This window comes from Actinomadura hibisca NBRC 15177 (genome assembly GCF_001552635.1).
Taxonomy (GTDB): domain Bacteria; phylum Actinomycetota; class Actinomycetes; order Streptosporangiales; family Streptosporangiaceae; genus Spirillospora; species Spirillospora hibisca.
Window position 1 is genome coordinate 228587 of the sequence record NZ_BCRO01000012.1, and the last position, 103468, is coordinate 332054.

Here is a 103468-nt window from a genome sequence, read left to right on the forward strand (position 1 = left end):
GTTGACTGGATCGTCCCGCGCGAGCGGCTGGCGACGCTGCCCGAGGACGTCCCCGGGCTGCGTCCGGCGGGGATGTGGGCGTACGAGGCGTTGCGCATCGCCGCGCACCGGCCGCGCCTGGGCCTGGACACCGACGCCAAGGCGATCCCGCACGAGATGGGCTGGATCGAGGTCGCGGTGCACCTGAACAAGGGGTGCTACAAGGGGCAGGAGACGGTCGCGCGGGTGCACAACCTGGGGCGTCCGCCGCGCCGCCTGGTGTTCCTGCACCTGGACGGGAGCGTGGACCGGCTGCCCAAGCAAGGTGACCCGGTGGAGATTCCGGGCGGCCGCACGATCGGCTTCGTGGGGTCGGCGGCCCGACACCACGAGCTGGGTCCGATCGCGTTGGCGCTGGTGAAGCGGACGACGCCGGTGGACGCCGAGCTGCTGGCCGGTGGGGTCGCCGCGTCCCAGGAGGTCGTGGTGTCGCCCGACACGGGGGCGAACGCGCAGATCGCCCTCCGGCGGACCGCCGCAAACCGGGCGTAAAACAGCGGCCATCCGGGCAAAATCGTCTGACGTGGAGGAAGCACGCGAACGGCCGCCGTCAGACGAACCACCGCTCGCGGGCAAGAAGGGGGCGATGGGCCGCCGGCGGCGCCGCAGGCGCGAGTCGGCGCTGCTGTGGTGGGCGTTGTTCGCGGGGATCGCCGTGGCCGCGTGGTGGTTCCGGTCGTGGCGGCTGGCGCTGGTCGGCCTCGCCCTGTGGTGCCTGTACGAGTTCGTGCTGGTGCCGACGGTGTGCCGGGTGATGACACGGCAGGGCTACTCGTGCCGCGAACCGGCCCGGGGACGGCTGTTCGCCTGCGCCGAGCCGCACCAGCGGATCAAGAGCGACGCCGTGTGGCGGCTGGTCGGAATGGGCGACCCGTTCCGCAAGAAAACAGCGCCTGACCCGAACCGCGACACCGGCGTGGTGCTGGTCTCGCCGAAGGTACGGGGCAGGCTGGCGCAGACCGACATGCTGCTGATCGTGCTGGCCGCCCTCGGCACGGTGGTGACCCTCGCCGGGATGGTCTACGGCCTCTAGACCTCCAGGACCAGCGTGATCGGCCCATCGTTGATCAAGGCGACCTTCATGTCCGCACCGAAGACCCCGGTCTCGACCTTGGCACCGAGCTTGCGCAGCTCGGCGACCACGGCGTCCACGAGGGGCTCGGCGACCGGGCCGGGGGCGGCGGCGATCCAGCTCGGACGACGGCCCTTGCGCGCGTCCCCGTAAAGGGTGAACTGGCTGATCACCAGCAGTGGCGCGCCGAGGTCGGAGGCGGACTTCTCCTCGTCGAGGATGCGGAGCCCCCACAACTTGGCGGCCAGCTTGCGGGCCTGCTCGGGAGTGTCGTCGTGCGTCACCCCGACCAGGACCATGAGGCCCGGCCCGTCGATCTGTCCGACGACGCGACCGTCCACGGTCACGCTCGCCTCGCTCACCCTCTGGACGACTGCTCGCATGAGACTGCATTCTGCCTGGCATGGGAGCAACGACGCTCATTACGGTGGCGCCCACGGGCGCCGAGTCCGCCAAGTCCGACGTCCCGGCCCTGCCGGTGACGCTAGAAGAGCTGGTCCGCACGGCGAAGGAGTGCGAGGCGGCGGGGGCGGCGGTGATCCACGTCCACATCCGCGACGACGCCGCGCGCCCCACCCTCGACCTGCCCCGCCTGACCGACACGGTGCAGGCCCTACGGGAGGCGACGGGCCTGATCGTGCAACTGTCCACGGGCGGCGCGGTCACGGACCCCTACGAGAACCGGCTGCGGGTGCTGGAGGCCGACCCGGACGGCTGCTCGCTGACGTGCGGGACGGTGAACTTCGGCGACGAGGTGTTCATGAACCCGTGGCCGTTCATGGTGGAGCTGTACCAGCGCACGCAGGAACTGGAGATCGTCCCTGAATTCGAACTGTTCGACCTGGGCCAAATAGCCGCCCTACACCGCCTCCTGGACAAGCACGGCCTGCCCTACGGCGGCCGGGTGCACTGCGACCTGGTGATGGGAGTACCAGGCGGAATGCCAGGCGACACACGCACGCTGGTAGCGGCCGTCAACGCCCTACCGGAGAACGCAACATGGTCGGCAACAGGCGTAGGCAGAACGGGCCTACCAGTACTGTTCGCGGCCCTATCGGCAGGCGGCCACCTACGCGTAGGAATGGAAGACACCCTGACCTACGCAAAGGGCCAGCCAGTAACGTCGAACGCCCAACTAGTGGAACGAGCCGGAGCCCTATCCCGCTTCGCACAACGCCCGCCGATGACTCCGGCAGAAGCCCGAGAGTTCCTGGGAGTCAAGAGCCGCTGACCGCTCGGAGCCTCCCGCCACCAGCGGGAGGCCCTTGCTGGATGATCGCGTTCAGACCGCGCCGTGGGCAGCCGCCATGACCACGTCCGCCAGACGTTCGGCGGCGTCCGGACGTCCCTGCTGGCGGGCCCGCGCGGCCATCTCGGCGCGCCGGACGGGATCGGCCAGCAACGGGGCCAGCGCCGTCCGCAGATCCGCGGCCGACACCTCGCCGAGCAAAGCGGTCGCAGCGCCCGCATCGGCGAGATGCCGGGCGTTGTGGGCCTGCTCGCCGCCCGCCGAGGACGCCAGCGGGATGAACACCGCCGCCCGGCCGAGCGCGGTCAGCTCCGCGACCGTCCCGGCCCCCGACCGGGAGACGACCACGTCCGCCAACGCCAGCACGTCCGGCAGCTCCGCCCCCATGTACCCGGCCAGGAAGTAGTGGCCCGCAGCTGCTGCGGGCAGCCGGGCAGCGCCCTGCCGCAGCGTCTCGACGTGGTCGCGTCCGCACTGGTGGACGACGTTCGAGCGTTCCAGCAGCCACGGCAGGATCTCCGCCACCAGCGTGTTGATCTGCTGGGACCCCTGCGCCCCGCCGGTGACGTACACCGTCGGCAACCGCCGATCGTGGCCGTGCCAGCCCAGCGCCTCGACCGCCTTGCCGGGTCGGCCGATCAGCACGTCGGGCCGCACCGGGTTGCCCGTCACCACGGCGTGCGACCGAGCCGCCTCCGGCAGCAGTGGCAGCGTGGACTCAGACGACACCGCGACCGTCGTCGCGACCTTCGCCAAGACCTTGTTCGCCAGGCCCAGCCGCACCGTCTGCTCGTGCACCACCAGCGGCCGACGCGCCGCACGCGACGCCAGGCCCACCGGGATGGCGACGTACCCGCCGGTGGACAGCACCACGTCCGGCGCGTAGGCGGCGATGATCCGACGGGCCTGCGCCACCCCGAGCGGCACCCGGGCCATGTCGCGGACATTGGTCGGCGACGCGAGCTTCAGGGGGTTGGACGATCGGCGGATCTTCCCGACCGCGACCGCCTCGAACCGGATGCCCTCCTCAGCGCAGACACGCGCCTCCAAGCCGTCACGGTCTCCGACCCACAACACCTCCAGCGCGCCGCCCGACGCCGCCACCTTCGCCGCGATCGTCCGCAACGTGGTCAGCGCCGGATAGGTGTGCCCGCCGGTCCCGCCACCGGTGACGAGCAGGCGAAACGTGCGGGCAGAGCCAGCGTCGAAGGTCAAAGAGGATCCCTGGGACTAATGGCGGCGTGCGGGCACAGAAACAGTAACCGGCCCGTTGACTGTGGGGCATTCACGTCCGAGGGTCGTCCTCGGCGCGCGAGGCGCTGAGAGTAGCGCAATCTCATGCAACCTACGGGCGGTGCGGACAGGCTGCGCCTTACCTTCTCTAATACAAGTCCGACAAGTTCGAGACGGCGAGCGACTGTTCGCCTTTCTACGGTGTCAACCGAGGAGGTTGGACCGGACAGGGTGAGGTACGGAACGACTCGGAGGTCCGGGAGCAGGCCCAGAACCTCAAGGACAACGAGGGATATCTCTGACATCCCGGCGATCTGATAGACAGGCTCGTCCGCATGTGCGCGAAGGAATGGTATGGAGTGATCTCGATGGAGAAACGAGCGGAGTTCGTCAAAGCTGGTCGCCGCATTCTCAAGCTGGAGTTGAGGGACAACTGCGCTATTGGTGGCGAAGGTCTCAAGGAATGGCGGTCCGACGACCATGAAAGATTCATGGCTTCCTGCCGGGCGGGACAATGGGTAGAGGTTGGGCGTACCCTGCGAAGGGACCGCGTGGTGTCCGAGCCGTTGGCGGAATGCCGACGGATGTCCGTCCGGTTCCCTGGCTCGGTGGTTGAGACCAGGGAAAACCTTCGCTGGTTGCCCCGCAGGCTCACGTCAGCACTGCTCCTGCCGGGAAACGTCCTCTTTGTTCTGGATGATCAGGCGGCCATCTTCAACGCCTTGGACGGCGCCGACAATCGGACAGAAAAACAACTCTTCACTGACGCCGACTTGATGAAGACGTGCCGGAACGCATTCGAGGCCGCTTGGTCTCTTGCCGTCCCTCATCGCGACTTCCGCACGGCGTGAGTCGTTGTCGGACCAGGAGGCCGACGCCCGTAGAGCGTTTGGCATACGGCTCAGGGATCTTCGCCGGGACGCGCGCCTCACGGGTCGGGAACTGGCGGATCGGACAGGTCTCCACCCGACCAAGGTGTCCCGGATCGAACATGGCCGGCAGAACCCCTCTGAGGAGGACATCAGAGCATGGTGTGGAGCCTGTGGAGTGGAGCAACAGGCTCTTGAGCTGATCACCATTCACCGTGAAGTGGAACAGATGTGGGCGGAATACCGCCAGATGTTCCGCAAGGGGCAGAAGAGCGTCCAGGCGGAGGGCACTCCGCTATACAAGCGAACCCGGCTCGTGCGGGCCTATGAGGCGATCGTGGTTCCGGGCATCTTGCAGACGCCCGGCTACGTTCGTGCAGTCTTGGGGATCAACGCTCAGGTTCACGGATTGCCCGCGGGCGACGTCGAGGAAGCTGTCCAAGCGCGCTTGGAGCGCCAACGGTTCGTGACTGAGGGGACAGCCCATCTCTTCTCGTTCGTCATGGAAGCGTCCGTGCTCACCTACGCCTACGGCGACATGGACGCGATGAACGAACAGTTCGACTTCCTCCTGGGCGTGGCGTCCCGCCCGAACGTGTCCCTGGGGATCATCCCTCCGGGCTTCCGCAAGGTGTGGGGCGGTGAATGCTTCTACATGTTCGATGACGCGATGGTCCGGAGCGAGATGTGGACCGGCCGCTTCCGCACCACGCGGCAGGACGAGATCGCGTTCTTCGCCAAGGTGTTCCGCCTGCTAGGGGGACAAGCGGTCTACGGTCCTCCCGTGCGGATCTTCATAGAGCGGGCGCGGAGTCGACTGCAATCTGGTGAAAGCTTCTAGAGCCGTCCGCGACGAAGCTCCTACCGTCATGGGCATGAGCTTCGACAGCCCGCAGTATGGCGAGGTCTCCGCTGGTCAGCCCGCTCTTGCGGGTGAGCGTCGTGCGTACCTGACGGCGCTCGATGCGGCCGTGGTGGCGCGTGGCGGGATGTCGTGCGGGGTGGTGCCGCGTGCGGGTACGCCGGTGCTGCACGTGATCAACGCGGAGTCGCCGCGCCGTTCGGTCGAGGTGGGCTGTGACTTCGTGGACGGTGCCTGGCGGTTCGTCTGGGCGGCGACCGGCGAGACGATCGGGCCTGTTGATGACGCCACTGGCGTGGTCGATGCGATTGCCCGATCGTTGGGGACTCACGCAGGGGTGATCCGGTGACCGTGACGGCTGAGGTCCTGGCGCAGGCGTTGGAGATCGTCAAAGCCGCCTACCACGAGGCCATGGGCCGCGCGGGAATGCTGAAAGGCAAGATCGAAGAGGTCCACGTCTACGCCGAATCCCAGCTCATCGCGCTGGACCGGGAGGACGACGTTGGGGTCGGGCCTCCCTCCTGAACTCCTCTGGGTGGGCGGTGGTTGAAGTTCCCCACGCCACGTCCGCCCGGAGGCACCAAGTGCGGCGACCGGCCACGCCTGCGGCTTCTCAAGGCCGGGAACATGGATCGAAGGAACGAGGGCGCGGCAGGTCTTCCGATCAGCCGTTGCCAGGTGGAGGCAGTCTGCGGCCGATACGATGAGTGATCGGTCGACTCGCCTGGACGCATCTGGCGTCCGGTTCTAGACGGGCGACCGGACAGCTCTCTGCACGTTCCACGGTGACGGTGGTCAGGAGTTCTCATGTCACAACAGTTCGAGCCCCCGTCGGGCACCCGCGACTTCCTCGCCGGTGCGTTGCGGACGCGTGAGCGGATGTTCGCGCAGATCCGCACGGTCTTCGAGCGGTACGGGTTCGAGCCGTTGCAGACGCCGGCGTTCGAGCGGCTGGAGACGCTGACCGGCAAGTACGGGGACGAGGGCGACAAGCTCATCTTCAAGATCCTGCGCCGGGGCGAGCACGAGGCGACCGGCGAGGCCGACATGGCGCTGCGCTACGACATGACCGTTCCGCTGGCTCGGGTCGTCGCCAACTACGGTTCCCAGCTCCCCACTCCGTACAAGCGGTACGCGATGGGACCGGTATGGCGGGCCGACCGGCCCGGCAAGGGGCGCTTCCGTGAGTTCGCCCAGTGTGATGTCGATGTGGTCGGCTCGGCCTCCCCTCTGGCGGAGGCTGAGGTGGTGTGCGCGCTGACCGACGCGCTGGACGCGGTCGGTGTGCGCGGTTACCGGGTGCTGGTGAACTCCCGGCAAGCCCTGGCCGGGCTGCTGGAGGTCTACGGCGTCCCTGGTGAGCTGGGCGGCGGAGTGCTGATCACCCTGGACAAGCTGGACAAGCTCTCTCCAGAGAAGGTCGCGGCGGAGCTGGTGGCGGCCCGATCGTTGCCGCAGGAGATCGCCGGCAGCCTCACCGGCGATCTGACCGCGCCGGACGCGGTGGAACGGATGCGCACGGCGCTCAAGGACAGCGAGGCCGGAAGCGCCGGCCTGGCCGAGATAGACCGGCTGCTGGAGTTGACGGTCCCCAAGGTCGGTGCTGAACGGATCGTGTTCACTCCGAGCCTGGTGCGCGGCCTGGACTACTACACCGGCGTCATCTTCGAAGTGGTGGCCGAGGGGATGCCCGGCTCGATCGCCTCTGGTGGCCGCTATGACGGTCTGATCTCGGCACTCGGCGGGCCGGACGTCCCGGCCTGTGGCGGGTCGCTGGGCGTGGAGCGCATCATCGGGCTGCTGGATGACAGCGTCGGCGAAGGCGAACGGCTGGATATGGCCGTCACCGTGATCGACGAGGGCGGCGCGGCCGAGGTGATGGGCTTTGCCGCCCGGCTGCGCGATGCGGGCCTGCGCACCGAGGTGTACCTGGCCGCCAGCCGCAAGCTGGCCAAGCAGCTCAAGTGGGCAGGGGACCGCCAGGCCCGATTCGCGCTGATCTACGGCGCGGCCGACCGGGAAGCGGGCGTGGTCACGGTCCGGGACATGGACTCCGGCGAACAGGCCCAGGTGCCGACCGCCGACCTCGTGGCGCACCTCACCCAGGGGAGCGCACCGGCACGGTAACTCCAGGGAGGCCAAGGATGGGACAGCAAGGCGACCGCGTCTTCGCCGCGGTCGAACAGCGGGGCTATCCCGATCCCTGGTCGAGGTTCGGAGAACAACTGTCCTGGGAGTCGGCCTACGCCGTTCAGATCAAGACAGCCATCGACGCCGCCCGCAAGGACACCGGTGCACAGGCCGCCGAGCACATCGGTGGCCTGTTCGCCGCCAAGGCCCAAAACCTCGCCGCCGCCCGCGATCTCCTGGCCGACGCGTTGAGTGAGTACGACCGCACCGGCATGTGGGAACTGCTGGACGAGCGGGCTGCTCGTCTGAACATCGATGACGTGTCCGAACGCTGGGCGGTCGGGCTGGCCCACCATCCCTTCCCGATCGCGCTGCGGTCACTGCAGTTCAATTGGCGCTACATGAAGGACAACGGCGTCCGGGCTTTCTATGAGATGACGACCGGCTACCTGGACGCCCTGATGGCCAGCCATCGTCGTTGGGCTGACGCATGGGAAGGCGAGGCGGCGACCGGCGTCGTCGACCGTGTGACCACCGTCGAGTGCGACCTGACCTCGGAAGAGGCTCCTATGCACTGCGACATCTGCCAGAAAACCATCACCGCGCTGTTGTATCTGGATGAGATGCCTGCTGTCTGAAAGCGGGGTCGCTGGAGCTGCCTGACAGCCAGAGCCTCCCACTGGCGGCGGGAGGCTCTGGTGAGCTGCGGTGTGGCGTAGGAGTCAGCGGGGATCGAGTTCGCCTGCTGTCACGCGGTGGTGGAATGCCGTCCATTCCGAGGGGGAGAACCGCAGACGGGGGCCGTTTGGGTCCTTGCTGTCGCGCACGGTGGTTCCGGCATCGGCGGCGACTTCGACACAGGCTCCGCCGTTGCCATCGCTTCGGCTGGCCTTACGCCAGATCAACTTCTCTTCGCGGAAAGTACCCATGGCGGGATACCCGCCTTCCTTCTCTGGTGGTCGTCATAGCGGAGAGGCGGCTTCTTCCAGCAGGTCCCGCGTAGCGTCGGGGCCCAACGCATCAGCGCGCAGCAAGTTGAAGATCTTCGCGTAGACGGCCACTTCCTGCGGTTCCTCCAAGAAGATGCTGCCCAGACGGTACTCGACATAAGCGACGTCGGGATCATCTTGGCTGGGAAGTTCGAGGAGGCGGAAACTGCCCTGAGACGCCGGGTGTGCGCCGCTGGAGAAGGGGAGCACTTGAAGGGTGACGTTCGAGCGCCTGGACATGAGGATCAGGTGTTCCAGTTGCGCCTTCATCACGGCTGAGCCTCCGACCAGACGGCGGATTCCGGCCTCGTTCTGGACGATCCACAGTTGAGGCGCGTCCGAGTCCTCCAGCAGCCGCTGCTGCCGTCCGAGGCGCACAGCGATGCGATGCTCGATCTGTTCTTCGGTGGGCGTCTCCGGTTCCGCAAGGATCTGGGCGCGCATGTACTCCTCGGTTTGGAGAAGCCCTTCGATGCTGTCGGTCGAGTAGGACCGCATCTCGACGGCCTCATCCTCTAGTCCGACCAGAATCTCGAAGCCCTTGGGGAGCGCGTCGCTGTAACGGTGCCACCAGCCTGGTTCCTTGGTCTGACGAGCGAGGTCGGAGTAGCGGTGGGCTTCTTCGACGGGGAGGCCGTAGAACAGGCAGAGGGCGAGGATGTTGGCGGACTTCGGCTTGTGGGTGCCCGCTTCGATCCTGCTCAGTGTCGCGGGGGCGATGCCGGCGGCCGCGGCTGACTCTTCACGCTTCTTGCCTGCTTGATCGCGAAGCCGCCGCATTTCGCGAGCAAGGCGGCGTCCCGCGACGGTGGAATTGGCTTTTGTCATGCCTGCAACCTCCGTGGGCGTTTTTCCCTCGTCGGTTCCATGATTTTTGAGAGGTTCTCATCAGAGTCTCTTGTCAAGCAGTACTCGGAGGGACACGCTAAGTGTAGTGATGCACGACACACCGTGCCTGCGCTTCGTGCATTCGGATGCCCATAGGCCGACATCGGGAAGTGATCTCATGGGACTCAGCGAGCCTCCCCGCCGCCCAAAGCTTCTATCCCACGGTCAACAAGAGCCGGGTCGTGAGGGTGGGATGGCGAGTGATGGATGGCCAGCGCGGTCGTCCACCGGTCTGCTCGATCGAGATGGCCGACTGCCAGACGGGAGGCTGGTGAGTCATCTCATCGAGTTTGCAGCTGAGACTGAGAGTGTTCGCTATGGGCGGCGCTGGCTCGGGGAGAAGGCGGCGGGACTGGCCGCGCTGCCGGAGGACGTGCGCGGTGACCTCGTCCTCATGTTGTCGGAGACGCTGACCAACGCCGTCGTGCACGGGGCCGGGCTGCGTGTGGCCGTCTATCTCCTCGCTGCGGAACGGTGCGTCGAGGTCGGGGTGCACAACCGGGTCGCGGCAGGAGAGGACGAGCCGCGTCCGTCCGAGGGTGGGCCCGCTGACGAGAGCGGGCGGGGCCTTGGTGAAGTCGTCGAGCAACTGGCCGACGCGTGGGGATGGTGCGCGCTGCCCTGTGAAGGGTCGGCCGGGGTTCTGGTCTGGTTCCGGAAGGGGTGGTGAAGGTGGCGCACTACGGGCGGCAGCAGCTCCAGTACGGCGGGCCTGTGTATGAGCGGGAGCGGCCGAGTTCGGGGGCGTATCCGCGCAGGGCGGCGGGGCCCGTGTCGCATCGGGGGCCGTCTCGGGTGGTGCTGGGGGACTATCTGTTCGCCCTTGGGCTGCTGGTCATTGGGCTTGTGGTGGGTGGGGTCGGCGCTGGGGCTGTGTGCTGGGCCTGGTGGGGGTGACTGTCAGGACTGTTCGGGTCTTTCGTTCCTGAATATCCTGGGAAGGATCATCGTCGGGTAGGTGCTTCCTAGGGGGAAACGTGAGCGGTCCGGTGCTGGTTGAGGTGGAGCGGTCCGGGTTCGTCGAGTCGCGGCATCGTGGCTCGGCCGTCGGGCTGGCCGCTGACGGCTCGGTCGCGGTGAGCGTTGGGGTTCCGGATGAGCCGATCTTTCCCCGGTCCGCCAACAAGCCCATGCAGGCCGTCGCCATGGTCCGTTCCGGGTTGGGGCTCGCTGGCGAGCTGTTGGCTATCGCGGCTGGCAGTCACTCCGGTGAGGACTTCCACGTTGAGGGTGCCGAGCGCATTCTGGCCGCGGTTGGGCTCGGGGAAGATGATCTCCAGTGCCCGGTGCAGTGGCCGCTGGATTTCGACGTTGCCCTAGAGACTGCGCATGGCGGGGGGACCAAGTCTCGGCTGCGTATGAACTGCTCGGGCAAGCACGCTGCGATGCTCGCCACCTGTGTGGCGGCCGGGTGGCCTACTGCGAACTATCTGCATGTTGAGCATCCGCTCCAGGCCGCTACCCGTGAAGTCGTGGAGGAGTTGACGGGGGAGAAGCCTGCTGCGGTGGGTGTTGATGGGTGTGGTGCGCCGTTGTTCGCTGTTTCGGCTACGGGTGTTGCTCGGGCCTTTCGTGCGTTGGTTTTGGCGGAGCCTGGGAGTCCCGAGCGGCTTGTTGCCGATGCCATGCGCGAGTTTCCGCAGTGGACCTCCGGCACCAAGCGTGAGGAGCGGCGGCTCATGGATGCCGTTCCCGGACTGGTCGTCAAGTGCGGGGCTGAGGGTGTGGACGCTTTCGCGTTCGCCGATGGGCGGGCGGGCGTTATCAAGATCGATGATGGGGCGATGCGTGCCCGTACGCCGGTGACGGTTGCGTTGTTGCGCTCTTTGGACGTGCCCGTTGCTCGTCCGGATGTGCTGGATGAGCTGGCCACCGTCACCTTGCACGGCGGGGACGACCCGGTTGGCGCGATCCGGATCGTCCCTGGCGTCTTCGGTTAGAGCCGGGTGGCCCCTGAGTTCCTCGGGGGCTCCGGCTCGGTGGTGTGGGTGGGCTCGGTGACCTTCGTCTTTCTGGGCCGTTGCGGCTGTGCCGCTCGCATCGCCCTGCCCACGTCGCTGTGCGAGAACATCCCCGGCCGGTAGCGGTACATCCCGCCCTCCGCCGGGCCCCGGTGCGGCGACTGGTTGTAGCCCCGCTTCGGGTGCGCGCTCGGCCAGGACGCGAACCCCACCAGCGCCAGCCACGTCACCAGCGCCAGTGCGATCACCAGCGGGCCGATCAGCAGGGTCAGCCCTGGGCCGGTAGGGGCGCTGCCGCCGCCCGCCGGGCCGGCCGCCACCTGTGTCAACACCATCGTCGTGACCATTCGATCCCCCGATCGAGCGCGGAAACGTCGGCTGACATGACTTTAAGCAGTCATATCGTTACTTCCCTGGCGTGTGCCACCGAAACGGCAGGTCAGCGGAGGGCGGGGGAGAGTTCGGCCGCTGGTTCGTCGCCCCCTACGGTCCGGTCGCGTCCCGCTGCCATGCCCGGTACTGCGAGTGCCACCGAGATCACCAGGACGATCACCATCGGCACCGTCCAGGCGTGCGTCACGTCGTGCAGCGCGCCCAGGCCCAGCGGTCCGAGTGCCGCGATCACGTAGCCGACGCCCTGCGCCATGCCTGAGAGCTGCCCGGCGATCCGTGCGTCGTGCGAGCGCAGGCCCAGGAAGGAGAGGGCGGTTGCGAAGCCCACGCCCTGTCCCAGGCCCAGCACGACCGCCCACAGCCAGACGGATCCAATCGGCGCCCAGGTGATCCCCGCGAACCCGATCACGCACAGCACCACCACGGCCAGCACCAGCGGCCGCTGATCGCGAGTTCGCCGTGCCACCACCGGCACCGCCAGCGCTCCCACGGCTTGGAGCAGGCTGGACAACGCCATCACGTATCCGGCCGGCGCCTCAGCCATGCCCCGGTCCTGGCAGATGGTCGGCAGCCACCCGATCACCACGTAGGCCAGCAACGACTGGGTGCCCATGAATATGGTGACCGCCCAGGCCAGCGGCGAGCGCCACACGATCCGTGCCACCGCGCGGGCGGGTTCGGGCGGGCCCTCCGGGGCCGCGCCGACGGATCTGATCGGTCGCCGCATCCGGGGCAGCCACACCAGTGCCGCGATGGCCGCCGGGATCGCCAGCAGTGCCAGCGGCCAGCGCCAGGAGCCGCCGGTCAGTTGCTCCACCGGCACCGCCAGGCCCGAGGAGGCCGCCGCGCCGATCGTGACTGCGACGGAGTACACGGCGGTCACCGTGGGGATCGAGGTCGGGTGGTCCCGCTTGATGATCGCGGGCATGGCGATGTTGCCGATGCTGATCGCTATTCCGGCCACGAGGGAGCCGGTGAACAGGGCGGCTGGGGCGTCGAGTAAGCGTAGTAGGAGCGCCGCGACCAGTAGCGTCATGCTGCTTACCAGCAGGGTCTCGCTGCGGGGAGTGCGGCGTAGGAACGGGGCTACCAGGCCGTAGGCCCCGAAGCACACCAGGGGCAACGTCGTCAGTGCACCTGCTGCTGTGCCTGACAGGTGGAACTCGTTTCGGATATCTGTCAGGAGGGGGCCGACGGCCGTGATCGCGGGGCGTAGGTTCAGCGCCACCAGGACGATCAGGGCCAGCTGCGCGAGCGTCGTCGCGCGCCGCCCGGTCACCGGCCGTCCTCGGCCATCAGCTCTTCCAGCGCCGCGAGCGTCGGCTCGATGATGGCTGCCGCCGCCAGTCCGGCGGCGTCCGCGTCGCGTGCCACGATCGCGTCCAGTACGTCCTGGTGCGCCTGCTGGCTCGCCTCCGGCACCTGGTGGTCCAGGCGCAGCGTGGCCATCGAGTCGCCCAGGCGGCGCAGGAAGTACCGCACCGCCTCGATCAGCACCGGGTTCCGCGTCGCCTCGACCACGCCCAGGTGGAACCGCGCGTCGGCGTCGCCGAACTCCACGGCCCCCGTCGCGGCGGCCCGCGCCTCCAGCAGGCCCGTCAGCCGGGCGATGTCGTCGTCGGTGCGGCGGCGCGCGGCCAGGCGGGCGGCCTGCACGTCGTAGGCGAGCTGCACCTCGAAGACGTCCCGCAGGTCGGCGTGTCCGACCCGGTTGATCAGCGGGCGCGGGTCGGCGCTGCTGCGCACGTAGGTGCCGTCGCCGCGCCGCACCTCCAGCACGCCGACGTGCGTCAGCGCGCGGATCGCCTCCCGGACGGCCGGACGGCTCACGCCGAGCTGCGACGCGAGGTCCAGCTCGCCGGGGATGCGCTCGCCGACCCGCCAGCCGCCGGTGCTGACCTCGGCCTGGAGCTGGTCGAGCACGGCGTCGACGGTGGAGCCGCCCGGGACCGGACTGAGGGGCACGGTGATCCTCCTAGGTAAGATGTCAGACATCTTACCTGGCGGCGGAACACCCCGATGGTCCGGGGTGTCCGGCGGTCAGGGCTTGCGCTGCCCCGGGTCGCCCTTGATCACGCCGCCGTCGACGGGCCCGCGGCCCGACAATGCGTCCGGATCCGGCGCCTTGTGGTCCACCCGCTTGCGCGAGGCCGACCGGGTGATCGCGATCCACGTGATGATCACGATGGCGATGATGATGGGCCCCAGGATCAGCCAGTAATTGGCGCCCGTGGGTGCTGCTTCGGCGAGCATGGCGGTCACCTCCTCCTGTCGGGTAGGCCCCTACCCGGCAGGAGGCGATCAACCCGATGACGCGCCTCACAACCCCCGCGACTGGGAGATCGAACCCGAGGTGGCCAGCGTGAAGGTCCGCATCGACTCGGCGAAACCGGACAGGTCCCACTCCGCCGGGCCCTCGTACCAGTACAGGTTGTCGGCCCCCTCGGCGCGCTCCCCGGCGTCCTTGACGGTCTCGGCCCACTTCGGCACCACGCCGAACACCACCGCGTACGGCAGGAACCGCGAGAACAGCGCGATGCGCTGCGTCCCCGCCATGCCCTCGTCCGCCACCTCGCCGCGCTCCAGGAACGCCCGGAACCCGATCGTGTGCGCCAGCACCGTCGAGCCCCGCGCCGTCTTGGCGGGCATGTACTGGCCCGCGTACGCCATCGCCGCGCCCGCGATGATCACCGCGAGGCCGGCCAGCGCCAGGTCGGTGGTCAGCGCGAGCGCGACCGTCCCGGCGACGCCGAGCACGGTCAGCACCGATCCGGCGATCGTCCAGCGCGAGCGCACGGTGTCGGGGCGGCGGGCGAACCAGCCCTGCGCCACCACGTCGTCGTACATCGCCGACCGCACCTCGGCGAGGCGCGCGGCGAACGTCCCGCCGAGCTCCGACAGCCGCACCTCGCCGCGCGCCGCGCCGTCCGGCGCGGTGAACAGCGCCTCCAGCAGCAGCCGCTCGTAGGTCAGCAACTCCTCGGTGGCGGGCCGCGCCAGGCGGCGCAGCACCCAGTCGAGCTTGCGGACGGCGGTCGGCTCGTCCTCCTCGATCAGCAGGTAGCCGCGCACCGCGAGGTCCACGATGGTGGCGGTGACGTCGATGACGTCGGCCTGCTCGTCGATCAGCGTGCCGATCTGGCCGGGCCGCACCCCGTCCGGCGGCTCGAACGCCTCGCCCGCCACTGGCGCGTGGTCGCCCTCGGCCGCCTTCTTCCCGACGACCCGCGCGTCCCGGCCGCGCAGCAGGTACAGCGCCGCGAACCCGCCCAGCAGCAGCACCAGCAGCCCGAGCAGCGCCGCGCCGGTGACGCCGTTCACCGAGAACGCGGTGGCCAGCGTGTGCCGCCGCTCGTAGATCGGCTTGCCGCCGGTCGCGCCCGCCGGCATCCCCGCGACGACCGTCAGGTACTCGCCGGGCAACATGCCCTGCTGCACGTACAGGCCCTGCGCGCGGGTGTGCGCCATCGAGAACTGCGAGCACCCGATGGCGCTGGCCAGCGGCCCGGCGAAGCAGTTGACGCTGCGCAGCGGCACGCCGCCCACGGTGGCGCGGGCCTCGTCCACCGGCACCTTCCAGCCGCCGATGGCGGGCCAGCGGAACTCCTCGGTCGCGCCCAGCGGGGTGACCGCGCCGCGCACGTCGTACTCCAGCACGACGGTGCGCTGCCCGTTGAGCGCGCCGTCGGCGCTGACCTTGACCGTTGTCTCGGTGTCCTGGCCGGTGACGGCCACCTTGGTGGGACCGCCGTCCGGGCTGGAGGCGCGCACGTTCACCAGCTCGAACACCCGGTCGCGGGTGATGCCCTCGTGGTCGCGGGTGACGAAGCGCCGCTGGATCTCGCGGCCGCCCGCGAAGCGGTAGGTGACGGTCTCGCGCACCTTGGCGGTGCCGCCGCGTCCGAGGGTGAGGGCGACCTCGTCCTTGAGCACGCGGCCGTCGGCGGCGCTCGCGGCCGTCCGGTCGGCGGTGGCGGTGGCGGTGGCGGCGGAGGCCGTGGTGGGCAGGGACAGGGGGAGGAGGGCGGAGACCGCCAGGGCGGCGCACGCCGTCCGCGCGCGCCCCGGCGCCGCAAAGCCAGACATGGCCGCAAATCGTAGCGGCAAGCCGTGCGATGATTTCCGGCTATGGCAGGTCATCACCCCTCACCGGCGCCGCCGCGCGTGCCGCCGAGCGGCCTGCCCGCGCCCGGGGGACCGGGCTACTACTACGCCCCGCCGCGCAGGCCGCCGCGCCGCAGCGCGGGCGGGACGATCGCGGCCCTGGTCGGCGGCCTGGCCTCGCTGGCGGTGCTGGCGGTGCTCGGCTTCACGCTGTTCGGACCGGGCGAGGGTGGCCCGATCCGGCCAGGTTCGGCCGCGCCGGTGGCCCGGGAGAAGGCCACCGCCAACCCGCTGTACAAGACGGGGGCGCTCGGCGGGAACGGCTGCGCGCTGCCCGTGATCACGCCGGGCACCGAGCCGATGCGGCGCTTCATGAACATCCTGAGCGACTGCCTAGACCACGTCTGGGAGCGGCAGTTCGGCAAGGCGGACCTGCCGTTCGACCCGCCCAAACGGGTGTTCTGGGACCAGCCGGGCACCAGCCCCTGCGGCACCTACCCGACGCCGGGCGCCTCGGCGTTCTACTGCCCGGCCAACAACACCATGTACGTGGGGCTGAAGCACATCGTGGAGACTTCCGGCGGCGAGCCGCTGGCGCACTTCGCGGTGTTCGCGCGCGTCATCGCGCACGAGTACGGCCACCACGTGCAGGACCGCGCGGGCATCCTCGCCTACGGCCAGCAGCAGATGGAGAACGCCGGGTCGCTGGCGCGCGTGGAGGTCAGCCGCCGCATCGAGCTCCAGGCGCAGTGCCTGGCGGGCGCGTTCCTGGGGGCCGAGCGCCGCACGCTGCCGATGACGCGCCTCCAGTACCTCGCGATGATGGAGGACGTGCAGGGGCGCGGCGACGAGCGCCAGCCCCCCGAGCTGCGCGACCACGGCTCGGGCCGCGCCTACGCGGGCTGGGTGCGCACCGGCTACCTGAAGCAGCGGCTGGCCTACTGCAACACCTGGACGGCGGCGACGGACGCGGTCTCCTGACCGGCGCGAACCCGCCTCCCGGAGGGGCCCAGCAAGCGCTTTAGCATGATGGGCGTCACATATGTCGAGGTTGTGAGCGGTATCACGGCCAAAGTGCTAGCTGCGTGCTTGCAATAGCAAGCACTCTGACGCAGGGTGGAGACATGGCAAGTTCGAAGGTCGGCTCGATCGGCGAGTACATCCGGGAGCAGCGCACGCGGGCGAAGATCTCGATGCGCCAGCTCGCGGACGTCTCGGGGATCTCCAATCCCTACCTGAGCCAGATCGAGCGCGGCCTGCGCAAGCCCAGCGCCGAGATCCTCGCCCAGATCGCCAAGGGCCTGCGGATCTCCGCCGAGGTGCTCTACGTGCAGGCCGGGATTTTGGAGGAACGCGAGGCCGACACCGACGTGCAGGCCGCCGTTCGCGCCGACCTCCTCCTGACGGAACGGCAGAAGCAGGTGTTGCTCGACATCTACGCCACCTTCCACAAGGAGAACCAAGCCAACGGCATGACCCCCGAGCACGACCAGACCGCAGGAAAGGACGAGGCAGGATGACGCTCGCCAGCACCTTCCGTGACAACAAGGCCGTCTACACCCTCGCCGGCGCCGGCGACTTCGCGGTGGAGAAGCTCCGCGAGGTCCCCGAGCAGGCCGGCAAGGTCCAGGGCGAGGCCCGCCGCAACGTGGACAAGTACCGCGGCGAGGCCCGCAAGGCCGTGGACCGCTACCGCGTGCAGGCCCGTCGCAACGTGGACAAGTACCGGGGCGAGGCCCGCGACAACGTGGCCCGCATCCAGGACAAGATCGAGGTCAAGGACATCCCGGGCGCGGCCGTCGCCTACGCCACGCACTTCGGCACCCGCGCCGTCGGCTTCATCGACGAGCTGGCCGAGCGCGGCAAGAAGGTCGTGCACCGCACCGCCGCCGAGGTCGCCGAGTCGGCCGAGGGCGTCGCCGCGGTGTCGGCCGGGGACGCGCGCAAGCCCGCGTCCAAGGCCAAGGCCGGCCAGGCCCGCAAGACCGCGCAGGAGCAGACCAAGTCGCCCGCCAGCGCTGGCAACAAGAAGAACTCCTGATCTCAGGAGCACGCTTGCGGGTCCGTCGTAGGGCCCAGCCGTCGCGCGAGTGACTAACAGGCCCGGCGGGGCGACGCCGAAGGCGAGCCCCGCCGGGCCTGATCGCGAAGCGATGTGGCACTCGCCCAGCCGTGGTCAGGGGACGAGCCGCCAGGCGAGTCCCCTGGGCCAGGGCTTTGGGACACAGCCCTACCGGGAACACCTGGTAGGGCCCCGTCGTCTTTCCTGGAGAGCGCCGTGCTCGCCCCGTGGGCGACCGGGCGCATAGGGTTGGACGGACCGGCACGACCCCGCGGCAGCGCGCGCCGCCCGAGACGGACAGGAGCGTTGATCACCAGTGGCCGCCTTCGGTGTACTGCACTTCTTCTTCTGGCTTCTTCTGATCATCGCTTTCGTGATGGAGCTGTGGGCCCTGGTGGACGGGCTGACCACGCCCGCGCCCGCCTACGAGGCCGCGGGCAAGCTCAAGAAGAACATGTGGCTGGCGATCCTCGCCGTGGCGGCGGTGCTCGGCGCCGCGCACGCGGTCGCGCCGCTGACCGGCGCGTCGCCGATCATGCTGCTGCTCGGCATCCTGCCGGTGGCCGCCTTCATCGCCTCGGCCGTCTACCTGGCCGACGTGCGCCCGGCCGTCAAGCCGTACAAGGGCAAGGGCAAGGGCGGCCGTTCCAACAGCGGTCCCTACGGCCCCTGGTAGGTCACCTGGTGAGCGGGGGACGGCCGAGCATCGGCCGGTCCAGCTTGCGGGCGCGCAGGTCGGCGACCAGCCGGCCGGCGATGTAGCGGTTGCCCGCCTCGTTGGGGTGGGTGCCGTCGGAGCGGATGTAGCGCGGCGCGTTGCCGAGGCCGCGCCGCACGTTGCCGGTGATCCAGCGCTCGCCCAGCGGGTCGATGAACGGCACCCGCATCCCGGCGGCGGCCTCGCGCAGCACGTCGCGCACCGTCAGCGCCGTCGGCCCCGGGTCGCCGCCCCACATCGGCCCGACCAGCACCAGCTGCGCGCCGGGCCAGCGCTTGCGCATCTTGCCGAGCAGGTCGCGCGCGTTCTGCTGCACCAGGCCCGGCGGGTACCAGACGTCGTTGTGGCCGCCGGAGACCAGCACCATGTCGGGGACGGGCCGCCAGGCGAGCTGCTCCTCGTCGAGGGTGGCGAAGGTCTTGCCGGTGCCGCCGGTGCCCGCGAAGCCCGTCCCGGCGTGCCCGGCGATCACGACCTGCCAGCCCAGCGCGCGGGCGGTCTGCGCGGCGTAGGCCCGTTCGGGGGTGATGCCGCGGATGCCGGTGGTGTAGCTGTCGCCGAGCACCAGCACCACCGGGGCGCGCCGCTCGGCCGCGGCCTCGGCCGTCCCGATGGCCCTGCGGACGGGATCGGAGGCCACGCAGGCGCACAACACCAGCGCCGCGGCCAGCACGGCGGAGAGCGGACGGGGCAACGCGGAGGTCTCCCTCGAAAACGGGCTTAGCGGGGAAACCGCATCCTATGGGGAGCGGTGCATGGCCGCGACGGAGCCGAGCCCGTTCTCCACGATGTTGAGGGTCCGGTCCAGCGCCGCGCGCATGGCCGCCGGGTCGTAGCCGCCCCGGCGGCAGTGCACGATCACCGACTGCATCGCGCCGACCGCCATGCCGGTGGCGGCCACCGCGTCGATCTCGTCGATGCCGGGGCTCAGCTCGCGCAGCCACTCCTCGATCTCGGCCTGGGTGTCGGCCAGCCGCTGCAACGCCTGGGCGCGCAGCGCGGGACGCTCCAGGACCAGCCGCACCTGCACCGCGCCGTACGCGCCGTGCTCGGCGGCCAGCGCCTCCATCACCGTGACCATCGCGTTGCGGACGGTGGCCAGCGGCGGTTCGCCGGGCGGGCGGGCCGCCAGCTGCTCGCCGACCTCGGCGAGGCGGTCGTCCATCTCGGCGAAGACCACGTCTTCTTTTGAGGGGAAGTAGCTGAAGAAGGTGCGCGGGGAGACGTCGGCCTCGGCCGCGATGTCGGCGATCGTCGTCTCCTCGTAGCCGCGCTCGGCGAACAGCCGCAGCGCGGCGGCGGCGAGCGCCTGCCGGGTGCGGCGCTTCTTGCGCTCGCGCAGCCCAACGTGATCCACATCACGGGACATTACCATGACTGCATTTTTGCAGCTATTGCAAAACTGCACCGCGCGTGTTTTTCTGCGATCATGGCGCGCTTTCTGGAACGGCTGGGCCGCTGGTGCGTGCGGCGGCGACGGCTGGTGTTCGCGGCATGGCTCCTGGTGATCGTCAGTACGGTGATCGCGGGGATCGCGGGCGGCGGCATGTTCGTCCAGCAGAGCAGCCTGCCCGGCACCGAGACCCAGCGCGCCGTGGACACCCTGCGCGAGGACTTCCCGGCGATGACGGGGCCGACCGCCAGCGTGGTGTTCACCGGCACGCCCGAGGTGGGCCCGTCGGACTGGCGGGCCGCGCTCACCATCGGCGAGTCGATCCGCAACATCGGCCGGCTGGACCGCGTCGCGTTCACCGAGAACCCCTACGCGCAGGGGCAGGGCGGCATCAAGACGGCCCGCGCGGTGATGATCCGCGTCAACCTGACCGGCGACATGGGCGACGTCAGCGCGGCCGACCTGGACAAGCTGAACACCGCCGTCGAGCCCGCGCGGATGGCCGGGCTGGACGTCAAGTTCGGCGGCATCGTCGCGATGATCCTCAACCAGCCCAAGGGCGGGCCGCAGGAGGGCGTCGGCATCGCGCTGGCGATGGCGGTGCTGCTGCTGGCGTTCGGGTCCTACCTGGCGGCGGGCATCCCGATCCTGGTGTCGCTGTGCGGGATGGCGATCGCGTACTCGGCGATCCACCTGGCCGCCGCGCACACCGAGGTGCACCCGACCGCGCCGATGGTCGCCGCGATGCTCGGCATCGGCGCGGGCATCGACTACGCGCTGTTCATCGTGACCCGCTACCGGCAGCAGCTCGCCGAGGGCGACGACCCGGAGACGGCCGTCGGGCACGCGATGGCGCACTCGGGCCACGCGGTGCTGTTCGCGGGCGGCACGGTCGTGTTCGCGATCTGCGGGCTGTTCCTGTCGGGCATCGCGTTCATCGGCCGGATCGGGCTCGCCTCGGCGCTGGCGGTCGGCCTGATGGTGCTGGCCGCGCTGACGTTGCTGCCCGCGATCCTGGGGGCGCTCGGCACGCGCATCGACCGCTACAAGCTGCCGCGCGTGCGGCCCGACCGCAGCTCCGAGCGCTGGGCGCGGTGGGGACGGCACGTGGACCGCCGCGCCTGGCCGTACGCGATCTTCGGGACGCTGCTGCTGCTCGTCCTGGCGATCCCGACCCTGAGCCTGCGCTTCGGCGTGATGGCCGACAGCCTGAACTCGCCCAAGACCGAGTCGCGGCAGGCGTACGACGTGGTGGCCAAGGAGTTCGGGGCCGGGCACTACAGCCCGTTCCTGATCGTCGCCAAGGTGCCGGGCAAGGTCGAGCGGATCAAGAAGCCGCCGAAGGTGAAGCTGCCCAAGGGCGCGCCGGACATCACCAAGAAGCCCGACGCGAAGGCGACGCTGCTGGGGCAGGACCTGCGGCAGCGCTTCTCGGAGGTGCCGGGCGTCGCGTTCGTGGGCGATCCGATCGTCTCGGGCACCACGACCATGCTCACCGTGATCCCCGAGGGCGCGCCGCACGACAAGGAGACCACCGACCTGGTGCACCGGCTGCGCGGCTCCGACATCCCGGCGGTCAAGGCCGAGCATCCGGGCGCGACCGTCTACCTGGGCGGCGAGAACCCCGCGATCATCGACATGGCCGACACCGTGGGGGACCGCATGCTCACGGTCGTGGTGGCGGTGGTCGGGGTCGCGCTGCTGCTGCTGGTGATCGCGTTCCGGTCGGTGCTGGTGCCGCTGAAGGCCGCGCTGATGAACCTGCTGTCGATCGGGGCGTCGTTCGGCGTGGTGACGGCGGTGTTCCAGTGGGGCTGGGGCGTGGAGCTGCTGGGCGTGGACCAGGCCATCCCGATCATGTCGTTCGTGCCGCTGTTCATGTTCGCGCTGATCTTCGGGCTGTCCATGGACTACGAGGTGTTCCTGCTGTCGCGCATCCGCGAGGAGTACCAGCGCTCGGGCGACCCGCACGAGAGCGTGGTGACCGGCATCGCGGCCACCGCCCGGCTGATCACCTCGGCCGCGCTCATCATGATCTTCGTGTTCGCGTCGTTCGTGCCGCAGCCGGACCCGACGGTGAAGATGATGGCGCTGGGCCTCGCGGTGGCGGTCGCGGTGGACGCGACGATCGTGCGGCTGATGCTCGTCCCGGCGCTGATGAGCCTGCTCGGGCACGCGAACTGGTGGTGGCCGGGCGCGTCCCGGCCCGTCCCGCCCGCCCCGCCGGAGCCCGAGGCCGTCGAGAAGCGGGAGCTGGAGCACGTCTCGTAGGACGGGATGCGGCGTGCCGGGGATGTGGTTGCCGACCGTGGGCCCCGGCACGCCGCAAGCTTTCAGCGCGTCTCCACCTGCTGCGGAGCGCCGCGCTGGAACAGGACGAACAGCCACGCCATCGACGGCACCAGGATCAGCGCGCCCACGCCGAGCGCGACGAACACCACCTGGAGCACGGCGTCGTGGGCGGCGGCCGCGTCCAGGTCCAGGCCCGACATCTCCGCCGCGCCCCACAACACCGTGACGACCGCGAGCGCGCCCGTCACCCGCACCGCCAGCAGGTTGCGCCGCACCACCAGCACCAGCGACACCAGCCCGGCCACCGCCGAGACCAGCATCAGCGGGGAGTGCACGCCGAACGACACCGCGCCCGGCAGCGCCAGCAGGCCGACCGCGATGCCCGACAGGATCGCGTAGCCCCGGAACCGCAACATCACGTCGGCGTCGGGCGCGAGCCGCCGCGCGTCCCAGATCAGGTAGACCGCCGCCAGGTAGGCGCACAGCGCGGTGGTCAGCACGCCGCCGTAGACCCCGGCCGGGCTCAGCCAGGACGTGCCGCCGGTGGCGACGGTGGTGGCGACCGCGCCGAAGCAGTACGGCGTGAGCACCGACGAGACGCCGAAGATCGGCGCGTGCCAGCGCTGGTCGGGGGCGGCCTTGGCGAACACGAACGTGCTGCCGCGCGCCACGATGCCGAGGGCCGCCAGCGACAGCGGCACCCAGTGCGCGGACATGATCTCGGCGAACACCGGCGGGAACGCCGTCCACGTCATGACCATCACGAAGATCAGCCAGACGTGGTTGGCCTCCCACAGCGGGCCCATGGCGTGCTCGACGACCTCCTTGTCGGAGCGGCGGCGCGACACCATGTGCCACAGGCCCGCGCCGAAGTCGGCCCCGCCGAACAGCAGGTAGGCCGACAGGCCGAGCAGGATCAGCCCGAGGGCGACGTCGGAGTAGCTCATGCGGGCACCTTCTCCTTGGGGGAATCGGCGGGGGCGGCCGGTTCGGGGCGGCGGCGCATCCGGCGCAGCACGCTGATCGTGGCGGCGGCGAGGACGGCGTAGACGACCAGCACGACGTACAGGCCGAAGCGCAGGCCCGGGTTCGGGTTGACGGCCTCCTCGACGCGCATCACCCCGTACACGATCCAGGGCTGGCGGCCGACCTCGGTGACCGTCCACCCGGCCTCCATCGCGATGACGGCGGCGACGCCCGCGACGGTGGCCGCGCGCAGGAACCACGGCTTCCACGGCAGGTCGGCGCGGGCGTTCAGCTCGCCGACGCGGCCGGCGGCGCGGCGGCGCAGGAACCAGGTGAGGCCCCACCAGGCGGCCAGCGCCAGCAGGAACATCCCCATCACGATCATCAGCTCGAAGCCCGTCCGGACGACCTCGGCGGGCGGCCGCTGGTCGGCGGGGAAGGAGTCCAGGCCGCGCAACGTGGCGTGCGCGTCGAACTTCAGCATCAACGACAGCGCGTTCGGGATCTCGAAGATCGCGAACTTGAACGGCTGGCCCGCCTGCGTGTGCTCGACGCCCTCCATCGCGGCGAACTTGATGGGCTGGTTGTCGGCGACGAAGCGGGTCGCCCAGTCGCCCACCAGCACCTGGAGCGGCGCGCAGACCGCGCCGAGGCTGAACGGCACGGCGAAGCCCAGCCGGTTGTAGCGGTCGACGCGGCCCGCCTTGCGGTCGCGCAGCAGCGCCACCGCGTACACCGAGGCGACCAGGAAACCGCAGACCATCAGCGAGGCCAGGATCAGGTGCACGGCCTGCACCGGGGTGGCCGGGTTGAACATCGCCGCCAGCGGATCGACGTCGGTCACCTCGCCGTTCACGAGCGTGAAGCCGCGCGGCTGGTTCATCCAGGAGTTGACGGTGACCACGAACGACGCCGAGGCGATCCCCGCGATCACCACCGGGATGCCGGTCAGGAAGTGCGCGCGCGGCGACAACCGGTCCCAGCCGTACAGGTAGACGCCCATGAAGATCGCCTCGATGAAGAAGGCGAGGCCCTCCAGGGCGAACGCGGCGCCGAACACCTGCCCGTACTTGTCCATGAAGCCGGGCCACAACGTGCCCATCTCGAACGACAACACGGTGCCCGACACCGCCCCGACCGCGAACAGCACGCCCGCCGCCTTCATCCAGCGCCGGGCCAGCTCGGCGTACACCGTGTCGCCGGTGCGCAACGAGCGCCACTCGGCCAGCAGCGTGATCGCGGGCAGCCCGATGCCGATGGAGGCCAGCACGATGTGGAAGCCGAGGGTGAAGGCCATCTGCTGGCGGGCGGCCATGAAGTCGGCCGGGGACGCCGCGCCGCGCGCGGCGTCGGCGACAGGCGCGGCGCCGGGGGCGTCGGCCAGGAGCAGGAGGAGGCTCATACGACTGAATGTAGTACTACGGCTTGTAGTACTTAGGTCGGTAGTACTACCTGGCGTGGTGACATCGGTCTCAGTCGGATAACCTGGCGGGCGTGAAGGGTCTGGGAGAGCTTGAACGCACCGTCATGGAGGTCCTCTGGGCGCGGGAGGACGCGGGTGTCGAACCCGCCACCGCGCGCGACGTGAGCCGCGCGCTGGCCGGCGACCGCGACCTCGCGCACACCACCGTCATGACCGTGCTGGACCGTCTCGCCAAGAAGGGCTTCCTCGCGCGCGAGCGCGACGGCCGCGCCTGGCGCTACCGCCCCGTCGCCAGCCGCGAGGGCTACGTCACCGAGCTGATGCTCGGCGCGCTCAACGAGACCGGCGACCGCGACGCGGCGCTGGCCCACTTCGTGCGGTCGGTCTCGCAGGACGAGGCCGCCGTCATCCGCCAGGCCCTGGCGGGCCTGCTCTCCGGTAAGGAGCCACCGGCATGACCGGCACGGCCCTGCTCGTCCTGCTCTCCCTGGGAACCGTCGGCGGGGCGCACCTGCTGTCGAAGGCCCGCTGGACCTGGCGCGCCCCGCGCCTCGGCATCGCCCTGTGGCAGGCCCTCGGGCTGAGCTGGGGCGTGGCCACGATCGGCGCGCTGCTGGGCGCGGCGCTGCTGCCGTACCGGAAGGGCGTCGCGGGCGGCGTGCCCGGCATGCTCGCCGACCAGGCGGGCCGCCTCGACACGGTGCACCTGGTGGCGCTGCTGGCCGCGGTGAGCCTCACGGTGGTGCTGCTGGCGATGCTGATGTACGCGGTGTTCCGCGTCGTGCGGGCCCGGCGGCGGCACCGCGCCCTGCTCGCCCTGGTCTCCCGCAGCGACTCCGCCGCCCCCGGCACCCTGGTCCTGGACCACCCGGGCGCGGCGGCGTACTGCGTTCCGGGGGTGCGCTCGTCGAAGGTCGTGGTGAGCGCCGGGACGCTGGCGCTGCTCGACGCCGACGAGCTGGCCGCCGTCCTCGCGCACGAGCGCGCGCACGCGCGCGAGCGGCACGACCTGGTGCTGCTGCCGTTCACCTCGCTGCGGCAGGTGTTCCCGCAGATCCGCCTGGTCGGGCGCTGCCTCGACGCGGTCGAGCTGCTGATCGAGATGGCCGCCGACGACCGCGCGCGCCGCCACCGGCCCCCGAGGGAGCTGGCGACGGCGCTGCTGCGCTTCGCGGCGGCCCGGCCGGGCCCCGCCCCGTCTGGGACGCTGGGCGTCGCGACGGCCGACGACATCCCGGTGATGGTGCGGGTGCAGCGGCTGCTGGAGCCGCAGCCGGTGCGCCGGTCCGTCCGCGCGGTGGTCATGGCGGCGGTTCCGCTGCTGGCCGGGCTGCCGCTGCTGCTGTACGCCATCCCGCACTAGCCGACGTCGAGGGCCGTCCCGTAGAGGCGGCCCACTTTCACGCGGATGACCAGCCTGCGGTCCTTCACCATCTGCTCCAGGAACGCCCGCTCGTCGGCGGGGTCGGGGAAGCCGGGCGTGAGGGACAGCAGTTCCCGCCCGACGGCGTCGCCCGGCTCGGCCGAGACCTCCGACAGCTCCGCGTCCCCTTCCGCGCTGGCGAACGACCAGACGTTCCCGCCGGGCACGTGCAGGGCGACGCGGGGGTTGTTGCGTATCTGGCGGACCTTGAGCCGGTCCTCGGTGGTGGAGATGCGGATCGTCCGCTCTTCCGGGTTCCAGTTGTAGATCACGGTGGACAGGTGCGGGTGGCCGCTGCGCTTGACGGTGGCCAGCGTGCCGAAGGTCTGCTCGGTGAGCAGCGCCGACAGTTCCTCGTCGGTGAGGACGCGGGGGGCGGGGCCGTCGCCGGGGCCGTAGTTGGTGCTCATGGGAGTGGTCCTTTCGGTGGGGTTCGGGTGAAGGGTCAGGCGGCGACGGGGGTCGGGGTCTTCTCGCTGACCTCGGCGGCCGTCGCGGTCTCGGTCGCGGGCTTGCGGAGCACCACGAGGGTGAGGACCATCGCGGCGGCGAGCAGCCCGGCCCCCACCCCGAAGGCCAGCTGGTAGCCGTCGTTCAGGGCTGCGGGGGCGGTGCCGCCGTCGATGCGGGAGGCGGCCAGGGTGGCGAGGGCCGCGACGCCGAGCGCCGCGCCGATCTGCTGGGTGGTGGTGAACAGCCCGGAGGCGACACCGGCGTCCTCGGGGCGGGCGACGGACATGCCGAGGCCGGTCAGGGCGGGCATCGCGACGCCGAACCCGGCCGACAACACCATCAGCGGCAGCACGTCGGCCAGGTAGTCGCCGTCCACCGGCAGCCGCACCAGGAACAACCGGGCCGCCAGCAGCAGCGCCAGGCCCGCCAGCAGGATCGTGCGCTCCCCGAACCGGGTGATCAGCCGGGCCGACAGCAGGAGCGAGGCGACGCCGATGGACAGCGCGGCGGGCAACATCGCCAGGCCGGTGGCGGTGGCGTCGTAGCGCAGGACGTTCTGGAGGTAGAGGGCGATGAACATCTGGAAGCTGAACAGCGCGCCGACCATCAGCATCTGGATGAGGTTGGCGCCCCAGACGTTGCGCGAGCGCAGGACGCGGAGCGGCAGCAGCGGGGCCTCGGCCGTGGCCTGCCGGGCGACGAACCCGGCGAGCAGCGCCAGCGACAGCGCGCCGAGCCCCAGCGTGACCGGCGATCCCCAGCCGCGGTGCTCGGCCTGGACGATCGTGTAGACGCCGGTCATGACGCCCGCGGTGACCAGTAGCGCGCCCAGGGCGTCGGCGCCGCGCCGCAGCCCGAGCCCGGCGTCACCGTCCAGGAAGCGGAAGGCCGCCAGGATCGTGGCCAGGCCGATCGGCAGGTTGATGTAGAAGATCCAGTTCCAGCCGAGCCCGTCGGTCAGCACGCCGCCGAGCACCTGCCCGATGGACGCGCCGGCCGAGCCGGTGAAGGCGAACGCGCCGATGGCCTTGGCGCGCTCGGCGGGCTCGGTGAACAGCGTGACGATCATGCCGAGGCTGACGGCCGAGGCCAGCGCGCCGCCCGCGCCCTGGAGGAAGCGCGCCGCCACCAGCGTCTCGGGGTTGACCGCGAGCCCGCACAGCAGCGAGGCCAGCGTGAACACTACGAGGCCGGTGACGAACACGCGGCGGCGGCCGACCAGGTCGCCGAGCCGCCCGGCGAGCAGCAGCAGGCCGCCGAAGGTGATCAGGTAGGCGTTGACCGTCCAGGACAGGCCGCCGGCCGAGAAGCCCAGGTCCTGCTGGATGGCGGGCAGCGCCACGGTGACGATGCTGCCGTCCAGGACGATCATCAGCATCCCGGTGCAGAGCACGGCGAGCGCCAGCCAGCGGGACCGGGGAGTGGGGGAGGTCATCGGTGTCTCTCCTGTTCGAGGGGAACAGGAGAGACACTAACAGATAGTTCTGTAACAGACGATCTCTGAACAGATAATTTGTGGAGAGATCACCTCAGGCGGTGCGCTGCCGGGCCCGCCGCACGCCCTGCGGGGCCGCCGCGGGCGTGGCGAGATGCCCGGTGACCAGCCGTTTCATGGCGCGCAGGAAGACCTCCCGCTCGTCCTCGGGCAGCGCCTCCAGGACCGCGTTGTGCACGCCGTCCGCGATCTCCTGGCTGCGCTTGGCGATCGCGGCGCCCTCCTCGGTCACCGCGATGATGCGGGCCCGGCGGTCGGTGCTGGAGGGCCGCCGCTCGGCGTAGCCCGCCTTCTCCAGGGCGTCCACGGTGACGACCATCGTGGTCTTGTCCATGTCGCCGATCTCGGCGAGCTGGATCTGCGTGCGCTCCTCTTCCAGGGCGTGCACCAGCACGCAGTGCATGCGGGCGGTGAGCCCGATCTCGTCGAGGGCCGCCGCCATCTGGGTGCGCAACACGTGACCGGCGTGGTCGAACAGGAAGGAGATGTCCGGCCCGCCGTCCGTGGGCGAAAGAGTGGTCATGGCTCCAGGCTAGCAACTAGTAAGTTGACAGATAATCCGCCTCCAGATGGATTTGGGGCGGATACGATGGGGGCATGACTTGCATGTGCCGTGGCTGGTGGCCGTCCTAGGACGGCCGAACCACGCACGAGGGCCGTCCGCTGGACGGCCCTTTCTCCTTGGTGGGGCTATCCCGGCGGACGCCCGGAACCCCGAGGAGAAGCCCATGACGATCACCCACGCCGACACCGCCCAGATCGACGCCTCCGTCCAGGCCGTCGTGCGGCGCAGCGCCGAGCTGGAAGCACGCATCGCCCAGGACCCCGGCGCGTTCCGCGTCCTCACCGGCGACCGCCCGACCGGCCCCCTGCACCTCGGCCACTACTTCGGCACCCTCGCCAACCGCGTCCGCCTGCAAGAGGCCGGGGTCGAGCTGTTCGTGCTGGTCGCCGACTACCAGGTGCTCACCGACCGGGACGTGGCCGACCGGCTGCCTGACCACGTGCTGGGCCTGCTCGCCGACCATCTGGCCATCGGCGTGGACCCGGCCCGTTCGACGATCTTCGCGCACAGCGCCGTGCCCGCCCTGAACCAGCTCGTGCTGCCGTTCCTGTCGCTGGTCACCGACGCCGAGCTGCGCCGCAACCCCACCGTCAAGGAGGAGATCACCGCCTCCCGGCAGGCGGCGGTCAGCGGCCTGATGCTCACCTACCCGGTGCACCAGGCCGCCGACATCCTGTTCTGCAAGGCGAACCTCGTGCCGGTCGGCCGCGACCAGCTCCCGCACCAGGAGGTCACCCGGACGGTCGCACGCCGCTTCAACGAGCGCTACGGCCCCGTCTTCCCGGTCCCGGACGCGCTGCTGTCGGCCGCGCCGAAGCTGCTGGGCACCGACGGCGGCAAGATGAGCAAGAGCCGGGGCAACGCCATCGCGCTGTCGGCCACCGAGGACGAGACGGCCCGCCTGATCAAGCGCGCCCGAACCGACGCCGAACGCCTCGTCACCTACGACCCCGACACGCGCCCCGAAGTGTCCAACCTGGTGCTGCTGGCCGCCCTCTGCCAGGGCCGCGACCCGCACGAGGTGGCGGCGGAGATCGGCACCGGCGGCGCGGCGGCGCTCAAGCGGACCGTCACCGAGGCGGTGAACGAGTTCCTGCGTCCCATCCGCGCCCGCCGCGCCGCGTACGCCGCCGAGCCGGGCGAGCTGCTCCGCGTGCTGGCCGAGGGCAACGCGCGCGCCAACGCCGTCGCCGACCGGACCCTCGCCGAGGTGCGGGAGGCGATGGGGATGCGGTACGCGGGCTGACGTCGCAGGTCAGGCAGGGGCCGGGCCGATGCCGCGCAGGACGGCGGCGACCACGGCCGCCTCGTCCACCGGCTCCTGCCGCGCCGTCCCGGCCAGCAGCACCGACACCACCGCCTCGTGGCAGACGCCGACGATCATCCTGGCGGCGGCCGCGACCTCGGCGTCCGGCGCGAGACGGCCGAGGTCGCGCTCGGCGCGCAGGTAGTCGGCCAGTTTGTCGCGCCAGTCGGGGCCGGGGCCGGACAGCTCGGCGAAGCGGGCCAGCACCGCCGGTTGCCCGGTCAGGCCCGCGAACGCGGGCACGATGCCGCGGTGCAGCGCCAGGCCGTAGGCGAGGTGGGTGCGCAGGTTGGCGGCGACGGTGCCGGTGCCCGGCTCGGGCAGCTCGTGCAGGCCGTTCTCCACGGCCTGCACGTGGGCGCGCAGGGCGTGGGCGAGCAGCTCTTCCTTGTCGGCGAAGTGGTTGTAGAGGACGCCGTCGGCGACGCCCGCCTCGCGTGAGATCAGCCGGACGGTCAGGCCCGCCGTGCCGCGCTCGGCGATCAGGCGGGCCGCGGTGCCGAGGAGGTGGTCGCGCAGGCTGGGCCCGCCGTCGCGGAGCACCGCCGCTTTTCGTGGAGACATCACCCGGCATCGTAGTGAGCCAGATGGAATCCGGCGGCGGTGAGGGCCGCGAGGAACCCGGCGGGCTCGATCGCCTGCTCGATGTGCCACACCCCGGCGGGCAGTTCGGGCAGCCGCCGGACGACCTCGGCGGCGGCCAGGCCCGTGGCGCGGCTCTGGCGGCGTCCGCTGAACGCGGCGGTGTGGCCGCCCGCCGTCGCCGTCACCGCGAAACCGTCCCCGCCCACGTGCACCTTGGCCAGTGCGGCTTCGGCCAACGCGCGGGCGCGCGGGCGTTCCAGCAGCCGCGCGGCGCGGGGGAGCGCGGCGGTCAGGGCGCGCGAGTCCAGGCACAGGCCGGTTCGGGCGCGGACGCCGAGCGTGCGGGGCAGGGTGTGCTGGTCGGAGAACGGGAAGCGGTGCACGGTGCGCGTTCCGTACGGCGGCGGGAAGCGGGCCCGCCAGGACGGGCCCAGCTCGGGCAGCGCGTCCAGCGTCCAGCCGACCGCCGCCGCGCCGTGCTGCTCCCCGGAGCCGAGCAGCACGCCGATCTCCACTTCCTGGCCGCCGGTTCGCTCGACGCAGAGCCGGGCGAGCAGGTTGGAGACGCCGGGGATGAGGCCCACGCTCAGCACGGCGGTCGCGTTCCCGGCGGGCAGCCGCTCGATCTCGGCGAGCGGACCGGCGGAGGCGGTGACGTCCACATAGGAGACGCCGCGCTCCAGGCAGATCCGGGCGACGCGCGCGTTGTCCTGATCGACGCACATGAGCACCGCGTCCACGCCGCTCAGCGCCGGTTCGAGGGCGCTCTCGTCGCGCAGGTCGAGCTGGAGCGCGCGTGCTCCCGGCACTGGGCGCGCCTTGGCCGGGTCGCGCCCCGCCACCGTCACCTCGTCCGCCGTGCCCTCCAGCAGGGCCGCCGCCGCTTCCCGGCCGACCGCGCCGTAGCCGCCCAGGATCAGGACGCGCATCAGGGACGCACCGCAGTGACGAGACGGGCCGCGCCACGCAGGCGCACGCCGTCAGGCGACGCGAACGGGCGCAGCTCCTCTTCCGCGATCGCCCGCACTTCCGGGCCGTCGCCCAGGTTGTGCCGCACCGGACCCCAGTCCGCCAGGAAGCGGGCGGCGTCCGCCGCGTCCCGGCCCCAGATCTGGTCGCCTTCCACCAGGTCGGAGGAGACGTCGGCGAAACCGGCGGCGCTCAGAATCTCGCGCACCCGCGCGGGGTCGGCCAGTGACGTCGGGCCCGTGCCGTCGCGGCCGGTCGCGGGCTCGGCCACCCCCGCGCGGGCCGACAGCGCGGCGAGGACGCCGCCCAGGTCGGTGCCCTCCAGGTGCGCCATGCACAGCAGCGCCACCCGTCCGCCCGGCCGCAGCGCCCGCCCGATGTTGCCGAACGCGGCCACCGGGTCGGCGAAGAACATCACGCCGAAGCGGCTGACCGCCACGTCGAAGCTCCCGTCGGTGAACGGGTGGACTTGCGCGTCGCCCTGCTCGAACGTCACGTTCGCGACGCCTTCCTCGGCCGCCAGGGCGTGCGCCCGGTCAAGCATCGGGGCCGACAGGTCGAGGCCCTGCGCGCTCCCGAGTCGCGCCTGCCGCGCGGCCAGCCGGGTCAGCTGGCCGTTGCCGCAGCCCACGTCCAGCACCCGGTCGGCCTCGCCGATCGCGGCCGCCGCCAGCAGCGGGCCGTTGAAGCCGCTGTTCACCGCGTCGTAGCGGTCGTGGTGGGCGGCCCAGTGCGCCCCTTCGTAGCCGTTCCACGCCTCGGCCTGCCCCGTGTTGACGATGTCCGCCATCTTCCGCCTCCTGTGAACGCTTGTTCATGAACTTACGTTCATGGTGGCGCACGCGGCGGTCCCCGTCAACCGGGCGTGCTAGTAGAACGGAATTCTTCGTTCCCTTACTATGGGTCGTATGGAGAGCACCCAGGCGCCCATGAGCGGGCGCAAGGCACAGGCCGCCCGCAACGACGAGCTCATCCGCGAGGCCGCCCGCGCGGTCTTCACCGCCGACCCCGGCGCCCCGATCTCGGCGGTGGCCGAGCACGCCGGAGTCGGGATCAGCGCCCTCTACCGGCGCTACAAGAGCAAGGAAGATCTGCTCCAGCGCCTCGCCGACGAGGGCATGGACCGCTACCTCGCCCTGGTCCGCGAGGCGCTGGCCGACGAGGGCGACGCCTGGGAGGCGTTCACCGCGTTCATGCGCCGGTGCCTGGACATCGGGGCCGGGTCGCTCACCATGCGGCTGGCCGGGAGCTTCCCGGTCACCGAGGAGATGAGCCGCAAGGGCCAGGAGATCCACGCCGCGACGCAGGAGCTGCTGGACCGCATCGAGCAGGCCGGGGCGCTGCGCCCGAACGTGGTGGTCGGCGACGTGTCGGTGCTGCTGGAGCACCTGCACACCATCCGCATCGGCGACCCCGATCGCATGAACCGCTTGCAACACCGCTACCTGACCTTGATCCTTGACGGACTGCACGCGCCGGACGCGGGGGAGCTGCCGGGCCCTCCTCCCAGCTGGCTCGAACTCCGGGGGCGCTATGACGGGTGACGGAACGGTGCTGGACCGGCGGGCGCTCAACCGCGCGCTGCTGGCGCGCCAGATGTTGTTGCGCCGCGAGCGCATGCCCGCGCTCGACGCCGTCGAGCGGCTCGCCGGGATGCAGTCGCAGGCCCCCAACCCGCCCTACCTGGGGTTGTGGACGCGGCTGGAGGACTTCGACTTCGCCGAGGTCGCGCGGCTCATGCACGACCGCCGGGCGGTGCGCATGGTGCTGATGCGCGGCACGATCCACCTGGTCAGCGTGCGGGACGCGCTCGCCTGGCGGCCCCACACCCAGCCGCTGCTGGACGCGTGGGCGACCTCGACGGTGCTGGCCACCCTGCCGGACGGCGTGGGTGTCGCCGACATCGCCGAGGCCGCGCGCCCCCTGCTGGAAGAGGCCCCGCTCAGCGACAAGGAGCTGCGGACGGCCCTCGCCGAACGCTGGCCGGACGTGCCGGGCGACCTGCTGATCAGGGCGGTGCGGTCCGGGCTGGCGCTGGTGCAGGTGCCGCCGCGCGGCATCTGGGGCGCGTCCGGCCTGGCCCGGCACACCACCGTCGAGCAGTGGCTCGGCCGGTCGGTGGAGCCGTGCGCGGCCGAGGAGATGCTGACCCGCTACCTGGCCGCGTTCGGGCCCGCCACCGTGCGGGACGCGCAGCACTGGTGGGGCGTCACGCGCCTCGGCGAGGTGATGGAGCGGCTGGCACCCGGCCTGGTGACCTTCACCGACGAGCACGGCCGCGTCCTGTACGACCTGCCGGACGCGCCCCGGCCCGGCCCCGACGCCCCCGCGCCCGTCCGGTACGTCCCGGAGTTCGACAACCTGACGTTGTCGCACGCCGACCGGGCCCGGATCGTCAGCGAGGAGCACCGCAAGCGGATCTTCACGGTGAACGGGATCATCCGCGCCACGGTGCTGGTGGACGGCTTCGTGCACGGCATGTGGAAGATCGAGCGCAAGCGGAAGGAGGCGACGCTGCGCGTCGAGCTGTTCGGCCCGGTCTCGGCGGCCGACCGCAAGGCACTGCTGGAGGAGGGCGAACGCCTGCTGACGGACGCGCATCCCGAGGCGACCACACGCACGGTCGACCTGGTCTAGAACTTGTGGGGAGGGTCAGCGGCCTCCCTCCAGGTAGCGCAGGACCGCAAGCACCCGCCGGTGGTCGCTGGCGGCCGGAGGCAGGTTCAGCTTGGTGAAGATGCCCGCCACGTGCTTCTCCACCGCGCGGTCCGACACCGTCAGCGCCGCCGCGATCGCCGCGTTGCTGCGCCCCTCCGCCATCAGCGCCAGCACTGCGCGCGGGCCGTGTCTGGAGCGGGCGGGGTCATGCCCCGAGTGTCGCCTGAATCCCCTGACCAGGTCGATCGTGCCAGTACGGAAGGTGGGGTTCGGTTTACCCCACCTCCGGTTTAACACCGGCCCCACGGGCACGTCTGACATGCAGGAACAAAAACGTCACCGTCGGAGGGGCACGCTCGTGAGCGTCGTGAGGCAGCAGATCCTGAACAAGGTCGAGGTGCCGCGCGCATCGGTCGTGGACACCTTGCGGATCGGCGCGGTGGTGCTGGCCCCGGCGATCGCGCGCGGCGTCCTGGCTCGGCGGCCCAAGGTGGTAGCGCTGGCCGAGAAGTTCGACGCCGACCGCCACGCCGGGAAGCTGATGCAACGCATGCGCGCGAGGTACGGGTCCGGCCCGCTACGGCTGGCGGTGCCCGGCCGGTCGCTGGCCATGGTCCTCACGCCCGACGACGTGCGGCGCGTCCTGACCGGCTCGCCCGAGCCGTTCGCCGCTGCCAACCTGGAGAAGCGCAAGGCGCTGGAGCACTTCCAGCCGCACGGCGTGCTCATCTCGCACGGGGCCGACCGCGCCGACCGCCGCCGCTTCAACGAAGAGGTCCTGGACACCCACCACGACGTCCACTGCCAGGGCGCGGCGATCGCCGAGAAGGTCCACCAGGAGGCCGCAGGGCTGCTCGCGGCGGTGGACCGCACCGGCGCGCTGGACTGGGACGCCTTCCGCATCGCCTGGTGGCGCGTGATCCGCCGCGTCGTGCTGGGCGACGCCGCGCGCGACGACAGCGAGATCAGCGACCTGCTCACCACGCTGCGCATGAACGCCAACTGGTCGTTCGCGCACCCGCGCCGCGACCGTGTCCGGCACCGCTTCCAGGAGCGGCTGCGCGAGCACCTGGCGCGCGCCGAGCCCGGCAGCCTCGCCGAACTGGTCGCCCGCGCGCCCGCGACCGAGCGCACCGTCCCCGCCGACCAGGTGCCGCAGTGGTTGTTCGCGTTCGAGCCCGCCGGGATGGCGGTGTTCCGCGCGCTGGCGGTGCTGGCCGCGCGCCCGTCCGCCGCCGGACCGGCCCGCGACGAGGTCGCCGGACTCGACCTGTCGGCCCCGCAGGACCTGCCCTACCTGCGGGCCTGCGTGCAGGAGTCGGTGCGGTTGTGGCCGACCACGCTGGCGGTGCTGCGCGACAGCACCACCGACACCGAGTGGGAGGGGCGGATGCTCCCCGCCGGGACCGGGCTGATCATCCACACGCCGTCCCTCCAGCGCGACGAGCAGAACCTGTCCTACGCCGACGACTTCGCGCCCGGGGCCTGGCTGGACGGCAGGGCGGAGGCCGACTGGTCGGCGATCCCGTTCAGCGGCGGCCCCGTGGAGTGCCCGGGGCGCAACCTCGTCCTGCTCGTGACCAGCCTGTTCCTGGGCGCGCTGCTCCAGGAGCACGACTTCCGGCTCGTCGCCTCCGGACGGCCGCTGACGGAGGGCGCGCCGCTGCCGCGCACGTTGGGCGCGTTCGGGCTGCGCTTCGGCGTGTCGAAGGTGCCGGTGAAGGTATGAAGTAGGACATGCCGGGCTTTGGCGGCGGCATGACCGGGCGATGGGGGACCGGGACGTTGACTGGTCCCCATGAGCCATCACCACCAGCAGCCGAACGATCCCACGGTCAACGCCCTGGTCCAGGCCATCAACGACGGTGACCGGCCCGGCTTCTACGACCTGCTGGCCCCCGACGCCGTGCTGACCGACGACGGCATCGAGCGCGACGTCAAGGACTGGGTCGACAAGGAGATCTTCAACGTCGGCGGGCGCTTCGACATCCAGCGCACCGAGCCCGACGGCTCGATGCTGGTGCGGTTCACCAACGGCCGGTGGGGCGAGATGGACACCCGCTGGCGCTTCATCACCCGCGACGGCAAGGTGGACCGGATCGAGACCGGCCAGGCATGACGCGCCCGCCGACCGCGCGCGTCGGGACCGTTCCCAGACCGGGGCCCAAGGCCTGTCTCAAAGCCCTCAGCGACCTCAGCCGTCGCGCGAGTGCCTAACTGTCCTGGCGGGGCGAAGCCGAAGGCGAGCCCCGCCAGGACAGATCGCGAAGCGATGTGGCACTCGCCCAGGCATGGTCAGGGGGCGAGCCGCTAGGCGAGCCCCCTGGGCCGGGACTTTTAAACACTGTCGTGGTCCATGTCCGCGAAGCCGGTTCGCCAGGAGGCCACCTGCGGCTTCCAGCCCAGCTCCTTAGCCCGCGCGTTGGACACCGCCCGGCCCGTCGCGGCCGCGTGCCGCGCCGTGCCCGGCGCCGGCGCGCCCAGCGCCGCGCTGTAGACCGGCAACCACTCCGCGCTGGTCGCGGGCTCGTCGTCCACGACGTTGACCGGGCCGGACGGCCACTCCAGCGCCGCCAGCGCGGCGGCCGCCGCGTCGCCCACGTGCACGAACGACGTCCACGCCGGGGTCAGCGCGAGGTTCCCGGCCCGCACCCGCTCGGCGATCGCGCCGTCCGGGGCGTACCAGGTGCCCGGCCCGTACAGCGCGCCGTAGCGCAGTACCACGCCGCGCGGCATGCCGGCCACGGCCTCCTCCAGCGCCGCGACGCCGTCGTACGGCGGCAGCGCCGGGTCCAGCGGGTCGGTCTCCACCGCCGGGGTCGCGCCCGGCCGGTACAACCACGCGATGCTCTGCGCGATCATCGTCTCGACGCCCGCCGCCCTGGCCGCCTCGACCAGGTTGCGCGTGCCCTCGACGCGCAACTTCGAGTTGGCGGCGAAGTCCTCGGCGCTCAGGTCGGTGAGCTGGTGGACGATCACGTCCGGGCGGGCGTCGGCGACGGCCGCGGTGACCGCCGCGGCGTCCAGCGCGTCCACCACGACGGGCTCGGCGCCCAGCGCGGCCAGGTCGGCGGCGCGCTCGGTCCGGCGGGTGGTCCCGACGACCTGGTGGCCCGCCTCGGCGAACAACGGGATCAGCTGACGGCCCACGACGCCGGTCGCTCCGGCAAGAAAGATCTTCAAGGGGGAACCTCCACGACTTACACGTCATTGTGGTCGTCTCACGGCAGCATAGTCCCGTATCGGCCCACGTTTCCCTGCTCCGCCGCCCGGTGCGGGCGGTGGATCGGCGCGCCGGGCGCAAACGATCAAGCGGTCCGGCGTGTCGTGGGCAGCCGCGCCTCCAGCAGCGCGCCACCGCCGGGCGCCGCGCCCGCCGCGAGGGTGCCGCCGTGCGCTTCGACCAGGTCACGGGCGATGGGGAGGCCGAGTCCGGCGCCCCCGTCGTCGCGGCCGCGCGCGGCGTCCAGCCGCACGAACCGCTCGAAGATCCTTTCACGGTCGGCGGGCGGGACGCCCGGACCGTCGTCGGTGACGCGTATCACGGCCGTTCCGCCGCTTTCGGACAGTTCCACGCGCACGTAACGGTCGGCGTGCCGGACGGCGTTGTCCAGGAGGTTGCCCAGCACGCGCGCGAGCTGCCCGCGCGAGCCCGCCACCTGAGGCGACGCCTCGACCACCGCCGCCACGCCGGGCCGCCGCCCGGCCTCCTCGCGCACGAGGTCGGCCAGATCGACCGGGCGCGGCTCGGCGGGACGGTCCCCGGCGTCCAGGCGGGCGAGCAGGAGCAGGTCGGCGGCCAGGTGCTGGAGGCGGACGACCTCGGCGGCGAGGCCGTCCACGTCCAGCAGTTCCGGGTGCGCCTGCGCGACCTCCAGCTCGGTGCGCAACGACGCGATGGGGCTGCGCAGCTCGTGCGAGGCGTCGGCGACGAAGTCGCGCTGCCGCGCCACCGAGCGCTCCAGCGCCGCGAGCGTGGTGTTGGTGGTGGCCGCGAGCGCCGCGACCTCGTCCTTCGAGCGGGGGACGGGCACGCGCCGGGCCAGGTCCCCGGCCGCGGTGATCTCCGCCAGCTCCGCGCGGATCGCCGCCACCGGGCGCAGCGCGCGGCGCGTCACCAGCCAGGTGACGGCGGCGACCACCAGCAGCAGCAGGGGGAGGCCGACCAGCATCGTGCGGGTGACGGTGCCGACCGCCTCGCGCTGAGCGTCCAGCGGGGCCCCGGCGTAGACGGTCAGGGTCTCGCCCGAGGGCGCGGTCACCTCCAGGGCGGCGAAGCGCTGGCCGGTGGTGTCGCCGTCCACGTCGGCGGTGCCGGTGGACATGCGGACCTTCGAGGAGACCTGGCCGGGACGGGTCTCGTCGTCGTCATCGTCGTCCCCGTTGTCGGCGGGCTCGGCGGGGGGACGCGCGACGCCGTCCAGGGAACGCAGGTCGGAACCGGCCGCGCGGACGCGTCCGGCGGCGTCCACGACCTGCACCGGGTGGTCCTCGGCGTCCGGCAGGTCGAGCCGGTCGTAGGGCGTGCCGGACGCGATCCGGCTCGCGACCTCGCGCGCGGTGACCTCGGCCTGCAATCCGGCGCGGCCGGTCAGCCCGGCGCGCAGCAGCAGCACGACCGCGACCCCGGCCGCGACCAGCGCGGCGGCGACCACCGCCGTGGCCGCCAGCGTGGTGCGCGCCCGCACCGACCCCGGGCCCACCTCAGCCGCCCCCGCCGTCGGCCGCAAGCCGGTAGCCCGCGCCCCGCACCGTGCTGATCGAGCGGCGGCCGAACGGGGCGTCCAGCTTGCGGCGCAGCGCGCTCACGTAGACCTCGACGATGTTGGGGTCGCCGTCGTAGGCCATGTCCCACACGTGCTCGATGATCTGCGTCTTCGACACCACCAGCCCGGCGTTCACCGCCAGGTGCTCCAGCACGGCGAACTCCTTGCTGGTCAGCTCGACCTCCACCCCGCCGCGCCGCACGCGCCGCGCGGCCGGATCGACGGTCAGGTCGCCCAGCACGATCGCGGGGACGCCGCCCCGGGTACTGCGGCGCAGCAGCGCGCGCACGCGCGCGAGCAGCACCATGTACGAGAACGGCTTGGTGATGTAGTCGTCCGCGCCGGTGTCCAGCCCCTCGGCCTCGTCGTGGTCGCCGTCCTTGGCGGTGAGCATCAGCACGGGGGTGTCGTCACCGGCGGCGCGCAGCTCGGCGCAGACGCGGTAGCCGTTGAGGCCCGGCAACATGATGTCGAGGATGATCAGGTCGTACTCGTTCTCGAAGGCGCGGTCCAGGCCGGTGGCGCCGTCGTGCGCCACGTCCACCGCGAAGCCCTCGGCGGCCAGCCCCTTGGCCAGGGACGCCGCGAGCCTGCGCTCGTCCTCCACGATCAGCAGCCGCATGCCGTCCAGGCTGCCAGAACGAACCTGAAGCCGCCTTCAGGGAGCTTCAGCTCCGCTTCAGGACGGCCGGGGAGGCTGGAGCCGTCCGAGACCGGAACCGAGGAGGGACCTTCCGATGAGATCAGTGCTGACCGGCCGCCGCCTGGCCGTGACCTTGGCCGTGGGGGCCGTGCTGGCCGCCGGCGGGGCCGCCACCGCGTACGCGGCGCAGGACGGCGAGGGCGCGGACCGCCCGCCCACCGTCAAGATCACCGCGGAGGCGGCGGCGGACGCGGCGCTGAAGGCGTCGCCGGGCCGGATCGGTGAACTGGACCTGGACGACGACGAGGGTAAGGCCGCGTGGAGCGCCGACGTGCTGGCGGCCGACGGGTCCCGGCACGAGGTGCGCATCGACGCCGACAGCGGCAAGGTGCTGGGCTCGGCCAAGGACGACGCCGAAGCCGACGGCGATGACGAGGACGGCGACGACTCGCCCGCCCAGGCCAAGGCGCTGAACGATGCCAAGGTGACGGCGGCGCAGGCGGCGACGTCCGCGCTCAAGACCGCCCCGGGCGTCGTGACGTCGGTGGACTTCACCAGCGCGAACGGCCAACCGGCCTGGTCGGTGGAGGTCGTCGGCAAGGACGGCGGCGAGCGCGACCTGACCCTGGCCGCGACGGACGGCCGGGTGCTGGGCAACGTGCTCGACCGGGACGACGACTGATCGAAGCCACGAGATCGCCCGGCCATCAGGCCGGGCGATCTTTTTTTGGATTGCCCCTTGACGAGACGAAACGTCTCGTCTAACTTATGGGACATGTCCTTCCTGTGATCCCGCCGCGCCGAGTGCGCCGCAGCCGCTAGTACGACCCCGATCGGCCCTCGCGCCGGGAACAGGAGCAGCCTTTTATGCGCACCCCGCCATCCCAACTCGCCCTCGCCGGAGTGACCCGCCGCTACGGCGACCGCCTCGTCCTGGACCGCGTCTCCCTCACCGTCAAGCCCGGCGAGAAGGTCGGCGTCATCGGTGAGAACGGCTCGGGCAAATCCACCCTGCTGCGCCTGATCGCCGGTCAGGAGCAGCCCGACAACGGCGACGTCACCGTGCAGGCACCGGGCGGCATCGGCCACCTGGCGCAGACGCTGGACCTCCCGGCGAACGCGACCGTGGCCCAGGCGATCGATCTGGCCCTCGCCGACCTGCGCGCCCTGGAAGCACGCCTGCACCAGGCCGAGGCCGCCCTGGCGGAACCGGCCGACGAGGCCGCCCTCCAGGCGCGGCTGGCCGGGTACGACGCGCTGCTGACGGAGTTCGAGACGCGCGGCGGCTACACCGTGGACGTGCGCGTGGACGCCGCGCTGCACGGCCTGGGGCTGCCCGCCCTCGCCCGGGACCGGGAGATCGGAACCCTGTCCGGCGGCGAGTCCTCGCGGCTCATGCTGGCCGCGACCCTGGCCGGAGCGCCCGAACTGCTCCTGCTGGACGAGCCCACCAACGATCTCGACGACGCCGCCGTGGCCTGGCTGGAGGACCACCTGCGGCGGCACCGCGGCACCGTCGTCGTGATCACCCACGACCGCGCGTTCCTGGACCGCGTCATCACGACCATCCTGGAGGTGGACCATGTGACCCGCGGCGTCCGCCGCTACGGCGACGGCTACGCCGGATACCTCGCCGCGAAGGAGGCCGAGCGCGCCGACCAGCTGCGGCGGCACGAGGAGTGGGCCGCCGAGGTGGCCCGGCACGCCGGGCTCGCCGAGACCGGCGGCCGGTGGCTGGCGTCGATCTCCCGCAAGGGGCCGGCCGCGTTCAGCGGCGCGGGCGCGCACCGGGCGCGGTCGTCCTCGACGGGCACCGCCAACCGGGTGCGCAACGCCAACGAGCGGTTGCGGCAGCTCCACGCCGCTCCCGTCGCCGCCCCGCCCGACCCGCTGCGCTTCACTCCGGACGCGCTGGCGGACGACCGGGCGGACGGCGGCGAGGGGCCGGTCGCCGAGCTGCTGGGCGTCCAGGTGGGGGACCGGCTGGATCTCCCGCTGTTCCGCCTCGAACGCGGCGAGCGGCTGCTCATCACCGGCCCGAACGGGGCGGGCAAGAGCACGCTGCTGCGCGTCCTGTCGGGCGAGCTGCGGCCGGACGCGGGGCGGGTCAGCCTGCCTGGCAGGGTCGGCCTGCTGCGGCAGGACGGCATGCCGGGACGCGCGGACCAGACCGTCCTCGCGGCCTTCGCGGCCGGTCGTCCGGGCCCGCCCGACGACCACGCGGACGAGCTGCTCGCGCTCGGCCTGTTCGAGCACGGCGACCTGCACCGCCGCGTCGGAGCGTTGTCGATCGGGCAGCGCCGACGGCTGGAACTGGCGCGGCTGGTGTCCCGTCCGGTGGACCTGCTCCTGCTGGACGAGCCCACCAACCACCTGTCGCCGACGCTGGTGGACGAGCTGGAGGAGGCGCTCGCCGCCTTCACCGGCACGCTCGTCCTGGTCACCCACGACCGGCTGATGCGCCACCGCTTCACCGGCTCCCACCTGGAGCTGCGCGGCGGCCGGATCACCGAGCTGGCGTGCCAGGCGTCATAACCCCCGAGGGGGCCGGTCCCGTCCACGACGGGACCGGCCCCTCAGCTCATCGAGAGGGCGAACGCGGTGAGGAAGCCCGCCACCGTGATCAGCCCCGTCCACAACCGGGCCTTCTCGAACGCCTCGGGGATCATCGTGTCCGCCACCATCGTGAGGATCGCGCCGCCCGCCAGCGCCGTGATCCCGGCCTGTACGCGCGCGGGCGCGTCGCCCAGCGCCCCGTAGCCCAGCATCGCCGCCGCCGCGCTCACCAGCGCGATGCCGCCCCACAACCCGAACACATACCCCTTGCTCCGGCCCGCCTGCCGCATCCCCGACGCGCTCGACAGGCCCTCCGGCACGTTGCTGATGAAGATCGCCGCGACCGTCGTGGTGCTGACCGCGCCGCCGCCCAGCAGGCTGATCCCGATCACGATCGACTCGGGCACGCCGTCCAGCAGCGCGCCCAGCGCGATCGCGCCGCCCGAGCCCGACTGCTCCTCCTCCGACGGCTGTTGCCCGCCCGAGCGCTTACGGTGCTGCGCGCCGCGCCGCGCGAGCACGGCGTTGGCCCCGGTGTAGACGGCCGCGCCGCCCGCCGCGCCCAGCGCCGTCGCGGCGAGGCCGCCCTGTTCATGCGCCTCGGCGAACAGCTCGAACGCCACCGCCGACAACAACACCCCGCTGCCGAACGCCATCACGCCCGCGACCACCTCGGCGCGCACCTTCACCAGGTAGCCGACCAGCGCTCCCAGCACGAGCGCCGATCCGGCCAGCAGCCCCCACAGGCCCGCCTGAAGCATCGATCCGCGCTCCTCGTCTTCGAATCCCGCTGACCGCTACCCGCCCCGACCAGCGGAAAACCCGAAAAGACGATCATTCGGACAGGGCGCGCGCGAACGCGTCCAGCCGGGCGGTCGCATTGCCGGGCGGCCAGACCAGCGTCAGCGCCGAGTCGGGCAACCCGGCGACCGGGATCGCGGCGAGGTCCTGGCGACGGTGGTAGCGGGCCGTCGCCGCGCACAACAACATCCCGCCGCGGTTGACGGCGGCCATCGTCAGCCCCTCCTGGAGCGTGGCGACCTCTGGCCCGCGCGGGATCGGACGGCCCCGCGGCGTGGCGGCGGGGGCCTGCGCGTCCCGCCAGTAGCGCGGCGCGGGCCCGGTGACCCCGATCAGCGCGCATCCGGCCAGCTCCTCGGCCGTGATCGACTCCCGGCCCGCGAGCGGGTGGCGGCTGGAGACCACCAGCGTCTGCGGCTCGACGGAGAAGACCGGGCCGCTCGTCAGCCCCGCCTCCCGCACCGGCGTCAGGACGATCGCCGCGTCCAGCTCCCCGCGCAGCACACCGCCGAACGGGTCGGACAGCGGCAGTTCGACCGCCTCCACCACGCATCCCTGGTGCTTCTCCTGGAACGAGGTGACCAGCGCCAACAATCGTTCGTTCAGCGTGCCCGCGAACCCGATGCGCAGCACGCCCGTCACCCCGCGCGCGTCCTCGCGCGCCCGCGCGAAGGCGTCGTGCAGCGAGTCGTAGGCGGGCCGCAGATCTGCCAGGAAACGTTCGCCGAGCGGGGTCAGCCGGACGCGACGGCTCGTGCGCTCCACCAGACGTCCCCCGACGCGGTTCTCCAGCGCGCGCAGAAGCTGGCTGATCCGCCCCTGCGAGACGTACAGGCGGTCGGCGGTACGGCCGAAGTGCAGTTCCTGGCTGAGCGTCAGGAAACACTCCAGCTCCCGCAGGTCCAGACCGGTCACGAGTCCTCCGCGCATCGATGAGCCTGGCTAATCCAAGGATGCGACCTTCGCCGTTGTTCCGGCACCGGGCCCGCCCGGAGGCTGGGAAGCATGAAAACGATCACTCGCACGCCTTTGGCGGGCTGGCTGGCGGTGGGCGCGGTCGCGACCGCGACGTTCTCGGTGGTGACGAGCGAGATGTTGCCGGTCGGCCTGCTGACCGCGATGGCGGCGACGTTCGGCGTCTCCACCGGGACCGCCGGGCTGGCGATGACGCTGCCCGGCGTCGTGGCGGCGGCGGCCGCGCCGCTGCTGGCGGTGGCGGCCGGGCGGCGGGACCGGCGGCCGGTGCTGGTCGCCCTGGTGGCGCTGCTGGCGGCGGCCGACCTGGTGTCGGCGGTCGCGCCCGGGCTCGGGCTGTTCCTGGCCTCGCGGGTGCTGGTCGGGGTGGCGATCGGCGGCGTCTGGGCGATCGCGGCCGGGCTGGCGGTCCGGCTGGTGCCGGAGCGGTCGGCCGGGACCGCCACCTCCATGATCTTCAGCGGGATCGCGGTCGCGTCGGTGCTGGGCGTGCCCGCCGGGACGCTGGTCGGCGGCCTGGCGGGCTGGCGCGCCGCGTTCGGGGTGATGGCCGCGCTCGCGGCGGTCGTGGCGATCGCGCTGGCGGTGCTGCTGCCGCCGCTGCCGGTGGACGAGCCGGTCCGGTTGCGGGAGGTGCCGGGGCTGCTGCGCGAGCGGCGGGTGCGGGCCGGGCTCGTGGTCACGTTCCTGCTGGTCACCGGGCACTTCGCGGCCTACACCTACGTGCGGCCCGCGCTGGAGCAGGTGGCGGGGGTCGGCGCGGGCCTCGTCGGGGCGCTGCTGCTGGCCTACGGCGTCGCGGGCGTGGCGGGCAACTTCGTCGCGGGGGCCGGGGCCGCCCGCAGCCTGGACCGCACGGTCCTGGCGATCAGCGGGGCGCTGGCGGTCTCGATGGCGCTGCTGCCGCTGTCGGGCCCGGTCGCGATGGTCGCCTGGGGCCTGGCCTACGGGGGCGTGTCGGTGACGTTGCAGAGCTGGTTGTTGCGCGCCGTGCCGCGCGCCCCGGAGGCGGGGTCGGCGCTGTTCGTGGCGACGTTCAACATCGCGATCTCGCTGGGCGCGCTGGTCGGCGGGCGTGTCGCCGACGGCGCGGGCGTCGCGGGGGTGTTGTGGACCGGCGGCCTGCTGGCGGTGCTCGGCGGGATCGCGGTGGCGCGGGCCCGGTGAGGGCGTTTACGGTCGGCTCGCGCGGAGCAGGTTCCCAGTCCGGCGGGTGAGGGAGAGAGCGGGGTCATGGAGATCACTCTGGTCCAGGGCGACATCACGCGGCAGGACGTGGACGCGGTCGTGAACGCGGCCAACTCGTCGCTGCTGGGCGGCGGCGGGGTGGACGGCGCGATCCACCGCCGGGGCGGCCCGGCGATCCTGGAGGAGTGCCGCAAGCTGCGCGCCTCGCACTACGGCGGCGGGCTGCCGACCGGGCAGGCGGTGGCGACGACCGGCGGGAACCTGCCCGCACGCTGGGTGATCCACACCGTCGGCCCGGTCTACTCCGCGACCGAGGACCGGTCGGCGCTGCTCGCCTCCTGCTACCGGGAGGCGCTGCGCGTGGCCGACGACCTGGCGGTCTCCTCGGTCGCGTTCCCGGCGATCTCGGCCGGGATCTACGGGTGGCCGATGGACGACGCGGCGCGCGTCGCCGTCGGCACCGTCCGCGCCACGCCCACGAAGGTGGCCGAGGCGCGGTTCGTGCTGTTCACGCCGGAGGCTCACGCGGCGTTCGAGGCCGCGCTCGGCTGACGGTCACGCGGCGGGGGTCCGCGCATCGCCGGGCCGCGCATCGCCGGGCCGCGCGTTGGCGGGCCGCGCGTTGGTGGACCACGCGTCAGCGGGCCGCGCGCTGGCGGTCCGCGCGTTGGCGGGCCGCGCGGCGGCGGGTCACTCGTCGTCAGTGGGCGGGACGATCAGCATCGGCCGCCGGGCGTGGTGCAGGACGCGGTCGGACACGCTGCCCAGCAGCACCGACTTGGCCCCCGACAGGCCGCGCGAGCCGGTGACGATGAGCGAGGCGTCCACGTCGTCGGCCGCCTCCACGATGGCGGGCCAGACCGCGCCGCTGCAGCGCTCGGCGCGCGCGGTCGCCTCGGCGAGCCCGGCCTCGCGGGCGATCCGCACGCCCTCCTCGGCGATCTTCTGGGCCTGCTCCTCCTCGGCCCACTGCTCGCCCCGCTCGTCCACCACGGCGGGCATCGCGCCCACGCCCGCCAGCGGGGCCCACGCGATCTGCGTCAGCAGGGGTTCCCAGACGGTGAGGACGACGGCGGGCTCGGGCTTGAGGTGCCGGGCGGCGTACTCGATGGCGGTGCGGGCGTCGGCGGAGCCGTCGAAGGCGATCAGGATGGTCATGACGTGGACCTATCCATGATCGGTACCGGTTTAACACGCCCCCGGCCGACAGTGCGCAACCTCTCAGTGCCCGGCGGCGGGCGAACGCCCCGTCCCGGGCGGCCCCGCGAACGCCTGCGCCAGGTCCAGCCAGCGGTCGGCGTCCGGCCCCTGCGCCGTCAGGGCGAGGTCGGCGCGGTTGCGGCGCTGGGTGACCAGCAGGCAGAAGTCCAGCGCGGGCCCGGTGACCGACTGCGGCCCGTCGTCGGGGCCCCAGGTCCAGACCTCGCCGTCCGGCCCGGTCAGGATGACGTGGAAGGGATCGGTGGGCGGCTCCAGGCCCCGGTTGCGGTAGGCGAAGTCGCGGGTGCGGACGCCGATGTGCGCGACGTGCCGCAGCCGGGCCGTCGGTTCCCGCTCGACGCCGAGGGCGTCGGCGACGTCCTGGCCGTGCGCCCAGGTCTCCATCAGCCGCGCGGTGGCCATGGACGCCGCGCCCATCGGCGGCCCGAACCAGGGCAGCTTCGCGCCCGGCGCGACCTCCGCCAGCGCGTCCAGCACCTTGCGCCGCCCGGCGCGCCAGCCCTCCAGCAACTCGGCGGGCGGCTCGGCGGCGCCCTCGGCGGCCCCGGCCTCCACGAAGCCGTCGGGGTCGACGAGCGCGGCGGCCAGCACGGAGTCGAACGCCTCCGGGCCGGTGGCGGCGGCGAGGGTCTGCCGGTCGGTCCAGGCGAGGTGGGCGACCTGGTGCGCGATCGTCCACCCGGCGGCGGGCGTGGGCGTGGCCCAGCCGCCGGCGGGCAGCGGCGCGACCAGGGCGTCCAGCGTGTCGCCCTCGGCGGCCAGGTCGGACAGCAGCGTGCTGAGATCGGGCATGACGCCAGCATGTCCGGTGCAGTGGATCTTGTACAGCACTCGGCAGAACCGGATTCGGCCAGCGTCGTGCCACTACAGCGGGGCCGCCCCGCCCACCGGCTGGCCATTCGCCGCCTTGCCCGCCGACCGGGCCACGACGGCGCGGGCGGCGGCGTAGTCGGCCTTCCCGTTGGGCAGGCGCAGGCTCCCGGCGGCGCGCAGGAACGCCTTGGGGATCTTGTAGCGGGCCAGGTGGGCGGCGCACCCCTCGCGCAGCTCGGCGTCCGAGACGGGCCCGGCGGTCTGCAGCACCGCCACGATCTCGGTGCCCCACCGCTCGCTGGGACGGCCCACCACCAGCGCGTCCGCGACGCCCGGCAGGCCGCGCAGCACCGTCTCGACCTCCTCGGCGAACACCTTCTCGCCGCCGGTGTTGATCGTGGTGGCCTCGCGGCCGTGCACCTCCACCGTCCCGTCGGCCAGCAGGCGGGCACGGTCCCCGGCCACGACCAGGCGTTCGCCGTCCACGGTCAGGAAGGTGGCGGCGGTCTTGGCCGGGTCGTTCAGGTAGCCGAGCGGGATCGCGTCGCCGCCCTTGGCCAGCCAGCCCATCTCGTCCTCGCCGGGGAAGAGGCGGCGGGTGCGGTCGGCGCTGACGACGGCCGTGCCGGGCGCGGCGGCGAAGGTGCGCGCGCCCGCCCCGTTGCGCGTCACCTGGAAGCCGGTCTCGGACGAGCCGAGCACGTCGACGATGCGGGCGTGCGGGAGGAGTTCCAGCAGCCGCGTCTTAACGCCGGGGCTGATCCCGGCGGCGGAGTTGAGCATCGTGCGCAGCGCGGACAGGTCGTGGGAGCCGTGTTCCAGCTCGGCGAGGATCGGCCGGGCGAACGCGTCGCCGACCAGCGGGACGCGGGTGACGCGCTCGCGCTCGGCGGTGCGCAGCAGGTCGGCGGCGTCCAGGCCGTCCACGACGTCGGGGAAGACCACGCACGCGCCGCCGCACCAGCCGCCGAGCGCCGACCAGGTCCCGGCCCCGTGCATCATCGGCGGCCCGACCAGCACGCGGTGCGCGCCGCGCGTGGCGCGCTCGACGGCCTCGGCCAGGTCGGTGATGGGGGTGTTGTCGCGGCGGCGCAGGCCGAGCGGCCCGATCATGAGGTCGCCGATCCGCCACAACACGCCCTTGGGCAGGCCGGTGGTGCCGCCGGTGTAGAGGATGTGCAGGTCGTCGGGGCTGGGGCGCACGTCGAGGGGATCGGCGGAGGCGGCGGCGAGGGCGGCCTCGTAGTCGAGCGCGCCGGGCAGGAGGTCGGCCCCGGACCCGTCGGCGACCTGGAGGAGGAGCGCGGGCGGCCGGTCCAGGCGGCGCACGACGCGGTCGATGGCGGCGGCGAAGCGGCCGTGGAAGATGATCGCGCCGGGACGGGCGTCGCCGAACAGTTGCGCCAGCTCGTCGTCCACGTACCGGTAGTTGACGTTGAACGGCGCGACCCGCGCCTTGTGCGCGCCGAGCAGCCCCTCGGCGTACTCGGGCCCGTTGTGCAGGTAGAGCGCGAGGTGGTCGTGCGGCGATTCCCAGGGTTGCCCCGATTTACTGCGGAGCCCAAGACCGTGGGCGTGCAGGACGTGGGCCAGCCGCCGGGACCGTTCGGCCACCTGCGCCCAGGTGAGCCGCCGGTCCCGCCAGACCAGGCACTCGCGGTCGGGGATCGCGGCCGCGACGGCCTCGTGCAACGTCGCCAGATCGAGCCGGGGCATCGGCGCTCCTTCCGGGAGGGACGCGGAAGGATCACCGTAACCGAACGCTTACCGAATCTCGTTCAGCGGGGGGCGCGGGATTGCCGCCGCGCGCGGCGGGAAGATCCACAACACCCCCTGGCCGGTCACGGAAGGGGAGTGCGATGGTCTGGCTGATCCTGGCGTTCGCGGGCTTGATGGAGACGGTCTGGGCGGCGGCGCTGGAGAAGTCCGAACGGTTCACCCGGCTCTGGCCGACGCTGCTGTTCCTGGTGGCGCTGGCCGCCAGCATGGCCGGACTGGGGCACTCGCTGCGCGAACTCCCGCTCGGCACCGCCTACGCCGTCTGGGTGGGCATCGGCGCGGTCGGCACCGTCGTCTACGGCATGCTCTGGCTGCACGAGCCCGTCACCACGGCCCGCGTGATCTGCCTGCTGATGATCGTGGGCGGCGTCGTCGGCCTCAAGGTGCTCACGTCCTGACCGGAGCCCGCCGGTGAGCGGCGACAATGAACGCCATGGCCCGCACGCGCAACAAGCCCCAGGGGGAGGTCACCCGGGGCACCACCAACCCCAACCGGCTGCGCCGCGTGGACCGGTGGATCGCCGCCACCCAGGCCGGGGCGCTGCGCAGCGCGGACCGGCCGCTGGCGATCGACCTCGGCTACGGCGCGTCCCCGGTGACGGCCGTGGAGCTGTACGCGCGCCTGCGCGCCGTCGAGCCGAGGCTTGAGGTCGCGGGCATCGAGATCGAGCCCGACCGGGTCGCGGCGGGCCGCGCCTTCCTGGAACGCTCCGGCGACGCCTATCCCGGCCTGTCGTTCCTGCGCGGCGGCTTCGAGCTGCCCGTGGACCGGCCGCCCGTGCTGGTCCGCGCCTTCAACGTGCTGCGCCAGTACGACGAGGCCGCCGCCTGGCAGGCATGGGAAGGGTTGTGCTCGCGCCTGGCCCCCGGCGGCGTGCTGGTCGAGGGCACCTGCGACGAGATAGGCCGCCGCGCCGTCTGGGTCGCCCTGGACCGCGACGCGCCGCGCACCATCACCTTCGCCGCCCACCTGCCGACCCTCGGCCGCCCCTCCGAACTGGCCGAACGCCTGCCCAAGACCCTCATCCACCGCAACGTCCCCGGCGAGCGCGTGCACACCCTGCTCGCCGACTTCGACCGCTGCTGGGCCATCGCCGCGCCCCAGTCGGTGTTCGGCCCCCGCGCCCGCTGGACCGCCGCCGTGACGCTGCTCGCCGACGCCCACCCCGTGCTGCTCCGCCCCCCGTTCGGCGGCCGGGCCCGCTGGCGGCTCGGCGAGGTCACCCTGCCGTGGTCGGCTGTCGATCCACGGTCCTGACCAGCCGCACCGCGCCCGTCGCGCCGTCCACCCGCACGTGGTCGCCGGTCCGCAGCCGCATGGTGGCGTCGCCGGTCCCGACGACGGCGGGCAGCCCCAGCTCACGGGCCGCGCCCGCCGCGTGCGACAGCGGCGCGCCCACGTCGGTGACCAGCGCGGCGGCGCGCGGGAACAGCGGCGTCCAGCCGACGTTGGCCACCGGCGCCACCAGGATCTCGCCCGGCCGCAGCGCGCCGCCCTCCTCGGGGGAGTGCAGCACCCGCACCCGGCCCTCGGCGGTCCCGGCCGACCCGGACATGCCGATGATCGTGTCATCGTCCCGGGGCGGCGTCCCGGGCCCGTGGTAGTCGGTGCGGCGGCCGGGGTCGGTGGCCCACGCGAACGGGTCGAACGGCCCCCGGACCAGCGCCGGGTAAACGGGCAGCGTCCGGTACCGCAGGTTGACGCGCCGCCGCGCGGGCACCTCGGCCAACGCCTCCTCCCGCCCTCGCAGCACATCGACGACCTCTTCGATGTCCAGGAAGAACAGGTCGGAGCCGTACCCGGTCATCTCCCCGGCCCGCAGCACGAACGCCCGCATCACCCAGAACACCCGCGCCGCCTCCGACCGCGCCGCGTCCCGCAGGTGCGCCGACCGCGCCCAGCGCCCCACCTTGCGGCGCGTCGCGGCCACCTTCGCCGGATACCGGACGCGGAAACGCTCCCAGGCGGCCCGGTTCTCGTCCCGCCGCAGGTCGCGCAGCGCGGCCGCGTCCCGGCCCGCCTCGCCCAGCGCCATGAGCTGCCGGTCGATCCAGCCCGGGTCCTCGGCCGGGCGCGGCATCGCCACCTCGAACTCGTGCGCCCCGCGATGCCCCCATTCCCGCAGGTAGGCGGGGCGGTCCAGGGTGCCGTGGGCCAGCCGCGCCAGGCCCACCACCGGGCCGACGGCCGCCAGCTCCGCTTCCCCGAGCACCGCGCGCGCCGTTCCGGCGGCCCCGGCAGGCACGCGCAGGCCGCTGAGCATCGCGTCGGCGTCGTCCGGGCCGACCAGCTCGGCCAGCTCGGCGCGGACACCGGCCGGGCCGCCGGGCACGGCCGCCAGCATGTGCCCCGCCTCGGTGACCAGCGACCGCAGCGCGTCGCGCCACAGCCGCGTCAGTTCCTCGGGGTAGCGGGCGTGCTCGATCCGCTGCCGCAGCGCGGCGCATCGGCTCGGCGACGAAGCCAGGAAGTCCGGCAACTTCCGCCGCTCGACCACCGAGCGCACGGCGGCCGGAAGCGCCGACGCGGCCGGACGCTCGCGCGACACGGCCACATCCGCCGGAAGCCTGCCGTAGAGCTGCTCCAACGTCTCCTGACGTGTGAACGCGGCGGCCTGGCCGAGGTTCAGGTAGAGGCGGCCGCCGATGGAGCCGAACGCCCCGTCGCCCGGCATCGCCGCGCCGAGCATCCGTTCTACCAGCGACCAGCTCAGCGGCGTCAGCACGTCCGGCGCGGCCTCGCCCAGCTCCGCCCGCGTCCAGAGGTGGTCGCCGTCGAGACCGTCGTCGCGGCCCAGGGCGTCGCCGTGCGCGTCGCCGGTGGCGGGCGGCCCCAGCTCGGGCTGTCCGGCCGGGGTGAGGGGCCGTACCTGCAAGATCCACGGCCCGTCCCGCCATGCCCACTCCACGGTCGCGGGCCGTCCGGCCAGCTCCTCGATCCGGACCGCGAGCCGCGCCAGCTCGGCCGCCTGGTCCGGCGGCAGCGCGGGCCGGGCGCGCAGCTCCGGCGGCACCGGCTCGATCTCCCCGGCGTCGGAGGTGCGCTCGGCCTTGTCCGCGACCGACTGCGTGAGGATCGTGCCCGACGCCTTGTCCAGCACCAGCAGGTCCGGGTCGTCGCGCTCGCCGACCACCGCGCCGCCCAGCCCCCAGGAGGCGCTGATCACGACCTGGTCGGCCGCGCCGTCCACCGGGCCGGAGGTGTACATCAGGCCGGAGACGTCCGAGGCCACCATGTTCTGCACCACGACCGCCACCGCCGCGTCGGCGTGCCGCAGGCCATGCTCGTAGCGGTGGGCGATGGCGCGCGCCGACCAGAGCGACCGCCAGCAGCGCCGCACCGCCTCCAGCAGCTCGGCGTCGCCGCGCACGTCCAGGTAGGTGTCCTGGCGCTCGGCCGACGGGTCCGGCACGTCCTCGGCGGAGCCCGACGGGCGGACCGCCACCGCGTGGTAGCGGTCGCCCAGGTCGGCGTAGGCCCAGCGGATCGGCCCGGCGATCTGGGTCGGCAGCTCGTGCTCGGAGAACAATTCCGCGACCGCCCGCTCGGCCTGCTCGGGCGTGCTGTGGGTCAGCAGCGCCAGGATCTTGTCGCCGAGGCCGCCGCGCTCCAGGTAGTGCCGGTAGGCCCCGGCCGTCACCAGGAACGCGGGCGGCACGGGCAGGCCCGCGTCCACCAGCCGCGACAGCGTCACGCCCTTGCCGCCCGCCAGCGCGGGATCGACGTCGGCGCCGTCCAGCGGCAGGACGTACATCCGCTCCCAGTCATCGGCCATCAGCCGGCTCCCCCCGAACGCGCACCCCCGTCCGGGGTCGCCACCTGGGGGAATACCCGGAGCGCCACCAGATGATCCCTACGGAGCCGGATCGCCCGCCTATACCCGGTGCAGCTTGTACGGGGCGGCCTGCACGCGCGGCTGCACGTCGATCCGGTCGATGTTCACGTGCGCGGGACGCGTCACCGCCCACGCCACGCAGTCGGCCACGTCGTCGGCCACCAGCGGCTCGGGCACGCCCTCGTAGGGCTTGGCGGCCTTCGCCTCGTCGCCCTTGAAACGCACCAGCGAGAACTCCTCGGTCTTGACCAGGCCGGGGGCCACCTCGGTCACCCGAACCGGTTCAGCCACCAGCTCCAGCCGCATGACCTCGTTCACCGCGTACGCCGCGTACTTGGCCGCGTTGTAGCCCGCCCCGCCCTCATAGGCCACGTGCGCGGCCAGCGAGGTGATGTTGACCACGTGCCCCGCGCCACCGGCGACCAGCTTGGGCAGCAGCGCCTTGGTGACGCGCAGCAGCCCCAGCACGTTGGTGTCGTACATCGTCTGCCAGTCGGCCGGGTCGGCCTGCGCGACCGGCTCCAGGCCCACCGCGCCGCCCGCGTTGTTGACCAGCACGTGGCAGGAGTCCAGCGCGTCCGCCAGCGCGTCCACCGACGCCTGGTCGGTCACGTCCAGCGTGACCGCCACGACCCTGCCCGCGCCCGGCACGTTCTCGCTGATCTCCTGGGCCAGGTCGTCCAGCCGGTCGCGGCGGCGGGCCGCCAGCACCACGTTGAACCCCTCGGCCGCCAGGCGCCGCGCCGTGGCCGCCCCGATACCGCTGCTCGCTCCGGTGATTACCGCCGTCTTCCGCATGGCCACAGCCTCCCAGGTCGCCCCCGCGCCGCTGGTCGCGGCCCTGGTGAGGTCGATCACGCCGCGCGGGCCCGATGGTTGCGCCCTGTCGTGCGGGAACACCCCAGGGTGTCGGTAGGTTGCATGAGCGGAGGTGGTGTCCGGTGTCGCGTCGTATCAACCGGGTTGCGACGATCAGTGTTCATACCTCGCCCCTCGACCAGCCGGGCACGGGCGACGCGGGCGGCATGAACGTCTACATCGTCGAGGTCGCCAAGCGCTTGGCCGCGCGCGGCGTGGAGGTCGACATCTTCACCCGCGCGACCTCGCGCGCCCTGCCGCCGGTCGCCGAGCTGGCCCCCGGCGTGCTGGTCCGCAACGTGATCGCCGGGCCGTTCGAGGAGCTGGACAAGGGCGAGCTGCCGCGCCAGCTGTGCTCGTTCACCTCCGGCGTGCTGCGCACCGAGGCGTCCTACGACCCCGGTCACTACGACCTGCTGCACACCCACTACTGGCTCTCCGGCCAGGCCGGATGGGCCGCCAAGCAGCGCTGGGGCGTGCCGCTGGTGCACTCCATGCACACCATGGCCAAGGTCAAGAACGCCGCGCTCGCCGAGGGCGACAAGCCCGAGCCCGCCGACCGCGTGCTGGGCGAGGAGCAGGTCGTCGCCTCGGCCGACCAGCTCGTCGCCAACACCGCCGAGGAGGCCCGCGAGCTGATCGGGCTGTACGGCGCGCACCCCGCCCGCGTCGCGACCGTCAGCCCCGGCGCCGACCTCGGCGTCTTCCAGCCCGAGTCGCCGCTGATCGCCCGCAGCACCGGGCTGCTGCCGCACCGCACCGGCCCCGCCCGCCGCCGCCTCGGCCTGCCCCGCGACGCCTACGTGCTGCTGTTCGTGGGCCGCATCCAGCCGCTCAAGGCCCCCGACGTGCTGCTGCGCGCCGCCGCCCACCTGCTGCGCCAGGACCCCTCGTTGCGGTCCCGGCTGGTGGTCGCCGTCGTCGGCGGCCCCTCCGGCAGCGGCCGCGCCCGGCCCGAACAGCTCCAGCGCCTGGCCGCCGAGCTGGGCATCTCCGACGTCGTCCGGTTCGAGCCGCCCGCGCCGCAACCGGTGCTGGCCGACTGGTACCGCGCCGCCGACGTGACCGTCGTCCCCTCGCACAACGAGTCGTTCGGCCTGGTGGCCGTCGAGTCGCAGGCGTGCGGCACCCCGGTCGTCGCCGCCGCCGTGGGCGGGCTGCGCACCGCCGTCCGCGACGGCGAATCCGGCCACCTCATCCGGGGCCACGACCCCGCCGACTACGCCGCCGTCCTGCGCCGCCTGCACGACGAGCCCGGCCTGCACGCCCGCCTCGCGCGCGGCGCGGTCCGGCACGGCCGTGCCTTCGGCTGGGACGCGACCGTGGACCGGCTGCTGGAGGTGTATACCGGGGCGATGGCACAACCGGTCGGCATTCCTGCCCAGGTCACAGCGGAGGTCCCAGCATGAGCAACCCCGTCGAGGTCATCGAGGAGACGCTGCGCGCGGCGGAGCTGGAGTACGACAGGCCGCGCGAGGGCGCGTTCTTCGTCAAGCTCCCCGGCCAGCACAAGCTCGCCACCATGACCTGGCTGATCGTCGGCGACCACAGCCTGCACGTGGAGGCGTTCTTCTGCCGCCGCCCCGACGAGAACCACGCCGAGTTCTACCGCTTCCTGCTGGAGCGCAACGGCCGCATGTACGGCGTCTCGTTCGCGCTGGACGAGGTCGGCGACGTCTACCTCGTCGGCCGCGTCCCGCTCGCCTCGGTCAGCCCCGACGAGATCGACCGGCTGCTCGGCTGCGTGCTCACCTACTCCGACGAGAACTTCGACAAGGCCCTGGAGCGCGGCTTCAAGACCTCCATCCAGAAGGAGTGGGACTGGCGGGTCAAGCGCGGCGAGAGCCTCGCCAACCTCCAGGCGTTCGCGTCGTTCGCCGACCCCGCCAACCGCTGACCACCCGTCCTCGCGGGGCCGCCGGAAGGGCCCGATAAGCTCTGGTGCCATGGCGACCCTGGTATTGCTCCGGCATGGCGAAAGCGTGTGGAACGCGGAGGGACTGTTCACCGGCTGGGTGGACGTCGACCTGTCCGCGAAGGGGGAGAGCGAGGCGACCAAGGGCGGCGACCTGCTGCTCGACGCCGACATCACCCCCGACGTGGTGCACACCTCGCTGCTGAAGCGGGCCATCCGCACCGCCAACATCGCGCTCGACGTGGCCGACCTGCTGTGGATCCCGGTCGAGCGCTCCTGGCGGCTGAACGAGCGCCACTACGGCGCGCTCCAGGGCAAGAACAAGGCCCAGACGCGCGAGGAGTTCGGCGACGAGCAGTTCATGACCTGGCGCCGCTCCTACGACATCCCGCCGCCGGCGATCAAGGACGACGACCCGCTGTCGCAGGTCAACGACCTGCGCTACGCCGGGCTGCCGTCGGAGCTGATCCCGCGCACCGAGTGCCTGGCCGACGTCGTGGACCGCCTGCTGCCCTACTGGTACGACACGATCGTGCCGGATCTGGCCACCGGCAAGACCGTCCTGGTCGCCGCGCACGGCAACTCGCTGCGCGCCATGGTCAAGCACCTGGACAACGTCTCCGACGACGACATCGTCGGCCTGAACATCCCGACCGGCATCCCGCTGGTGTACGAGCTGGACGACGACTTCGCCCCGCTCAAGCGCGGCGGCGAGTACCTCGACCCGGCCGCCGCCAAGGCCGCCATCGAGGCCGTCAAGAACCAGGGCGTCGGCAAGAAGAAGTAACCCTCTCCACCTGCGCGGACTCCTCGGTCCGCTCGCGCGTTCGGCGCGGGCGGGCCGGGGAGTCCGTGGTTTCAGGCCCCGGCGATGGCGCGGGCCGTCTCCTCGGGGTGGGTGAGCTGCGGGTAGTGCCCGGCCCCCGCGATCACGGCGGTTCCAAAGGGCAGGGCGTGCACGGCGGGGTCGGTTTCGCCGGTCACGACCGTTACCGGCACCGTCACCTCGGCCAGCGCCCGCCGGAGCGCGGCATGCTCGGCGGCGGCTCCGTGCACGGCGGCGGCCGTCCGGCGGGCGACGCCGGAACGGCGCAACGACGCGACCGCGCTCTCCACCGCCTCCCCGGGCGGGACGCCGAGCACGCCTGCCAGCCGGGTGGCCGACGTCCGGCGCAACATCACGGCGGTCAGCGCCGCAGGCTCGCGGCGGGCGGCCGGGGCCAGCAGGAACGGCGGCGCGACCAGCACCAGGCCCCTGATCCGCTCGGGATGGCGCGCTGCGTACCGGACGGCGGGGCCGCAGGCGTAGGAGTGCGCGGTCAGCAGCGGACGGCCCTTCACCGGGACCAGCAGCTCGGTCAGCCAGGCGTCGAGCGGGACGTCCACCGGGCCGGAGCGTCCGAGGCCGGGCAGGTCGGCCGCCAGAACGGGGCCGTCGAGATGCCGGACGGTCTCCGCCCACGAGGTGCCGTCCAGCGGCAGCCCATGCAGCAGGACGTGCTCAGGGGCGTCACGATCACCTGCCAGCCAGGTCCGCCCGCCCGCGACCTCCTGGAAGCCGTACGGGCCTTCCGGCGCGACCACCGCACCGAAGCGAGTCGCGACCAGGTGGTCCGCCCAGTCGCGCAGCGCCTGCTCGACCGGCGGCGCTTCCAAGCCCCGCGCGCGGGCGAACTCGTTCGCCGGACCGGTCGGGTAGCGGTCGGTGGACAGGAACGACAACGTCTCGGGGTCGGCGTTGGTCAGGGAACGCGGCAGCGCCCGCACCAGCGACACCGGGACGTGCCGGCGCGGCGCGCGCACGCCCAGATGTTCGGCGAGCAGGCCCAGCAGCCGGGGAAGTTCGGGCGTCGCGTCGTCCAGCACCCAGTAGTCCTGCCCGGCGGTCTCCGGCGCGGTGGGCAGCTCGGCGAGGAAGCGGGCCAGGTAGCCGAGTTCGACGACCGGCACGAAGGTGTCGGGCCCGCCGGGCACTGCGGGTAGCCGTCCCCGCCACAGTTCCTCCGCCATCGAGGACAGGCCAATGTACTGGCCGGGACCGATGACAGCGGACGGGTTCGCGATGGTCGTCGGCACGCCCAGTTCGGTGGCGCGGCGGCGGACGGCGGCGTCGCCCTCTCGCTTGGACTCCTCGTACGCGCCCAGCCGCGTGCCGGGCCCGTCCGTCCCCGCCACCCGGTAGCCGCTGAGGTGCACCAGGCGGCGCGCGGCGGGGAGGGCGGCCGTCCAGTCGAGGACGTTCAGCGCGCCGGTGACGTTGAAGGCGCGGGCCTCGGCGGGGTCGAGGCCGAAGGCGTAGCGGGCCGCGCAGTTGTAGACGTCGCGGACCTCGGGCAGCGGGTCCAGGCCGAGCCCGGAACGGGTGATGCCGGCGGTGACGACGGTCAGCGCGCGCACGTCGGCGTCCTGGGCGTCCAGCCATGCCAGCAGCGGCGCGGCCGGGCCACGGACGGCCGCCGCGACGCGGTGGCCGCGCCGCAGCAGTTCCGCGACGAGCGCGCGGCCGATGAACCCGGCCGCGCCGAAGACTACGGAATCGGGGGACAAGAGCACCTCACTTAATAGACCGGTCTACATATTTTGAGATCCGCAAGGAACAGCGTCACGACGCGCACGGAGTCAGAGCAGCAGGGCGATCGTCCGGGCGGCCTTCTCCAGCGGCTCCCGGCTGTGGTGCGCCCGGGAGAGCATCAGCGCTCCCTCGACCAGCGCCAGCACCGACGAGGCCGTCTCACCCGGCGCGGGATGCCCCTCGGCCTCCAGCAGCGCGGCGAGCCCGTCCTCCCAGGACCGGTAGACCTCCGAGCAGGCCCGCTGCAACGCCGCGTTCTCCGCCGCCGTCTCCAGCGCGACGGTGGCCACCGGGCAGCCCTTGCGCCACCCGGAAGCCTCCATCCGCTCGCCCAGGACCTCCAGCAGGCCCGTCAGCAACCCGGCGGCGTCATCGGCGGGCAGCTCGCCCAGCAGCCGTGAGATCTCCGCGCCGCCCTGCCGCACCGCCTCCTCCACCAGTTGGTCCTTGCCGCCGGGGAAGTGGAAGTACAACGACCCCTTCGGCGCGCCGCTGGCCGCGATCACCTGGTTGAGCCCGGCGGCGGAGCAGCCGCCGGACTCGATCAGATCGAGCGCCGCCGCCACCAGCCGGGCCCGGGTCTGCTCGCCCTTCTGTCCCATCTCGCCAAAGTAGACCGGTCAACATATTTTCTCAACCGGCCGTGCCCCGGGAACCCACGGGCTCCCGGGGCGGCGGGCTCAGGACGCGTCGATGATCTCCTGGGGCCGCTGCCCGGTGACCAGGTACACCACGTTCTCCGCCACCACGACCGCGTGGTCGGCGAACCGCTCGAAGTAGCGCCCGGCCAGCGTGATGTCCACCGCGGGCTCGACCCCGTGCTTCCACTTGGGCGACAGCAGGATGTCGAACAGCTTGCGGTGCAGCCGGTCCATCGCGTCGTCGTCGGTGTCCAGCTCCAGGCCCATCTCCACGTCGCGCGAGGCGATGACGCTGCCGGCCTTGGCCACCATGCGCTCGGCGATCTGGCCCATCTCCAGCACGGTGGACTGGAGCTCGGGCGGCACGGCCGACTCGGGGTGGCGGCGGCGCGCGGTCTTGGCGATGTGCACCGCGAGGTCGCCCATGCGCTCCAGGTCGCCGCTCATCCGCAGCGTGGTGATCACCGTGCGCAGGTCCCCGGCCACCGGCTGCTGGCGGGCCATCAGCTCGAAGACGGTCTCCTCGATCTCGGTGTCGATCTTGTTGACGTGCTCGTCGGCGCTGATCACCTCCTCCGACAGCCGCAGGTCGGCGTCCAGCAGCGCCGTCACCGCGCGGGCCATCGCGGAGCGGACCAGCCGGGTCATCTCCACCAGCTTGTCGGAGAGGGCGTCGAGATCCTCGTGGTAGGCGTCGCGCACTGGGAATCCTTGCCGTGGTCGGGGGCGGATGTGCCGGAAGGGGGACGGGGGCGGCGTCCCGGACGGACTCGCCCACGCCACACCCTGCCTGACCGGCATGAACTGTCCCGGAGAACAAGGTGAACTTTGGGCGAACGCGACGCGCTTATGTCCCCCCATGGTGCAGGAACGCACCGATTCCCACCTACGATCCGAAGTGTGGAGGTCGAGATTGTCGCGGCCCTGACCGGGCTGGCTGGGCTCGCGATCGGGCTCGCTACTGGATTGGCGGTACGTGTGAGCGAGCGGGCCCAGCAGGTCGTGACCCCGGCCAAGCCGCAGGGCGGCCTGCCCCCGGGCATCGCCTCGGTGCTGAGCGTGCTGCGCTCGTCGGCCGTGGTGGTGGACGCCGAGGACCGGGTGGTGCGGGCCAGCTCCGCCGCCCGCGCCTTCGGCATGGTCAGCGGCGACCGCCTGGTGGCCGACGAGCTGCTGGCGCTGGCCCGGCTGGTCCGCCGCGACGGCGAGATCCGCGAGACCGAGGTGCAGGTCGGCCCGTCCCGCGGCCGGGTCCGCGCCGAGGGCCGCTGGTTCGCCGTGCGCGTCGCGCCGCTCGGCTCGCACGGCCTGGTGCTGGTGCTGGCCGAGGACCTCACCGAGATGCGCCGGGTGGAGGCCATCCGCCGCGACTTCGTCGCCAACGTGAGCCACGAGCTGAAGACGCCCGTCGGCGCGCTGGCGCTGCTGGCCGAGACCGTCGAGGGCGCCGCCGACGACCCCGAGGCCGTGCGCCGCTTCGCCGGGCGCATGCAGCACGAGTCGGTGCGGCTGACCAGCCTGGTCCAGGATCTGATGACGTTGTCGCGGGTGCAGGGCGAGGAGCCGCTGCCCGAGCTGCGGCCGGTGGCGCTGGACGAGGTCGTCGCCGAGGCCATGGACCGCGGCCAGATCAAGGCCGCCGCCAAGGCCATCGAGATCACCAGCGGCGGGGAGGCCGGGCTGAAGGTGCGCGGCGACGCCGAGCTGCTGGTCACCGCGTTGCGCAACCTGATCGACAACGCCGTCGCCTACAGTCCCGAGGGCACCCGCGTGGTGGTGGCCACCCGCCGCACCGACGACGCCCAGGTGGAGGTCACCGTCACCGACCAGGGCATCGGGATCCCCGAGCGGGACCTGGAGCGCGTCTTCGAGCGCTTCTACCGCGTGGACCCCGCCCGCTCCCGGCAGACCGGCGGCACCGGCCTCGGCCTCGCCATCGTCAAGCACGTCACCACCAAGCACGACGGCGAGGTCACGGTCTGGAGCCAGGAGGGCTCCGGCTCCACCTTCACCGTCCGGCTCCCGCTGCTGCACCCCGCCGGCCCGCTCGCGCCGCCGGTCACCGGTCCCGGAGTGCCGCCGGTCAACGGACCCGCGGGCACGCCGCCCATCCACCCCACCCCCGGCGCGTGATGGGGGACCGCAGGGCCCCGCGCCGCACCGCAACCGCCCAGGAGGCAACACCGTGACCCGCGTGCTCGTCGTGGAAGACGAGGAGTCCTTCAGCGACGCACTGTCGTACAACCTGCGCAAGGAGGGGTTCGAGGTCGCCGTCGCGGCCACCGGCCCCGACGCGCTGGACATCTTCGAGCGCAACGGTGCCGACCTCGTGCTGCTCGACCTGATGTTGCCGGGCCTGCCCGGCACCGAGGTGTGCCGCGAGCTGCGCGCCAAGTCCAACGTGCCGGTCATCATGCTGACCGCCAAGGACAGCGAGGTCGACAAGGTCGTCGGCCTGGAGCTGGGCGCCGACGACTACGTCACCAAGCCGTTCTCCACCCGCGAGCTGATCGCCCGGATGCGCGCGGTGCTGCGCCGCCAGGGCGAGGTGGACGAGCTGGCCCCGGCGACGCTGGAGGCCGGCCCGGTCCGGATGGACGTTGAGCGCCACGTGGTCAGCGTCGGCGGCGACCCCGTCCAGCTGCCGCTGAAGGAGTTCGAGCTGCTGGAGGTGCTGCTGCGCAACGCCGGGCGGGTGCTGACCCGGATGCAGCTCATCGACCGCGTGTGGGGCGCCGACTACGTCGGCGACACCAAGACCCTGGACGTGCACATCAAGCGGCTGCGCGCCAAGATCGAGGCCACCCCGTCCACGCCGCGCTACATCGTCACCGTGCGGGGGCTGGGCTACAAGTTCGAGCCGTAAGCCCCCGGAAACGGGAAACGGCCCGTACGGCGTGAGCCGTACGGGCCGTTCTTCGTTCTGGGATCAGTGCCCGGCGGCGGGCTCGTGCCCGGCCTCTTCACCGGCCGGAGAGCCGCTCGGCGACGGCGACGAGGCGCCCGGCACCGGGACGCCGGTCGACACCGCCGTGAAGGAGGCGTACTCGCCCTGCTGCGGGATCACCGGGACCGGGACGGTCACGGAACCGGCGTTCTCGAACCTCAGCGTCACCTTGAGCGTCTCGCCGCCCAGCAGGGTGCGCTTGAGGCCGGTCAGCACCACCAGCGGCGCCTTGCCGTCCGCGGCGGCCGGGACGTCGGCGGACGAGGCCGGGGCCGACGGGGTGTTGCTCGACTCCGCGCCCGGCGACGCGCTGGCGCTCGCGCCCTCGGAGGGGCTCGCGCCCGCGCCCGTCGGCGTCGCCGAAGCACCCGGCTTGGCCTTCTTCTCGCCCGGCTTGGCGCTGCCGCTCGGCGTCGCCGAGGGGCTCGGGGCGGCGGCGTCGCCCACCAGCGACACCAGCGAGCCCTCGCCGGACTCCTTGGCGGGCGGCAGCGCCACCCCACCACCGGTGATCTTCACCTGGGCGAAGTCGGGGGCCTCGACGGCGGTCAGCCGGTCGCCGCTCTTGACCTGGTTGACGACCCAGGCGTACAGCGGCACCGAGCTGCCCGCGTTGAAGGTGGTGTCGGGCTTGGGGCCCAGCAGGAACATGTTGCGCACGTCGATCTTCGGCGCGTCGGCGCCCTGCGGCACCGACGCGCTGACGCCCTCGGTCAGCCGGGTCGGCGCGGCGCTCTGCGGGTTGGTCCCGGCGCCGCAGCCGGAAAGCACCGGCGTGATGGCGACGGCGCCCGCGATGGCGAGCGCGACCACTCGACGGCTGTTTCGGATCACGGCGTCGGTTCTCCTCGCGAAAAGATGATGTGCAGGGGGCGGCGCTCCGGCGACAGAGACGCCAGGGGCAGCGTAGCGAGACCGGGCGGCGTACCCCGCTCCGGGGGTTGTTTTCCGTCCCGGCGTGTGCTGCGGCTAGCTCAGCGCCTTGATCTTGTCGGTGAGCAGCGGTCCGGGCTGCGCGCCGGGCACCACGGCGGTCACCACGCCCTCGTCCTCCACCAGCACGGCGGTGAGCCCGGCGGCGCGGCCCTGGGGCGCGTACGCGGCGGCCAGCAGGCCCTTGGCGTCCAGGACGATCTGCGGCGCGCCCCTGTGCGACGCGCTCCGCAACGAACGCATCTCCTTGCGCACCCGCTCGGGCGTGCTGCCGCGCGGATCGCCGACGAGCCAGAAGTTCAGCTCGAACTCGCGGGCCTTGCCCGCCAGCTCGTCCACCGCCCGCGCGCAGCCGCAACCGGGCGCGGCGATCCCGATCACGCCGGGCCGCAGCGCCGCCCGCACGTCCACCGGCTCGGGCCTGGCCCCGTCCAGCTCCACGCGGCCCTCGGGCAACCAGCCGCCGACCCGGCCGGGGCTCGCCGACGGGTGCGGGTTCAGCAGCGCGGCCGACGGGCGGGGCATCGGGCGGGGCCCGAACGTCGTCATCAGCGCCCCGCTGACCAGCGCGACCAGCAGCGCCCCGGCGATGAGCGGGACGACCACGCCGAACCGCGTGACCGGGCGCAGCAACCGCCGCAGCCGGGCCCGCCGCCGCAGCTGGCGCCGCTCGCGCTGGTAGGCGAGCACGTCGCGGGCGAGCTCGCGGGCGTCGTCGGGCACCACGACGTCCACATGGGGGAGCCCGTAGTCGTCGGGGTCGCCGTCTGGCCTCACGCCGCCACCTCACCGTCCTCGGAACCCGCCGGACCCGCCGCGCCCCGTTCACACCCTCACGGGCGCTTCGTACCCGGCACGTCCGGCATGTTCACCTCCCAGTATGAGCCGCCCGCGGGCCGCTGACAGGGGGTCGGCCGCAACCGCCGCCGAGCGCGCCGCGATCACCCGGTGATCTCCGCGCGCGGGCGAAACGGGGGGCGGACGCACCATTAAGGGGCTTTGTCAAGACCCCAATTAGGGGGTTGACCTGCGGATATGTCTGGAAGGCCGGTGCAGTCACCGGCTGGCCCGTGCTATTCTGGGTTTAGCGGAAGGGGTACTTGTCACATGACTTTCCAGGTCGGCGACACCGTCGTCTACCCCCACCATGGGGCTGCTCGGATCGAAGCCATCGAGACTCGCACCATCAAGGGTGAGGAAAGGACCTATCTGGTCCTGAAGGTCGACAAGGGCGACCTGACAGTACAGGTCCCGGTCGAGAACGTCGAGGACGTGGGCGTCCGGGACGTCGTCGACCAGTCGGGCCTGGAGAAGGTGTTCGAGGTGCTGCGCGCCCCCTACACCGAGGAACCGACCAACTGGTCCCGGCGCTACAAGGCCAACCTGGAGAAGCTCGCCTCCGGTGATGTCAACAAGGTCGCCGAGGTCGTCCGCGACCTGTGGCGGCGCGACAAGGAGCGCGGCCTGTCGGCCGGCGAGAAGCGCATGCTCGCCAAGGCCCGGCAGATCCTGGTCAGCGAGCTGGCGCTCGCCGAGAAGACCAACGAGGACAAGGCCGAGGCCCTCCTCGACGAGGTCCTGGCCGGCTGAGCGGTTGAACGAGCAGCTTCCACGGGTGGGCGTCGGCACCGACGTCCACCCGTTCGCTTCTGCCGACCGTCCGTTGTGGCTGGCCGGGCTCGAATGGCCCGGCGAGGGCCCCGGCCTGGCCGGGCACTCCGACGGCGACGTGGCGGCCCACGCGGCCTGCGACGCGCTGCTGGCGGCCTGCGGGCTGGGCGACCTCGGCGCGGTGTTCGGCACGGCCGACCCGCGCTGGTCGGGGGCGTCGGGCGTCGCGCTGCTGCGCGAGACGGCCCGGCTGGTGGACGAGGCCGGGTTCGCCATCGGCAACGTTGCGATCCAGGTCATCGGCAACCGCCCCAAGGTCAGCAAGCGCCGGGACGAGGCCGCCAAGACGCTCTCGGAGGCGCTGGGCGGCGCGGTGGTGAGCCTGTCGGCGACCACGACCGACGGCCTCGGCCTCACCGGGCGCGGCGAGGGCCTGGCGGCCATCGCGAACGCCCTGGTCGTCCGGAAGGGCTGACCTCCCCGGCGGCACGACGAGCGCGCTCCGACCACCCCTGGTGGCCGGGCGCGTTTTTTCGTCGTTCCGGTCATTCGGCGGGCGGGGTGGGGGAGCTGCGGAGGGAGCCGGACGGGGGGTTCCAGTCCCAGATGGGCAGATCGTCGTCGTCGGGCGGGGTGAAGCCGTTGGGGTCGGTGGTCTCGGAATCGGTGGCGCGGGAGCGGCGGCGCAGGCGGCGACGGCCGGCGGGCTCGTCGTCGTCCCCAGCGTCGGGGTCCTCGGCGCGGTCGACGGCGGGGGCGTCGAGATCGTCGTCGGTGTCCTCCGCGTCAGTGGGCCGGTGGACGAGTTCGACGTCGGTGGGCAGGAGAGCGGGCGGCCGGGGGGCTTCGAGGGCCTTGACGGGAACGGTGTCGTCCGCAGCCTCCTGCTCGACGTCAGCCGTACGGACACGCTCGGTGACAGCCTCCGCATCATCCTCGGACGCCGCCTCGCCCTCCTCCACAGCAGGCTCCTCCGCCGGACGCGGCTGCGGGGCCCGCAGCTGCTTGAACATCGTCAGCCACAACCACACCGCCAGGATCAGCATGGCGTGCGGCGCGACCGCCACCCCCGCCCTGACCCCCTCGTCGGGCAGCGAGGCGTAACCCCACACCGCGTGCTGCACGCCCAGCGCCGCCCCGCCCGCCACCAGCGCGGCCAGCAACACCCAGCGCACCGCCCGCGTCCACCAGCGCGCGTGCCGGGCCACGATCAGCGCCAGCACCACGATCACCAGCAGCGCGTCGGCCATCACCGGGTACGCCGGACCCCAGCGCCGGTCCACGCCGCCCGCCGCCGCCAGGTCGCGCAGGGCGTCGTAGGAGACGGCGAACGCGCCCGCCGCCAGGACGAGCACGACCAGGCCGGTCGCCGCGCCGAGGAAGCGGCGCTGGGCCGTGCCGTGCCGGGAGGGGGTGGTGGGACCGGTGGGATCAGCGGGCATCCTGCACTCGTCTCGGGGGGAGGGGGCGACCACGTGCTGTAGGGGAGGTTAACCAGCCGGGGGGCGGGTTACTCCTCCCTTTTCGGCGACCATGCTGCACCAGGCGGGAAGGACGCCTCCCGCGGGGGCAGGAGGCTGGGGCCTTTTCTGGCGATTTTCCCCGCCGTTCCCGGGGTAGTCGGATATTCGTGCCCACTTCGCAGAGCGCTCCGGACCAGGCGTCGGCGCACCACCTGGGCGACCCCGTCCGGGCCTTCGACGCCAGGCCCGGCCGCCGCCGCGCGCTGGCCTGGCTGATCCTGCTCGGGCTGGCCGGGATCGTGCTGGTCCCGGCCGCCGCCGTCTACCTGGCGGCGGGGCGGTTGCTGCTCGGCGTCCCGGCGGCGCTGCTGGCGGTCGGGTACCTCGGCGCGGTCGGCTGGATCCTGTCGCGGGGCGTGCTGCGCGGGCGCGGGATCGTGGTGACCCTGCACCAGGGCGGCCTGGCCGTGACCGGATCCGGGCGGTCCGACGTCTACCTCTGGGACGACCTGAGCGCGGTCACCGTCTCGGGCGTCCAGCGCGCCCGGCACGCCAGGACGCGCTGGCGCTTCACCGTCGCCACCACCCGTGGCGGCACGCTGGAGTTCGGCGACGAGCTGCCGGACGTGCGATTGCTGGGGGAGACCGTCGTCGCCGAGGTGACGGCCCGCGTCGTCCCGCCCGGGCTGGCGGCGCTGGAGGCGGGCCGGGCCGTACGGTTCGGGCCGTTCACCGTCAGTCCGGCCGGCGTGGGTAAGGAGGGGCAGCGCGTGCCCTGGCCCGCGCTGCGCGACGTCGTCATCGCCAACGGCGTGGTCACCGTCCGGTCGGCCGACGGCGTGCGCGAGCTGAGCGCGCTCACCGGGCACACCCCCAACGCGGTGGCGCTGGCCGAACTGTGCCGCCGGACCCGGACCGCACACCGCGCCTGACTCATGGGAAGATCGCCTGTCATAGGGTGATCTTGACACCCCCGGAGACAGGGAGAGATCCACACGATGGCGCCGCTCAACGACAAGGCCCGCGAGCTGTTCGACACCACCAACTTCGTCACGCTCGCGACGCTCAACCCCGACGGCGCGCCGCAGGCGAGTGTGATCTGGGCCAAGGTGGACGGCGACGACATCGTGTTCTCCACCGTCAAGGGCCGCCGCAAGCACCGCAACATCGAGCGCGACGCCCGGGTCAACCTCACCACCTTCGACCTGAGCAACCCCTACGTGTACGCCGAGGTCCGCGGCACCGCGACCATCACCGACGACCCCGGCGGCGCGCTGATCCAGGAGTTGTCCCAGCGGTACATGGGCGAGGCGTGGAAGGAGCACGGCCCGGCCGAGCGCGTCATCGTGCGCGTGACGCCCGACCACGTGTACACCCGTTGACCAGGCGCGGGCGGGCGGCCATCCAATAACCTGGGACGGTGAGCCTGCGCCTTTACGACACCAGCACCCGTACCGTCCGCACGTTCGAGCCCCTGGAAGAGGGCCGCGTGGGGATGTACGTCTGTGGTGCGACGCCGCAGGCCACACCGCACATCGGGCACCTGCGCTCGGGCGTCATCTACGACGTGCTGCTGCGCTGGCTGCGCGCCTCGGGCCACCAGGTGATCTTCACCCGCAACGTCACCGACATCGACGACAAGATCCTCGACGTGGCCGCCCGGCAGGACGTGCCCTGGTTCGCGGTCGCCGAGGGCAACCAGCGGATCTTCACCCGCGGCTACGAGACGCTGGGCTGCCTGCCGCCCACCGTCGAGCCGCGCGCCACCGGGCACGTCCCGGAGATGATCGTGCTGATGCGGCGGCTGATGGAGAACGGGCACGCCTACGCCGCCGGCGGCGACGTCTACTTCGACGTGCGCTCCTGGGCCGACCGGTACGGCGCGTTGTCCAACCAGAAGATCGAGAACATGCGGTCGGCCGCCGACAGCCCCAACGAGGACTGCAAGCGCGACCCGCGCGACTTCGCGCTGTGGAAGGGCGCCAAGCCCGGCGAGCCGTCCTGGGAGACGCCGTGGGGCGCCGGGCGGCCCGGCTGGCACCTGGAGTGCTCGGCGATGGCCACCAAGTACCTGGGGCCGACCTTCGACATCCACGGCGGCGGCGTCGACCTGATCTTCCCGCACCACGAGAACGAGATCGCCCAGTCCCAGGCGGCGGGCGACGGCTTCGCCCGCTACTGGATGCACAACGGGCTGCTCACCATCGACGGCGAGAAGATGAGCAAGTCGCTCGGCAACGTCGTGCTGCTGACCGACCTGCTGGACCGGGCCCGGCCCGTCGAGGTGCGCTACTACCTGGCCTCGGCGCACTACCGGTCGCTGATGGACTACAGCGACACGGCGCTGGCCGAGGCGGTGTCGGCCTACCAGCGCATCGAGGGCTTCGTGACCCGCGCCGCCGAAGTAACAGGCCCCGGCGAGCCCGCGACGACGCTGCCGCAGCGGTTCGTCGACGCCATGAACGACGACCTCGGCGTTCCCCAGGCCCTGGCCGTGGTGCACGAGACCGTCCGGGAGGGCAACAACGCCCTGGCGTCGAACGATCTGGAAACCGTCCGCGGCCACCTGGCGGCGGTGCGCGCCATGACCGGCGTGCTCGGCCTGGACCCGCTGTCGCCCGAATGGTCCGCCGGCGGCGAGGACGACCTGCACCCGGTGGTGGACGCCCTGGTCAAGGTGGCCCTGGAGCAGCGCCAGGCGGCCCGCGCCCGCAAGGACTACGCGGCCGCCGACGCCGTGCGCGACGGCCTCACCGCGGCCGGGATCGTCGTGGAGGACACCCCGCACGGTCCCCGCTGGGAACTGAAACGAGGCTGATGACGGCGCGGCCGCTCCCCCCAGCGCATAAAATCGGGTGTTTGGGGGAGCTGGCCGCCGCGCCGCCCCGAGAGATCTTCCGCCGCCCGTCAGCCACGAGGGCGAGCTGGGCCGCAATCGTCGCGAGGGGCGTACCGCACAATGTCACCACGTAAGGGCAAGGGACCGACTCCCAAGGCCGAGGACCGCCACTGGCACGGCAAGCGCCAGAAGGCCCGCGCCGCCAAGAGCTCCAAGCGCACCGGCACCCCGACGCAGGGTCCGGGCGCGCGCAACGCCCGCCCGGCCGAGCAGGGCCGCCCCGGCCGCCCGGCGGGGGCGCGCCGCGCCAACGGCGAGGTCCCCGAGCTGGTCACCGGCCGCAACCCGGTGCTGGAGGCGATGCGCGCCCGGGTGCCCGGCACCGCGCTGTACGTGACCGACGCGCGCGACGACCGCATCCGCGAGGCCATCCAGCTCGCCGCCGACCGCAAGATCCCGCTGCTGGAGGCCGGCGTCAAGGAGCTGGACCGGCTGACCGACGGCGCCGTCCACCAGGGCATCGCCCTCCAGGTGCGGCCCTACCGCTACGCGCACGCCGACGACCTGCTGCGCGGCAACGCGCCGCTGATCGTGGCGCTGGACGGCATCACCGACCCGCGGAACCTGGGCGCGATCGTACGCTCGGCGTCGGCGTTCGGCGCCAGCGGAGTAGTCGTGCCGGAGCGGCGCGCCGCCGGGGTGACCGCCGGGGCGTGGAAGACGTCGGCCGGAACCCTCGCCAACCTGCCGGTCGCGCAGACGACGAACCTGGCGCGCCAGCTGAAGGCGTACCAGAAGGCGGGCTGCTTCGTGGTGGGCCTGGCCGCCGACGGCGCCGCGACCATCGCCGACATGGAGGTGGCCGACGGCCCGTTCGTGCTGGTGGTGGGCTCGGAGGGCAAGGGCCTGGGCCGCCTGGTGGCGGAGAGCTGCGACATGCTGGTGAACATCCCGATGCCGGGCCAGGCGGAGTCACTGAACGCAGGCGTGGCCGCAGGCATCGCCCTGTACGAGGTGGCCCGCCAGCGCGGTTAAGCCCACACGGTGCCGTCGGGGGTGTCCCGCAACTCAACACCCCCGGCGGCCAACGCGGCACGCACCTGGTCGGCCAACCCATAAAGCCCCCGCCGCCGCAGCTCCTGCCGAACCTCGACAAGCCCCGGCAGCACAGCTTCAAGCACGCGCCCATCCCCATCACGCCCCAGTTGCACGACCATGGTGCGCATAATGGCGCGGGCCCACTCACCCCCTTCATCCTCTTCGGTGTCAGCGCCCCACTCAGCGACAGCGGCCTCCACCGCAAGGATGGCTTCGACGCGCTCCCGGGAATCCCCACCCTCAAACCGCCGCCGAGCACTCACCACCACATCCTTGAGCGGCAAACTCTCCGCAACCACAGGTCGTCCAGGAGCACTCTCCCGGCCACCCTCCCCGCGCAACAACCCCCGCAACTCCCCAAGCTCCATAACAACCCCAGCAGGCACAACGGTGCTCACCCCCTGCCGCCGCACCGTCATACAGCCGCGCCCCCGAACCTCGACAACCCGCTCCCCGATGAGCACAGCGGTGTGCTCATCAACCCCAAGCACAGCGGTCCCAGGCGGCAACTCCCGCTCCATGCCCCGCAACCGCCGCTCGCCGAGATACGAGTAACGGGTGTCATGAGTGCCACCCTCAGCGTTGTCGTAGTGCGGAATAACCACGACATCAAGCCCGTACTCACCCAGCAGATCCAACCCACCCACCCAGTGCGGATCAGCGCCAACCTTATAAATCTCATAAACAGGAACAGCAAACCGCCCCAACGTACAAGCAGCCGCAGAAGCAAAAACAAGCGTGGCCTCCCGCCCCCGCACAAGATCGCGCAGCACCGAGGCAACAGCCCCCGACCACCCCCGCAACGCATAAGTAGGACTACCAGGCCCAGAAAAAACCCACCGAGCGCTACGCAAATCCGCCAGCCCCGAAGCGACCTCAACCTCAAGCCCAACACTGCGCGCGAAGTAAGCACAGGCCCGAGCCGAGATATCAGCAACGTTCTCCTGGAACGCATAAGGCGTATCCAGCAGAACAGCAGGACCACAAGCAACATCCTTGTGCACATTGACCATCGTGGGGCTCGTCTCCCCAGAGCCCATGATCACCATGAGTTGCCGCATACCTGTACGACAACACCCAGACGCGCTCCCGCCTAGCCCTCAACACCGCCCAGCAAGCCCAGGCGCGTAAGAAGCCAGCACAGAGGCCAACGCGGCATCCCGTCGGACCGCATCCCCCACATGCGGATCATGCTCGACAAGAAAAGCAAGATGCCGAGCCGCATGCACCACGACCTGGGCAAACTCCACCTTCACAGGCGAAGGCCGATCAGCGCTACCCCCACAGGCCAGCCCGGCATCCCCAACCCCCACAGCCTCCCGCCAAGGCTCAGGATCAGGCAAAACAACATAAGTAAGCACAACCCGACCATCGGCCCCACAACGCCAACTAGTCGAATGCAAAACCCCCACCCGCCGAACCTGCCCCACCCGCCGAGCAGCACCATCAGGCTCTTCAAACTCACCCAAAAACCCAGCACACCTACGATAAGCAAGCCCCCCAGCCTCAACACGAAGCAGAAAGACCTCAACCTCCACAGGCCGCCCACTCGAAGAATCAAGCCGCATCCCTGCAACGCTAGCGCTACTGCAACTAACCCGCAGTAACAACCCCAAGAGCAGCGACCCAGCTCAGCCCAACGCGCCCCACTCCGCCCTGCCCCAACCGACAAAGCATCTGTTTACAAGACAGAGTGTTGAAGCCCCCAAGCCCTCGCGCAGCCTCCCCAAGCGGCGCTCCTCTCGACAGCGAAAGAGCCTTCTCCGCTGACACAAAGAGCTACACCGCCCTAATCTGAGCGAACCGCTCCAGCTGGCCTCGGCCGCGCAACGAGGGAGGCAGTCATTGAAGCCCTTCTCCTCCCCGCCCGAAATGTCCGTCTCTCCAAAAGTGCTCACGAATCGTGTTACTCGCTGGTAGAACCCCAGGTCAGTGAGTCTGCTCCCCGCGCACGCGGGGATGGACCCAGGCCCTTGAAGGAGGTCTCGTTCTTGCTGATCTGCTCCCCGCGCACGCGGGGATGGACCCTTCATATATTGCAGCGACGTGCCACGGTAGTTCTGCTCCCCGCGCACGCGGGGATGGACCCAGCTACGAGATCGCCCAGGCGATCGCCGACGCCTGCTCCCCGCGCACGCGGGGATGGACCCCGGCCCGAGCAGGTCCTCCAGCAGCACGGTCCCTGCTCCCCGCGCACGCGGGGATGGACCCAGCTACGAGATCGCCCAGGCGATCGCCGACGCCTGCTCCCCGCGCACGCGGGGATGGACCCCGGCCCGAGCAGGTCCTCCAGCAGCACGGTCCCTGCTCCCCGCGCACGCGGGGATGGACCCGAACCCCGCGCCAACGAACTCGGCCTCCCCGGCTGCTCCCCGCGCACGCGGGGATGGACGCCTGATCTTCATGATCATGGTCCTGCTTGCCGTCGCCCGACCGTGCAGATAAGCCGACGCACGGGACCCGTATCCTCGACTACCATGCGGTGAGCCCGCGCCGGCGTAGCTCAATTGGCAGAGCATCTGTCTTGTAAACAGAAGGTTAGGGGTTCAAGTCCCCTCGCCGGCTCCAAGACCTGAGGCCCCTCTCGGACTGGGCAGGGGTCTCGCTGCTGCCAGTCGTAGGCGCACCGCCGCAGCCTAAGACGTGGTGGCCTAGTCGACGGGCGAGAAGATTCAATCTGGATTCGCTGCTCCAAGATGCCTTTGGCTTCAGTTAGCGAGGCAGCCGTTGAAGCCCTTCCCCTCTCTGCCTGAAATGTCCGTCTCTTCAAAAGTGCTCACGAATCGTGTTACTCGCTGGTAGAACCCCAGGTCAGTGAGCCTGCTCCCCGCGCACGCGGGGATGGACCCGGCATGTAGCCTCCCTTCCACGTGCCGGTCCACTGCTCCCCGCGCACGCGGGGATGGACCCGCTGGGACTGCCCATTTGGATGGTGTAAAGCACTGCTCCCCGCGCACGCGGGGATGGACCACCGCGATCAAGACCAACCGGCTCGTCGACTCCCTGCTCCCCGCGCACGCGGGGATGGACCCGTCTGGTCGGTCATCCCGCCGAGCTCGTGCCGCTGCTCCCCGCGCACGCGGGAATGGACCCACCCGCACCGGAACGCAGTAGGGCCCGTCGACCTGCTCCCCGCGCACGCGGGGATGGACCCGTGCGACGGTAGTAGACCGCCTGTGCCCCGGTCTGCTCCTCGCGCACGCGGGGGCGGCTTGGCGGCGTTCATGCTGATGGTGGCGGCGGTCACATGTTCCTTGCGTGCGCGAGCCTGGGCGGCTCCGTTGCGCTCCTAGCATGTATCGCTGCGCTGTGTAGTGACTTTTCCGCTTTCGGCCCGCTTCGCTGAAGTTGCTGCGACCGATCTCTCCAGCGGATTTGATTCCACTGTGCTGGACGACGTGGTGGGACTGGCGCGGCTCGGGGCGAAGTTGTCCCGAGCCGCGCGTTCCGCGTGGGCTAAGCATGACGACGACAAAGGTGACTGGCTTCCGCTGTGGCGTCATCTTGCGGACAGTGGTGCCATAGCAGGGCTGCTCTGGGACGAATGGCTTCCCTTGCAGGTGCGCAATGTCTTGAGCGCTGCCTTTCCGCAAGGAGAGGACGATGCTCGGCGGCTCGTGATCTGGTCTGCGGCTACCCATGACATCGGGAAGGCGACACCCGCATTCGCCGCCCAAGTCGAAACGCTCGCCAAGAAAATGTGCGACTACGGTCTGCAGATGCCGCTGCCCCGTCCCAAAGACGCTGGACGGCTCGCCCCGCACGGGCTTGCCGGGATGCTCCTGCTCGACGAGTGGCTGGTGGATCGGTTCGGCTGGTCAGAGCGGCAAGCTTGGCAGTGGGGCATCGCAGCAGGCGGCCATCACGGCGTTCCGCCCACGTGGGGAGACGTCCATGCGTTGCGCGTCCGGCCTCACCTACTTCGTACACGCGGGCATAAGCAGGCGTGGCGGGACGTGCAGTGGGAACTGCTGGACGCGTGCGCCGACGTCTGCGGCGTGCGCGATCGACTAGCCGACTGGCAAGACGTACGACTCTCCCAGCCTGCCCAGGCGGTCCTCACCGGCGTGGTGATCGTCGCCGACTGGATCGCCAGCAACGCCGACCTGTTCCCCTACTCCCTGGACGCCAAAGGGCAGAGCGACCGCGAACGCATCGAGGCGGCCTGGTGCGGCCTCGCCCTCCCGCCGCCCTGGCGCGCCAACCCACCCGAGAGTGACCCACTGGCGGTCTACTCCTCCAGGTTCAAGCTGCCGGCCGGCGCCACGGTGCGGCCGCTCCAGGAGCAGGCCGTCCTGGCCGCACGGTCCATGTCCCCCGGCCTGATGATCATCGAAGGCCCGATGGGGGAGGGCAAGACCGAGGCCGGTCTGGCCGTCGCGGAGATCTTCGCCGCCCGCTCGGGGGCCGGCGGTGTATTCGTGGCCCTGCCGACGATGGCCACGAGCAACGCTATGTTCGCCCGAGTTCTCCAGTGGTTGCAACGGCTTCCAAATGCTGAAACGGGACAGGAAAAGCGAACTGTTCTGCTGGCGCACTCCAAAGCACCGCTGAACGACGACTTCCAGGAACTCATCCGCGCGGGTTCGCGGTCAATTCGCGGCGTGCAACCCGACGAAGAGGAAACCGACGGCGCGACAGCGGAGCTGGTCGCCCACCAATGGCTGCGCGGCCGCAAGAAAGCCATGCTGGCCTCCTTCGTGGTCGGCACGATCGACCAGCTCCTCTTCATGGGATTGAAAAGTCGCCACCTTGCGCTGCGGCATCTGGCGCTGGCCGGAAAAGTCGTCGTCATCGACGAAGCCCACGCCTACGACGCCTACATGAATTCCTACCTGGACCGCGCATTGTCATGGCTGGGCGCCTACGAGGTCCCGGTGGTGCTCCTGTCGGCGACACTGCCCGCCGGACGCCGCCGCGAACTCGCCGAGGCTTACGCCGGAAGGACGATCCAACCCGAAGACGCCCAGAACATCGAGTCCGCCACCGGCTACCCGCTGATCACCACCGTCGAGCGCGACGGCACCGCACCACCGCCACAACAGGTCGCTCCGTCCGGACGGCGGACGAGCGTTCACGTCGAGCGGCTGGACGACGCCCTGGAATCGCTCGCCGAGCGCCTGGAGCATGAGCTGGCCGACGGCGGATGCGCCCTGGTGGTCCGCAACACCGTCGGCCGCGTCCTGGAAACCGCGTCCTTCCTTCGTGACCGTCTAGGACACGACAACGTCACCGTCGCGCACTCCCGCTTCGTTGACCTGGACCGAATGCGCAAAGACGCGGACCTGGTGAGCAGGTTCGGCCCACCCGACAAGGACGGCGAGCGCCCCGACGGCCCGCATGTCGTGGTGGCGAGCCAGGTCGCCGAGCAGTCCTTGGACATCGACTTCGACCTGCTGGTCTCCGACCTGTGCCCAATCGACCTCCTGCTCCAGCGAATGGGACGGCTGCACCGCCACCAGCGCGGAAAAGACCAACAGAACCGTCCCCAACGCCTGCGGCAAGCCCGATGCCTGATAACCGGCGCCGACTGGGCCGCGGTCCCCGCCGAGCCCGCCCCCGGTTCCCAGCGCGTCTACTCCCGCCACGCCCTCCTCCGCTCGGCGGCAGCGCTGTGGCCCACCCTTGAAGGAGCAGGCGTCGTCAACCTGCCCGACGACATCAGCCCCCTGGTCCAAGCGGCCTACGGAAACTCCCGCCTCGGCCCCGAAACCTGGCAGCCGGACATGCAGACGGCCCATGACCGGTTCCGCGCCCAGAAAGCAAAGCAGCACGCGAAGGCCGAGACCTTCCAGCTGGCCGACGTCGGCCCGGAGGGTGAGGCGCTGTTCGGCTGGATCGACGCGGGCGTGGGCGACGCCGACGACACGCGCGCGGGCCGGGCACAGGTCCGCGACGGCGTGGAGTCGTTGGAGGTGCTGGTCGTGCAGCGCCTGGCGGACGGCACGGTCCGCACGCTGCCATGGCTGGAGAACGGCCAGGGCGGGCTTTCCCTCCCCACCGACAACGTTCCACAACCGGAACGGGGACGCATCGTGGCGGCGTGCGGTTTGCGGCTTCCGTTCCAGTTCTCGATCCCCCGTATCGCCGATCAGGCCATCGAGGAATTGAAGAAAGAGGTCATTCCGGCATGGCAGGCGCGGGACAGTTCCTGGCTCGCCGAAGAACTGATCTTGTTTCTGGACGAGAACTGTCGTACCCGGCTGGCAGGTTACGTACTGCACTACAGCGAACACGACGGGTTGGAGGTCACCGATGGCGAGCCGGCCGCTCTCCCATGACCTGACGCGCGAGCCGTGGCTCCCTGTGCTGCGCGCCGACGGCACCGGTGACGTGCTGTCGCTGCGGGAGGTCTTCGCCCAGGCAGATGGCCTGCTCAGGCTCGTCGGCGATCTCCCCACGCAGGAGTTCGCCCTGATGCGGCTGCTGCTGGCCATCCTGCACGACGCCCTCGACGGCCCGCAGAACCTGGACGAGTGGGAACGGCTCTGGAAAACCGACCTCCCCCTCGACCGGATCAACTCCTATCTGGACGACCACGGCGATCGTTTCGACCTCCTTCACCCCCGAACGCCGTTCTTGCAGACCCCCACCCTGCACACCGCCAAAAAGGAGATCTCCTCCCTCGACAAGATCGTGGCCGATGTCCCCAACGGCGCGCCCCTGTTCACCATGCGCAGCCGCGGAGCGGACCGGCTGACGTTCGCCGAGGCCGCCCGCTGGCTGGTGCACGCCCAGGCCTTCGACACCTCGGGCATCAAGTCGGGAGCCGTGGGCGACCCGCGCGTCAAGGGCGGAAAGGGCTATCCCCAGGGAGTCGCATGGGCGGGAACCCTGGGCGGTGTCCTCGCCGCCGGGGACGACCTGCGCGCAACACTGCTGCTGAACCTCATCGCCTTCGACACCAAGACGCTCCGCATCGATCCGCAGAACGACCGGCCCGCCTGGCGGCACGACGTGCCGACCGCCGCCCCGCTCGAAGAAGTCGAAGCCGCCCGCCGTCCCCACGGTCTCCGAGATCTGTACACCTGGCCGTCCCGGCGCATCCGCCTGCACTTCGACGCCGAGGGCGTGCACGGCGTCGTCCTCGCCTACGGCGACGCCCTCACGCCCCGCAACAAGCACGCCCACGAGCCGATGACGGCATGGCGGCGCAGCCCCGCGCAGGAGAAGAAGCTCCGCGAGGAGCAGATCTACCTGCCGCGCGAGCACGACCCGGCCCGCACCGTTTGGCGTGGCTTGGGCGCCCTGATCGCCGGACGGGCCGAGGGTGGTAAACAGCGTGATGAGGCGCCGGTGATCGTCCGGCCCCGCGTCATGGACTGGGTGGCCCGGCTCACCGTCGAAGGCCCGCTACCGCCCGGCTTCCCGCTGCGGGCCCGGCTGATCGGCGCGGTGTACGGCACGCAGCAGTCGGTCATCGACGAGGTGATCGACGACGAGATCCAGATGCCGGTCGTCCTCCTCCATAAGCAGGATTTCGAACTGGGCATCGGGGCGATGGACGCCGTCGCCGACGCCGACAAGGCCGTTGGCGCCCTCGGCGACCTGGCCGCCGACATCGCCAGAGCCGCTGGCGACGCCCCGGGCCCTCGGCAAGACGCCGCCCGCACCCGGGGTTTCGCCATGCTCGACGGCCCGTTCCGCGACTGGCTCGCCGGTCTGACCCCCGAGGCCGACCCTGACGAGGCCCGCGCCGAGTGGCAGCGAAAGGTCCGCACCATCATCCGCGGTCTTGGGAACGAGCTGGTCGCCGCCGCCGGTGACGCCGCCTGGCAGGGACGCGTCGTGTCCACCAAGGACGGCCGCGCCCTCTGGCTGAGCTCCACCCGGGCCGACCAGATCTTCGGTGGCAGGCTCGCCAAGATCCTCCCCGCCGCGCGTCCCCCCGCCCAGCCCACGGAGGACCAGCCATGACCGCGACGCCCCACGCCGTTCGGCCCCTGGTGGAGAACACCGCCGGACGGTTCATCACCGAGCTGCAAGGCGGCTACCTCGCCGACAAGCCCGCCGCGGTCGGCACGCTCGCCCAGCTCCGCCGCGGCGCGGGCAAGCTCCCCGCCCAGACCCCTGAACTCTGGGGCGTCACCGGCACCGATCTGCTGCTCCGGGCCGACCGGCTGGCGGACAACGACACCCTCGCCGAACGCGCCGAGACCGGATACTTCGTCGCGATCACCCTCTACGCCGCACACCAGCAGTCCCAAAGCACTCCCGTGCACAAGCGCGGTGTGGACCTGGGCGAAGCCGTCCGGCGCCTGATGCCTCCGGGCGATATCGAGGAGACCATCCGTCGTCGTTTCGTCCGGCTCGGGACCGCAGGGACCGCCGCCATCCTGGCCTACCGGCTCCGCGAGATCGTCTCGCTGCTGCGGACCGAAGGCGTCCCCCTCGACTACGGGCGGCTCGCCGGGCAGCTCTACCTGGCCCAGACCCCCGACGGCATGAGCCGGGTCCGCCGGGAATGGGGCCGCAGCTTCCACACCCACAAAGCCGACCCCGACGAGGACACCCCATGACCTCTCGCACCATCGTTGAGCTGCACGTCCTGCAGACCGTCCCGCCGAGCAACCTCAACCGGGACGACACCGGCACCCCCAAGTCGGCCGTCTACGGCGGGGTGCGGCGGGCGCGCGTGTCCAGCCAGGCGTGGAAGCGCGCCACCCGCCAAGCCTTCCAGCAGATCCTCGACCCCGCCGAACTCGGCGTCCGGACCCGCCGCCTCGCCGAACTCCTGGGCGCCCGCATCCGCAAGATCGACGAGTCGATCCCCGAGGCCGAAGCGTGGAACCTGGCCGCCGAGACGGTCACCGCCGCGACCGGCGCCAAGGTCGAGCCGCCCAAGCGCAACACCAAGGAGGGCGGCCCCGCCCCGGCGCCCGAGGCCCGCTACCTGATCTTCCTCAGCGCGCGCCAGCTGGACGCCCTGGCCGAGCTGGCGGTCAAGGGCCGCGACGACGTCAAGGCGTTCTTCAAGGCCAAGGAGAACAAGACCGCGGCCAAGCAGCTCGCCAACAGCCGCCACTCGGTCGACATCGCGCTGTTCGGCCGGATGGTCGCCGACGGCTCCGACATCAACGTGGACGCCGCCGCGCAGGTCGCCCACGCCATCAGCGTGCACCGCGCCGACGTCGAGTCCGACTACTACACCGCCGTCGACGACCACAAGGAGCGCGAGGAGGACGACAAGGGCGCCGGGATGATCGGCACAGTGGAGTTCAACTCCGCCACCCTCTACCGCTACGCCGCCCTGGACGTCGACCTGCTGCGCGCCAACCTCGGCCGGGGCCTGCGCGACGGCGAGCCGGCCGACACCCCGGTCCGCCGCGCCGTGGAGGCGTTCGTCCGCGGGTTCGTCGAGTCCCTGCCCACCGGCAAGATCAACACGTTCGGACACCACACTCTGCCCGACGCCGTCATCGTCAAGGTCCGCTCGACGCGCCCGGTCAACTTCGTCGGCGCATTCGAGCGCCCCTGCCGGGTCGGCGAAGAATCCGGCGGCTACGTCCTCCAGGCGAGCGAGCGGCTCGCCAAGCAGATCCCCGCCATCGAGACCGCCTTCGGCGTGGGGGCCGGCACCGAGACCTGGGTGACGCGCGTCGGCGAGGACACCGAAGCCCTGTCCCTGCTGGGCACCGAGCTGCCGCTGGACGAACTGGTGGCGGCGGTCGGCGCCGAGGTCGAGCGGCGGCAGAACGGCTCGGCATGACCGTCCTGCTGATGCGGCTCGCCGGACCTCTCCAGGCCTGGGGGTCCGCGGCGCGCTTCGCCCGGCGCACCACCGAGGGCGCCCCGACCAAGAGCGGCGTGCTCGGACTGCTGGCGGCCGCCCTCGGCCGCCCCCGCACGGCCGATCCGTCGGACCTGGCGGCGTTGCGCTTCGGCGTCCGCGTCGACCAGCGCGGGACGCTCCTGCGCGACTTCCAGACCGCCCACCGCCTCGACACCGGCGACGCTCTGCCGGTCTCCGAGCGGTTCTACCTGGCCGACGCCGTCTTCGTCGCCGCGGTCGAAGGCCCCCACGAACAGCTGTCGGAGCTGGACCGAGCACTCAAGCAACCCGTCTTCCTGCCCTATCTAGGCCGCCGCTCCTGCCCTCCGTCCAGCCCCGTCGATCTCGGCCTGCGCCCGGCTCTCGACCTCGAAACGGCGCTGACGGCGGAACCGTGGCACGCCGCCGACTGGTACCAGCGCGGCCACGACAACAACGTCGAAATCCTGGTCGAGGCGTCCGACGAGGCAGGACGCTTCGACACCCTGCGCGACCAGCCGCTCAGCTACGACCCGGCCCACCGCCGGTACGCGCTTCGCAGGGTCCGCAGCTTCCCGGTGACCGTTCCACGAGCCGCAGGCCACGACCCGACGATCGTCCTGAGGAGCGAATGACATGTACCTGACGCGCTTCCGCATCAACACCGGACGCGTCGGCGCCCGCAAGCTCCTGGCCTCTCCCCAGGCACTCCACGCGGCCGTCATGATGTCCTTCGCCGAGCCGCCCCGCACCGGCGACGGGCCCCGGGTCCTGTGGCGGCTGGACCGCGACGGCAACGCCGACACGCACCTGTGCATCGTCAGCCCGATGCGGCCCGACCTGACCCATCTGGTCGAGCAGGCGGGCTGGCCGACGACCGGACGCTGGGACACCTTCGACTACGCGCCTTTCCTCAAACGCCTCAACGCGGGCGACACCTGGGGCTTCCGGCTCACCGCCAACCCCGTTCACAGCGTTCGCAACAAGGACGGCGCCCCCACCAAGCCCACCGCGCACCTCACCCCTGTCCACCAGCTCGGCTGGTTGCTGAAACGCCAGCAGAATGCGGGCTTCGAGGTCATGGAGAAGCCCCCGTACAAGCAGCTCATCCACGACCAGGACAACCCCCATCGCGACACCCACGACATCCTGCTCCACGGCCGCCGCCAGCTCCGCTTCAGCAAAGGCCAGGGAAGACCGGTGACCCTGATGACCGTGACCTACGACGGACGGCTGACCGTCACCGACCCCGACGCGTTCCGCGCGACCCTCACCCAGGGCCTGGGACGGGCCAAGGCTTACGGCTGCGGCCTGATGACCCTGGCCCCGGCCTGACCGATGTCCACCGTCGGCAAGCGCCCAGCGTCCACCCCGCGCGAACTCACCCGGATGAGCGACCGCGTCTCGTTCCTCTACCTCGAACGTTGCCTGCTGCATCGCGAGGACAACGCCATCACCGCCGAAGACGCCGACGGTGTCACCCACATCCCCTCCGCGACCATCGGCACCCTGCTTCTGGGCCCCGGAACGCGCGTGACCCACCAGGCCATGAGCGTGCTGGGCGACAGCGGAGCCGGGGTCGTCTGGGTGGGGGAGCAGGGCGTGCGCTTCTACTCCGGCGGCCGTTCCCTCACCCGCTCGGCCGCCCTCGTCGAAGCCCAGGCACGGCTGTGGGCGAACCAGCGCACACGCCTGGACGTCGCCCGCGCCATGTACCGGATGCGGTTCCCCGGCGAAGACCCTTCCCGCTTCTCCCGGCACGAACTGCTGGGCCGCGAAGGACGACGCGTCAAGGCCAGCTACCGGGAACAGGCGGCCCTCGCGGGCCTCACCTGGAATGGCCGCCGCTACGTGCCCGGAGACTTCGACGGCGGCGACACCGTGAACCAGGCCGTCACGGCGGCGGCCCAGTGCATGTACGGGATCGCCCAGACGACCGTCGCCGCCCTCGGCTGCGCGCCCGGCCTCGGCTTCATCCACTCCGGACACGAACTGGCCTTCGTCCTGGACATCGCCGACCTCTACAAGACCGAGGTGGCCATCCCGGTCGCCTTCGAGATCGCCGCGCAGAGCCCCGACGACATAGGTTCTCGCACGCGCCGCGCCGTCCGCGACCGCGTCAACGAGATCAACCTGCTCCAGCGCTGCGTCAACGACATCAAGCAACTCCTGGCCCCCGACGCGCACGACGACCCCGCCGACACCGACACCGACCAGGTCACCCTGCAAAGCGACTACGGCATGGACGTGGAGTCCGGCCGCAACTACGCAGAGGACTTCGACTGGTGACGGTCATCATCCTCACCAACTGTCCTGCCGGCCTGCGCGGATTCCTGACGCGGTGGCTGATGGAGATCTCCCCGGGCGTCTTCATCGGCGGCCCGTCCACCCGCATCCGCGAGGCCCTGTGGGACGAAGTCCAGAAGTATGCCGACACGGGCCGCGCGCTGCTCGCCTACAGCACCAACAACGAGCAGGGCTTCACCTTCGAGACGCACGACCACAAGTGGCACCCGGTCGACCACGACGGCATCACCCTGATCCGCCGCCCCAAGAACCAGCCGACGATCGCCGCCGCAACGCCCACCACGGGCTGGAGCAAGGCAGCAAAACGCCGCCGCTACGGCAAACGCTGACACCGTTCGGACACCCTCACTCCCCGCCGGGCGAAATGTCCAACTCTCAAAAAGTGCTCACGAATCGCATTACCCGCCGGTAGACCCCCAGGTCAGCAAGCCTGCTCCCCGCGCACGCGGGGATGCCCCCTACGACCGCGAGGTGCTGGCCCGGATGGTGGACTGCTCCCCGCGCACGCGGGGATGCACCCGAGGCTCTGCGCTCCAGCGTGATGGAAGGCAACTGCTCCCCGCGCACGCGGGGATGAGGTCAAAGAGATGCTTGTGTGCTGCGGGGATGCGTCGTCTTCGGCGTGCCTACTGGGCCTTGCGCGCCCGAATGAACTTCACTTGATCGAGCGTCGGATCACCCCTCCCCGGGACGCCGTACGGCCGCCGTAGGCATGTCTAGTAAGAGGGAGTGTGTGTCGGGGTGTTCGCTCAGCGAGGTCGGGCGGGCTTCGTCGCTGCGGTGGCAGCAGTGGTCGGGGTGGTCGTCATGGTGGCGACGGTCTTGTTCTTCACGGGGACGAGCGGGGCCGCCAGAGCCGGTGAGTCCTCGTCCAGTACTGGCGTGCGGCTGGATGTCACCAAGATTCCGGGGCTTGGTCAGAGCGGGTTCAGCGGCGCGTGGGGCACTGGCAGGACTGGGGCGTCCGGTGGCAATCAGTCCGTTGACTACAGCGACGACCCTGACGGCGTCGGGGCGTATGCGAATCTGGCGAACCCGTCCGGCAGCACGTCGGGAGACGCGCCCACCGAAGCATGGGACGCCGTCAGCGACCCCAACGTGCTCAAGGTCAAGCTGACGCCCGGCGGGCCGGATCTGCTCGACATCCCGGCCCTGCACACCTACGCCCGCTGCCAGCCGCCCCACGCTCCGCAGACGCAGAACTTCGTCACCGCGCCGACCGTGGCCGGACAGGCCATCAAGTCCGGAACCACGCGCATCTCGGTGGCTGGGAACCAACTCGGCCTTTCCGGGGTGGCCGACGGCGACCTCACCGTGACGATGAAGCAGATCGAGAACGTCACGCCCGACGTCTACGCCGAGTCCCGGGTGGAGATCACCATCACCGGCGTGCTGCGCGACTCAGCCGGTCGGCAGGTCTACTCCGGACCGCTGCTCAAGGCGGTGCTCGGTGACGTCAAGGCACGCTGCGGGGGCAACGAGGACCCCCCGCCGCCGCCCGTGCCGGGCCGGGTGGTCGTGGACAAGACCGTGGACAAGGACACCGCCCAGGTCGGCAAGAAGGTGCACTACAGGCTGCGGGTGAGCAACGTCGGCGAGACCGCCCTGACCAACGCCACCTTCACCGACGACCTGTCGGACGTGCTCCACCATGGCGACCTCGTGGGCGGTTTCAAGGCCGAATCCGGCAAGGTCGACTTCGATTCGCCCAAGCTGACCTGGACCGGCGCCCTGAAGCCGGGCGCGTCGGTGGACGTCACCTTCACCGTCGTCGCCCGCCGGGTCGGCCTCATGCGCAACGTGGTCGTCTGGCCGCCTCACCCGAGGCCGAAGCCCACTCCGACGCCGAAGCCCATGGGGAAGGACAAGACCGAGACCCGGGTCGTTCCCAAGCACGCCAAGTGACGCTGCCCCCTTCGCCGCAAGAAACGCGGCGAAGGGGGCTGACCGTCGTCAGCGGAGTGGGGATCTCGCTGTGCTCGGTGCCGAGTAGTAGGGCGTCCCTTTCCGGGTGGTGTGGTCCCATGGGGGAGTGACAGGCTTGCGCGATCGGGTTGAGGGTGTGCTTCGGGCTTGGGACGCCTATGAGGTGGGGCGCGGGGGTGCTCCGGTCGTTGACTTTGACTGCTTTCCCGGTGGGGGTGACGTTGTTGCCGCTACGGATCGATTGTCTGTTTATCGACAGTTGAGCGAGTTGCGGGGACAGGTCGAGGGGGAGTTGGCTGTTCGGCTTGATGCTGATCTCGCCTACTTGGGGGCCTTGCTGGGTGAGCGGCCGCCTTTGAGTGAATATCTGCGGGTTACTCAGGGGTGTGGGGCTCGGGGCTGGGCTTCCGAGTATGTGGCTGAGCGGCGGGAGGTCGCTTTGGCTGCTCTGGGCGACGTTGGGGTCTCCTGGGGTGCGGGGACCAACGATGAGCTGCGTCGGGTCGAGGGGCGGCTCGATATCGCCGACGCGCCCAGCGCCATTTGTGATGCCGTGGTCGAGTTGGAACCTCTTGTGCGGGGCATCGCTGAGACTACCGCTCCTTACCGGCTGACCATTGAGAACGTCGAGATCGATGCTTATTGGGCTTTCTGGCTGGATGGCTCTGGGAGTGATATCCGGCTGCGGCTCAATCTGCCCAATGTCGACTTCACCCGTGTCGGCGCCCGGCAGTTTGCTTTGCATGAAGTTCTAGGGCATGGGCTGCAAAGTGCCAGTTATTCGGCTCGGGCCGCGGATGCGCCCTGGGTCCGCTTGTTGTCGGTCCATGCGCCTCACCAGGTCATGCTCGAAGGGCTCGCGCAGGCGTTGCCGCTCATGGTGTTGCCGCATGATCAGGTCCTCGTCACCCGCACCCGGCTCGATCACTACGTCCAGCTCGTGCGAGCCCAGGCCCATCTCGATCTCAACGCCGGTGTCCCGGCCGTCGAGTGCGCCGACCTCATGCGGCAGGCCGTGCCCTGGTGGGACGACGCGCGCATCGCCAGCCAGCTCACCGACCGGGGTGATGATCCTCTTCTGCGCTCCTACCTGTGGGCCTACCCGGCGGGCATCGACTGGTTCGCCGCGCTGGCGGGAGCCGGGGACACGGTCGTACGGAGAGTGATCAAGGCCGCGTACCGCGACCCGCTCACGCCGGAGGACCTGATGCGCCTCTGGCCCGAAGGGCCCGTTATCGGCGGCGGCTGACGGCCACCCGCTGTTACCGGCCGGGCAAGACGCGGGCTCGCAACGGGCAGGGCCGCCCCCTCGTCCCGGGCTCCGACATTTCGGTTTCGGATGTCGTGCAAAGGACGAGTTGGGCTTACTGCGAGGCCATGTTGACCTTGCTGTGGCGCCTTTTTCTTGCATTCTCGCTAACTGGCCACTACCCGCCACCATTCTTTGATCTCATAGTGATGTCACCACTACAGAGGGTCATGATGAGTCAGGGGAGGGCCGGATGGTCTGGGACTCAAGACCGCCCGAGCGTCGGGGCGACGGCCGCGTCCGGCAGGGGAACAGCGGGCGGTACGCGGCGATGGCGCACGACGAACGCTTTGTGTTGTTGCGGTCCAGGTTCCGGCGGCTCGCCTCGGCGGTCGTCGGCTCGTTCCTGGGCTGGTACCTGCTCTACGTCCTGTTGTCGGCGTTCGCGCGCGACCTCATGGCGCAGCCGGTGATCGGCAACGTCAACGTCGCCCTCGTGCTCGGCGTGCTCCAGTTCGTGTCCACGTTCGCGCTGGCCTGGTGCTACACCTCCTACGCCCGCCGCACGCTGGACCCGCTGTCGGCCGAGCTGCGCGCCGAGGCCGACCGGACGCCGTACGCGCCGCGCCAGATCTCGCGCGGCGCCGACGGCGGCAGCCGCACGCCGCTTCCCGAGCGCGGCCAGGGCACGGTGGGCAACGCGGCCGAGCGGGCGCGCGAGGGGGAGCGCGGCCGCGACGCCTGGCCGGGCGCCGGAGTCCGTCCCGATCCGGGATGGCTCCAGTGACGGCGGTCGCGACGGGCACCGTCGCAGCCGCCGAGACCGGGGGCGGGCGCGCGCTGACGTTCGTGCTGTTCCTGGTCTTCATCGGCATCACGCTCGGCATCACGTTCTGGGCGCGCGCCAACACCCGGGGGGCGGTCGACTACTACGCGGGGGGCCGCAGCTTCTCCGGCCCGCAGAACGGCACCGCGCTGGCCGGCGACTACATGTCGGCCGCCTCGTTCCTGGGCATCGCGGGCATCATCGCGCTGTCGGGCTACGACGGCTTCCTGTACTCGATCGGCTTCCTGGTCGCGTGGCTGCTGACGCTGCTGCTGGTCGAGCTGATGCGCAACGCCGGCCGCTTCACCATGGCCGACGTGTTGTCGTACCGGATGCGGCAGCCCCCGGTGCGCACCGCCGCCGCCGTCTCCACGGTCACGGTGTCGGTGTTCTACCTGCTGGCGCAGATGGTCGGCGCGGGCGCGCTGGTGTCGCTGCTGCTCGGCATCCACGAGGGCGAGACCTTCCTGGGGATGGACGCCGGCACCGCGCGCACGTTGTCGATCGTCGCGGTGGGCGCGCTGATGATCGTCTACGTGATGTTCGGCGGCATGAAGGGCACCACCTGGGTGCAGATCGTCAAGGCGGTGTTGCTGATGTTCGGCGCCACCGTGCTGACCCTGCTGGTGCTGGCCAAGTTCGACTTCAACCCCAGCGCGCTGCTGGGCTCGGCCGCCGACTCCAGCGGCAAGGGGCAGGCGTTCCTGCAACCGGGCCTGAAGTACGGCAAGGAGGTCGCCGACGACCCCTGGCAGACGGTGATCAACAAGCTGGACTTCATCAGCCTGGCGCTGGCGCTGATCCTGGGCACCGCGGGCCTGCCGCACATCGTCACCCGGTTCTTCACCGTGCCGGACGCGCGCACCGCGCGCACCTCGGTCAACTGGGCGATCGGCCTGGTCGGCGCGTTCTACCTGATGACGCTCGCGCTCGGCTTCGGCGCGGCGGCGCTGGTGGGCCGGGCCGCGATCGTCGCCCAGGACCCGGCCGGCAACACCGCCGCGCCGCAGCTCGCGCAGGCGGTCGGCGAGATGGCGGCCGGGCCGATCGGCGGCGAGATCATGCTGGCGTTCATCGCGGCGGTCGCGTTCGCCACGATCCTGGCGGTGGTGTCGGGCCTGGTGCTGGCCTCCTCCACCTCGCTGGCGCACGACTACTTCGGCCACGTGCTGATGTTCGGCCGCCCGCGCGAGTCGCAGGAGGTCGCGGTGGCCCGGTTCTCCGCGCTGCTGATCGGCACGCTGGCGGTGGTGCTCGCGGTGATCGCCAAGAACCTGAACGTGGCGTTCCTGGTGGCGCTGGCGTTCGCGATGGCGGCCGCCGCCAACCTGCCGGCGATCACGTTGTCGCTGTTCTGGAAGCGGTTCAACACCCGCGGCGTGGTGGCCGGCATCTACGGCGGGCTGCTCAGCTCGCTGGTGCTGGTGTTCTTCTCGCCGGTGGTGTCGGGCAAGGTCGACCCGGTGACCGGCCAGAGCCTGTCGTTGTTCCCGCTCGGGGTCGACTTCCACCTGTTCCCGATGGAGAACCCGGGGCTGGTGTCGATCCCGTTCGGCTTCCTGTGCGCGGTGGTGGGCACGTTCCTGGGCCGCGAGAAGGCCGACGAGCAGCGCTACGACGAGCTGTCGGTGCGCTCGCTGACGGGGGCCGGCTCCGCCTGATCGGTCCCGTCCCGCCCGGCGGCCCCCGTCCCCCTGCCGGGACGGGGGCCGTCGGCAGTGCTCCCTTACGTGGGCGGGCTAACACCGGATCCGGCCTTAAGTTACTTATGGGTACGGCATGCTTGACGGCATGAAGCCCACGTCCCTGCTCGCCCTGGCCGGCGCGGTCGGCGGCACCGTCCTGGCCACCGCCGGGGTCGCGCTGCTGGTGCTGGACGACGACTCCGGCGAGACGCGGCCCGCCGCCAGCGCCCGCGCGCACCAGGACGCCTCCGCCATCGCCGCGGCGCTGCGCGAGCGCGGGGCGACCGGCTGCTCCGACGGCGACCCGACCCGCGTGGAGTGCCGCTACGCCGGCCGCTACGTCGCCGCGACCGTCCTCACCCCCGACACGGGCATGACCGTGGACGCCCTCGCCGGAAGCTGGCGGACGGGCGTCGGGCAGAGCAGCCTGGGCGAGCTGGGGCCGTTCGCGCTCCTGCAGGGGCCCAACTGGCTGGTCACCGGCCCGCGCGAGCTGGTCGACAAGGTGCGGCCCGACCTCGGCGGCCAGGTGCTGCACTGCGACCGCCCCTTCGGCACCTGCTCCTGACCCCGCACCTGCTTTGAAGCCGCGCCCGCTCCCGTATCCGCGCGGCCACGCCCGTTCCTGACGCGCCGTCTGACTGAGGCGCAGCCCACAGTGCGGAGGCGTGTGAGGGGTTGCGGAGCAGGTCGGACGGGGGGAGGAAGATCCGCGCTGTCCCGTCCCGTGCCCGAATGTGCCGAGTGCCCGGGCAGGGGCGACTTGGCGTGGCAGAATATCGGGACGCGCCTCCAGGTACGGTGGGGCGCTGGTAGGGGGATGGGCCTCCCGCGACGTCCGGGACGCCCGACGCCGCCCGTGCCCGGCCCCGCCGGTGGGCGGGGGCCGCACCCCGCCGAGCACGGCCGACTGCCGGGAGGAGGTGCGGTGGCGTGTCCCATGCCCGACGCCGTGAGCGGCGCGCGCAGGTGCTGCCCCGCATCGGCGTTCGCGCCGCCGCGACCCTCACCGGGCTGACCCTCGTCGCCGCCGTCGCCGTCCCGGCCGCCCTCGCGCCCGACGGCCGCGCGCCCGTCCACCCGCCCGAGCGCCCGGTGCGCGGCGCCGCCGCCGGAGCGCTGCGCGCCGCGCCGACCGACCAGATCCGCGCCCGCCAGTGGCACCTCGACGACATGCACGTCCCGCGCGCCTGGCGCTGGACCAAGGGCTCGGGCGTGACCGTCGCCGTGCTCGACACCGGCGTCGACCGCCGCCACCCCGACCTGTCCGGCCGGGTCGTCAACGGCCCCGACCTCACCGGCGGCGCGCGCCGTCCGGGCACCAGGTACTGGGGCCTGCACGGCACCTCGATGGCGAGCATCATCGCCGGTCACGGCCACGGGCCCGGCCTGCAGGAGGGCGTGATGGGCGTCGCGCCGCAGAGCCGCGTCCTGTCGGTCCGCGTCACCTGGGAGAACGACGACCCGATGCGCCGCAACGGCGGCGAGGTCGGCCGCAACCGCGACGCGGTCGCCCAGGGCATCCGGTACGCCGTCGACAACGGCGCCGGCATCATCAACATGTCGCTGGGCGGCGGCAAGCAGTTCTACAACGGCAGCGGCACCGAGGAGAGCGCGATCAAGTACGCGCTGTCCAAGGGCGTGGTGCTGATCGCCTCGGCCGGCAACGACGGCGCGGGCGCCAACCGCAAGAACTTCCCCGCCGCCTATCCCGGCGTCATCGCGGTCGGCGCGCTCGACCGCAAGCTGAAGGTGTGGAAGGACAGCAACCGCCACCCCTACGTCGCGGTGTGCGCGCCCGGCGTGGAGATCGTCAGCGCGGACGCCAGCAACGGGTACGTGGTCGGGACCGGCACCAGCCCGTCCTCGGCGATCGTCGCCGGGGTCGCGGCGCTGGTGCGCTCCCGCTATCCCAAGCTCAGCCCCGAGCAGGTCCGGCAGGCGCTGGTGCAGGGGTCCCCGGCGCGCCGCACCCCGACCGGCTCGGCCCAGTGCCCCGGCCCGCTGGACGCCACCCGCGCGCTGCTGGCCGCCCACAAGATCAACAAGACGGCCGGCGGCGCCGCGCCCGCCGCCGCGCCCGAGTCGGCCGCGCCGAGCCCGGCCGCCGCGCCCGTCGAGGAAGAGGGCGACGGCACGCTGTTCCTGGTGATCCTCGGGGGCGGCGGGGTGCTGGTGCTGCTCGGCCTGGTGCTGGGCTGGCGGCAGCGGCGGCGTCCCGGCGAGCGGCCGGACGAGTCCGGGCCGGCGCTGGGCGACCCGCGCGAGCCCGTCCCGGCGATGGCGGCCCAGCCAGGGCCGGCGGCGACCGCGCACGGCGGGCCGCCGGTCGAGGCGCCGCTGTGGCAGAGCAACGACGTGGGCCTGGCCGGGACGCGCGCCGACGTGTCGGTGCCGCACGGCGAGCCGCCCATCGCCCAGACCGGCCTGCCCGCCTGGCCCGACCAGCCGGACGAGCCCGGCCGGCCCGCCCCCGAGGCCGGACGGCCCGAGCCGCCGCGCCCGCCGAGCGAGCTGCACCCGTTCATCGTGGGCGACGGCGGCGCGCACCGCCGTCCCGAGCCCAACGGCACCGGCCCGCGCAACGGGCACGACGCGCTGGGCATCGGCCACCCGTCCGACGACCAGCAGCCCGCCTTCCCCATAGATGACCGCGGCCCCGCCCCGGCCGACGACCACGACCTGCTGGGCATCGGTGACACGCCCACCACCAGCGACCCGCTCGCCAACGGCGTCCCAGGCCTGCACGACCCGTTCGACGGCGGCGCGACGGCCGCCCGCAACGGCCGCGTCCCGCACAACGGCCACGACCCGCTCGGCGGCCGCGACCCCCTCGACCCCAACACCTCCGCGCCCCTGGACGAGATCGCGCCCGAGGCCGCCAGCCCGCTGTACGGCTCCGGCCCGCAGGGCAACCGCGACGCCGGCGGTCACGACCCGCTCGACATCGGCGCCACCCCCACGGTCGGCGACCCGCCCGCCGCCGGCGAGGTGTTCGACGACACCACCACCTTCGACGACGACGAGTGGGAGAAGTTCCGCCGCAGCGCCCTGGGCGAGCCGCCGGGCAGCGGCACCACCGGCGCCCAGCCGCTCGTCCCGCCGGAGGAGCTGCCCACCGGCGCGTTCCCGGCCGCGCCGCCGCCCGGCCTGGCCGAGCGCCCGCCCGCCCCCGACCCGCTGGACGACGACCCGCTGCGCCAGCCCCCGCGCAACCGGCGGCCCGCCGACGAGGACGACTACCGCCCGCCGTGGTGGTGACCCCGCCCCGGCTACTCCGGCGGGCGTAGCGCGAGAGCCGCCGGACGTGGGACGACGCGGCCCGAGCCCGTCGCCGACCATCGACTCATCCGCACCGAGGAAGAGGTCGATGACCATGATGGCGACGCTGCTCACCCACCCCGGTCCCTGGCAGGACGGCGCCCACGACGCCCCCGCCTTCTGGCCGGTGTTCCCGATCACCTTCGGGCTGTTCTGGCTGGCGGTCTTCGCCGGCGCGTTCTACCTGGTCCGCCGCCGCGTCAACGCGGGCGCGGCGGCCACCGCCGCCGCGCGCGACCCGCTGGCGGGCGCGCAGGCCACCCTCGCCGACCGCTTCGCGCGCGGCGAGATCGACGAGGACGAGTACCACGCCCGCCTGTCGGCGCTGCGCTACGGGGCCTGAGCCGCCTCGAAGATCTTGTCCACCCCGTCGGGGTCCATCGGCGACTGGGCGGCGGCGTCGGCGAACCGCGTCAGCAACCGCGCGAACTCGGTGCGCTCGCCGTCGGTCCAGTCGGCCGTGAGCTCGGCCAGGTAGGCGCGGCGGAACCGGTCGGCGACCTGCTTGACCCGGGCCCCGGCGTCGGTGAGCCCCAGGTTGGCGCGGCGCGCGTCCACCGGGGACGGCCGCCGCGAGACGAGGCCCGCGTCGATGGCGTGCCCGACCAGGCGGCTGGCGGTCGAGGGGTCGATCTCCAGCCGCTCGGCGACCGCGCCGACGGTGACCTCCTGCTCGGGCGCGCAGCTCAGCGCCGCGACCGCGTGCACCACCATCAGGTTGGACAGTTGCAGCGGCCGCGCGCCGGGGCCGCCGGAGGTCTGCGCCCGGATGCGCTTCATCAGGTCCGGCTTCGCCCACACGCGGCGCAGGTGGAACAGGGCGACGGCGATGTCGGACAGCGCCGGGTCGAGCGGCTCCGCGGCCGATCGCTCGGTCGTCATGGTCTACGGCTCCCTTCCGCACCGCTCGGATACCGGACGGTACTGCTGACTCTAACGCGTGCAGCGTGCACAGGTTCCCGGTGGCGTGCCGTCCCGGTGACGTGCCGTGTCCGCCCGGGTCCGGCGGGACGGATGTGATGCACTGGGACACCGCCGCATTCCCGGGACGAGCAGCCGAAACACGCCCCGGCCGTTCCCCGCGAACCGCCGGACGCTGTCGGCCGGGCCGGTTAGCATGGCACCGGCCGAACCCGGACGACCCGGGATTACTGACCACAGAGGGGATCCGCCGGCGGGACTTCCCGCCGCGATGGGACCCCCAACAGGACGGCAGCATGAACGATGGCCCAGTTTTGGAACCGGTGAACTCCGGCCCGGAGGACGACGAGCACGCCTTCCCGGCCGACCTGCTCTCCGAGCGCGACCGCCAGATCCTCGCCTTCGAGCGGCAGTGGTGGAAGTACGCCGGAGCCAAGGAGCAGGCGATCCGCGAACTGTTCGACATGTCGGCGACGCGGTACTACCAGCTCCTCAACATCCTGATCGACCGACCCGAGGCGCTCGCGCACGACCCCATGCTCGTCAAGCGCCTGCGCCGGATGCGCAGCCAACGGCAACGGCAACGCGCCGCGCGCCGACTCGGCATCCGGCCCTGATGTGACCAACACTGGTCACGTGACTTCTCCCCAATCCCAGACGGCCGCCGGCGCGGCCGGTCTCGACGCGATCCGGACCACCCCCGCCGGAGCCGTGCTCGGCTTCGACTTCGACGGAACCCTCGCCCCGATCGTCGACGACCCGGCGGCGGCGCGGGCCCATCCCCGGGCGGCGGCGACCCTGGCCCGCCTGGCTTCGCAGGTGGGCTCGGTGGTCATCATCACCGGCCGCCCGGCCGCCGTCGCCGTCGAGTACGGCGGCTTCGACGGCATCGACGGGCTGGTCGTGCTCGGCCAGTACGGGCTGGAGCGCTGGGAGTCGGGTGAGCTGACCTCACCCGAGCCCCCGCCCGGCGTCGCCGAGGCGCGCACCAAGCTGCCCGAGGTGCTGAAGGCGGCGGGCGCGCCCGCCGAGGTCTTCGTCGAGGACAAGGGCCAGGCCCTGGCGGTGCACACCCGCCGCTGCGCCGAGCCGCAGGTGGCGCTGGAGCGGCTGCGCGGCCTCATGGACGCCCTCGCCGAGCGCGCGGGCCTGGTGGTCGAGCCGGGCCGCTACGTCCTGGAGCTGCGCCCGCCGGGCATGGACAAGGGCCGCGCGCTGCGCGACTTCCTGGCGGCGCGGGACCGCCCGTCGGCGGTGCTGTTCGCGGGCGACGACCTGGGCGACCTGGCGGCCTACGACGCCGTCGACGCGCTGCGCGGGCAGGGCGTGCCCGGCGTGAAGGTGTGCAGCGGGTCGGCCGAGGTCACCGCGCTCGCCGAGCGCGCCGACGTGGTCGTGGACGGCCCGGCCGGGGTGGTGGACTTCCTGGACGGCCTGCTCGCGCCGCCGGCCTGAGCCGTTCCCCGGCCCCTTGTCAACCCGGCATCCAATTGCGTGACACTATGGTGATTTGTGATGCTTGTGTGACCATGGGGCCTGGGGATGAGAGCGGGGAGTGCTGACGGTGGACACTGACCCTGGAATGCCGCGGCGGCCGGGGGACCCGCGCGGCGCCGGCCCGGAGCCGCACGCCACGCCCGTCCCGGCCCAGCAGGGAGCCCCCGCCGGCCACGTCCCGAACCCGTCCGACGGCATGGGGGTGCCGCCCGCGCAGAGTCCGATCGTGCCGGACCGGACGGGCGGCCACCCCGCCATCGCGGACACGGCGGCGGCCCGGCCGAACGTCCAGGACATCTTCAACGGCACGAACCAGCCGGTCGGCAACGCGGGCCACCCGGGCATGCAGACCGGCGGCCACCCGACTCTGCAAGACACGGGCCACACCGCAGGCCAGCAGGTGATCGGCAACGCGGGCCACCCAGGCGTGCAGGACACCGGCTACACCGGCGGCCAGCAGACGATCGGCGGCTCGAACCACCCAGGCGTGCAGCACGCGACCTATACCGGCGGCCAACAGGTGCTCGGCAGCGCAGACCTACCGGACGCGCATGCGACGGGCTACACCGGCGGCCACCAGGTACTCAACAACGCCGACCTACCGGACGCGCATGCGACGGGCTACACCGGCGGCCACCAAATGCCTAACAACGCCGACCGACCGGACGCGCAGGCCACCGGCTACACCGGCGGCCAGCAGGTGCTCGGCAGCGCCGGATATCCGGCCGTGCAAGACGCCGCCTACACCGGCGGTCAGCAGATGATCGGCGGCGCAGGGCATCCGGCCGTCCAGGACACCGGGCACACCGCCGGACAGCAGGCGGTCGGCGGCGCGGGCCGTCCCGGCGGGCACGATGTTCCCGTCGGCGCGGCCGGAACCGGAGGAAGCCAAGGGCTCGGCGGCACGGGCGGAACCGGGCTGCACGACACCAGCGGCGTCCAGGTCCGGCTCGGGTCGCGCAGCGCCCGCAACCGGGAGCGGCGGGAGGCGCGCGGCGGCGGGCGTCGCACCGGCGTCATCGCGGTCTCGGTCGCCGGCGGGCTCGCGCTCGTGACGGCCGGAGCGCTGCTGCTCATGCCCGGCTCCGGCGACGACAAGACCACCGTCAGCCCCGAGCCCCGGGTGGCCACCGGCACCACGGCCCCCACGACGGCCAAGGCGCGCCTGCCGCGCAGCGGGCCGCCGGTCGACATCTCCACCGCCGACGGATCGCGCTACCGCGTCCAGGCCGTGGCGGGCGGGACCGTCAACGGCGTGACGACCCTCCAGTCGTCGCCGCCCTCCGGATCGGCGTTCCCGTACGTGGAGTACATCCTGACCAACCCCTCCAAGGAGAAGGTGCTGCTGGACTTCCCCGGCGACGTCTTCGTCCGCCGCGACCAGGTCGCCGCCAAGGCGCGCGGCCGTTGCATGTGGCAGGCGGGCGTGCCCGAGACCATGTGCACCCCGCCCGCCACGAGCGCCGTCGTGCGCCGCCTGGCGGGCGGCGCGCTGGTCGCGGGCGAGGGCGGGGACAAGTACCTGGCGCCCGGCGCGTCCTACCTGGTGCGCGCCACGGTCGAGGTGCCGGTCGACAAGCGCATCAGGCGCAGCGACCTGCGCCTGTACATCTGGAAGAAGCTCTACGTGGCCGACCAGTACGCGCGCGAGGCGGCGTTCCCGCGCTGACCCGCACAGCAGAACGCCGGGCCCGTACGAGGTGCGTCCTCGTACGGGCCCGGCGCTTTCGGGTGGCTCACTCGGCTTCGGGGTCGTCGGCCAGGATGCCGTAGAGGCGACGCCGGGCGTCGTTGACGACGTCCAGCGCGCGGGCCCGCTGGGACTCGCTGCCGACGTGCATGACCTGCTGCAACGCGACCATGAGCTGGCCGATCGCCTCGCGGCCGCGCATGACGTTCTCGCCCGCGGCCTCGGTGACCTCCTCCCAGGGGGCGGTCTCCTGGCGGGCCGCCTCCTCGGTGCCGCTCTCGGTGAGCGAGAACAGCCGCTTGCCGCCCTGCTCGGCGCTGGTGACCAGGCCCTCGTCCTCCAGCAGCTGGAGGGTGGGGTAGACCGAGCCGGGGCTCGGCCGCCAGACGCCGCCGGTGCGCTCGTCCAGCTCCTGGATCATCTCGTAGCCGTGCATGGGCCGCTCGGTGAGCAGGGCCAGCAGGGCGGCGCGGACGTTGCCGCGCTTGGTGCGCCCCCGTCCCCGGCCGCCGCCGCGCGGGCCGCGCCCGCGTCCCGGTCCGCCCGGACCGAAGCCGGGGGGCGGACCGAAACCGGGACCGCCCCAGCCGCCGAACGGGTCGCCGCGGCGGGCGCGCTCCTCGAAGTGCCGGTGTTCGTGCTGGTGGTGTCGCATGATGACTCTCCTTGATCTGTCGTCGATGTGTTAACGATATATCGGTGAACGCTCGCGATGCAACTGCCATTCCCTTGACAAGTATTTCATCGTGTGATGAATTAATGGGCAGGAGGTGGTGACCATGACCGAGCGCACCACATGTTGCATCGCCGGCGGCGGCCCGGCGGGCGCCGTCCTGGGCCTGCTGCTGGCCCGAGCCGGCGTCGAGGTGACCGTCCTGGAGAAGCACGGCGACTTCCTGCGCGACTTCCGCGGCGACACCATCCACCCGTCCACCCTCGACGTCCTGGACGAGCTGGGTCTCGGCGACCGGTTCGAGCGCATGCCGCACCGCAAGGTGCCCGGCCTCAACCTCGTCACCGACGACGGCTCGGCCGCCGTCTTCGACCTGAGCGTGCTGCGCGTCCGGCACCCCTACATCGCGATGGTGCCGCAGTGGGACTTCCTCAACCTGATCACCGAAGAGGCCGCCCGCCACCCGACGTTCCGCCTGCTGATGAACGCCGAGGCCACCGGCCTGCTGCGGGAGGGCGACCGGGTCACGGGCGTGCGCTACCGCGACGCGGGCGGCGTCGAGCGGCAGATCCGCGCGGCGCTGACGGTGGCGGCCGACGGGCGGCACTCCACCCTGCGGCGGGCGGCGGGGCTGCGGCCGAAGGAGCTGGGCGCGCCGATGGACGTGGCCTGGTTCCGGCTGCCCCGCCACGACAGCGACCGCGACGACTCGTTCCTGCGGCTGGGCACCGGGCGCATGATGCCCGCGATCAACCGCGCCGACTACTGGCAGTTCGCCTACCTGGTGCCCAAGGGCCGCTACGCGCAGGTCGAGGCGGCGGGGGCGGAGGCGCTGCGCCGGTCGGTGGCGGAGCTGCTGCCGTTCCTGGAAGACCGGGTGGCCGGGCTCGACCTGGCCGACGTGCGCGTGCTGGACGTGCGGATCGACCGGCTGCGCCGCTGGCACCGGCCAGGCCTGCTGTGCATCGGGGACGCGGCGCACGCGATGTCGCCGGTGGGCGGGGTGGGCATCAACCTGGCGATCCAGGACGCGGTGGCCACCGCGAACCTGCTGACGGAGGCGCTGCTCCGGGGCGAGGTCACCGAGAAGGACCTGGCCGCCGTGCAACGCCGCCGCCAGTGGCCGGCCATCGCCGTGCAGGGCTTCCAACTCGCCGCGCAACGCCTGGTGGTCGCGCCGACGTTGCAGGGCTCGCCCTCACCCGTCCTGCGCCTGCTCGCCCGCAGAGGGAGCGCGCAGCGCAAGAGAACCGGCCCGGTGCCCCGCCTGATGGCGCGCCTGATCGGCTACGGCCCACGCCCCGAACACGTCCGCGTCCCGGCCCGGTCCGCCCGCACGGACAACACCCCCGCCCAAGCTGTTCCCAGTGCCAGAAAGGCGGTCGCAACGAATGAGACCAGCGAAGAGATGACCCACTGACGAGGTGCACCGACATGACGCACTGACAGACGCGGTGATCGGCGCAGGGAGAGGACCACCAAGGCACGGCCCCGCGCATGGAAGCCCCACCCACCATCTCGGGAGGCGACGACGGCTCAGGGCAGGGCGACGGCTCAGGGCAGGGCGACGGATCGATCAGGGCGACGGATCGATCAGGGCAGGATGGAGTCGACGTAACCGCCGTCGACGCGCACCGCGCCGCCGGTCGTGGCGGAGGCGTACGGCGAGGCCAGGTAGACGACCATGTTGGCGATCTCCTCAGGCTCGATCAGGCGCTGCAACAGGGACTGCGGGCGGTGCTTCACCATGAACTCGCGCTGCGCCTCGTCCCAGGGCAGTTCGTCGCCGACGAGTTCGCGGACGAAGCCTTCGACGCCGCCGGTGTGCGTCGGCCCGGCGATGACCGAGTTGACGGTGACCCCGGTTCCGGCGGCGTCCTTGGCGAAGCCGCGGCTGACGGCGAGCAGCGAGGTCTTCGTCATGCCGTAGTGGATCATTTCGGCGGGGATGGCGACCGCCGAGTCGCTGGCCAGGTTCAGCACGCGTCCCCAGCCCCGGTCCTTCATGCCGGGCAGGTAGGCGCGGATGAGCCGGACGGCGGACAGGACGTTGACCTCGAAGTAGCGGCGCCACTCGGCGTCGTCGATCTCCAGCGGCGGGGTGGAGCCGAAGATGCCGAGGTTGTTGACCAGGATGTCCACCTCGGGCACGGCCGCCAGCACGGCGGCGGTGCCCTCGTCCGACGCCAGGTCGCCCGCGGCGCCGGTGACGTCGTCGCCGCCGGACTCGGCCCGCACGCTGTCGACGGCCTCGGCGACGCGCTTCTCGCCGCGGCCGTTGACGACGACGCGGGCGCCCGCGCGGGCGAGGCCGACGGCGATGGCATGGCCGATGCCCTGGGTGGAGCCGGTGACCAGCGCGGTACGGCCGGAAAGGTCGATCTGCATGGCGGGTTTCCCTCGTGAAGGCTGCGGAGAGTGTTGCGGCGGCCCGCGGGTGCCCCGGGAGCGCTCGTCCGCCGTGGACGGGCGGGCACTCCGGGCACGTTCGGCACCGATCGAGGGACGGCGTCCGGACCGGCGCACCGGCCACGGTCCCCGAACCTCAACTCCTCCGTTCCACCCCAGCGGTCACCGTAACCTCACCCTCGCTCAGGTGATCATCGGCGTTCCCGCGCCCGGCGGAGTCAGGGGGCGGTGAGTTTCAGGTTGTTGAGGATGTCCTTCACCACGTTGCGGTTGTCGGTCTCCTTGACGCGGAGCCACACCCCGAACTTGCCGCTCTTGTCCTTCAAGCCCACCTCGGTGACGGTCGGCGTGCCCGCCTTGCAGGCGGTGTAGCGGGTGATGGTGCCGCTCAGGTTGCCGTCAGGGGAGGTGTAGTTCTCCGGCGTGCCCTTGGTGCACAGCGGGTGCCCGACGATGTTGGCCGGGGGGAGGGGGCCGTTCTTCAGGTCGGTGGTCAGGCCGATGAAGACGCCCGGCCCCTTGCCGTTGCTCTTGAACTGGGCGACGTTGGGGGCCGCGCGCAACACCGGGCGCTGCTGGGCGTCGCCGGGCAGGCCCTGCGCGGCGGGCGACCAGGTGTTCTCGCCCTCCGCCTTCGGCCACGCCTTGGGGGCGGCGGCCTGGATCTTGCCGGAGGCGTCGGAGACCTTCGCGAAGTCGGCGGGCAGCGACGGCTTGGGCGGGTCCTTCTTGTCGTCGCCGGAGAACAGGTTGCCCAGCAGCAGGCCGCCGATGACCGCGACGGTCAGCAGCACCGTGGCGATGATGAGCGGCAACATGGTCTTCTTCGACGAGCTGGTGCCGCCGGGCGCGCGCGACGCTCCGCCGCCGGGCCCAGGCGGGCCGCCGGGGTGGCCGGGGCCAGAGCCGGAGCCGCTCTTGGACGCGCCCAGGCCCTTCAGCTTGCCCAGCAGGCCCTGCTTCTGGCCCTGCGGAGGCGGCGGGCGGAAGCCAGTGGGCGGCGGGCCCTGCGGGTATCCCTGCGGCGGCGGGCTCTGCTGCGGCGCGCCCTGGCCCGGGAAGACGGCGGTCTTGCCGTCGTCGCCCGCCTGGTTGTCGTAGGAGGGGCCGCCGGGCTGCGGGAAGCCGGGCGTGGGGACGGCGACCGTGCGGTCCTGGTCGGGGTCGCCGGACGGACCGGGCTGCGGTGGCCGGTAGTGCGGGTTCGGCTGGTCCACCATCGTGGCCTCGTCCCCGGCGGGCTGCTGGTTCTGCGGCTGCCGCATCTCCGAGGTGTGCACGTCGTCCTCGGCGGGCGCGTCCTCGCGCGTGGGCGGCTCGGGCTCGGCGCGGCGCGGCGGGCGCGGCGGCACGACCGGCGGCGGCACCGGGCCCTGCGCCGACGACGCCCCCTGGCCCGCGTTCTGGCGGCCGGGGTCGAGGTCCTGCGAGTAGGCGGGGCCCTGGTCGTAGCCGGGGAACGGCGGCTGCCCGGGGCGCGGGCCCCGGTACTCGTCGCTGACCGTGGCCTCCGGCACCTCCTCCGGGCCCGCCTGGCCGTACGCCGGCGGGATCGTCCCCGGCGCCAGCGTCGGGCGCAGCGTGGACAGGGCCTCCGCGAACGCCTCGGCCGTCGGCCAGCGCTTCTCCCGCTCGACCTCCAGCGCCCGCAGGACGACGTGGTCCAGCGCGGGCGACAGGTCCTCGCGCAGCTCGCTCGGCACGGTCCTGATCGGGGCCGGTCCCGGGGGCCGCCCGGTCAGCATGTGGTAGGTCAGCGCGCCCAGCCCGTACACGTCGGCGCGCACGTCCAGGCCGCCGCCGAAGCGCGCCTGCTCGGGGGACATGTAGCCCGGCGTCCCGACCGGCAGCGTGAACGCGCCCGACGCGTGCGCCAGCGCCTTGGCCAGGCCCAGGTCGGCGATCAGCAGCCGCTCGCCGCCGTCCGGCGTGGACTGGAACAGCACGTTGGACGGCTTGAGGTCGCGGTGGATGACGCCGAGGGTGTTGATGACCTCGACCCCGTAGGCGATCTCCTCGGCCAGGACCAGGGCCTCGCTGACCGGAAGTGGCCGTTCGCGCATCCGGTCGGCCAGGGTGCCGCGATCGGCGTAGGACATCACGAAGTAGGGGCGCCCGTCGGGCAGTTCGCCGATGTCGTGCACCCGCACCAGGCGCGACGAGTCGGCGCGGCGCAGGATGCGCGCCTCCTCCAGGAAACGGTTGCGCACGTCCAGGTCGTCGATGAGGCTCCCGGCCAGGACCTTGATGGCCACCGGGGAGTCGAGGGCGTCGTCCTGCCCGAGCCACACGGAGGCGAACGCCCCCGATCCGAGGACGCGATCGATTCGGTAACGGCCGACAGTTGGTGGGAAGGACACTCCCGTATCATGCCCAACAAACGGGGTGTGTGTGCGAACGAGCATTGAGGCGCGACGATGGCATTCGACGTAAGGACCGAGGAGCTGGCGGTCAGGGCCGCCCAGGGCGACCAGAACGCCCTGAACGAGCTGCTCCGGAAGATCGAGCCGGACGTGCTGCGGCACAGCTCCCGGTTCCTGCCCTGCCGGCAGGACGCCGAGGAGGCGTGCCAGGACGCGTTGATGCAGGTCGCGCGGAACATCCACCGCTTCGAGGGCCGGTCGCGCTTCAGCACCTGGCTGCACGTGGTGGTGTCCAACTCGGCGCGCTCCACCTACCGCTCGCTCAAGCGGCGCTCGGTCGAGCAGGCCGGCGAGCTGCCCCAGCAGCGCCCCGACCCGCACCGCACCAGCGTCATCGCCGGGTCCCGGGTGGACATCCTGGACGCGATGGAGGACCTGGAGGCCCGCAAGCCGGACCTCATCCAGGCGCTGGTGCTGCGCGACGTCTCCCAGCTGGAGTACGCCGAGATCGCCGAGCAGCTCCAGCTCCCGCTGGGCACGGTCAAGTCGCGCATCCACGAGGCGCGCAAGCAGGTCCGCCAGACGCTGGGCGAGTCCTACACCTGATCGGCCGCCCGGTCCGGCCGCCCGGCGGAAGGTGCTGGTCAGGCGGCGTCAAGCCTGGGCAATGGCTCGGCAAGAGCGCCGCCAGTCCGCCGGTGCGGCGCGCGCGCGTCGGCCAGCATCGACGGCATGGCCACGCACTCGGACCGCCCGATCTTCGTCATCGGCTGCCCTCGGTCGGGCACCACGCTGCTGCAACTGATGTTGCACTCGCACCCGCGGATCGCGATCCCCGCCGAGACGCGGTTCCTGCTGCCGGCCTACACCGCCAGGTGCGAGTTCGGTGACCTGGAGGACAGGGAGAACAGGCGGGCGCTGGCGGACTGGATCACCGCCCGCAAGGCGACCAAGTTCCGCGACCTCGGTCTCGACGCCGCCGAGGTGACCGCCGAGATCGTGGGCGGCCCACCGACGCTCGGCTCGGCGCTCGGCACGGTGTTCCGCGCGTACGCGCGCAAGCACGGCAGCCCGCGCTGGGGCGACAAGCGGCCCAGCTACTCCAAGCACGTCGGGACGCTGCTGCGGATGTTCCCCGACGCGCAGTTCGTGCACCTCATCCGCGACGGCCGCGACTGCGTGGCGTCGCTGAAGGAGATGCCCTGGTACAAGCACGACGTGCACCACGCGGTGGCGGCGTGGCGGGAGGCCATCGACGGCGGGCGGCGGCACGCGGCGCGGCTCGGCCCCGACGCCTACTACGAGTTGCAGTACGAGCGGCTGGTCACCGACCCGGCCGACGAGCTGACCCGGCTGTGCGGCTTCCTCGGCGAGGACTTCGACGCGGCGATGACCAAGCCGCAGACGATCGCCAAGCAGACCGTGCCGCCGCAGAAGAAGTGGCACGACCGCACGCACGGCGCCGTCAGCACGGGCCGCGTCGGCTCGTGGTCGACCCGCCTGGAGCCGTGGGAGGCGGGCCTGGCCGAGGCCGCGTTCGGGGAGCGGCTGGTCGAGTACGGGTACGAGCTGAGCGGCGCGCCGCGCCCGTCGCCGTCGCAGCTCGCCCGCTACGCCAAGATCAGCGCGCACCGCAAGATGGCCTACCGCAAGGCCGATCTGCGCGAGCGCTGGCAGCGCCGCTACGAGCCCAACCCCGTCACCTGCCTGCTCACCGCCGAGGAACTGTGTTCCTGAAGCCCCGGCCCAGCGGGCTCGCCTGGCGGCTCGCCCCCTGACCGCGTCTTTGCGGGTGCCACATCGCTTCGCGATCCGCCTCGGCGGAGCTCGCCTCCGGCTTTGCTCCGCCGAGGCGGTTAGGCACTCGCGTGACGGCTGAGGTCTCTGCGACAGGGGTTGGCTGCGGACACGCATACGAGCGCGATGACGTAGGCCGCGTGGGGCCCGGTCAGTCGAGCGCGGCGAGCTGGTCGGCGAACCACCGCTGCGGCGGCAGCGCCATCGCCGCCTCGGCCAGCCGCGCGCAGTGCCCGGCCCGCTTCTCGCGCGGCATCAGCAGCGCCCGGTGCAGCGCCTCGGCGGTCTGCGACACGTCGTAGGGGTTGACGGTCAGCGCGTCGTCGGCGAGTTCGGCCGCCGCGCCCGCCTCGCGCGACAACACCAGCGCGCAGCCGCTCTCCGACACGACCGGGCCCTCCTTGGCGACGAGGTTCATGCCGTCGCGGATCGGGTTGACCAGCAGCACGTCGGCCAGCCGGAACGCCGCCAGCGAGCGCGGGTAGTCGTCGTTGACCTGGAGGATCAGCGGGTTCCAGTCGGGTGTGGCGAACTCCGCCACGATCTGCTCGGCCGCCTGCCGCACCGCGTCGGTGTAGGCGCGGTACTCCGCCAGGTCGGTCCGCGACGGGTAGGCGAACGCCAGGTGCACCACGCGCCCGCGCCACTCGGGGTGGTTGACCAGCATCTCCCGGTAGGCCGCCAGCCCCCGCACGATGTTCTTCGACAGCTCGGTGCGGTCCACGCGCACGATGAGCCGCCGGTCGCCGACCTGCTCGCGCAACGCCTGCGCGCGTTCGGCCACGTCCGGCTCGGCGGCGCGCCGCCGCAGCGAGGGTCCGTCCACGCCCAGGCCGTGCACGCCGACGCGGGTCACGTGCCCGGCGCGGGTGACGGTGCGCGCGTGCCGGTCGACCTTCGCGCCCGGCAGGAGTTGCGCGCAGCAGTCGAGGAACGCCTCGGCCCACCGGTCGGCGAGGAACCCGGCGTGGTCGGCGCCCAGGATGCCCTCCAGCACCTGCGTCGCCACGTCGTCGGGCAGCAGCCGGAAGTACTCCGGCGGGGCCCACGGCGTGTGCGAGAAGTGCACGATCTTCAGGTCGGGGCGGCGCTCGCGCAACATCGCCGGGGCCAGCGACAGGTGGTAGTCCTGGACGGCGGCCTTGGCGCCGGGCGCGGCGTCGCGCGCCAGCGCGTCGGCGAACGCCGCGTTGTAGGCCTCGTAGGACTGCCAGTCGCGGCGCGCCCGCGCGTCGAAGTGCGGCACGCGCGGGGTGTCGTACAGCAGGTGGTGCACGAACCAGAGCGTCGAGTTGGCGACGGCGTTGTAGGCGCGGTGGAAGGTCCCCGCCGGGATGTCCAGCATCCGCACGGCCGCGCCGCCCAGGTCGTACCCGGCCAGGTCGAGCCGCCCGCCGGGGGCCTGCCGGGCGGCGGCGCGGTCGCCGTCGCCGAGCGCGGCGCACACCCACAACACCTCGGGTGAGGCGTCCGGCGCGGCGGTCGCGGCGCGGTCGGCGGG

102 protein-coding genes, 1 tRNA gene, 1 pseudogene and 2 CRISPR repeat arrays (1 of these 106 only partly in view) are annotated in these 103468 nt (G+C 72.0%); of the genes and pseudogenes, 62 read left to right on the plus strand and 42 right to left on the minus strand.

Translation table 11 applies throughout. The features are described 5' to 3' along the window. Positions 1-531, plus strand: the 3' portion of a protein-coding gene (gene ygfZ, locus AH6_RS07175; RefSeq protein ID WP_067475546.1) for a CAF17-like 4Fe-4S cluster assembly/insertion protein YgfZ. 489 nt of this gene lie to the left of the window's left edge; the window shows 531 of its 1020 coding nt (coding positions 490-1020); its start codon lies beyond the left edge, outside the window; the stop codon is at positions 529-531. 31 nt (positions 532-562) lie between these two features. Continuing rightward, on the plus strand, positions 563-1072 hold the full coding sequence (locus tag AH6_RS07180) for a hypothetical protein (protein ID WP_245679211.1): 510 nt from the start codon (positions 563-565) through the stop codon (positions 1070-1072). Here the strand turns inward: AH6_RS07180 and dtd are convergent. Then, a complete protein-coding gene (gene dtd, locus AH6_RS07185; RefSeq protein ID WP_067475553.1) occupies positions 1069-1494 on the minus strand; it encodes a D-aminoacyl-tRNA deacylase in 426 nt (141 codons plus the stop codon). The genes AH6_RS07180 and dtd overlap by 4 nt on opposite strands. Before the next feature lie 44 nt (positions 1495-1538). Here dtd and AH6_RS07190 point away from each other — a divergent pair, with 44 nt between their 5' ends. Next, positions 1539-2342 (plus strand): beta-keto acid cleavage family enzyme, encoded by an 804-nt coding sequence (locus tag AH6_RS07190; protein WP_245679212.1) that lies wholly within the window; start codon positions 1539-1541, stop codon positions 2340-2342. A gap of 51 nt (positions 2343-2393) precedes the next feature. Here AH6_RS07190 and AH6_RS07195 read toward each other — a convergent pair whose 3' ends face one another. Next, positions 2394-3575 (minus strand): UDP-N-acetylglucosamine--N-acetylmuramyl-(pentapeptide) pyrophosphoryl-undecaprenol N-acetylglucosamine transferase, encoded by a 1182-nt coding sequence (locus AH6_RS07195; protein WP_067475559.1) that lies wholly within the window; start codon positions 3573-3575, stop codon positions 2394-2396. Positions 3576-3961: 386 nt separating this feature from the next. On the opposite strand from AH6_RS07195, the gene AH6_RS43505 reads away from it, so the two are divergent. The 6 genes from AH6_RS43505 (at position 3962) to AH6_RS07225 (ending at position 8092) form a co-directional block, all read left to right on the plus strand. After that, positions 3962-4444 (plus strand): DUF6879 family protein, encoded by a 483-nt coding sequence (locus AH6_RS43505; RefSeq protein ID WP_373861752.1) that lies wholly within the window; start codon positions 3962-3964, stop codon positions 4442-4444. A gap of 4 nt (positions 4445-4448) precedes the next feature. After that, the gene (locus tag AH6_RS07205; protein ID WP_067475564.1) at positions 4449-5303 is read left to right on the plus strand and encodes a helix-turn-helix domain-containing protein; all 855 of its coding nucleotides are present in this window, start codon (positions 4449-4451) and stop codon (positions 5301-5303) included. Positions 5304-5337: 34 nt separating this feature from the next. Next, positions 5338-5673, plus strand: a complete 336-nt coding sequence (locus AH6_RS07210) for a hypothetical protein (protein ID WP_157431315.1) — start codon at positions 5338-5340, stop codon at positions 5671-5673. Next, positions 5670-5849, plus strand: coding sequence for a hypothetical protein (locus tag AH6_RS07215; RefSeq protein WP_067475570.1), 180 nt, complete (start codon positions 5670-5672; stop codon positions 5847-5849). Before AH6_RS07210 ends, AH6_RS07215 begins: the two co-directional genes overlap by 4 nt. A 282-nt stretch (positions 5850-6131) precedes the next feature. Continuing rightward, positions 6132-7451: a histidine--tRNA ligase gene (gene hisS, locus AH6_RS07220; RefSeq protein WP_067475572.1), complete on the plus strand. Its 1320-nt coding sequence runs from the start codon at positions 6132-6134 to the stop codon at positions 7449-7451. Between the two features lie 17 nt (positions 7452-7468). Continuing rightward, positions 7469-8092: a hypothetical protein gene (locus tag AH6_RS07225; RefSeq protein ID WP_067475575.1), complete on the plus strand. Its 624-nt coding sequence runs from the start codon at positions 7469-7471 to the stop codon at positions 8090-8092. A gap of 84 nt (positions 8093-8176) precedes the next feature. Here AH6_RS07225 and AH6_RS42185 read toward each other — a convergent pair whose 3' ends face one another. Continuing rightward, positions 8177-8383, minus strand: a complete 207-nt coding sequence (locus tag AH6_RS42185; protein ID WP_083982347.1) for a DUF397 domain-containing protein — start codon at positions 8381-8383, stop codon at positions 8177-8179. 33 nt (positions 8384-8416) lie between these two features. After that, positions 8417-9271, minus strand: coding sequence for a helix-turn-helix domain-containing protein (locus tag AH6_RS07230; RefSeq protein ID WP_067475578.1), 855 nt, complete (start codon positions 9269-9271; stop codon positions 8417-8419). A gap of 331 nt (positions 9272-9602) precedes the next feature. On the opposite strand from AH6_RS07230, the gene AH6_RS44585 reads away from it, so the two are divergent. Together AH6_RS44585 and AH6_RS07245 are read left to right on the plus strand one after the other, a co-directional pair. After that, on the plus strand, positions 9603-10001 hold the full coding sequence (locus AH6_RS44585) for an ATP-binding protein (protein ID WP_067475581.1): 399 nt from the start codon (positions 9603-9605) through the stop codon (positions 9999-10001). Between the two features lie 307 nt (positions 10002-10308). Further along, the gene (locus tag AH6_RS07245; RefSeq protein ID WP_067475587.1) at positions 10309-11271 is read left to right on the plus strand and encodes an asparaginase; all 963 of its coding nucleotides are present in this window, start codon (positions 10309-10311) and stop codon (positions 11269-11271) included. Here the strand turns inward: AH6_RS07245 and AH6_RS07250 are convergent. The 5 genes from AH6_RS07250 to AH6_RS07270 all read right to left on the minus strand — a co-directional run bounded on the left by AH6_RS07250 (position 11268) and on the right by AH6_RS07270 (position 15771). After that, positions 11268-11627: a hypothetical protein gene (locus AH6_RS07250; protein WP_157431318.1), complete on the minus strand. Its 360-nt coding sequence runs from the start codon at positions 11625-11627 to the stop codon at positions 11268-11270. The genes AH6_RS07245 and AH6_RS07250 overlap by 4 nt on opposite strands. 104 nt (positions 11628-11731) lie before the next feature. Further along, positions 11732-12964 (minus strand): CynX/NimT family MFS transporter, encoded by a 1233-nt coding sequence (locus AH6_RS07255; protein WP_067475593.1) that lies wholly within the window; start codon positions 12962-12964, stop codon positions 11732-11734. Continuing rightward, positions 12961-13650, minus strand: a complete 690-nt coding sequence (locus AH6_RS07260; RefSeq protein ID WP_218005739.1) for a FadR/GntR family transcriptional regulator — start codon at positions 13648-13650, stop codon at positions 12961-12963. Before AH6_RS07260 ends, AH6_RS07255 begins: the two co-directional genes overlap by 4 nt. Before the next feature lie 75 nt (positions 13651-13725). Next, entirely contained in the window at positions 13726-13947 is a 222-nt protein-coding gene (locus AH6_RS07265; protein ID WP_067475600.1) for a hypothetical protein, read from the minus strand. A gap of 57 nt (positions 13948-14004) precedes the next feature. After that, on the minus strand, positions 14005-15771 hold the full coding sequence (locus AH6_RS07270) for a DUF2207 domain-containing protein (RefSeq protein ID WP_067475603.1): 1767 nt from the start codon (positions 15769-15771) through the stop codon (positions 14005-14007). A 42-nt stretch (positions 15772-15813) separates the two neighbouring features. Between AH6_RS07270 and AH6_RS07275 the strand changes: the two genes are divergently transcribed. From AH6_RS07275 to AH6_RS07290, 4 genes are all read left to right on the plus strand, one after another. Then, the gene (locus AH6_RS07275; protein ID WP_083982349.1) at positions 15814-16770 is read left to right on the plus strand and encodes a neutral zinc metallopeptidase; all 957 of its coding nucleotides are present in this window, start codon (positions 15814-15816) and stop codon (positions 16768-16770) included. Positions 16771-16913: 143 nt separating this feature from the next. Then, positions 16914-17309, plus strand: coding sequence for a helix-turn-helix domain-containing protein (locus tag AH6_RS07280; RefSeq protein ID WP_067475606.1), 396 nt, complete (start codon positions 16914-16916; stop codon positions 17307-17309). Continuing rightward, the gene (locus AH6_RS07285; protein ID WP_067475609.1) at positions 17306-17830 is read left to right on the plus strand and encodes a hypothetical protein; all 525 of its coding nucleotides are present in this window, start codon (positions 17306-17308) and stop codon (positions 17828-17830) included. The genes AH6_RS07280 and AH6_RS07285 overlap by 4 nt, the downstream gene beginning before the upstream one ends. A 337-nt stretch (positions 17831-18167) precedes the next feature. Beyond that, on the plus strand, positions 18168-18527 hold the full coding sequence (locus AH6_RS07290; RefSeq protein WP_067475612.1) for a DUF2516 family protein: 360 nt from the start codon (positions 18168-18170) through the stop codon (positions 18525-18527). Position 18528: 1 nt separating this feature from the next. Here AH6_RS07290 and AH6_RS07295 read toward each other — a convergent pair whose 3' ends face one another. Next, positions 18529-19263: an SGNH/GDSL hydrolase family protein gene (locus AH6_RS07295; protein ID WP_083982351.1), complete on the minus strand. Its 735-nt coding sequence runs from the start codon at positions 19261-19263 to the stop codon at positions 18529-18531. A gap of 45 nt (positions 19264-19308) precedes the next feature. After that, positions 19309-19926: a TetR family transcriptional regulator gene (locus AH6_RS07300; RefSeq protein WP_245679214.1), complete on the minus strand. Its 618-nt coding sequence runs from the start codon at positions 19924-19926 to the stop codon at positions 19309-19311. A gap of 72 nt (positions 19927-19998) precedes the next feature. Here AH6_RS07300 and AH6_RS07305 point away from each other — a divergent pair, with 72 nt between their 5' ends. Continuing rightward, positions 19999-22233 (plus strand): MMPL family transporter, encoded by a 2235-nt coding sequence (locus tag AH6_RS07305; RefSeq protein WP_067475621.1) that lies wholly within the window; start codon positions 19999-20001, stop codon positions 22231-22233. A 62-nt stretch (positions 22234-22295) separates the two neighbouring features. On the opposite strand, the gene AH6_RS07310 is transcribed toward AH6_RS07305, so the two are convergent. Both AH6_RS07310 and AH6_RS07315 read right to left on the minus strand, forming a co-directional pair. Further along, a complete protein-coding gene (locus AH6_RS07310) occupies positions 22296-23201 on the minus strand; it encodes a cytochrome d ubiquinol oxidase subunit II (RefSeq protein WP_067475624.1) in 906 nt (301 codons plus the stop codon). Then, complete coding sequence (locus AH6_RS07315) at positions 23198-24622, minus strand: cytochrome ubiquinol oxidase subunit I (protein ID WP_245679215.1); 1425 nt, start codon at positions 24620-24622, stop codon at positions 23198-23200. Before AH6_RS07315 ends, AH6_RS07310 begins: the two co-directional genes overlap by 4 nt. 92 nt (positions 24623-24714) lie before the next feature. Here AH6_RS07315 and AH6_RS07320 point away from each other — a divergent pair, with 92 nt between their 5' ends. Then, the gene (locus AH6_RS07320; RefSeq protein WP_083982353.1) at positions 24715-25101 is read left to right on the plus strand and encodes a BlaI/MecI/CopY family transcriptional regulator; all 387 of its coding nucleotides are present in this window, start codon (positions 24715-24717) and stop codon (positions 25099-25101) included. Further along, the gene (locus AH6_RS07325) at positions 25098-26006 is read left to right on the plus strand and encodes a M56 family metallopeptidase (protein WP_067475629.1); all 909 of its coding nucleotides are present in this window, start codon (positions 25098-25100) and stop codon (positions 26004-26006) included. The genes AH6_RS07320 and AH6_RS07325 overlap by 4 nt, the downstream gene beginning before the upstream one ends. Here AH6_RS07325 and AH6_RS07330 read toward each other — a convergent pair. The 3 genes from AH6_RS07330 to AH6_RS07340 all read right to left on the minus strand — a co-directional run bounded on the left by AH6_RS07330 (position 26003) and on the right by AH6_RS07340 (position 28537). Then, positions 26003-26476 carry a pyridoxamine 5'-phosphate oxidase family protein gene (locus tag AH6_RS07330; protein ID WP_067475632.1) on the minus strand — a complete coding sequence of 158 codons (474 nt, stop codon included), beginning with the start codon at positions 26474-26476 and terminating at the stop codon, positions 26003-26005. The two genes, AH6_RS07325 and AH6_RS07330, sit on opposite strands and share 4 nt — an antisense overlap. A 35-nt stretch (positions 26477-26511) precedes the next feature. Next, positions 26512-27954 carry an MFS transporter gene (locus AH6_RS07335; protein ID WP_067475635.1) on the minus strand — a complete coding sequence of 481 codons (1443 nt, stop codon included), beginning with the start codon at positions 27952-27954 and terminating at the stop codon, positions 26512-26514. A gap of 94 nt (positions 27955-28048) precedes the next feature. Next, positions 28049-28537: a MarR family winged helix-turn-helix transcriptional regulator gene (locus AH6_RS07340; RefSeq protein WP_067475638.1), complete on the minus strand. Its 489-nt coding sequence runs from the start codon at positions 28535-28537 to the stop codon at positions 28049-28051. Positions 28538-28742: 205 nt separating this feature from the next. Between AH6_RS07340 and trpS the strand changes: the two genes are divergently transcribed. Then, complete coding sequence (trpS, locus tag AH6_RS07345) at positions 28743-29825, plus strand: tryptophan--tRNA ligase (RefSeq protein ID WP_067475641.1); 1083 nt, start codon at positions 28743-28745, stop codon at positions 29823-29825. A 9-nt stretch (positions 29826-29834) separates the two neighbouring features. On the opposite strand, the gene AH6_RS07350 is transcribed toward trpS, so the two are convergent. Genes AH6_RS07350 through AH6_RS07360 form a run of 3 tightly spaced genes read right to left on the minus strand, consistent with a single transcriptional unit; the run spans position 29835 to position 32229 of the window. Continuing rightward, the gene (locus AH6_RS07350; RefSeq protein WP_067475644.1) at positions 29835-30449 is read right to left on the minus strand and encodes a TetR/AcrR family transcriptional regulator; all 615 of its coding nucleotides are present in this window, start codon (positions 30447-30449) and stop codon (positions 29835-29837) included. Beyond that, the gene (locus AH6_RS07355) at positions 30449-31399 is read right to left on the minus strand and encodes a saccharopine dehydrogenase NADP-binding domain-containing protein (RefSeq protein ID WP_245679216.1); all 951 of its coding nucleotides are present in this window, start codon (positions 31397-31399) and stop codon (positions 30449-30451) included. Before AH6_RS07355 ends, AH6_RS07350 begins: the two co-directional genes overlap by 1 nt. After that, a complete protein-coding gene (locus AH6_RS07360; protein ID WP_067475650.1) occupies positions 31399-32229 on the minus strand; it encodes a class I SAM-dependent methyltransferase in 831 nt (276 codons plus the stop codon). Before AH6_RS07360 ends, AH6_RS07355 begins: the two co-directional genes overlap by 1 nt. A gap of 118 nt (positions 32230-32347) precedes the next feature. Here AH6_RS07360 and AH6_RS07365 point away from each other — a divergent pair, with 118 nt between their 5' ends. Both AH6_RS07365 and AH6_RS07370 read left to right on the plus strand, forming a co-directional pair. Next, complete coding sequence (locus tag AH6_RS07365; RefSeq protein WP_067475653.1) at positions 32348-32983, plus strand: TetR/AcrR family transcriptional regulator; 636 nt, start codon at positions 32348-32350, stop codon at positions 32981-32983. After that, positions 32973-34076, plus strand: a complete 1104-nt coding sequence (locus tag AH6_RS07370; protein WP_067475656.1) for a winged helix DNA-binding domain-containing protein — start codon at positions 32973-32975, stop codon at positions 34074-34076. Before AH6_RS07365 ends, AH6_RS07370 begins: the two co-directional genes overlap by 11 nt. 15 nt (positions 34077-34091) lie before the next feature. On the opposite strand, the pseudogene AH6_RS45745 reads toward AH6_RS07370, so the two are convergent. Further along, positions 34092-34277, minus strand: a pseudogene (locus tag AH6_RS45745) (response regulator transcription factor); the annotation flags it as partial. A 178-nt stretch (positions 34278-34455) separates the two neighbouring features. Between AH6_RS45745 and AH6_RS07380 the strand changes: the two are divergent. Both AH6_RS07380 and AH6_RS07385 read left to right on the plus strand, forming a co-directional pair. After that, complete coding sequence (locus AH6_RS07380; protein ID WP_218005741.1) at positions 34456-35826, plus strand: cytochrome P450; 1371 nt, start codon at positions 34456-34458, stop codon at positions 35824-35826. Between the two features lie 69 nt (positions 35827-35895). Further along, positions 35896-36216 carry a nuclear transport factor 2-like protein gene (locus AH6_RS07385; RefSeq protein ID WP_067475662.1) on the plus strand — a complete coding sequence of 107 codons (321 nt, stop codon included), beginning with the start codon at positions 35896-35898 and terminating at the stop codon, positions 36214-36216. Positions 36217-36434: 218 nt separating this feature from the next. On the opposite strand, the gene AH6_RS07390 is transcribed toward AH6_RS07385, so the two are convergent. The 3 genes from AH6_RS07390 to AH6_RS07400 form a co-directional block, all read right to left on the minus strand. Next, positions 36435-37280 (minus strand): NAD-dependent epimerase/dehydratase family protein, encoded by an 846-nt coding sequence (locus AH6_RS07390; RefSeq protein ID WP_067475665.1) that lies wholly within the window; start codon positions 37278-37280, stop codon positions 36435-36437. A gap of 125 nt (positions 37281-37405) precedes the next feature. Beyond that, a complete protein-coding gene (locus AH6_RS07395; protein WP_245679217.1) occupies positions 37406-38785 on the minus strand; it encodes a sensor histidine kinase in 1380 nt (459 codons plus the stop codon). 16 nt (positions 38786-38801) lie between these two features. Beyond that, complete coding sequence (locus AH6_RS07400; protein WP_067475671.1) at positions 38802-39485, minus strand: response regulator transcription factor; 684 nt, start codon at positions 39483-39485, stop codon at positions 38802-38804. Between the two features lie 115 nt (positions 39486-39600). On the opposite strand from AH6_RS07400, the gene AH6_RS07405 reads away from it, so the two are divergent. Then, a complete protein-coding gene (locus AH6_RS07405) occupies positions 39601-40188 on the plus strand; it encodes a PepSY domain-containing protein (RefSeq protein WP_083982357.1) in 588 nt (195 codons plus the stop codon). A 185-nt stretch (positions 40189-40373) separates the two neighbouring features. After that, positions 40374-42041 carry a ribosomal protection-like ABC-F family protein gene (abc-f, locus tag AH6_RS07410; protein ID WP_067475677.1) on the plus strand — a complete coding sequence of 556 codons (1668 nt, stop codon included), beginning with the start codon at positions 40374-40376 and terminating at the stop codon, positions 42039-42041. 41 nt (positions 42042-42082) lie between these two features. Here the strand turns inward: abc-f and AH6_RS07415 are convergent, their stop codons facing one another. After that, positions 42083-42823, minus strand: a complete 741-nt coding sequence (locus AH6_RS07415) for a ZIP family metal transporter (RefSeq protein WP_067475681.1) — start codon at positions 42821-42823, stop codon at positions 42083-42085. Between the two features lie 73 nt (positions 42824-42896). Then, the gene (locus AH6_RS07420; protein WP_157431319.1) at positions 42897-43778 is read right to left on the minus strand and encodes a LysR family transcriptional regulator; all 882 of its coding nucleotides are present in this window, start codon (positions 43776-43778) and stop codon (positions 42897-42899) included. Between the two features lie 90 nt (positions 43779-43868). On the opposite strand from AH6_RS07420, the gene AH6_RS07425 reads away from it, so the two are divergent. Then, positions 43869-45005: an MFS transporter gene (locus AH6_RS07425; RefSeq protein ID WP_083982359.1), complete on the plus strand. Its 1137-nt coding sequence runs from the start codon at positions 43869-43871 to the stop codon at positions 45003-45005. 66 nt (positions 45006-45071) lie between these two features. Further along, positions 45072-45578 carry an O-acetyl-ADP-ribose deacetylase gene (locus AH6_RS07430; protein ID WP_067475687.1) on the plus strand — a complete coding sequence of 169 codons (507 nt, stop codon included), beginning with the start codon at positions 45072-45074 and terminating at the stop codon, positions 45576-45578. Between the two features lie 138 nt (positions 45579-45716). Here AH6_RS07430 and AH6_RS07435 read toward each other — a convergent pair whose 3' ends face one another. The 3 genes from AH6_RS07435 to AH6_RS07445 all read right to left on the minus strand — a co-directional run bounded on the left by AH6_RS07435 (position 45717) and on the right by AH6_RS07445 (position 48776). Next, positions 45717-46184 carry a universal stress protein gene (locus AH6_RS07435; protein ID WP_067475689.1) on the minus strand — a complete coding sequence of 156 codons (468 nt, stop codon included), beginning with the start codon at positions 46182-46184 and terminating at the stop codon, positions 45717-45719. Between the two features lie 63 nt (positions 46185-46247). Beyond that, positions 46248-47039 (minus strand): TIGR03084 family metal-binding protein, encoded by a 792-nt coding sequence (locus tag AH6_RS07440; protein WP_067475692.1) that lies wholly within the window; start codon positions 47037-47039, stop codon positions 46248-46250. Between the two features lie 72 nt (positions 47040-47111). Continuing rightward, positions 47112-48776 (minus strand): AMP-binding protein, encoded by a 1665-nt coding sequence (locus AH6_RS07445; RefSeq protein WP_067475695.1) that lies wholly within the window; start codon positions 48774-48776, stop codon positions 47112-47114. Positions 48777-48919: 143 nt separating this feature from the next. Between AH6_RS07445 and AH6_RS07450 the strand changes: the two genes are divergently transcribed. Then, positions 48920-49237, plus strand: a complete 318-nt coding sequence (locus tag AH6_RS07450; RefSeq protein ID WP_067475698.1) for a DMT family transporter — start codon at positions 48920-48922, stop codon at positions 49235-49237. Positions 49238-49272: 35 nt separating this feature from the next. Then, entirely contained in the window at positions 49273-50097 is an 825-nt protein-coding gene (locus AH6_RS07455) for a class I SAM-dependent methyltransferase (RefSeq protein WP_083982361.1), read from the plus strand. On the opposite strand, the gene AH6_RS07460 is transcribed toward AH6_RS07455, so the two are convergent. Both AH6_RS07460 and AH6_RS07465 read right to left on the minus strand, forming a co-directional pair. Continuing rightward, positions 50060-52615, minus strand: coding sequence for a PEP/pyruvate-binding domain-containing protein (locus tag AH6_RS07460; protein WP_067475709.1), 2556 nt, complete (start codon positions 52613-52615; stop codon positions 50060-50062). The two genes, AH6_RS07455 and AH6_RS07460, sit on opposite strands and share 38 nt — an antisense overlap. Positions 52616-52714: 99 nt before the next feature. Next, positions 52715-53473: an SDR family NAD(P)-dependent oxidoreductase gene (locus AH6_RS07465; RefSeq protein ID WP_067475914.1), complete on the minus strand. Its 759-nt coding sequence runs from the start codon at positions 53471-53473 to the stop codon at positions 52715-52717. 143 nt (positions 53474-53616) lie between these two features. Between AH6_RS07465 and mshA the strand changes: the two genes are divergently transcribed. From mshA to AH6_RS07480, 3 genes are read left to right on the plus strand one after another with little or no spacing between them, the layout of a single operon-like run. Then, on the plus strand, positions 53617-54942 hold the full coding sequence (mshA, locus tag AH6_RS07470; protein ID WP_067475712.1) for a D-inositol-3-phosphate glycosyltransferase: 1326 nt from the start codon (positions 53617-53619) through the stop codon (positions 54940-54942). After that, positions 54939-55430 carry a type III secretion system chaperone family protein gene (locus tag AH6_RS07475; protein WP_067475715.1) on the plus strand — a complete coding sequence of 164 codons (492 nt, stop codon included), beginning with the start codon at positions 54939-54941 and terminating at the stop codon, positions 55428-55430. The genes mshA and AH6_RS07475 overlap by 4 nt, the downstream gene beginning before the upstream one ends. Positions 55431-55479: 49 nt before the next feature. Then, positions 55480-56235, plus strand: a complete 756-nt coding sequence (locus AH6_RS07480; protein ID WP_067475718.1) for a phosphoglyceromutase — start codon at positions 55480-55482, stop codon at positions 56233-56235. 71 nt (positions 56236-56306) lie between these two features. Here AH6_RS07480 and AH6_RS07485 read toward each other — a convergent pair whose 3' ends face one another. The 3 genes from AH6_RS07485 to phoU form a co-directional block, all read right to left on the minus strand. Then, a complete protein-coding gene (locus AH6_RS07485; protein ID WP_373861748.1) occupies positions 56307-58001 on the minus strand; it encodes an alpha/beta fold hydrolase in 1695 nt (564 codons plus the stop codon). 66 nt (positions 58002-58067) lie between these two features. Continuing rightward, the gene (locus tag AH6_RS46530; RefSeq protein ID WP_067475723.1) at positions 58068-58622 is read right to left on the minus strand and encodes a TetR/AcrR family transcriptional regulator; all 555 of its coding nucleotides are present in this window, start codon (positions 58620-58622) and stop codon (positions 58068-58070) included. A 78-nt stretch (positions 58623-58700) separates the two neighbouring features. Beyond that, complete coding sequence (phoU, locus tag AH6_RS07495) at positions 58701-59363, minus strand: phosphate signaling complex protein PhoU (RefSeq protein WP_067475726.1); 663 nt, start codon at positions 59361-59363, stop codon at positions 58701-58703. Positions 59364-59561: 198 nt separating this feature from the next. Here phoU and AH6_RS07500 point away from each other — a divergent pair, with 198 nt between their 5' ends. Next, a complete protein-coding gene (locus AH6_RS07500; RefSeq protein ID WP_067475729.1) occupies positions 59562-60794 on the plus strand; it encodes a sensor histidine kinase in 1233 nt (410 codons plus the stop codon). A 61-nt stretch (positions 60795-60855) separates the two neighbouring features. Continuing rightward, a complete protein-coding gene (locus AH6_RS07505) occupies positions 60856-61527 on the plus strand; it encodes a winged helix-turn-helix domain-containing protein (protein WP_507762027.1) in 672 nt (223 codons plus the stop codon). Positions 61528-61590: 63 nt separating this feature from the next. On the opposite strand, the gene AH6_RS43515 is transcribed toward AH6_RS07505, so the two are convergent. Further along, positions 61591-62442 carry a hypothetical protein gene (locus tag AH6_RS43515; RefSeq protein WP_157431320.1) on the minus strand — a complete coding sequence of 284 codons (852 nt, stop codon included), beginning with the start codon at positions 62440-62442 and terminating at the stop codon, positions 61591-61593. Positions 62443-62577: 135 nt separating this feature from the next. Then, complete coding sequence (locus tag AH6_RS07515; RefSeq protein ID WP_067475739.1) at positions 62578-63318, minus strand: hypothetical protein; 741 nt, start codon at positions 63316-63318, stop codon at positions 62578-62580. Between the two features lie 330 nt (positions 63319-63648). Here AH6_RS07515 and AH6_RS07520 point away from each other — a divergent pair, with 330 nt between their 5' ends. Further along, positions 63649-64131 (plus strand): CarD family transcriptional regulator, encoded by a 483-nt coding sequence (locus AH6_RS07520; RefSeq protein WP_067475742.1) that lies wholly within the window; start codon positions 63649-63651, stop codon positions 64129-64131. Positions 64132-64156: 25 nt separating this feature from the next. Beyond that, positions 64157-64627 (plus strand): 2-C-methyl-D-erythritol 2,4-cyclodiphosphate synthase, encoded by a 471-nt coding sequence (gene ispF, locus AH6_RS07525; RefSeq protein ID WP_067475744.1) that lies wholly within the window; start codon positions 64157-64159, stop codon positions 64625-64627. Between the two features lie 70 nt (positions 64628-64697). Here ispF and AH6_RS07530 read toward each other — a convergent pair whose 3' ends face one another. Next, a complete protein-coding gene (locus AH6_RS07530) occupies positions 64698-65594 on the minus strand; it encodes a DUF2637 domain-containing protein (RefSeq protein ID WP_067475747.1) in 897 nt (298 codons plus the stop codon). Positions 65595-65782: 188 nt separating this feature from the next. On the opposite strand from AH6_RS07530, the gene AH6_RS07535 reads away from it, so the two are divergent. From AH6_RS07535 to rlmB, 4 genes are all read left to right on the plus strand, one after another. Beyond that, complete coding sequence (locus AH6_RS07535) at positions 65783-66547, plus strand: DUF6585 family protein (RefSeq protein WP_067475750.1); 765 nt, start codon at positions 65783-65785, stop codon at positions 66545-66547. 66 nt (positions 66548-66613) lie between these two features. Then, a complete protein-coding gene (locus AH6_RS07540) occupies positions 66614-66997 on the plus strand; it encodes a PPOX class F420-dependent oxidoreductase (protein ID WP_067475753.1) in 384 nt (127 codons plus the stop codon). Positions 66998-67035: 38 nt separating this feature from the next. Further along, on the plus strand, positions 67036-68433 hold the full coding sequence (cysS, locus tag AH6_RS07545; protein WP_067475755.1) for a cysteine--tRNA ligase: 1398 nt from the start codon (positions 67036-67038) through the stop codon (positions 68431-68433). A gap of 141 nt (positions 68434-68574) precedes the next feature. Continuing rightward, the gene (gene rlmB, locus AH6_RS07550; protein ID WP_067475758.1) at positions 68575-69489 is read left to right on the plus strand and encodes a 23S rRNA (guanosine(2251)-2'-O)-methyltransferase RlmB; all 915 of its coding nucleotides are present in this window, start codon (positions 68575-68577) and stop codon (positions 69487-69489) included. Here the strand turns inward: rlmB and AH6_RS43520 are convergent. Then, positions 69486-70613: a hypothetical protein gene (locus tag AH6_RS43520; RefSeq protein ID WP_157431321.1), complete on the minus strand. Its 1128-nt coding sequence runs from the start codon at positions 70611-70613 to the stop codon at positions 69486-69488. The two genes, rlmB and AH6_RS43520, sit on opposite strands and share 4 nt — an antisense overlap. Positions 70614-71489: 876 nt before the next feature. Continuing rightward, positions 71490-71947: a CRISPR direct-repeat array (repeat unit 30 nt; unit sequence CCTGCTCCCCGCGCACGCGGGGATGGACCC). 97 nt (positions 71948-72044) lie between these two features. Here AH6_RS43520 and AH6_RS07565 point away from each other — a divergent pair. The 16 genes from AH6_RS07565 to AH6_RS07640 all read left to right on the plus strand — a co-directional run bounded on the left by AH6_RS07565 (position 72045) and on the right by AH6_RS07640 (position 90960). Next, positions 72045-72120: transfer RNA gene (locus tag AH6_RS07565), tRNA-Thr, on the plus strand. A 251-nt stretch (positions 72121-72371) separates the two neighbouring features. After that, positions 72372-72706: direct repeats of the CRISPR family, unit length 30 nt; unit sequence CCTGCTCCCCGCGCACGCGGGGATGGACCC. Between the two features lie 232 nt (positions 72707-72938). Then, a complete protein-coding gene (cas3, locus tag AH6_RS07570; protein WP_245679218.1) occupies positions 72939-75833 on the plus strand; it encodes a CRISPR-associated helicase Cas3' in 2895 nt (964 codons plus the stop codon). Then, on the plus strand, positions 75808-77469 hold the full coding sequence (casA, locus tag AH6_RS07575; RefSeq protein WP_067475767.1) for a type I-E CRISPR-associated protein Cse1/CasA: 1662 nt from the start codon (positions 75808-75810) through the stop codon (positions 77467-77469). Before cas3 ends, casA begins: the two co-directional genes overlap by 26 nt. Then, a complete protein-coding gene (casB, locus tag AH6_RS07580) occupies positions 77466-78071 on the plus strand; it encodes a type I-E CRISPR-associated protein Cse2/CasB (RefSeq protein ID WP_067475770.1) in 606 nt (201 codons plus the stop codon). Before casA ends, casB begins: the two co-directional genes overlap by 4 nt. Next, the gene (gene cas7e, locus AH6_RS07585) at positions 78068-79261 is read left to right on the plus strand and encodes a type I-E CRISPR-associated protein Cas7/Cse4/CasC (protein WP_067475772.1); all 1194 of its coding nucleotides are present in this window, start codon (positions 78068-78070) and stop codon (positions 79259-79261) included. The genes casB and cas7e overlap by 4 nt, the downstream gene beginning before the upstream one ends. Continuing rightward, entirely contained in the window at positions 79258-79938 is a 681-nt protein-coding gene (cas5e, locus tag AH6_RS07590; RefSeq protein ID WP_067475775.1) for a type I-E CRISPR-associated protein Cas5/CasD, read from the plus strand. Before cas7e ends, cas5e begins: the two co-directional genes overlap by 4 nt. 1 nt (position 79939) lies before the next feature. Then, positions 79940-80638: a type I-E CRISPR-associated protein Cas6/Cse3/CasE gene (gene cas6e / locus AH6_RS07595; protein ID WP_067475778.1), complete on the plus strand. Its 699-nt coding sequence runs from the start codon at positions 79940-79942 to the stop codon at positions 80636-80638. A 3-nt stretch (positions 80639-80641) separates the two neighbouring features. Next, positions 80642-81592 (plus strand): type I-E CRISPR-associated endonuclease Cas1e, encoded by a 951-nt coding sequence (gene cas1e / locus AH6_RS07600; RefSeq protein WP_067475780.1) that lies wholly within the window; start codon positions 80642-80644, stop codon positions 81590-81592. Beyond that, on the plus strand, positions 81589-81939 hold the full coding sequence (cas2e, locus tag AH6_RS07605) for a type I-E CRISPR-associated endoribonuclease Cas2e (protein ID WP_067475783.1): 351 nt from the start codon (positions 81589-81591) through the stop codon (positions 81937-81939). The genes cas1e and cas2e overlap by 4 nt, the downstream gene beginning before the upstream one ends. A 553-nt stretch (positions 81940-82492) precedes the next feature. Beyond that, positions 82493-83515, plus strand: coding sequence for a DUF7927 domain-containing protein (locus tag AH6_RS07610; RefSeq protein WP_169807813.1), 1023 nt, complete (start codon positions 82493-82495; stop codon positions 83513-83515). A 280-nt stretch (positions 83516-83795) separates the two neighbouring features. Next, positions 83796-84785 (plus strand): hypothetical protein, encoded by a 990-nt coding sequence (locus tag AH6_RS07615; RefSeq protein WP_245679219.1) that lies wholly within the window; start codon positions 83796-83798, stop codon positions 84783-84785. A gap of 253 nt (positions 84786-85038) precedes the next feature. Next, positions 85039-85572: a DUF485 domain-containing protein gene (locus tag AH6_RS07620; protein WP_083982369.1), complete on the plus strand. Its 534-nt coding sequence runs from the start codon at positions 85039-85041 to the stop codon at positions 85570-85572. Further along, positions 85560-87272 (plus strand): monocarboxylic acid transporter, encoded by a 1713-nt coding sequence (locus AH6_RS07625; RefSeq protein ID WP_067475795.1) that lies wholly within the window; start codon positions 85560-85562, stop codon positions 87270-87272. Before AH6_RS07620 ends, AH6_RS07625 begins: the two co-directional genes overlap by 13 nt. Before the next feature lie 130 nt (positions 87273-87402). Continuing rightward, a complete protein-coding gene (locus AH6_RS07630) occupies positions 87403-87864 on the plus strand; it encodes a hypothetical protein (RefSeq protein WP_067475920.1) in 462 nt (153 codons plus the stop codon). A gap of 365 nt (positions 87865-88229) precedes the next feature. Continuing rightward, positions 88230-90557 (plus strand): S8 family peptidase, encoded by a 2328-nt coding sequence (locus AH6_RS07635; protein WP_157431323.1) that lies wholly within the window; start codon positions 88230-88232, stop codon positions 90555-90557. 109 nt (positions 90558-90666) lie between these two features. Then, on the plus strand, positions 90667-90960 hold the full coding sequence (locus AH6_RS07640; protein ID WP_083982371.1) for an SHOCT domain-containing protein: 294 nt from the start codon (positions 90667-90669) through the stop codon (positions 90958-90960). Here AH6_RS07640 and AH6_RS07645 read toward each other — a convergent pair. After that, on the minus strand, positions 90948-91499 hold the full coding sequence (locus AH6_RS07645; protein ID WP_067475800.1) for a MarR family winged helix-turn-helix transcriptional regulator: 552 nt from the start codon (positions 91497-91499) through the stop codon (positions 90948-90950). The two genes, AH6_RS07640 and AH6_RS07645, sit on opposite strands and share 13 nt — an antisense overlap. Positions 91500-91834: 335 nt before the next feature. Here AH6_RS07645 and AH6_RS07650 point away from each other — a divergent pair, with 335 nt between their 5' ends. The 3 genes from AH6_RS07650 to AH6_RS07660 all read left to right on the plus strand — a co-directional run bounded on the left by AH6_RS07650 (position 91835) and on the right by AH6_RS07660 (position 94704). After that, complete coding sequence (locus tag AH6_RS07650; protein WP_067475803.1) at positions 91835-92155, plus strand: DUF3263 domain-containing protein; 321 nt, start codon at positions 91835-91837, stop codon at positions 92153-92155. 19 nt (positions 92156-92174) lie between these two features. Then, positions 92175-92993, plus strand: coding sequence for a trehalose-phosphatase (gene otsB / locus AH6_RS07655; protein WP_067475806.1), 819 nt, complete (start codon positions 92175-92177; stop codon positions 92991-92993). Between the two features lie 109 nt (positions 92994-93102). Then, a complete protein-coding gene (locus AH6_RS07660) occupies positions 93103-94704 on the plus strand; it encodes a hypothetical protein (RefSeq protein ID WP_157431324.1) in 1602 nt (533 codons plus the stop codon). A gap of 67 nt (positions 94705-94771) precedes the next feature. Here the strand turns inward: AH6_RS07660 and AH6_RS07665 are convergent, their stop codons facing one another. After that, positions 94772-95380, minus strand: a complete 609-nt coding sequence (locus AH6_RS07665; RefSeq protein WP_067475811.1) for a PadR family transcriptional regulator — start codon at positions 95378-95380, stop codon at positions 94772-94774. Positions 95381-95504: 124 nt separating this feature from the next. Here AH6_RS07665 and AH6_RS07670 point away from each other — a divergent pair, with 124 nt between their 5' ends. Next, positions 95505-96818, plus strand: coding sequence for an FAD-dependent oxidoreductase (locus AH6_RS07670; RefSeq protein WP_083982392.1), 1314 nt, complete (start codon positions 95505-95507; stop codon positions 96816-96818). 173 nt (positions 96819-96991) lie between these two features. Here the strand turns inward: AH6_RS07670 and AH6_RS07675 are convergent, their stop codons facing one another. After that, a complete protein-coding gene (locus AH6_RS07675) occupies positions 96992-97786 on the minus strand; it encodes an SDR family NAD(P)-dependent oxidoreductase (protein WP_067475816.1) in 795 nt (264 codons plus the stop codon). A gap of 239 nt (positions 97787-98025) precedes the next feature. Beyond that, complete coding sequence (locus AH6_RS07680; protein ID WP_157431325.1) at positions 98026-100212, minus strand: serine/threonine-protein kinase; 2187 nt, start codon at positions 100210-100212, stop codon at positions 98026-98028. A gap of 12 nt (positions 100213-100224) precedes the next feature. Here AH6_RS07680 and AH6_RS07685 point away from each other — a divergent pair, with 12 nt between their 5' ends. Together AH6_RS07685 and AH6_RS07690 are read left to right on the plus strand one after the other, a co-directional pair. Beyond that, complete coding sequence (locus AH6_RS07685; RefSeq protein ID WP_067475822.1) at positions 100225-100776, plus strand: RNA polymerase sigma factor; 552 nt, start codon at positions 100225-100227, stop codon at positions 100774-100776. Between the two features lie 126 nt (positions 100777-100902). After that, positions 100903-101907, plus strand: coding sequence for a sulfotransferase family protein (locus AH6_RS07690; RefSeq protein WP_067475825.1), 1005 nt, complete (start codon positions 100903-100905; stop codon positions 101905-101907). A 211-nt stretch (positions 101908-102118) separates the two neighbouring features. Here AH6_RS07690 and AH6_RS07695 read toward each other — a convergent pair. Further along, a partial coding sequence (locus tag AH6_RS07695) for an alpha,alpha-trehalose-phosphate synthase (UDP-forming) (protein WP_067475828.1) occupies positions 102119-103468 on the minus strand: 1350 nt, incomplete at its 5' end.

Coding starts and splice junctions, on each gene's coding strand:
- cas7e (WP_067475772.1), top strand. CDS start 78,068: ATGACCTCTCGCACCATCGTTGAGCTGCACGTCCTGCAGACCGTCCCG.
- AH6_RS07330 (WP_067475632.1), bottom strand. CDS start 26,476: ATGAGCACCAACTACGGCCCCGGCGACGGCCCCGCCCCCCGCGTCCTC.
- abc-f (WP_067475677.1), top strand. CDS start 40,374: ATGCGCACCCCGCCATCCCAACTCGCCCTCGCCGGAGTGACCCGCCGC.
- AH6_RS07275 (WP_083982349.1), top strand. CDS start 15,814: ATGGCAGGTCATCACCCCTCACCGGCGCCGCCGCGCGTGCCGCCGAGC.
- AH6_RS07520 (WP_067475742.1), top strand. CDS start 63,649: ATGACTTTCCAGGTCGGCGACACCGTCGTCTACCCCCACCATGGGGCT.
- AH6_RS07645 (WP_067475800.1), bottom strand. CDS start 91,499: ATGACGACCGAGCGATCGGCCGCGGAGCCGCTCGACCCGGCGCTGTCC.
- AH6_RS07225 (WP_067475575.1), top strand. CDS start 7,469: ATGGGACAGCAAGGCGACCGCGTCTTCGCCGCGGTCGAACAGCGGGGC.
- AH6_RS07685 (WP_067475822.1), top strand. CDS start 100,225: ATGGCATTCGACGTAAGGACCGAGGAGCTGGCGGTCAGGGCCGCCCAG.
- AH6_RS07335 (WP_067475635.1), bottom strand. CDS start 27,954: ATGACCTCCCCCACTCCCCGGTCCCGCTGGCTGGCGCTCGCCGTGCTC.
- AH6_RS07360 (WP_067475650.1), bottom strand. CDS start 32,229: ATGGCGGACATCGTCAACACGGGGCAGGCCGAGGCGTGGAACGGCTAC.
- AH6_RS07405 (WP_083982357.1), top strand. CDS start 39,601: ATGAGATCAGTGCTGACCGGCCGCCGCCTGGCCGTGACCTTGGCCGTG.
- AH6_RS07620 (WP_083982369.1), top strand. CDS start 85,039: ATGGTCTGGGACTCAAGACCGCCCGAGCGTCGGGGCGACGGCCGCGTC.
- casA (WP_067475767.1), top strand. CDS start 75,808: ATGGCGAGCCGGCCGCTCTCCCATGACCTGACGCGCGAGCCGTGGCTC.
- AH6_RS07690 (WP_067475825.1), top strand. CDS start 100,903: ATGGCCACGCACTCGGACCGCCCGATCTTCGTCATCGGCTGCCCTCGG.
- AH6_RS07280 (WP_067475606.1), top strand. CDS start 16,914: ATGGCAAGTTCGAAGGTCGGCTCGATCGGCGAGTACATCCGGGAGCAG.
- AH6_RS07310 (WP_067475624.1), bottom strand. CDS start 23,201: ATGAGCTACTCCGACGTCGCCCTCGGGCTGATCCTGCTCGGCCTGTCG.
- AH6_RS07430 (WP_067475687.1), top strand. CDS start 45,072: ATGGAGATCACTCTGGTCCAGGGCGACATCACGCGGCAGGACGTGGAC.
- AH6_RS07435 (WP_067475689.1), bottom strand. CDS start 46,184: ATGACCATCCTGATCGCCTTCGACGGCTCCGCCGACGCCCGCACCGCC.
- AH6_RS07340 (WP_067475638.1), bottom strand. CDS start 28,537: ATGACCACTCTTTCGCCCACGGACGGCGGGCCGGACATCTCCTTCCTG.
- cas6e (WP_067475778.1), top strand. CDS start 79,940: ATGTACCTGACGCGCTTCCGCATCAACACCGGACGCGTCGGCGCCCGC.
- AH6_RS07285 (WP_067475609.1), top strand. CDS start 17,306: ATGACGCTCGCCAGCACCTTCCGTGACAACAAGGCCGTCTACACCCTC.
- AH6_RS07670 (WP_083982392.1), top strand. CDS start 95,505: ATGACCGAGCGCACCACATGTTGCATCGCCGGCGGCGGCCCGGCGGGC.
- AH6_RS07365 (WP_067475653.1), top strand. CDS start 32,348: ATGGAGAGCACCCAGGCGCCCATGAGCGGGCGCAAGGCACAGGCCGCC.
- AH6_RS07675 (WP_067475816.1), bottom strand. CDS start 97,786: ATGCAGATCGACCTTTCCGGCCGTACCGCGCTGGTCACCGGCTCCACC.
- AH6_RS07400 (WP_067475671.1), bottom strand. CDS start 39,485: ATGCGGCTGCTGATCGTGGAGGACGAGCGCAGGCTCGCGGCGTCCCTG.
- AH6_RS07445 (WP_067475695.1), bottom strand. CDS start 48,776: ATGCCCCGGCTCGATCTGGCGACGTTGCACGAGGCCGTCGCGGCCGCG.
- AH6_RS07625 (WP_067475795.1), top strand. CDS start 85,560: ATGGCTCCAGTGACGGCGGTCGCGACGGGCACCGTCGCAGCCGCCGAG.
- AH6_RS07370 (WP_067475656.1), top strand. CDS start 32,973: ATGACGGGTGACGGAACGGTGCTGGACCGGCGGGCGCTCAACCGCGCG.
- rlmB (WP_067475758.1), top strand. CDS start 68,575: ATGTCACCACGTAAGGGCAAGGGACCGACTCCCAAGGCCGAGGACCGC.
- AH6_RS07270 (WP_067475603.1), bottom strand. CDS start 15,771: ATGTCTGGCTTTGCGGCGCCGGGGCGCGCGCGGACGGCGTGCGCCGCC.
- AH6_RS43520 (WP_157431321.1), bottom strand. CDS start 70,613: ATGCGGCAACTCATGGTGATCATGGGCTCTGGGGAGACGAGCCCCACG.
- trpS (WP_067475641.1), top strand. CDS start 28,743: ATGACGATCACCCACGCCGACACCGCCCAGATCGACGCCTCCGTCCAG.
- hisS (WP_067475572.1), top strand. CDS start 6,132: ATGTCACAACAGTTCGAGCCCCCGTCGGGCACCCGCGACTTCCTCGCC.
- AH6_RS07355 (WP_245679216.1), bottom strand. CDS start 31,399: ATGCGCGTCCTGATCCTGGGCGGCTACGGCGCGGTCGGCCGGGAAGCG.
- AH6_RS07460 (WP_067475709.1), bottom strand. CDS start 52,615: ATGGCCGATGACTGGGAGCGGATGTACGTCCTGCCGCTGGACGGCGCC.
- AH6_RS07480 (WP_067475718.1), top strand. CDS start 55,480: ATGGCGACCCTGGTATTGCTCCGGCATGGCGAAAGCGTGTGGAACGCG.
- AH6_RS07640 (WP_083982371.1), top strand. CDS start 90,667: ATGACCATGATGGCGACGCTGCTCACCCACCCCGGTCCCTGGCAGGAC.
- AH6_RS07425 (WP_083982359.1), top strand. CDS start 43,869: ATGAAAACGATCACTCGCACGCCTTTGGCGGGCTGGCTGGCGGTGGGC.
- AH6_RS07475 (WP_067475715.1), top strand. CDS start 54,939: ATGAGCAACCCCGTCGAGGTCATCGAGGAGACGCTGCGCGCGGCGGAG.
- AH6_RS07350 (WP_067475644.1), bottom strand. CDS start 30,449: ATGTCTCCACGAAAAGCGGCGGTGCTCCGCGACGGCGGGCCCAGCCTG.
- AH6_RS07305 (WP_067475621.1), top strand. CDS start 19,999: ATGGCGCGCTTTCTGGAACGGCTGGGCCGCTGGTGCGTGCGGCGGCGA.
- cas1e (WP_067475780.1), top strand. CDS start 80,642: ATGTCCACCGTCGGCAAGCGCCCAGCGTCCACCCCGCGCGAACTCACC.
- AH6_RS07630 (WP_067475920.1), top strand. CDS start 87,403: ATGAAGCCCACGTCCCTGCTCGCCCTGGCCGGCGCGGTCGGCGGCACC.
- AH6_RS07665 (WP_067475811.1), bottom strand. CDS start 95,380: ATGCGACACCACCAGCACGAACACCGGCACTTCGAGGAGCGCGCCCGC.
- AH6_RS46530 (WP_067475723.1), bottom strand. CDS start 58,622: ATGGGACAGAAGGGCGAGCAGACCCGGGCCCGGCTGGTGGCGGCGGCG.
- dtd (WP_067475553.1), bottom strand. CDS start 1,494: ATGCGAGCAGTCGTCCAGAGGGTGAGCGAGGCGAGCGTGACCGTGGAC.
- AH6_RS07440 (WP_067475692.1), bottom strand. CDS start 47,039: ATGCCCGATCTCAGCACGCTGCTGTCCGACCTGGCCGCCGAGGGCGAC.
- AH6_RS07230 (WP_067475578.1), bottom strand. CDS start 9,271: ATGACAAAAGCCAATTCCACCGTCGCGGGACGCCGCCTTGCTCGCGAA.
- AH6_RS07450 (WP_067475698.1), top strand. CDS start 48,920: ATGGTCTGGCTGATCCTGGCGTTCGCGGGCTTGATGGAGACGGTCTGG.
- AH6_RS07415 (WP_067475681.1), bottom strand. CDS start 42,823: ATGCTTCAGGCGGGCCTGTGGGGGCTGCTGGCCGGATCGGCGCTCGTG.
- AH6_RS43505 (WP_373861752.1), top strand. CDS start 3,962: ATGGAGAAACGAGCGGAGTTCGTCAAAGCTGGTCGCCGCATTCTCAAG.
- AH6_RS42185 (WP_083982347.1), bottom strand. CDS start 8,383: ATGGGTACTTTCCGCGAAGAGAAGTTGATCTGGCGTAAGGCCAGCCGA.
- AH6_RS07465 (WP_067475914.1), bottom strand. CDS start 53,473: ATGCGGAAGACGGCGGTAATCACCGGAGCGAGCAGCGGTATCGGGGCG.
- AH6_RS07250 (WP_157431318.1), bottom strand. CDS start 11,627: ATGGTGTTGACACAGGTGGCGGCCGGCCCGGCGGGCGGCGGCAGCGCC.
- casB (WP_067475770.1), top strand. CDS start 77,466: ATGACCGCGACGCCCCACGCCGTTCGGCCCCTGGTGGAGAACACCGCC.
- cas5e (WP_067475775.1), top strand. CDS start 79,258: ATGACCGTCCTGCTGATGCGGCTCGCCGGACCTCTCCAGGCCTGGGGG.
- AH6_RS07530 (WP_067475747.1), bottom strand. CDS start 65,594: ATGCCCGCTGATCCCACCGGTCCCACCACCCCCTCCCGGCACGGCACG.
- AH6_RS07325 (WP_067475629.1), top strand. CDS start 25,098: ATGACCGGCACGGCCCTGCTCGTCCTGCTCTCCCTGGGAACCGTCGGC.
- AH6_RS07650 (WP_067475803.1), top strand. CDS start 91,835: ATGAACGATGGCCCAGTTTTGGAACCGGTGAACTCCGGCCCGGAGGAC.
- AH6_RS07385 (WP_067475662.1), top strand. CDS start 35,896: ATGAGCCATCACCACCAGCAGCCGAACGATCCCACGGTCAACGCCCTG.
- AH6_RS07455 (WP_083982361.1), top strand. CDS start 49,273: ATGGCCCGCACGCGCAACAAGCCCCAGGGGGAGGTCACCCGGGGCACC.
- AH6_RS07540 (WP_067475753.1), top strand. CDS start 66,614: ATGGCGCCGCTCAACGACAAGGCCCGCGAGCTGTTCGACACCACCAAC.
- AH6_RS07680 (WP_157431325.1), bottom strand. CDS start 100,212: ATGCTCGTTCGCACACACACCCCGTTTGTTGGGCATGATACGGGAGTG.
- AH6_RS07315 (WP_245679215.1), bottom strand. CDS start 24,622: ATGAGCCTCCTCCTGCTCCTGGCCGACGCCCCCGGCGCCGCGCCTGTC.
- AH6_RS07210 (WP_157431315.1), top strand. CDS start 5,338: ATGAGCTTCGACAGCCCGCAGTATGGCGAGGTCTCCGCTGGTCAGCCC.